The sequence below is a fragment of the Parabacteroides sp. AF19-14 genome, from assembly GCF_003635485.1.
GTDB classification, from domain to species: Bacteria; Bacteroidota; Bacteroidia; order Bacteroidales; family Tannerellaceae; genus Parabacteroides; species Parabacteroides distasonis.
Genome location: NZ_QTMJ01000005.1, coordinates 115,344 through 230,686 on the forward strand (window position 1 = coordinate 115,344; position 115,343 = coordinate 230,686).

The following is a 115,343-nucleotide window of genomic DNA, read 5'->3' on the forward strand; positions in this document are numbered from 1 at the left end:
TAATATGAGTCTGCAAGACACGGCGCAGCATGTCATGCTGGAAGGCCAATATGGCTTTTACAATGAGAAGACCGAGTATGCTTTCGCTACGGATAGCGCCCGTTTCTTGGAATTCAGCCAAGGGGATACATTGTTTCTGCATGGTGATACCTTGAAGATGACTACGGTGGACTCCCTTTACCGGGAAGTAAAAGCTTATTATGGCGTCCGTTTCTATCGGACGGATATGCAAGGTGTTTGCGATTCGATGCAGTTTAATACAAGAGACTCTATATTATATATGTATACGGACCCTATCGTTTGGAATGAACAGTATCAGATCTATGGGGATACGATCTTGATATTTATGAATGATAGCTCGATTGATTTCGCTCACGTGAAGCAATTCGCTTTCGCGATACAGCAAATCGATTCTACCGCGTTCAATCAATTAAAGGGAAATGACTTGAAGGCTTATTTCGAGGGACAGGTCGTGAATCAGATCGATGTGTCGGGTAACGCCGAATCGATTTTCTTCCCATTGGAGAAGGACGGTTCGATGGTCGGCATGAACGAGACCAAGAGCGGTTTCCTTACGATCTGGCTAAAAGACAATAAGTTGGATAAACTGAAGATCTGGCCGACTCCAACAGGTACGATGACCCCTATTCCTGATTTGAAGCCCGACCAGAAATACTTGAAAGACTTTTATTGGTTTGATTATATCCGTCCGAAAGATAAGGATGATATTTATCAGGTCGTGAAAAGAAAAGCTCAAGATGCTCCGAAAAGAAGCAATAAATTCGTACATTAGCGTCGTATTCATAATTAATAGGTAAAGCTATGGCACTTTTCTCGTTTTATAACATGCGCAAGCCGCGTCAATTTGATCATAAGCCTATTTATTGGGACCCCCATAAGGAAGCCTTGGAGGAACGTATAAGCAAGGTCAAACGTGAAATGGGTGTAGAGGAGCCGTTGGAGGAATATAAGCCGCATATCAAGGGAACTTTCATTGAAGGTACCTCGCATCTGAAGAAAAGCGTGGGGCGAGGCGAGGATTCCCGGGCTCGTAGGTATAAGAATGTGAAACTGGCAGTGGCCTTGGCGGTCTTGGCTGCTTTCTTTTGGTATTTGTTCTGGTAATGAGCGATATCATTCATTTACTTCCGGACCATATCGCCAATCAAATCGCGGCGGGAGAGGTGATTCAACGTCCGGCCTCTGTCGTTAAAGAGTTGGTCGAGAATGCGGTGGACGCTGGCGCTTCCAATATCCAAGTGAACATTAAGGATGCGGGTAAGACATTGATACAGGTGATCGATGACGGGAAAGGTATGTCCGAGACGGATGCTCGCATGGCTTTTGAGCGGCACGCTACTTCTAAGATTTCTACGGCCGAGGATTTATTCTCTTTGCATACGATGGGTTTCCGAGGTGAGGCATTGGCCTCTATCGCCGCTGTCGCCCATATAGAGTTGCGTACCCGGGCTAGAGGGACCGAGCTTGGCACTTGCCTATCCATCGCGGGTTCCAATTTGGAGAGTATCGAGCCGGAGGCTTGTAACGAGGGAAGTATCTTCTCGGTAAAGAATCTTTTCTTTAATGTTCCCGCCCGCCGGAAATTCTTGAAGTCGAATGAGACGGAATTCCGGAATATCATCAATGAGTTCGAGCGAATCGCCTTGGTGAATCCGCAGGTGGGTATGTCTCTTTATCATAATGACGCGGAGATATTCAATCTGCCCGAGTCGGGGTTACGTCAGCGCATCATTAATATATATGGTAAGAGTTTAAACCAGAAGTTGCTCTCTCTGGATGCCCAAAGTTCCATGGTGACTATTTCCGGTTTCGTGGGGCGTCCGGACTCGGCGAAGAAGCGAGGGGCATTGCAGTTCTTTTTTGTGAATGGTCGTTATATGAAGCATCCTTATTTCCATAAGGCGATCATGCAGGCCTATGAGCAATTGATTCCTGCCGGGGATATGCCGAATTATTTTGTTTATTTCACGTTGGATCCCTCCTCGATCGATGTCAATATCCATCCGACAAAGACGGAGATTAAGTTTGAGAACGAGCAACCGATCTGGCAGATCTTGATGGCCGCTACCCGGGAGGCGTTGGCTAAATCGAGCGCTATCCCTACGATTGATTTCGATGTGGAGGATGCGATCGATATTCCTGTTTACAACCCGGTTAAGAAAAGTGAGCCTAGTACTTATAAGGCCCCGAAAGTGCAAGTGGATTCCAGTTATAATCCGTTTGACACTACTTCCTATAAAAAACCGGAATTCGATTGGTCTAAATTATATCAAGGGTTTGAGAACGATCGAGTGGCTGCCCAACTGGAGTCCGAGAGTTTCGAGGATGCCCCGATCGAGGAATTGCCGGCCGAGGCTTCGAACCCGGAAAACCTGTTTGCGGAGGTAAGCAATCCTTGCTATCAATATAAAGGGCGATATATCGTGACATCCTTGAAATCGGGTCTGGCGATTATTGACCAGCATCGTGCGCATGTGCGTATCTTGTTTGACCAATACCTGTCGAATATCCGTCAGCAACAAGGTGTATCCCAACAAGTCTTATTCCCGGAGATCGTAGAGTTTACCGCTGCCGAGGCGGCTGTACTGCCTTCCTTATTGGAGGATTTGCGCTTCGTCGGCTTTGATCTGAGTAATCTGGGAAATGACAATTACGCGATCAATGGCCTGCCCGCCGGCATAGAAAACCTTGATCCGGTAAATTTGGTAAAGGATATCGTGGACCGGGCGATCGAGACCGGATGCGAGGTGCATGAGAAGATCTGCGAAGCCATCGCCTTGTCTTTAGCGAAAGCCGCCGCTATCCGTCCCGGCAAATCCTTATCCTCGGAAGAGATGGATCATCTGATCGCCTCCCTATTCTCTTGTCCGGACTCGAACCTGACCCCGGATGGAAAGACGATTATCTCCATGCTGACAGATGAGGAGCTGGAGAGAAGATTTAAGTGCTAGGGATGATTTCGATGACATACGTTTCATTGGCCGCATTTGCTTGTGCTACAGCTAAATCCTGTGAAACGTGTGAAGGGTGAGCGGCACTACTTGATAAAGATTGCCATAGCGGGTGTGTTTACGCTCTATATGGAGGGCGGTCAGTACCTTTCCGAAATTGCTTGCCGTGCTACTGCGCATGGCTGCTGGGTTCTTTTCCTTTAATATCTGGAAAATGGAGGCAGCTGATAGTGGATGTACATTTAGGTCTCCCGGACATGCGGCCCGGAAGCAGGCGTGGAACACATCTTCCTCGATCGGACGTTTATAGAAAGCCTCATTCGATCGCATGATCGCCTCCTCCTCTGCGGAGGTGAACCAATGGCGCTCTCCTTTTTGTAACTCGTTTTTCAGCTGGGCGTAGATTTGATCATGCTCGATACCTTCGCAATTAATCTTGCTTTGCACCTCCACGCATAGGAAACGGCGGCTTCCCGTGGGGTCGCTTAATAGGTTCTTCTGGTTCGTAGTGCCAATAAATGAGGCTAGGCGGGGTAGGGGATGGAAATGCTTGGCGTGTGCCTTGCGTACGTTCATCCCGGCCATCTGCATCCAATTTTTCAGCAAAGCCATTTTACGGTCGGGCAACCGGTCGAACTCATCGAGGTTGATGAGTCCGAACCCATCCATTGCGAGGCCAAGGCGAGCATCCAGCGATGAAACCCCTCCACCCACAACGGTTCTGAGGAGACCCGTCGTGCCAGATCGCTTACTCGGTCTTTCCCGTCCCATTCGGGTAACCGCTCCATATATTGCCGGAAAGGATGATACTCTTTTACTTCTTTTGAATATACGAAACGATTCACGTCCCGATCCCAGCAATCGATCCCCGTCCGTCTTGCCTCCATGCAAATGCTATTTAGATCACGTTACGTCACCGGATAGAAGCGATCCGTTTCCAATTGTTTGTATCGATATTCAGTCTCCTCGCTCAACAAGTTGAAGCGGAATTCGATCCGTTCTTGGAGGAAAGTCTCCAGACTCTTTTGAAGGATAGAGTTGCTGTCGCTCGATCGTTTCGCTTTACTTTCGTTTGGGTGTGGTACGGTGATCGACCCGTCCGGTTTTAAGAAGCGAAGCCATAATTGGCCTAAAAAATCCAATACAGTTTTCATGACGCTATGTTTTAGAGGTTGTTTTTACTGTTTCATTTTGCGAATATAAGCTGTTAACTTGCGGTTTTCCAAATGTTTATATTGTCATTTGAAATAAAAGTAATCTGTGCGAAATACTAGGGAAAACTATTGTTTAAGTGGTATGGATGTAGTACCTTTGTTAAGTGCTTATAATCTTTTCACCTATGTGAAAAGAACGTATCACAATCATGAAACGATCGTTTCACATAGGTGAAAAGATCATATCACCCTTGTGAAATGACTAATAGCATACGATGTTCTTATGAATAACCTTTTAATCTCATACTAGATATATGGCAGCAAAATATGACTTTTACAAGACTCCGGTATCGAAGGATAGCATGAAGCGTCCTCGTTTTCACGCACGTATCGTATCATCCGGCACGATCGATACGGATGATCTGGCCAAACGTATCCATGGTCGATGTACCGTCACGCCGGCAGACGTAGCCGCCGTGCTTATCTCTTTAAGCGAGGTGACAGCGGAATATTTGCGTGAAGGAAAACGTGTACATATCGATGGGTTGGGGTATTTGCAAGTCACGTTGCAATGCCCGGCCGTACAATCCACGCACGAGATACGTGCGGAGTCCATCCGTTTCAAGTCCGTGGCTTTCCGTCCTGAGGTAGAGCTGAAAGATAGCTTGAAGACGATGACGCTGGAACGAGCCAAGTACAAATCCCATTCCCGCCAATTGGAGCCTGAGCGCATCGACCAATTGCTCGCAAGCTATTTTGCCGAGCATGAATATATGACCCGTGTTGCTTTCCAGCGGCTTTGCGGACTGACGAGTAGTACGGCCAGCCGCCGTCTGCATCAATTCGTCGAGGCGGGTAAATTGCGTGATATCGGCACCCGCCACCAGTCGCTTTACGTGCCGGCTAGGTAAATCGTCGATCCGTTCCCATTACTTTCACAGGCATCACAGGAACTCGTTTGATTTAAGGGGATTGAGTTTGTGTGAAGCCCGTGACGCATGAAACTTATCGGTAAATAGAGATAGTAAATGTTAAATATCAATAAATACAACAAGAGCCTACCTTGCCAAACGGGAACAAATATGTACCTTTGCACCGTTTTTAGTGCGGAGTATACGAAAAAAACAGGCACAACTTATTGATTGTCCGAAAATAATGCGTAACTTTGCGGCTCGAAATAGGAAAAGATTAGATAAATAATAATAATAACACATTCAAAGTTTAAAAAAAGAAAGAAATGCCTACAATTCAGCAATTAGTTAGAAAAGGAAGGGAAACTTTGGTGGAGAAGGGTAAATCACCCGCATTGGACGCTTGTCCTCAAAGACGTGGCGTTTGCGTACGTGTTTACACTACGACTCCGAAGAAACCTAACTCTGCAATGCGTAAAGTAGCGAGAGTACGTTTGACAAATGGTAAGGAAGTTAACTCCTATATCCCGGGAGAAGGACACAACTTGCAAGAGCACTCTATCGTATTGGTACGTGGTGGTCGTGTAAAGGACCTTCCGGGTGTGCGTTATCACATCGTACGTGGTACGTTGGATACAGCGGGTGTTAACGGCCGTACGCAAAGACGTTCCAAATATGGAGCTAAGCGTCCGAAACCGGGTCAAGCAGCAGCTGCCGCAAAAGGTAAGAAGAAGTAATTAATTACATGCCTTCAAACTGAGATTTAAATTTAAGTATTAAAACAGGTTTGAGTTATTTGGATAGGCTATAAGGTTGAGTAAATGGTTCAGCGGAACCGTTGAAGACAAATTAAAGGCAACCAACGACAAGAACAAATTTTTGAAAACAAAATGAGAAAAGCAAAACCAAAGAAAAGACAGATCCTTCCGGATCCTGTTTTCGGTGATGTAAAGGTTACGAGATTCGTTAACCATTTGATGTATGATGGCAAGAAAAATACTGCCTTCGAAATTTTCTATTCCGCTTTGGAAACCGTTAAGGGCAAATTGCCTAACGAGGAAAAGTCCGCTCTCGAAATTTGGAAAGCTGCGCTTGATAACATTACTCCTCAAGTCGAAGTTAAGTCACGCCGTGTAGGTGGTGCTACATTCCAAGTCCCTACTGAAATCCGCCCGGATCGTAAAGAGTCAATTTCTATGAAGAACCTTATTATCTTCGCACGTAAACGTGGAGGTAAGACTATGGCTGACAAGTTGTCTGCAGAGATTGTAGATGCTTTCAATAACCAAGGTGGCGCATTCAAAAGAAAAGAAGATATGCACCGTATGGCTGAGGCTAACCGTGCGTTCGCTCACTTCAGATTTTAATTTTTTAAGGCAATAAAAAGAATATGGCAAACAACGATAAGCAATTGATGTTCACTAGGAACATCGGTATCATGGCTCACATTGACGCTGGTAAGACAACGACTTCTGAACGTATCTTGTTTTACACAGGTTTGACACACAAGATCGGTGAGACTCATGATGGTACTGCTACAATGGACTGGATGGCGCAGGAGCAGGAGCGTGGTATCACGATTACTTCCGCTGCTACGACTACATTCTGGAACTATTTGGGCAACCGTTATAAAATCAACTTGATTGACACTCCGGGACACGTTGACTTCACGGTTGAGGTTGAACGTTCTCTTCGTGTATTGGATGGTGCTGTTGCTACATTCTGTGCCGTAGGTGGTGTTGAGCCCCAGTCTGAGACTGTATGGCGTCAGGCTGATAAATATAATGTACCTCGTATCGGTTACGTTAATAAGATGGACCGCTCGGGTGCTAACTACTATGAGGTAGTACGCCAATTGAAGGACGTATTAGGAGCTAATCCTTGTCCGATCCAGATCCCTATCGGAGCTGAGGAGACTTTCAAGGGTGTTGTCGACTTGATCAAGATGAAGGCTATCTTCTGGCACGACGAGACTATGGGTGCCGAGTATAGCGTAGAGGAGATCCCGGCAGACTTGCAAGCTGAGGCTGAGGAATGGCGCGACAAGATGCTTGAGGCTTTGGCTGAGTGCGACGACGCTATCATGGAGAAATACTTCGATGATCCTTCTACGATCACGGAAGAGGAGATCATGGTTGCTATCCGCAAGGGTACGTTGGCTATGCAGATCAACCCGATGACTTGTGGTTCTTCTTTCAAGAATAAAGGTGTACAGACTCTATTGGACGCAGTTTGCGCGTTTTTGCCTTCTCCTGAAGATACGCCGGCTATCGAGGGTACGGATCCTTCAGATCCTGATAAAATAATCACTCGTAAACCTTTGTTCGAGGAGCCATTGACGGCGTTGGCATTTAAGATCGCTACCGACCCGTATGTAGGTCGTTTGTGCTTCTTCCGTGTATACGCAGGTTCTATCAACGCTGGTTCTTATGTGTTGAACACTCGTTCCGGAAAGAAAGAGCGTATCTCACGTTTGTTCCAGATGCACTCTAACAAGCAGAACCCGATGGAGGTGATTGGTTGTGGTGATATCGGCGCAGGTGTTGGTTTCAAGGATATCCGTACAGGTGATACACTTTGCGACGAAAACCATCCGATCACATTGGAGTCTATGGAATTCCCGGAACCGGTTATCGGTATCGCAGTAGAGCCTAAGACTCAGAAAGACATGGATAAGTTGGGTATGGGCTTGGCTAAGTTGGCCGAGGAGGATCCTACTTTCCGCGTACAGACAAACGAGGAGACAGGTCAGACCGTTATTAGCGGTATGGGTGAGCTTCACTTGGATATCATCATCGACCGTTTGCGTCGTGAGTTCAAGGTTGAATGTAACCAAGGCCGTCCGCAGGTTACTTATAAGGAGGCTATCACGCAGCCGGTTGAGCTTCGCGAGGTTTACAAAAAGCAATCTGGAGGTCGTGGTAAGTTCGCAGATATCATCGTTCGTATGGAGCCGGCAGACGAGAGCTTCGAGGGTACTTTGCAATTCATCGATGAGGTGAAGGGTGGTAACATTCCTAAGGAATTCATCCCGTCCGTACAGAAAGGTTTCGAGAAGGCTATGAAGAACGGTGTGTTGGCAGGTTATCCGCTTGACAAGTTGAAAGTGACTTTGATCGATGGTTCTTTCCACCCGGTAGACTCAGACCAGTTGTCATTCGAGATCGCCGCTATCCAAGCGTTCAAGAACGCTTCCGCCAAGGCAGGTCCTGTATTGATGGAGCCGATCATGCAGATGGAGGTTGTTACTCCAGAAGAGAGCATGGGTGACGTTATCGGTGACTTGAACAAGCGTCGTGGACAAGTTGAGGGTATGGAGACTAGCCGTACGGGAGCTCGTATCGTGAAGGCTAAGGTTCCATTGGCTGAGACATTCGGTTATGTGACAGCTTTGCGTACGATTACTTCAGGTCGCGCTACATCTTCAATGCAGTTCTCACACTACGCTCAAGTATCCTCTTCTATCGCTAAGCAAGTATTGACAGAGGTGCAAGGTCGCGTTGATTTGATCAAATAATATTTAGAAACATATAATAAATATGAGCCAAAAGATCAGAATTAAATTGAAGTCTTACGATTATTCTCTGGTAGACAAGTCTGCCGAGAAGATCGTAAAGACGGTAAAGGCTACAGGTGCTATCGTTAGCGGTCCTATACCTCTTCCTACGCACAAACGTATCTTTACAGTGAACCGCTCTACTTTCGTTAACAAGAAATCTCGTGAGCAGTTCGAACTCTCTTCTTATAAGAGATTAATCGATATCTATAGCTCAACTGCGAAGACAGTTGACGCTTTGATGAAGCTAGAATTACCTAGCGGTGTAGAAGTAGAAATTAAAGTGTAAGTTTTTAACAATTAGTGAAATGCCAGGATTATTAGGAAAAAAAATCGGAATGACATCCGTTTTCAGTGCCGAGGGAAAAAATCTTCCATGCACTGTTATCGAAGTGGGTCCTTGTGTGGTTACACAGATCAAGACTTTGGAGAAAGATGGCTATGAAGCTGTACAGTTGGGTTTCCAAGAGAAGAAAGAGAAGCACACGACACAGCCTGAGATGGGTCACTTCAAGAAAGCCGGTGTAGCACCTCAAAGACACTTGGCCGAGTTCAAGAATTTCGAAACTGAGTACAAGTTGGGTGACGTGATCACTGTAGACTTCTTGGAAGACGCAGGTTTCGTGGATGTAGTGGGTACATCAAAGGGTAAAGGTTTCCAAGGTGTAGTAAAACGTCATGGTTTTGGTGGTGTAGGTCAGACTACTCACGGTCAGCATAACCGTGCTCGTAAGCCGGGTTCTATCGGTGCTTGTTCTTACCCCGCAAAGGTATTTAAGGGCATGCGAATGGGCGGCCAGATGGGTAACGAACGTGTAACCGTTCAGAATCTTCAAGTGATCAAGGTAATGCCGGAACACAACCTTTTATTGGTAAAGGGATCTGTTCCAGGAGCAAAAGGTTCAATCTTATTAATTGAAAAGTAATGGAACTGAGCGTATTTAATATTAAAGGTGAAGATACCGGAAGAAAGGTAACTTTGAACGATGCGATCTTCGGCATTGAACCCAACGATCATGCTATTTACTTGGACGTAAAGCAGTATTTGGCAAATCAACGTCAGGGAACGCATAAGTCTAAAGAGAGAAGCGAAGTATCTGGTAGTACACGTAAGCTGATCCGTCAGAAAGGTGGTGGTGGCGCACGTCGTGGTGATATCAACTCTCCGGTGTTGGTTGGTGGTGGCCGTGTATTCGGTCCGAAGCCTCGTGATTATGAGTTCAAGCTGAACAAGAAAGTAAAATCTTTGGCTCGTAAGTCAGCATTGAGCTACAAGGCAAAGAACAATGCGATTGTTGTCGTAGAGGATTTCACAATGGAAGCTCCTAAGACTAAAGAATTTATAACAATTGCTAAAAACTTGAAAGTGGCTGATAAAAAGTTACTTATGGTTTTACCGGAGAAGAATAATTTAGTATATTTGTCTGCTCGAAATTTAGAGAAGGCAAGTGTAATAACTGCTTCTGAACTAAATACATACGCTGTGTTAAACGCTGTTAATTTGGTTTTAACGGAAAGTTCAGTCGCTGTTGTTGAACAAAATTTTAAAGCATAAGGAGTAGAATAATGGGAATTATTATTAAGCCTATAGTAACTGAGAAACAAACAGCGATCACAGAGAAATTTCCGAATCGCTATGGTTTTCGTGTTTCTCCTGATGCCAACAAATTGGAGATAAAGAAAGCTGTAGAGGACATGTACAGTGTTACAGTAGTTGATGTTAACACCATCAACTACTCTGGAAAGCGTAAAAGCCGTTATACAAAATCAGGTATCATCAACGGCAAGCAAGCTGCTTTCAAGAAAGCGATCGTAACGTTGAAAGAAGGAGAAACAATTGATTTCTTTAGTAATATCTAAAAAGAGAAATGGGAATACGTAAATTAAAGCCCACGACACCGGGGCAGAGACACAAAGTTATTGGTGCATTTGATAAAATCACTGCAAGTACACCAGAGAAGTCTCTTGTAGTAGGTAAGAAGAGTACAGGTGGACGTAACAACACTGGTAAGATGACAATGCGTTATATCGGTGGCGGTCACAAACAAAAGTACAGAATTATCGATTTCAAGAGAAACAAAGATGGCATTCCTGCGACAGTAAAGTCTATCGAGTATGATCCTAACCGTTCATCTCGTATCGCTTTGTTGTATTACGCTGACGGAGCAAAGAGCTATATCATCGCTCCGAACGGATTGGAAGTTGGCCAAACAGTGGTTTCAGGTAGCGACGCCGCTCCTGAGGTAGGTAATACTTTGCCTATGGCAAATATTCCCGTTGGTACTATTATTCACAATATTGAGCTTCGTCCTGGACAGGGTGCCAAAATGGTACGTTCCGCAGGTGCATTCGCTCAGCTGACTTCAAAGGAAGGCGCTTATGCGATTATTAAGATGCCTTCTGGTGAAACTAGAAAGATTCTTGCGGCTTGTAAGGCTACAATTGGCGCAGTTGGCAACTCAGACCATGCTCTTGAAAAATCAGGTAAGGCCGGTCGCTCTAGATGGTTAGGTCGTCGTCCTCGTAACCGTGGTGTTGTTATGAACCCGGTTGATCACCCAATGGGTGGTGGTGAAGGTCGTTCTTCCGGAGGTCATCCTAGATCCCGTAATGGCTTATATGCTAAGGGCTTGAAGACTAGAGCTCCTAAGAAGCATTCTTCAAAGTATATTATTGAAAGAAGAAAGAAATAATCTGATTAATTAAGTAAACTATGAGTCGTTCGCTAAAAAAAGGCCCGTATATTAATGTAAAGCTTGAGAAGAAAGTTCTGGCAATGAATGAGTCAGGAAAGAAAGCCGTAGTTAAGACATGGGCAAGAGCTTCAATGATTTCGCCTGATTTCGTAGGCCATACTATTGCAGTTCATAATGGAAATAAATTTATTCCTGTTTTCGTAACCGAGAATATGGTAGGTCACAAGTTGGGAGAGTTCTCACCGACACGTACTTTCCGCGGTCACGCCGGTAACAAGAAGAAATAATATCGGTAGTAACAGGAATTCAGGAATCTGAAAATAAAAAGAATCGAATAAAATGGGTGCTAGAAAAAGAATATCAGCTGAAGCAAGAAAAGAAGCCCAAAAGACCATGTATTTCGCGAAGTTGAACAATGTTCCTACCTCTCCTCGTAAGATGCGTTTGGTAGCAGACATGATTCGCGGTATGGAAGTATTCCGTGCGCTTGGTGTTTTGAAGTTTTCTAACAAGGAAGCTGCAGCAAGAGTAGAAAAATTGCTTCGTTCAGCAATCGCAAACTGGGAACAGAAAAATGAACGTAAAGCAGAAGCAGGAGAGTTATGCGTATCTTCAATCAGCGTTGATTGCGCTACTACGTTGAAGAGAATGCGTCCGGCTCCTCAAGGAAGAGGTTACAGAATTCGTAAACGCTCGAACCACGTAACTCTGTTTGTTGATACACTTAGTAAAAACGATAGTCAAAATTAATTTGTAGATGGGACAAAAGGTTAATCCGATTAGTAATCGTTTAGGAATTATCCGTGGTTGGGATTCCAATTGGTATGGCGGTAAGAATTACGGGGATACTTTGCTGGAAGATAGCAAAATCCGTAAATATTTGAATGCCCGTCTTGCAAAAGCTAGTGTATCTCGTATCGTTATTGAACGTACGCTTAAGTTGATCACGATCACTGTTTGTACGTCGCGTCCGGGTATCATCATCGGTAAAGGTGGTCAGGAAGTTGATAAGTTGAAGGAAGAGTTGAAGAAGATCACTGATAAAGAAGTGCAGATCAACATCTTCGAGGTGAAGAGACCTGAATTGGACGCTGTTATCGTAGCAAACAACATCGCACGTCAGCTTGAAGGTAAAATCGCATATCGTCGCGCGGTAAAGATGGCTATCGCCTCTACCATGAGAATGGGCGCCGAGGGTATAAAGATTCAAATCTCTGGTCGTTTGAATGGCGCTGAAATGGCTCGTTCGGAAATGTATAAGGAAGGAAGAACTCCGTTGCACACTCTTAGAGCAGATATTGACTATGCTTTGGCTGAGGCCTTGACAAAAGTTGGTTTGCTGGGTGTTAAGGTTTGGATCTGCCGTGGTGAGGTTTATGGCAAGCGCGATCTTGCTCCTTCTTTCACTGCTACCAAGGAGACAGGCCGTAGAAACGACAATGCCGGTGGCAACAGAGACAAGAACTTCAAGAGAAAAAGAGCTAATCGTTAAACGTTAGAATTTAAGTAGAGATGTTACAACCAAAGAAAACCAAGTTCAGAAGACAGCAGAAAGGTCGCATGAAGGGCGAAGCTCAACGTGGCAACCAGCTGGCCTTCGGTTCTTTTGGAATAAAGTCATTAGAGAATAAATGGATTACCGGTCGTCAGATCGAGGCTGCCCGTATCGCCGTTACACGTTATATGCAACGTCAGGGTCAGGTTTGGGTTCGTATCTTCCCGGATAAGCCAATCACGAAGAAGCCTGCAGAGGTTCGTATGGGTAAAGGTAAAGGTAATCCCGAGGGATTTGTTGCGCCTGTTACTCCGGGTCGTCTGATTTTCGAGATCGAAGGTGTTCCCTTTGATATCGCTAAGGAAGCGTTGCGCCTTGCCGCACAAAAACTTCCGGTTACAACCAAGTTTGTTGTGAGACGTGATTATGACATGCAAAATCAAAATGCGTAATTGTTATGAAGATTGCAGAAATTAGAGAACTAAGCACGAAAGAGTTGCTAGAGAGAGTAGATGCAGAGGTTGCGGCCTATGATCAGAAGAAGATTAACCATAGCATCTCGCCTATGGATAATCCTTCTCAGATTAAACAGCAACGCAGATTGATTGCGCGCATGAAAACAGAATTGCGCCAGAGAGAACTTAACAACAAATAATTGAGCCTGATGGAAACTAGAAATTTAAGAAAAGAAAGAACGGGCGTGGTAACGAGCAACAAGATGGATAAAAGCATCACGGTTGCCATTAAATGGAAGGAAAAACACCCCATTTATGGAAAGTTCGTTAGTAAGACGAAGAAATATCATGCTCACGACGAAAATAACGAATGCAACATTGGCGATACCGTAAAGATTATGGAGACTCGTCCTTTGAGCAAGACTAAAAGATGGAGATTAGTTCAAATAATCGAAAGGGCTAAGTAAGATGATACAACAAGAATCAAGACTAGTAGTAGCAGATAACAGTGGAGCTAAGGAAGCTTTGTGTATCCGTGTTTTGGGCGGTACGAGAAAGCGTTATGCCACTGTAGGTGATGTGATCGTAGTAGCAATCAAAAGCGTAATCCCAGCTAGCGACGTTAAGAAGGGTGCTGTTTCTAAGGCTATCATCGTTCGTACTAAGAAAGAGATCCGCCGTCCGGATGGTTCTTATATCCGTTTCGATGATAACGCTTGCGTATTATTGAATGCCGGTGGCGATATCCGTGGTAGCCGTATCTTCGGTCCGGTTGCCAGAGAGCTTCGTGCAACAAACATGAAAATTGTATCACTTGCACCTGAAGTGCTTTAATCTCGTAAAATTTAAAGTAATGAGTAAATTACATATCAAAAAAGGCGATATAGTATTTGTTAATGCCGGCGAGGACAAAGGTAAGACAGGTCGTGTTTTACAGGTACTTGTAAAAGATAATCGTGCGATTGTCGAAGGTATTAATGTGGTATCAAAGCATACCAAGCCTAATGCGAAGAATCCTCAAGGAGGAATCGAAAAGAAGGAAGCTCCTATTCATCTTTCTAACCTTAACGTGGTTGACCCGAAATCTGGTAAAGCTACACGTATCGGCCGTAAGTTGAATGAGAAGGGTGCTTTAGTGCGTTATTCTAAAAAATCAGGGGAGGAAATTAAGTAATGAGCAATACTGCCAGTCTTAAGAAAGAATACCAAGACAGAATTGTTCCTGCCTTAACGAAGGAGTTCGGTTACAAATCCGTGATGCAGGTACCTGTTTTGAAGAAAATCGTGATTAATCAGGGATTAGGTATGGCTACGGCTGACAAGAAGATCATCGATATCGCTATCAGCGAGTTGTCTACGATCACCGGTCAAAAAGCTGTCGCTACCGTATCTAAAAAGGATATCTCTAACTTTAAGTTACGTAAGAAGATGCCGATCGGTGTGATGGTGACATTACGTCGTGAGCAGATGTACGAGTTCTTGGAGAGACTTGTTCGTGTCGCTCTTCCTCGTATCCGCGACTTCAAGGGAATTGAGAGTAAGTTAGACGGAAGAGGCAATTATACACTCGGTATTCAGGAACAAATCATTTTTCCTGAAATAAATATCGATAATATTACCAAAATATTGGGAATGAATATTACCTTTGTGACCTCTGCGAAAACAGACGAAGAAGGTTATGCTCTTTTGAGAGAATTTGGATTGCCTTTTAAAAACGGAAAAAAAGACTAAGTAGTTATGGCTAAGGAATCAATGAAGGCCCGTGAGGTTAAAAGAGCAAAGCTTGTTGCTAAGTATGCCGCTAAAAGAGCTCAGCTTAAGGCAGAAGGTAACTATGAGGCTTTGCAGGCTTTACCTAAAAATGCTTCTCCTGTACGTTTGCACAATCGTTGCAAGATTACAGGACGTCCGAAAGGGTATGTACGCCAGTTCGGTATTTCTCGTATCCAATTGCGTGAAATGGCATCTAATGGTTTAATCCCGGGTGTAAAGAAAGCAAGTTGGTAAGAGTTTTTTTAGTTTAAATATTGTCCGGGTGGCCGGATCAATTTAATTAATTATTTATATGACAGATCCTATTGCAGATTATTTGACAAGATTGCGTAACGCAATCAAAGCGAAGCACAGAGTTGTTGAGGTGCCGGCGTCAAATTTAAAGAAAGAGATCACTAAGATCCTTTTCGACAAGGGCTACATTCTTAATTTTAAGTTTGTAGAGGATGGTCCTCAAGGTACGATCAAGATCGCCTTGAAGTATGACCTAGTAAACAAAGTTAATGCGATTAAGAAACTTGAGAGAGTTTCTACGCCCGGTTTGCGTAAGTACACTGGTTACAAAGAAATGCCGAGAGTATTGAATGGTTTAGGTATTGCTGTTCTTTCTACTTCTAAAGGTGTGATGACTGACAAAGAGGCCCGCGATCTGAAGATCGGTGGCGAGGTATTATGTTACGTTTATTAATTAGGAGGGAAGAAGAATGTCAAGAATAGGAAAATTACCAATTCATGTACCGGCTGGTGTTACAGTTACAATTAAGGATAATGTAGTAACAGTTAAAGGCCCTAAAGGTGAACTTGTACAGGAAGTGAATCCTGATATTAACGTTACTTTGGAAGACGGAGTTATCCATTTAACAAGACCTACTGATGATAAGAATCATCGTGCGTTACACGGTTTGTATCGCTCTTTGATCAACAACATGGTTGTTGGCTGCTCAGAGGGATATAAGAAGGAGCTTGAGTTAGTAGGTGTTGGTTACCGTGTTTCAAATACAGGTCAGTTATTGGATCTTTCTTTAGGTTATACTCACAATATCTATTTGCAGTTGCCGAAGGAAGTGAAAGTTGAGACGAAGTCTGAGAGAAATAAGAACCCTCTTATTATCCTTGAATCGGCTGACAAACAATTATTAGGTCAGATTTGTGCGAAGATCCGTTCATTCAGAATGCCTGAACCGTATAAAGGTAAGGGTATTAAGTTCGTGGGTGAAGAGATTCGCAGAAAGTCTGGTAAGTCAGCAGGTAAGTAATCTACGTAAACTGAAATTATCATGACAACGAAGCTAGAAAGAAGATTAAAAATAAAAGCAGGCGTACGCGGCAAAATCTCAGGAACTACTGAGCGTCCGCGCCTGACTGTGTTTAGAAGCAACAAGCAAATCTACGCACAGGTGATAGATGATACTACAGGCAAGACTTTAGCCGCTGCTTCATCTTTGAAATTAGATGTTAAGGCTCCGAAAAAGGAGATCGCTGCTAAGGTTGGTGAATTAATCGCTAAAGGCGCTCAGGAAGCTGGCGTTCAGACAGTGGTTTTCGACCGTAATGGTTACCTGTATCACGGGAGAATTAAAGAATTAGCAGATGCTGCACGTAACGGCGGCCTTAAATTTTAATGAAGATGGCAAATAATAGAGTTAAATCGACCAACGACTTAGAGTTGAAGGACAGACTGGTTGCAATCAACCGTGTAACTAAGGTTACAAAAGGTGGACGTACATTCAGTTTTGCTGCTATCGTTGTAGTAGGAAACGAGGATGGTATCGTTGGCTGGGGATTAGGTAAAGCCGGTGAGGTAACGACAGCTATCGCTAAAGGTGTAGAAGCAGCTAAGAAGAACTTGATCAAGGTTCCGGTACACAAAGGTACGATCCCTCACGAACAATTAGCTAAATTCGGTGGTGCTCAAGTGCTGATTAGACCGGCATCTCACGGTACCGGTGTTAAGGCTGGTGGTGCTATGCGTGCCGTATTGGAGAGCGTAGGTATTACAGACGTTTTGGCAAAATCTAAAGGTTCTTCCAACCCTCATAACTTGGTGAAAGCTACTATCGCTGCGCTAGGTGAGTTGAGAAGCCCGTTCGATGTTGCTCAGAACAGAGGTGTTGCTGTTGAAAAAGTATTTAGAGGTTAATTAGGGAGGATAAGTTTATGGCAACTATTAAAGTAAAGCAAGTTAAAAGTAGAATTAAATGCCCGAAAGACCAAAAGAGAACGCTTGACGCACTAGGGCTGAGAAAGATGAACCAGATTGTAGAGCATGAAGCTAATCCGGCGATCTTAGGTATGGTTGAGAAAGTGAAACATTTGGTTTCTGTAGAAAAGTAATAATTGGTTGAAAAAATAAATTATACGATATGAATTTATCAAATTTAAAACCGGCTGAAGGATCTACCAAGACCAGAAAAAGAATCGGACGTGGTCCGGGTTCAGGATTAGGCGGAACTTCAACAAGAGGTCATAAAGGTGCCAAGTCTAGATCTGGCTACAAGAACAAGATTGGTTTCGAAGGTGGTCAGATGCCTATTCAAAGACGTTTGCCTAAATTCGGTTTCAAGAATATTAACCGTGTAGAATATAAAGCTATTAATATCGATACTTTGCAACAAATGGCAGAGGCTAAGCAATTGACTAAGATTGGTATTAATGAATTGATGGAGGCTGGTTTCATCTCTTCTTCTCAAGTGGTTAAAATTCTTGGTAACGGTAGCTTGACCGCTAAGTTAGAGGTTGAGGCTCACGCTTTCTCTAAGAGCGCAGAGGCAGCTATCCAAGCCGCAGGTGGAACAGTCGTTAAACTCTAAGTCATGAGAGCTGTTGAAACAATCAAGAATATCTGGAAGATTGAGGATCTGAGAAATCGGATCCTCACCACTCTTTTATTGGTGGCTATATACCGTTTTGGTACGTATGTAGTGCTTCCGGGTATCGATCCCAAAGCGTTGACCGCTTTACAGGAGCAGACAAGAGGCGGATTGCTTGCACTGTTGGATATGTTCTCAGGTGGAGCCTTTTCTAACGCATCTATTTTTGCGTTGGGAATCATGCCATATATTTCCGCTTCAATTGTTATGCAGTTGTTAGCCATCGCAGTTCCTTCTTTCCAAAAATTGCAGAGAGAGGGTGAGAGTGGCCGTAGAAAAATCAATCAGTGGACTCGTTACTTGACGATAGCGATCTTGTTATTCCAAGGTCCTACTTACTTGGTGAATTTAAGCGTTCAGCTTAAGGCTGCCGGTGCTGCTTTACCGGGTGGTATTTGGTTCACGATCTCATCTACGATCATCTTGGCTGCGGGAAGTATGTTTATCTTATGGCTAGGTGAAAGAATTACAGATAAAGGTGTTGGAAATGGTATTTCATTTATCATTTTAGTTGGTATTATAGCCCGTCTGCCGCACTCTTTGTTCCAAGAATTCGTTTCTAGAACAAGTGAGAAAACCGGTGGTCTGGTTATGTTCTTATTTGAGATGTTGTTCCTTTTGCTTGTTATCGCTGGTGCGATCTTATTGGTACAAGGTACTCGTAAGGTCCCCGTGCAATATGCGAAAAGGATTATCGGTAATAAACAATATGGTGGTGCGCGTCAGTATATCCCTTTGAAAGTGAATGCCGCTAACGTAATGCCTATCATCTTCGCTCAGGCGATCATGTTTATTCCTATCTCAATTGTAGGTTTCTCTAGTACGGGAGAGCAGAGCGGTTTTTGGGCTGCTTTCATGGATAATACGGGATTTTGGTACAACTTCGTGTTTGCGGTGTTGATTATCCTGTTTACGTATTTCTATACGGCTATCACGATCAATCCGACCCAGATGTCAGATGATTTGAAGAGAAACAATGGTTTTATTCCGGGTGTGAAACCGGGTAAGAATACCAAAGACTATCTGGATACCATTATGGACCGTATTACTTTGCCGGGTGCTTTTTTCCTTGCGTTGGTTGCTATCATGCCCGCTTTCGCTAGAATTGCCGGTGTAAGTATGGAGTTCTCCCAATTCTTTGGTGGTACATCTTTGTTGATTTTGGTTGGTGTGGTGTTGGATACATTGCAGCAAGTTGAAAGTCATTTGCTAATGCGTCATTATGACGGTTTGTTGAAGTCAGGAAGAATTAAAGGCCGTACAGGCTCTGTTGCCGCTTATTAATAGAATGATCTATTTAAAGACAGATGAAGAGATTGAGTTGATGCGTGAGGCTAATCAACTGGTGGGTAAGACACTTGGCGAGGTAGCTAAGCATATTGCCCCCGGAGTCTCCACACTTCAACTTGATAAGATTGCGGAAGAGTTCATTAGAGATAATGGTGCTGTTCCGGCTTTTTTGGGATATGGTGGTTTCCCTAATTCAATATGTGCCTCAGTGAATGATCAGGTGGTGCATGGTATTCCTTCTTCTAAGATGATCTTGAAAGAGGGTGACGTGATCTCTGTGGATTGTGGGACGATATTGAATGGTTTTGTCGGTGACTCCGCTTACACTTTCTGTGTAGGTGAGGTTGCGCCGGAAGTGAAGAAATTGTTGAAAGCGACGAAGGATTCACTTTATTTAGGTATCCAATGTGCTGTTGAAGGTCACCGTTTGGGTGATATCAGTAATGCGATTCAGACTTATTGCGAGTCTCAAGGTTACTCTGTCGTAAGAGAGCTGGTGGGACATGGTATAGGTCGGAAAATGCATGAGGAACCGGAAGTGCCTAATTATGGCAGACGTGGATGCGGACCGTTATTGCGTAACGGAATGTGTATCTGCATCGAGCCGATGATCAACATGGGAAGCAAGAACGTTGCATTTGAGAAAGACGGATGGACGGTTCGCACAAAGGACAGAAAGCCTTCTGCTCATTTCGAGCATTGTATCGCTATACGTCCGGATGGTCCCCATATCTTATCTTCATTTAAGTTTTTAGAGGAAGTTCTAGGAGAAAACGCAATTTAATTGGATTTATATGGCTAAACAATCAGCAATAGAGAAAGATGGAGTAATTGTAGAAGCATTGTCAAACGCGATGTTTCGTGTAGAATTGGAGAACGGACATGAAATTACCGCTCATATCTCAGGAAAGATGCGTATGCATTACATTAAGATCCTTCCGGGGGATAAGGTAAGAGTAGAAATGTCTCCGTATGATCTATCGAAAGGTAGAATTGCTTTTAGATACAAATAAAATTAAACACGATATGAAAGTAAGAGCATCTTTAAAGAAGCGTACACCTGAGTGCAAGATAGTAAGAAGAAAGGGTCGCTTATACGTAATTAACAAGAAAAATCCTAAGTATAAACAACGTCAAGGATAATTTATTATTTTTGCAAAATAATCTAAGTAAGTAATATGGCTATAAGAATAGTTGGTGTAGACTTGCCACAAAATAAAAGAGGAGAAATCGCTTTGACTTATATCTATGGTATTGGTCGTAGCGCTGCAAAATCCGTATTAGATAAGGCTGGGGTTGATCGTGATATCAAAGTTAAGGATTGGACAGACGATCAAGCCGCAAAGGTTCGTGAAGTCATTGGCGCTGAGTACAAGGTTGAAGGTGACCTTCGTTCTGAAGTTCAGTTGAACATCAAGCGTCTGATGGATATTGGTTGCTACAGAGGAGTTCGTCATCGCCTTGGTTTGCCTTTGAGAGGCCAAAGCACGAAGAACAACGCTCGTACTCGTAAGGGTAAGAAGAAAACTGTTGCAAATAAGAAAAAAGCTACTAAATAATAAGAGTTAATATGGCAAAGAAAACAGTCGCAGCAAAGAAGAGAAACGTAAAAGTTGACGCTTACGGTCAAGCTCATATTCATTCTTCTTTTAACAACATTATTGTGTCTTTAGCGAATAGCGAAGGACAAGTAATCAGCTGGTCTTCCGCTGGTAAGATGGGATTCAGAAGCTCTAAGAAGAATACTCCTTATGCAGCTCAGATGGCAGCACAGGATTGCGCTAAAGTAGCTTATGATCTTGGTTTAAGAAAGGTGAAAGTATTCGTTAAGGGTCCGGGTAACGGTCGTGAGTCCGCTATCAGAACGATCCATGGCGCAGGTATCGAGGTAACAGAAATCGTTGATGTTACACCGCTTCCTCATAACGGATGTCGTCCTCCGAAAAAGAGAAGAGTATAATTAATTATAGTTTCTTAAACATTGAATCCGGAATTGTGAATAGATTGCATATTGACCTTATCCTCTCTGTAATCGCGGCTGCACGGTTCCAGATTCAAACAGAACATTTAAAAAAATAAAAAAATGGCAAGATATACTGGACCAAGAACAAGAATTGCCCGTAAGTTTGGTGAGGCAATATTCGGTGCGGATAAAGTTCTTTCTAAGAAGAACTATCCTCCTGGACAACATGGTAACTCCAGAAAAAGAAAGACTTCTGAATACGGTATCCAGCTTCGTGAGAAGCAAAAAGCAAAATACACTTATGGCGTATTGGAGAAGCAATTTAGAAACTTATTCGAAAAAGCTTCACGCTCTAAAGGTATTACCGGTGAGGTGCTTCTTCAATTGTTAGAAGGCCGTCTTGACAATATGGTTTATCGTTTGGGTATGGCCCCGACAAGAGCCGCAGCTCGTCAGTTGGTTTCTCATCGTCACATTACAGTAGACGGAAGTGTTGTAAACATTCCTTCTTACTCTGTAAAACCCGGTCAGGTTATTGGTGTTAGAGAAAAATCTAAATCCATGGAGGTTATTGCCGACGCATTGTCAGGCTTCAACCACAGCAAGTATCCTTGGATTGAGTGGGATCAGTCTTCAATGAGCGGAAAATTACTGCATCTGCCGGAAAGAACTGACATTCCTGAAAACATTAAAGAGCAGTTGATCGTAGAATTGTATTCTAAATAATAATTGATTTCCATGGCGATATTAGCATTTCAAAAACCCGATAAAGTATTAATGTTGGAAGCGGACAATTTCTTCGGAAAGTTTGAATTTCGTCCGTTGGAACCCGGCTATGGTATTACAATAGGTAATGCTTTACGTCGTATTCTCCTGTCGTCACTTGAAGGTTTTGCTATTACATCCATTAAGATCGACGGGGTTGACCATGAATTTGGTACAATCCCGGGTGTTATCGAGGATGTAACAAACATTATCTTGAATCTGAAGCAAGTTCGTTTCAAGCATATCGTAGACGACATCGAGAATGAAAAAGTGAGTATTACTGTTTCGGGTTCGGAAGTGTTCAAAGCCGGTGATATTGGTAAGCAACTGACTGGATTCGAGATCTTGAATCCAGATTTGGTTATTTGCCGCTTGGATCCGACCGCAAGTTTCCAGATTGAATTGACTATTAATAAAGGTCGCGGTTATGTACCCGCAGATGAGAACAGAGACCCGAACGCAGATATGCATGTGATCGCTATCGACTCTATCTTCACTCCGATACGTAACGTAAAATATTCAATCGAGAACTTCCGTGTTGAACAGAAGACGGACTACGAGAAGTTGGTTCTTGAAATAGCCACAGATGGTTCTATTCATCCGAAGGAGGCGTTGAAGGAAGCAGCGAAGATTCTGATTCATCATTTCATGTTGTTCTCAGATGAAAAGATTGCGATCGAGACAGCGGATACTGAAGGCAATGAAGAGTTCGATGAAGAAGTACTTCATATGCGTCAGTTGCTTAAGAGCAAGCTGGCTGATATGGACCTTTCCGTTCGTGCATTGAATTGCTTAAAGGCCGCAGATGTTGAAACATTAGGTGAGTTGGTTAAGTTCAATAAGAATGATTTGTTGAAATTCCGTAACTTCGGTAAGAAGTCGCTCACTGAACTTGATGAACTGCTTGAGAGCTTGAACCTTTCATTCGGTATGGATATCACAAAATATAAATTAGATAAAGAGTAAGTAAACGATGAGACATAATAAGAAATTCAATCATTTAGGTCGTACAAATACTCACCGTGACGCAATGCTTTCGAATATGGCTTGTTCTTTGATCAAGCATAAGAGAATCTTTACTACGACAGCAAAGGCAAAAGCGCTACGTAAGTATGTAGAACCACTTATCACGAAGTCTAAGGAGGATACAACTCACTCTAGACGTGTGGTATTTAGCAATTTGCAAGACAAATTTGCTGTAACAGAGTTGTTCAAGGAAATTGCTCAGAAGATCGGTGATCGTCCGGGTGGTTATACCAGAATCATCAAGACTGGTAACCGTTTAGGTGACAACGCAGCTATGTGCTTTATTGAGTTAGTAGACTATAACGAAAATATGTTGAAGGATACAGCCGCTAAGAAAGCTCCTAAAACAAGACGTTCTCGTAAAAAAGCAACAGCAGCGGTTACTGAGGCTCCTGCAGCTGAAGCAGCTAGCGAGGAAAAAGCAGCTGAATAAGCAAGTTTTTTACAATCATATAAGAAAAGCGATTCGTATCACACGGATCGCTTTTTTTGTTTATTAGCGAATTGATAAATTTGATGAGTTATAAGGAACATTCCTTGCTTGGCTATTGTTATATTTGTGAAAAAGAAAAGTAAGACATCATTGAACAACTAATAAAACAAATATAGTAATATGGAAATTGTAAAAGTAGTAGGTAGAGAGATCCTTGATTCACGTGGCAACCCGACAGTAGAAGTAGATGTACATTTGGCTTCCGGCGCATTTGGTCGTGCGGCTGTACCCTCTGGCGCCTCTACCGGCGAGAACGAGGCTATCGAGTTACGTGATGGCGATAAAAATCGTTACGGTGGTAAAGGTGTTCTTCGTGCCGTGGATAATGTAAATAAGGTAATCGCTCCCGCCATTTTAGGTATGAGCGCCTTGAATCAAAGAGAGATAGACCATAAGTTGCTGGATTTGGATGGTACAAAGACAAAATCAAATCTAGGAGCTAACGCTATGTTAGGTGTATCGCTTGCCGTAGCGAAGGCAGCGGCTAATTATCTGGATCTGCCTTTATATCGTTATATCGGAGGAACAAATACTTATGTGTTGCCGGTTCCTATGATGAACATTATCAATGGAGGTTCTCACTCCGACGCTCCGATCGCCTTTCAAGAATTCATGATCCGTCCGGTAGGTGCGAAGAGTTTCCGTGAGGGGCTTCGTATGGGCGCAGAGGTTTTCCATGCGTTGAAGAAAGTATTGCACGATCGTGGCTTGAGCACGGCTGTAGGTGATGAGGGCGGTTTCGCTCCGGCATTGAATGGTACGGAAGATGCCTTGAATTCTATTATGGCCGCTATCAAAGCCGCTGGATATGAGCCGGGCAAGGATGTGACGATAGCCATGGATTGCGCTGCTTCCGAGTTTTATCACGATGGTGTGTATGATTATACGAAATTCGAGGGTGAGAAAGGCGCTAAGCGTAACGCCCAGCAACAAGTCGCTTATCTGAGTGAGTTGGTGAATAAATACCCGATTGATTCTATCGAGGATGGTATGGACGAGAATGACTGGGCCGGTTGGCAAATGCTAACCTCCACGCTAGGCGGAAAATGCCAGTTGGTAGGTGATGACCTGTTCGTTACAAACGTAGAGTTCTTGAAGAAAGGTATCGAGAAGGGTTGCGCGAACTCCATCTTGATCAAGGTAAATCAGATCGGTACATTGAGCGAGACATTAGACGCTATCGAGATGGCCCACCGTAATGGCTACACATCCGTGACTTCCCACCGTTCCGGTGAGACAGAGGACGCTACGATCGCAGATATCGCCGTAGCTACCAACAGCGGACAGATCAAGACCGGCTCATTGAGCCGCTCCGATCGTATGGCGAAATACAACCAGTTGCTTCGTATCGAGGAGGAATTGGGTTCCTTAGCTGTTTATGGTTATAAGACTTATAAGAAGTGAAAAAACGGGGCAAGCCTACTAATCGATAGCCGGCCTGCCCCTAACATTTAATGATTATAAATCTATTGCCCTAAATAAGAGAGTGAATGTTGTATCTCTTCTCTAGAGACCGAGAAGTTCCTGTTCCCGGCCAATTTATTTAATACGAGTGTGCCTATGTTTTCTGCGCTTTCCTTATCCGGGAACGCAATTACCGTATCAATAGAGGGAATGGTGGGTTGGTAAATCAACACCTTTCCGTTCATCCTAATCTGGTACCCCCAGCCATCCCCCGATTGAAACGTTTGCAACTCCAGTTGCCGCCCGGGAGAAGACCCCATTTCTTCACCCCGGAAAAAAGATAAATAAAACAGTAATACCGGCAGTACCACTAGGCCCGGTACGAACCAAGCCCGTCCTTTCTTAGTACTCATCATCGTCATATTCATTCGGGTGAAGTTCCCAAATATCATCAAATTGAGTGGTACCACTTTTGCCGGATACTACGAATCCTTTCTCGCCAGAGGAGAAAGATGCTGTCGCCGTACGGGCAGTTCCCTTGAATTTAGCCACGTTTTCCCATAGATCGGTGGCCGGATAATATTTCCAAGTGTCGCTACGTAGGCTTCCGCTCTCACCGCAAGTCAGATAAGCGGCTCCATCAATCACGAAAGCAACCCCGTTCGTACGTGTGATCGTATAATCATCGTCATAATCCTCGTCCGAGGAATCCGATATATCCCTAAGTTGGGTCCATGATTCCGTGCTGGGATCGAATTTCCAGAAATCGTCTACATATTCGCCGTTATTTTGTCCGCAACATACATAAGCGATTCCATTTATCACGAAGCTGGTAGCGCCCTGACGCTTTGTCCCGCCGATACTGATCGTTTGCGTCCAGCTATTTGCCGCCGGATTAAAGGCATAAAAGTCTTTTAGGTAATTCCCGTCGTATCCGCATCCGATATACGCTTTACCGTTTACCCCGAAGGCCACGGCTCCATATCGGCCCGAGCCGGGGAAATCCGCTTTCTGTGCCCACGTATTGGTGGTCGGGTTAAATTCCCAGAAGTCATTCAAGTAATTGGTACCGTCGTATCCGGTTCCCAGATATCCCTTTTCATCTACCGCCATAGCTACGGCCGAATTGCGGGCGGTTCCGGGAAAGTCCGCCTTTTGCGTCCAAGTATCTCGTTCCATATCATATTCCCAACAATCCGATAAACGATTTTTTCCGTCGTTTCCGCAAATCAGATATCCTTTGTTACCGATCGTGAAAGAGGAGGCGTAATTTCGCGCCAATCCGTCCATGTCAGAGACACGGTACCACTTACCGATCAAATCATCGTCATCATCATCACTGCAAGCGCTGATGATGACAGGAAGAAAAGCGATCAAGAATACAAGAATCCTTTTGTGTATCATTCTAACTACGTGTTTTGTTTTTACGGAAGCAAAAGAACGAGGGTTTTACGAGACCCACAAATTAAATCGGTAAACATACGGTTTTTATCGGTGAATAAGCCGGATTTATAGGTTAGGGCCTCGAATGGTTTTGAAATCGGTTTCATCTTCAGTATCGGGCCGTTTACAGAGGAAACCGGTGGGTTCATGGGTTTATCTTGCCGGGTTTTGCGCTAAATACGTTCTTTGCCATCGGATTGATAAAAGATTATTCGCTTATTAAATAAGAAGTATGGTTAGAACATTCTTTGCTTTGGGGTGCTTGATGCTCTGTCTGGGACTGTTTTCCTGTTATGACGAGAACGGTACGTATGGCAGCGATCTGGTGGACTCCGCTTTCCGTAACGTTCGTATAGATACCAGCACGGTCGTAGTGACCTCGGTATTGATCGACTCGTTGGAGACATCCGGTAAGAACGTCGCTTTGGTAGGCCGGTACAAACATTCATTATGGGGAGTCGTCTCGTCGCATAGCTTTATCGCTTATGAGAGACCGAGCTATGGGACTGATCCGGACGAGACGGTCGTACTGGACTCGCTAGTCCTGTCTCTCGCTTTCGATGGTCGCTTTGTAGGAGACACGACCCTCCAACAAACCCTCTCGATTTATCAGCTAACGGAGAAGATTGTCTTAAACGATAACGGGTACTTATATAATAATAGCAGTGTCTCTTACGCTCCCGAGGCTTTGGCGGTCTGCTCATTTAAACCGAAGCCGAAGGGCGGGGAGAAACTGGAAGTCCGTCTTCCCGATGCGCTAGGGCAAGACCTCTTGTCCCGTTTTCATGCGCAGGATCAAGCGGTGTCCGAGGATCGCTTTGAGGACTATTTCAAGGGGGTGGCGATCGTGCCGGACTTGGCGGGAAGCGAGTCTCTGCTGACTTTCACGGTAGCCGATTCCTCCGCCGCTTTAGTCCTGCATTATCATTTATCCGATGAGCTTTCCACGGAGAAGGAATTATGGTTCTTCCCAAATACGGATACCCAGTTCAATCATATCGACCATGACCGTAGTGGAACGGATATGGCAGGATATCCGATGAAAGGAGTGGAGATACCTTCGGCTGAGCTTAGTAACCGGGGCGTATTATTCGGAGGCTTGGGTTGGTATACCCGTCTGGAATTCCCGTATTTGAATAATCTGATGCAACAAGGCACGCAAGTGGAGATCGAGAGCGCTTTACTTAAGATTTATCCCGAGCAAGGTACTTATTCGGATTACAATACCTTGCCGGACAGCCTCTACCTATATATCGCCGATGAGAATAATGTGGTGACGGATGCCGTGACCGATTATCTCGGTTCCGAGGTTCAACGAGGTACGCTATCGGAAGACAATACGTTTAACGAGAACACCTATTATTATTTCGACGTGACTCAATTCATGCAAGAGGAGCTAGGTGCCTTTGGCATGTATAAGCATAATCTTCAGTTGGTTTTTAATAGTGATGATTACACCGGCACGTTCAAGAACTTGACGTTTAACGATCAGGGAGGACGTAACCCGGTCACCCTACAACTCATTTATAAGGTCTATGAAAGTTACTAGATACCTTCTTTACCCTTGCCTCTTGATGGCGGCAAGCACATCCGCGCAGAATGCGATGACTTCCTCACCTTACTCGATGTTTGGACTGGGTGAGATGGCTTCCGGTTTATATGGTCAAAATACCTCGATGGCGGGTGTCACTGTCGGCATGCGGGAAGGGATGCTGATGAATATAGAGAATCCTGCCGGATTGACGGCGTTGGATAGTTGTAAGTTGTTCGCTGAGGCATCTGCCTTCGTGAAGAATGAGCGATACCGCTCAGACGGGAGCTCTAGCAACGCATTCACCGGAAATTTCTCCGCTTTCTCATTGGGAGGGCGTATCATGCGACGGTGGTATATGTCCGCCGGGGTAACTCCTTATAGTTTCGTTGGGTATTATTTTAAGTCCTCGCAAGAGTTGGAAGGATCTCCCGGAACCTTTGTAACCAGTACGTTTTCGGGGACAGGCGGGCTTTCCAAGGCTTTCCTTTCCCAGGGATTTTTATTGACCAAGCATCTATCGGTCGGTATGAATCTTAATTTTATCTTTGGAAATATGACGCAGAATGAGATACAAAGTGCGATGACAGTGTCAAGGGAGATGTCCGGCCGCTCTTTTTACGCCGATTTCGGTTTACAATATCATCGTCCGATCGCCCGGGAAACCTTTCTAACGGTCGGCGCCATTTACGGCTATAAGCAACGGATCTCATTGAAAAACACGGTGACGGTGACGGGAAGCAGCACGGAAACCCCCTATAACCAGAAAAGGGTGACACAATATCTACCTCAATATATAGGTATCGGTAGCTCATTGGCGCATAAGAAATGGACGTATGCGTTGGACTATCTGTTCCGGCAATACGGGGTATTGAACTCGGGCGATAGCCGGGTAAAGTTCCGGGATTCGCATGAGCTACGCTTGGGCGTATGCTATTTCCCGAATGGATTTAGCTCCAGCAGTTATTGGAAACGGATGTCTTATAAAGCGGGTGTTTCCGTTTCCACGCCTTACCTGCGGTTGAAAGGGCAATCCGGCGGGGCGTATCGGGTAAGCGTCGGCTTGGGGTTACCCGTCTTGAATGGCCGTATCAATACGGCGTTTTATTACGATCGTCTCCAATTGCAAGGGAATGCGTTGCGAAGGGATATCATGGGCTTTACGGTGACCTATACATTAAGCGAGAAGTTTTATCAAGTGAAACTTTAGTTACTCTTGAAGAGACAGTTTATTCATCAAGGCTGGCAGGTACGAGTCGCTGATAGGGATCAGTTCCTCGCCGATACGTATCCGCTTACGCTCGATATAATTAATGTGGGAGAGGGATACGATGTAAGAGCGATGTACCCGGCAAAAACGATTCCTGTCCAGAAACTCCTCGAACCGCTTCAAGCTGACTTGCGTGAGCAGGGGCTTGCCATTGATACGGTGTACCTTTACATAATCGCCGTACCCCTCGAGGAAAAGGATCTCTTCCCGGCGGAGGCGAATGATCTTGCTGCCTTCCCGGACGAAGATGGGGCGTTCTGTTTGCTCCTTGCTCAGCGCTTGGTGGACATCGGCCAAAGCCTTGTCCAGTTTCTCGAAATATCCCATGAGCGTGTTCAGGGTCGAGGTGTCTCCGTCGAAAGTGATACATTTCAGCATAGTGTTTTTTACCTTTATTTGTTGTACCGCAAAATAACAGGAAAGTTCGGTGAAGAAAGGTTAAGCACCGATTAGTGGTATAATCGGGTCGGTGAATCGCCTTACGTGAGGGGGTGAAAAGACATTATTCCTCCTCCCTCAGAATCCATTTCTTGAAGATCGGGGTCTTGGTTTTGCTAATGATAATACGTTCGGGGACAGGTAAGGTGAGGTTGACGGACAGGCGGCTCCCGAACCAAAGATCTATATCCTTGATGGCGTTGCGTGAAATGATGAATTGACGGTTGGCCCGGAAGAAAAGCCTCTCGTCCAGTTGCTCTCCCAATGCGTCGAGGGTACGGTCTACGGGATGTTGTTTTCCGTCGAAGGTATAGGCGGTAACTTTTTCGTTGGCCGTATAGAAATAAAGGATCTCCTCAGCCGGTAACGGATAGAATTTATCGGCCAGCATGATCAATAAGCTCCTGACCGTGTGGCGACTCTGGATTGTACGGTTCGTTTGCCGGATATGCGCCAGCCTTTCCTCGGTATCGAACAGCCGTAATTTATTCAAGGCCCTTTCCAGCGAGACCAGCGTGACAGGTTTCAGTAAATAATCGATACTGCTTACTTGAAAAGCCTGTAACGCATACTCATCATAAGCGGTCGTGAAGACTACCGGAGCATCTATCTCCACCTGTTCGAATATCTTGAACGCCGATCCATCCGCTAAATGGATATCCATGAAAATGATATCCGGATGAGGCGATGTCCGGAAGAACTCAACGCTCTCTTCGATACTCTCCAGCTCGGCGATCACCTCGATCGGGGTAACCGTATTTTGCGCTAGGATCGCCTTTAAGCTATTAACGGCGGTAGTCTCATCTTCTATAATAACTGCTTTCATGAGTGAATGGGTTTATTGAGTAAAGGAAGCGTGACCTTGAAATATTCCTTGCGGTTGGAGATCTGGATGTCCTTTCCGGTAAGCATCCGGTAGCGCCCCCATAGGTTCTTCAATCCGATACCGCTGCCTTTGCTATCTTCCGACTTAGGATGTATTTTATTGGATATGATTAGTTTGTCCTCATGGGTGGTATAGATATCGATCTGTAGCGGGTATTGCTTGCTGATAACGTTGTGCTTTACGGCGTTCTCGATCAAGGGGAGTACGCTCAATATCGGCAGATACCAAAGTAAGTAAGGGGTATCCGCTTGGATGGAGAAGAATAGTTTTCCCTCGTAGCGCACGCTCAGCAGATAGGTATACGCCTTTACGAATTGAAGTTCTTCCGCTAGCGTAACCAGCTCTTTCTTGTTGCTTTGCAAGATATACCGGAAGACGTTGGATAGCTCATCCAGATAAGCCAACGTCTGTTGTTTTTCTCCGCTCTGTATCAAGGCGTTCAATCCATTTAAGGAGTTGAAGAAGAAATGTGGGTTGATTTGTCCCATCAAGGCGTTATAGGAATTCTGTAACTTCTCGGTCTTCAATTGTTCATATTCCAGTTTCATTTGTTGCTTGCTGCTTAACAGGCGGATTAGTACGGAACTTAGCATAACCGTAAGGAAGACGAAAAGATGCTCCGTCATGAAAGAGTTAGGGACCGTGAAAGGCTTGGGAGGTACCGGTATGCCCCGGCGTTCGGCAGACCTGATGGTTTGCGTAGCCATCCTGCCCCGGTCGATGCGGATCATGATATCCTGGGTAGCTGGCTGGGGCCCATCTTCCCCAAGCCATTCTACGAAAATGGCCGTGTACAAAACCGGCGATAGATGAAACATGCCGTAGGCGATGCTGATACAAGTTACGCAAACCAGCAATACCCTTTTATACTCTTTCCTGCGGAAAAGCTTGTCCCCGAGCTTATACATCAGGCTGTTGACAATAAATAAGATGAAGGAGAACACGAAGAACCAGATTAGCAAATAATACATGGTGCGATCCGGAGGCTGGATATCCATGCTCGGGTTTCCGGTCTCGAACTCATATTTACGCATCAGAAGGGCGAAGTTCACGAAAATACTAAGCAAGACGGATATCGTGAAGCCGATCAATAAGTCGTTTCTTTTTAATTGTAACATAGATAAACCCTTTGTCTGCTTACAAAGATAGGGCTTCCTTATCCGAGCGGGAAAAGGAATCGACGAAACGGATAAAAATATCGGTGAATCGCCCGGGCTTCCGAAAATAATGTACCTTTGCCGGAAATTAGGATCTCTGTCGCTATGACGAAATGGTTTGTCTACATATTTCTGGCCAGTGTCTGCCTGTTGCTTTCCTGTGGCGGTAAATCCGTCCGGGAAAAATTTGCGGAGGCGGACCGGTTGGTAAACGAGAATAACTTAGATAGCGCTGCCTGGCTGCTGGAGGAACAAATAACGCTTTCCGCTCTTTCGGATAGCGATAAGGCAGAGTATGGACGGAGGCTCGCTTGGCTTCATCTCTTGCAGGGGCGCAGCTTAGTGAACGACTCGCTCATCGACTACTCAGTGGATTATTATAAGGAGCATGCCTCGGAGCCTTTACTTTCCGCTTATTTCGTAAAGGCTATTTATATGGGTGATTCCCGGAAGGGGTTGGAACAAAGACGTGCTTTGTACCGAGAGGCGATAGATTCCGCTTATTCCCGTTCGGATTCGACCTACCTTGTACGTTTTTATGACCGATTGACTTCCTTGAGCTTTGGTGAGGGGTTGTATCGGGAAACGATCGCAGACTCGAAGGAATGGGAAGCCTCGCCAAAAGCTGGATTTAAGGAGATGGCCTATTATATGGCCGGGTTGAGTTATAGCCGCTTGCGAATGAGGGACTCGGCGGATTATTATCTTCGTTTGGCCGCGGACTCGGCCTTGGCTAAGAATATCGAATGGTATGCCCATCATTTTGCCCGCAATTACGCGGATTTCTTGTATGACTTTAATCCCAAGGCTTCTATCAGCTATTTGCGTTTGCTGAAGGAACGTTATCCGGAACGAGAAATCTTGGGATCCTATGTTATGCCTTGGATCAATCTTGGGGAGCTGGATTCTGCCCGGAAGTATATCGAGAAGAATACGTTAGACTTGGAGCGTAGTCACAGCGATGATATAGCCTCGCATGCGCTGAATTATGCCTATCAATTTATATTGGACGTAAAGGAAAATAAACCGGTGGATATTTCCCGATTAGGGCAATATTGTGATTCTTTGTATATCGTGAAATCGCAAACGGAGAAGGCGGAGCGAGAACGCTTGATCGACCAAAACCGTTTGCGCCAAGCGAACCTTCGTCTGGAGATGAGCCGGCAGCGCACGTTCTCTATCTTGGTGATCGTCTCCTTGTTTTCTCTATTGGTCGCTGGTGGAGTTTCCATCTATATCCGTAACCGAAGGAACCGTTTGATCGATATGGAGGAGCGTTTGGAGGCCTTGCGTCAGCTCTTGGACGAATCGAGGCAATCCGTAGCGGAGGAGGAGAAACCCGATAGTGCCTTTTTCCGTAAGGTCTTGTTGCAGCAATTGGGTGTTATCCGCTTGATGGCGACTACTCCCACGCAACAAAATAAGGAATTGCTCCAGCAAATGACTCGTATCACGAATGAGGATGTCCCGGTAGATACGCTTTTGGTATGGGATGACCTGTATCCGATTATCGATGCGGTCTATGATAATTTCCATACGCATCTGGTCCGATTGTCTGATGGGCGTTTGCTGGAAAAAGAAATCCAGCTTTGCTGCTTGTTATGCGCCGGCTTCTCTACCAAAGAAATCAGTGTGGTTACCCAGCAAAGCGTCCGTACGATCTATCAGCGCAAGACGGACATCCGCCATAAGCTGGGTATGGACGAGAAAGAGGATATCATCGGCAATATAAGTGCTCAAACGGCAAATATAAACTTTTCTCTCTAAGTCGTTCGCTAATACTTTGTAAATCAGTATATGCACGTAATGCCTTGCACTTTAGTTTCTTGCCTGTATAAATCGATTTTAGCTGTTTACCTCCTTACATTTGTCTCGAATCAAATTTGAATTTTATGAGAAGACAAGTATTATTTGTGGGATTGATTTGCGTTGCCTTTTTGGTAAACGCGCAAGAGGAGAAAACGATCGATTTGGATGAGGTTACCATTCAAGCCTCTTCGATTATAAGAAAGAGAGACCGTCAACTTATATTCCCCTCTAAAGACCAAGTGCGGCGCTCGATGGATGGCTTGGATTTGACAAGGCGGATGTCCTTACCTCGTCTATGGGTAGATCCGAATACGAAAAGTATCTCTATGGCGAATGGAAACGTTCAGTTGCGTATAAATGGCGTGTTGGCTTCTTCCTTAGAAGTCGCAGCCCTCTCGCCGGAGGATATCAAACGGGTGGAATATCACGATAACCCCGGCTTGCGATATGGGGAAGGAGTCGATATCGTCTTGGATTATATAACGATCAAGCGGACTTCCGGTGGAAATCTCGGCGTGGATTTAAGCCATCAATTAAACACGTTTTGGATGGCAGATTATATATAATATATGGTAAGTATAACCGAGGACGTTCGGAATTCTCTTTATCCAGCTTTGCGAACGGACACCGGTATAAAGAGGCATGGCAAGACCGGACGGAAATCTTTCATACCCCAGATGGTACCTTCCAGCGAACACAGGAAGGAATCCCCGGGAGGGATTATGAGATGTATTGGACTACGACGGCGAATTATAACTACACGAAGGATGATGATTATTTCTTGAACGCTAAGCTGAATTTTTATTATTATGACTATCCGCATAACTATAGCAATGCCCTTTTAAGGAATAGCGAGAGCAAGATGACGACCGATCTTATCGATAATAATAAATCCTTGAATACCCGTCCCTCGCTCGACTTGTATTATTTCCGGAAATTACCACGTAAACAATCATTGGCTGTCAATGTCGTGGGAACTTATTCGAATACCGATAGCCGTCATACCTACCGGGAAGAACTGGAAAGTATTCCTTTGACAGATATTTATACGAAAGTAGATGGAAAGCGCTATTCGGTAATCGGAGAGGGTATCTACGAGAAAGAGCTAGAGACCGGTCGTATTTCCGCCGGTTTGAAACATACGCAGGCTTATACGGACAACGTATATTCCGGTTCCGGTGATTATACGACCCATATGACGGAATCTGAATCGTATATGTATGCGCAATACGTAGGAACTTGGAAGAAGTTGGTTTATAACGTAGGTTTGGGCGCCTCCCGTAATTATCTATCGCAAGAAAACTCGGGCTCTTATAATCGGTGGTATTTCCGCCCGCAGGTAACACTTACTTATACTATCAATGAGGTATTATCCGCTCGTTATCGGTATACCCTGCGCAATGTAAACCCATCCTTGTCTGAGTTGAGTAACGTGGAGCAATGGATTGATTCCTTACAGGTTCGTAGAGGTAATCCGGGTCTATCCCCTTTCTTATATCATAACAACGCCGTGGAATTTCATGTGAATACGGCAAAGGTCAAGGCCGGCTTTACTTTCTCTTACCAATACCAGCCCCGCATGGTCATGGAAGAGACCCTGTATGACGCTAGCCGGGGACTTTTTATCCGTATCTACGATAACCAACGGAGTTTCCATCGTTTTACGCCGGAACTGTATTTGAATTATTCACCCTTCGGCGATTATCTGCGCATGAATATCTCCGGAGGCTTGAACCATTTCCAATCGAATGGAAATAGCTATTCGCATACATACACGGATCCCTTCTATGTGATCTCTTTGAATAGCGATGTGAAGAACTTTAATTTTAACCTGTTGATTTATAAGAGAAGCTATAGTTTTTCGGGTGAGACCAGTCGTGAGGCCGATCGTTTTAATAGGTTGGGTATCGGTTATAGGATCGGGAAGGTTCAGTTAAGCGCTTCTTTCTCTACCCAATTTACCTCATCCGCCCGTTACCGGAGTAAGAACCATTCAGCGATCGCTCCCTATGTGACCGATCAGCGTTTTGGTGATATTTATCCGGGCTTCGAGATTGGATTCTCTTACCACTTAGATTTCGGTCGCAAATACAAATCCGTGGATCGTAAGTTATATAATTCAGATAATGAATCGGGTATATTGAATAGTCGGAAGTAAGTTACATCTATATTGTCGATTACGTGTTCGCGGCTTTCAGTATGCAATATATCATAATTGGGTAGGATATAGTTCTCTATCATTCCTACCCGTTTCATGCGTGCGAACACCTCTTGATAAGGCTGCCCCAATTTGCGTGCGGTTCCTTCTATACAAAAGGAAGCGAACGCTAGCTCTATTTCTGTTTGCGATAGTTCGATTTGTTTATCCATTTTTCCATGTCGCTTAGATGAATTTGCTTTAAATGTACGTAAAAAGCGGCTCATGCGATAAAATCCGTGGATGAAATTATCTATAATAGAGGATTCCGTAGTGGTAGTACTAAAATGATATTTGTCTTTGTATAACTGAGAAGTATTTGCTAACTTTGTTATCTATAACCAGAAAAAGGATAGGGTTATGACTATAGAGGAGAAGCAACTGGAATTTATGATTTATTGCATAGAGAGTACCGCGGAACGATTAGGGCGTTATGGTTCGGATGTATATAATAAACTGAAGGAACTAGGAGCGATCAATGGCTATATCCGCTCTTATTACGATACCTTGCATACGCAAGGGAAATCATATATCGTAGACTCCATCTTAGAATATATTTACTATCGTGATCCTCAATGGCTCCCGGACGGATATAAACCCTTCCGTAGTATTGAAGAGAAAGGGAAAACACTATGTTGACGGTTTATCATGGTTCCACTTGCCGCATAGAGGAGCCTTTGGCTGGGGTTTGCCGGCCTAATCTGGATTTTGGAATCGGGTTCTATGTTACGGACTTGAAAGAACAGGCAGTTCGTTGGGCACTTCGTACAGCAGAGGTACGTCATAAGGATGAGGCTTGGCTGAATGTTTATTCTTTGGATATGGATGTCTGTCGTGTCTTGCCATATCGCTATTTATGTTTCGAAACTTATGATGCTGATTGGTTAGACTTTGTAGTGGCCTGTCGTCAAGGTCGAAATTTGTGGTCAGCTTATGACATGATAGAAGGAGGTATAGCGGATGACCGTGTGATTCGTACGATTGACCTTTATATGCGTGGGGATTATACACGCGAGGAGGCCTTGGCTCGTCTTATCCATCAAGAGCCTAATAACCAGATTTGCATAATTAACCAAGAGATCATAGATCGTTGCCTCTGCTTTACGGAAGCGTTTCTTTTACCTAAAACACCTGCTCCACTTGTTGTCCCTGGTGCGGCTGATACGGTTATGCAGGGTAAATATAGGGGAGTTATCGAACTGCTTGCGTCTCGTTTGCGTATTTCTGCCGATAAAGCATTAGACCTTTTTTATAATAGTGATACTTATAAATGCCTGACATTACGGAATGGAGATTTGCTTTTAAAAAGCGATCTCTACATTCTTGACGAAATCATACGAGAGCTGCAGGATAAACAGGGCTAGTGTCTTAACTTGCGTGCGGTTCCTTCTATACAAAAGGACACTTATCGAGGAATGTACAGGGGAGCTGTCGCTCTGCTTAGAGAGTTATTGTCGATAGTTTTAAGGTATTGTTTGTATTCTTGCTTTATAGCCTTCTTATTCTCTAAAAAATAAGCTTGTATTCTTCATTCGGCGGCGGCGAACGATCATTCGCTGTCGCCGAATATATATTCACCGCCGCCGAACGAACGTTCGCTGTCACTGAATGAAGTATACATTAGGTAGTGCGGAAATTTACATAGGGTTCAAGAAACATTTGTTTCGGTTTGTTTCGGCTTTTGTCCTTATGGATTGGATGAGGAATCTTAAATATTCGCATGGATGTTTGCGGGATTCATGGGAAATTCCGTACTTTGTACCGAGCCGTTAGAGTGGAAGCTCGGCGGGTTCGTTTTCGTGGAAAAGGCGTTAAAAGATATTATTCCCTTCTTTGAAATCCCCAATTTCGTGCCCGGGAATAATAACAACAGACGCCCATGCTTGTTATAGTTACTTCGAGAGGAGCATCCTATAATGAAGCGTGGGGCTGCTGTTTGTTATCCGGGCAGGGTATGGGGATACCTAAAGGAGGGTGACAATGGCTAAGCCTCGCGCTTTTTCTTTGTGTGGATGATAAGGAGTGGTTGATGATTGTAGGGTAAATCAATTATTAATTCAAATAGAATGAGTATGAAAAAACTTTTCTTTCTTTTTGCTTTTCTCGTAGGACTTGGGATAAGTAGTAGTGTATATGCGCAATTGGTGAAGGAGGTAACACTGACCTCGTCCAATACGCTGGCATCCGAGCTAGGAGCGGATGTGGGCAAGGTAACGAGCTTGAAAGTAAATGGGCTACTGAGAGCGGAGGACTTTAAGACGATGAAGGAGCAGATGGGTATGCTTCAAGTGCTGGATATGAGTGGGGTGACGGAGTTGCCTAAAATGGGTGGCGCTTGGGCAGATTTACGCTATATCCCAGCTAATTCTTTCCAAAACAAGTTGACGCTCCGAAAAGTGGTATTTCCGGGAGTACTTCAAATTATAGAGCGGGAGGCCTTCTCTGACTGTAGTACCTTGACAGACTTGGATTTCTCGAAAGCTACGCAATTGCAGAGGATAGAATATAATGCCTTTTATAAATGTAGTGGTTTGCTGAGCTTGGATTTATCGACGTGTGTGAATTTAGTGGAAATAGGGTCTTCTGCTTTTAGGTTTTGTAGCAATTTAGTGACGGTAAATTTGACGGGATGCGTTAAGCTGACGAGTTTGGGGAGTTGGGTATTTGGCGAGTGTTCCTCTTTGCAAACGGTGGAGTTATCTGGTTGCTCGGCATTGAAGACGATTCAAGGGTATGCGTTTTATGCCTGTCGTAATTTGACACGTGTTGCGTTGGATGGCTGTACGGTATTGGAGACGATAGAATCTTATGCATTTAATGGGTGTTATCAATTATCTGGTTTCGATTTCTCTCAATTGACAGCCTTAAAAGATATAGGCGAAAGAGCTTTTGAAGGTTGTGCCTTGGCTGGTGATATCGCTTTTGCTTCTGGAATCACCCAATTGGGTAGATCTGCCTTTTCTAATTGTCGTAATATCACTAGCGTTGATTTCAGTAAAAGCACACAGCTCGCAGTTATTTCTTCTGGAACGTTTAGTTCTTGTCAAAGCTTGAAAAAAGTAGATCTGAGTAATTGTGTATCCTTGAATACGTTGAATCTAGCTGCTTTTGAAGGGTGTTCTTCTTTGGAGGAAGTCGTAATCAATAACGGTTTCTATACCTCTATCGATGGAGTCCTTTTTGTGGTGGACAAGGCTACTTTATTACTCTATCCGGCGGGAAAGAAGAATGAGGCTTATACGATTCCTTCTACGGTGAAGACGCTTGGTGAGCGTTCGTTTCCTTATAACGAATCATTGATGGAACTGACGATCCCGGAATCTGTGTTGACTATAAAAGGAGAGGCTTTTTATAACGGATCTTTCTCGGGAAGAGGAGCGAAAGTAATCATGAAGGCTGAGAAGCCGATCGGCTTGTCGCAATCGATCGGTTTGGAGAATGCGTTGGTATATGTACCGAAAGGCTTTGCTAAGGCTTATCGTGAGGCTGCTTTTTGGAAAGAAAGCAAGATTGTAGAGATCGATGCGGATCCTGTAGTAGTGACCTTGGATGCGGCCGGTTCGCTGGGTGCGAAATTGACGGAACTGAATATTCCATTGGCTACTATCTTAGATTTGCGTATCATCGGTCCGATGAACGCTAGTGACTTCGAGGTCATTAAGCAAATAGAGCTGTTGCAAAAGGCTGATTTGAGCAAGGCTACGATGGAAGAGGATCGATTACCGAATTATGCGTTTGGAGGGTTGCGTTATTTGGAAGATGTTATTCTTCCGAATACGATAAAGGAGATAGGTAATTCTGCGTTCTCTGGTTTATCCGCATTGCGGAAAGTGAATATGCCCGAGTTTGTAGAAAGGATCGGGGAGTCTGCGTTCTCGGACTGTTCCAGCTTACAAAAGATTGATTTATCGTTATTGTCTCACTTGAAGGCGGTCGGTTACTCTACTTTCTCTTCCAGCTCATGCGTGCCCGTTTCATTGAAACTTCCGGATGGATTGGAGCGGATTGACGGTTACGCTTTTAATAATACTGGTGTTACTTCCGTGGACTTCTTGAATACGTCCTTGTCTTATATAGGCAACAATGCATTCTATGCATGTCCGATCACCGGCACATTATCTTTCCCCGGTACCTTACGATCCATAGGCAATTCCGCTTTCGCTTCCGCAAAGGTCTCATCTATCAAGTTGAAGTCTACAGAGATGGTACGTTTGGATGGAGCTGATGTTTTTAAATCCGTAGATAAGACCACCTGTAAAGTTTACGTCCCGAAAGGCATGAAGGATACTTATAAAGCAAACACCTACTGGTCTCCATTCGGAAATAACATTGTGGAGTTTGGGCAGTTGATTACGGCAACTTCTAATAATGAAAATTATGGATGGGTAGAAGGTAGCGGTGCCTATGAAGAGGGGGAAATAGTGACCTTGAAGGCGGTTTGTAAGGGTGGAAATTGGGAGGATTATTATTGGGCTAAATATGTTAATTTGTTCTTTGGCTGGTATGATGGTGAGACAAAAGTCTCCGATGATACTATATATACTTATAAGGCAGGTAAGGAGGACAAAGCATTTGTCGGTAAATTCGTGCGTATAAGTTTCCCTAATACATCAGACCTTCTTCAAATGGTAAGAAATGATAGTAAATCCATTACGGTGAGGGTGGAGATGCCTGCCGATGATCCTCGATTGTTTGCTGGTTGGTATGAGAATGATCAATGTGTTTCCAATGAAGAAGAGTTGACGGTGCAAGTTGGTATGGTAGACCGATCCTTGGAGGCTCGTTTCTTCGACGATGGACTTATGGTTGTTAACGGTGATGTCATCGTAAATGATCAGAATAAGGTAGATGGTCCCGCTGTTATCTTGTATTCCGGTAGCCTCACCGTTGAAGGCAACGAGGTTTGGGAACCGAAGAGCTTCGCTTACTATCGGGATGCCTCTTTGCTGGTGAATTCCGATATACAGACCGAGGAGATCTCTTTCAATTGGGACGCATGGAGTGGTTATTGGCATTTCGTATCCTTCCCCTACGACTTGAAGATGTCAGAAATCAAGTTGACGAGCAGCGACGCTCGCTTTGTGGTACGGGAATACGATGGAAAGTCTCGTGCGGATAAGGGCGTAGGAGAGTCTTGGCGGCAACTTTCGGATGCGGAGACCTTGAAGGCGAATACGGGATATATCATCCAATTCAATAGCGGCGATGGAATGGCTGATGGATTTACCACCAAGACCGGCGATATGAAAGCCCTCCTTAATCGGGCGAGCGTGACGATACCATTGAACACATACGCCTCGGATAATGCCATGAATGCCAATTGGAACTTCGTGGGGAATCCGTATCCTGCCTATTATAGCGTGGAGCGATTGTTCGCTGATGGATTGGACGCTACGGTGACGGTTTGGTCTCGCAATTTGAATAATTACGAGTATTATACGCAGGATGATAAGGGTGTTTATCTGGCACCGCTTACGGCCTTCTTCGTACAAAAGAAGACTTCCAGCTTGGTATTCAATCCGGAGGGTCGTGTGGCCGCCCTGCCGAGGGAAACGCAAGCGGCTTCAGGGTTACGTAGCGTGGATAACCGTCAAGTTGTCAACCTGCTGCTGGAAGGCGAGAAGGCAAGCGATCGTACCCGTGTGGTATTCAACGAGGAGGCTTCGATGGAGTATGAGATCGGCCTTGATGCCGCCAAGTTTAGCAGTCCGAATGCGGATGCCGCCTCTTTCTATAGTTTGGATAAAGACGGGAATCGATTGGCCATCAACGAGCGTCCGGTAGCGGATGGTGTGGTACGCCTTGGATGTGTCTTGCCTGCCAAGGGAAGCTATACGATCTCATTGAAAGAGAAGATTGGCAAAGGTATTCAGTTGGTAGATAAGCAGACGGGGGCCGTATGCGATCTGAATAAGGAGGCTTATATTTTCGAGGCCGAGGCTGGAATCCTCTCTGACCGCTTTGAGCTGAGAAACGATGTGGTGACTTCTGTTGAGGCAATCGATGCGTCGATTCGCTGGAACGTGCGAGAAGGCTTGTTGATCGTGTCCGGCTTGCGTGATGTGGAAACTTTGAACGTATGCGATGCGGCGGGTCGTATCCACTTCGCTGGTAAGGTGACGGATGGCGAGGTGCGTATCGCCCTACCTCAGTCTGGTATTTATTATATGACATGGACAACCAAGGCGGGCGAGCGTCAGACTCGTTCCATTAAATGGTAATCGCTATGAGAAAACGATTGTTTCGATCTATTACGATGATTTTGTCTCTTTGGATCTTCCTCGGAGGATCCATCGGGCAAGCCTATGCGCAGGATGAGTTCAATCCGACTCCTCCACCGGAGCCGGGGAAACTAACGCTCTTACTCTCCACGGATCCCCACGGATCCGCTTATTTGGAGCAAACGAATCCCTCCGGCATTTATGATACGGGTACGGAAGTAACGGTACGGGCCTATCCGCATACGGATTATGAGTTTGTGGCTTGGCAGTCCGCTGATGGAGAAGAATTGTCCGGCCTCTCGGAATATACCTTCACCCTTACGGAGAAAAACGCTCGCTTGATTGCCAAGCTACGTTTTAACCCGAAGGAGAATCCATCGGAGCCGGGAGATGGTTATTATAATCTGATTACGACCGTCGCTCCTTCCATGGCCGGATGGGTAGAACAGAGTGGCCAAGGTATTTATGAGAATGGCAAAGAGGTGACACTTATCGCCCATGCTTATCCCGATTATGTGTTCGACCATTGGGAGAGCGATGGGAAGAATGTATCGGAAGAGACAACCTATCGCTTCACCATGCCGGGCAAGCATGTGTACCTGCGGGCCGTGTACGACTGGAAGCCGCAAAGTCCTATCGAGCCGGAGATCGGGTATTGCCTTTACGTAAACACTTCCGATCCGGAGGCCGGCTATGTATCGCAAAGCGGAAACGGTATCTATGAGTTAGGGGATGAGGTGACCGTGATCGCCTCGCCTACGAAAGACTATGACTTTATCGGCTGGTATGATGAGGCGGGTATGTGCCTGTCTACCGACATCTCTTATACGTTGACTATTAGTAAGCGAACCACTACGATCGAGGCTTGTTTCAAGAAGAGAGAGGCACCGGTGGATGAGGTGGAGATCGTACCCGGGCCGAATCCGGATGATCCTTCATCTACGGAGAAAGGCGGCGAGGTGGAAGTGATAGGCGAAGCCATTCCCGGCCAAACGGTCGAGATCATCGCGATGCCGAAACCGGGTTATGCTTTTGAAGGTTGGTATTTGGATGGCGTGTTTATCCCGGAGGCGGAGATGAGCCATGAGATCTTGATCGGTAAAGATATGGGTAAGCTAGAGGCTAAATTCCGGGAATTACCCGTTGACTTGGAAGTAGAGGGTGGAGAGAACGGTTGGGCGGAAGTGACTCGCTATCGAGGTGATGTCATTAACTTGAAGGCTGAACCGATCGTAGACCATACCTTTATGGGATGGTACTTGCTAGATCAGTTATTGTCGAAAGCGTTGAATTATGATTTTGATGTCAATATCCTACGTGCGGCCTTGCCCGCTATTCGTGCGGTGTATACCAAAGGTACGGTAGCCAATGAGACGATCGTTAGGGAGGAACTAGTCACGATCGCTTTCTCCGGGAACCAACTCTGCGTGACTGCTCGCCAAGCGATCCGTAGATTGATGGTTTATTCGTTCGAGGGGGACTTATTAGGTACTAACGGCCAAATGGAACAAGGTGATATCTATCGCTTATCCATACGTAGCCCCTTACTTCTCGTTATCGAGGCAACGGATGGTACTCGTATCGTCTGTAAATTGTCCTCCGGACGGTAGTCCGTGGCGTGATTTGGATATATGATTCTTTCAATGCCCATTCTAAGGTTCTTATAATGACCATCGTAAGCTCCTTTGAATGGGCATTGTTAGATGCTTACGATGGGCATTGTAAGAAACGATAAACAAAAAGCCATCCGGCATTCCGCTGGATGGCTTTTTGTATGGCAATAGAATCGGAGAGATTACACTCTCTTTTCTTTGATTCTTGCTTTCTTACCGGTAAGGGCACGCAAGTAGTACAATTTAGCACGACGTACTTTACCGACTTTGTTAACCGTGATGCTTTCGATAAACGGAGATTCGATCGGGAAAATTCTCTCTACACCTACGTTCTCAGACATCTTACGAACTGTGAAACGTTTTTTGTCGCCGTGACCGGAGATACGGATAACAACACCGCGATACTGCTGGATACGCTCTTTGTTACCCTCTTTGATACGGTAAGCTACCGTGATCGTATCACCACTCTTGAATGAAGGAAGTTCCTTCTTCGTAGCGAACGCTTCTTCTGCAATCTTAATTAAATCCATTGTTTATAGCTTTTTAATTGTAATTTATAATGAAACGCAATTTAACGGGCTACATTTCCCGACAGAGATTACGTAAAGCGGGTGCAAAGTAACGAAATAAATATTTGATTCGCAATAGATATATGCTTTTTTGCTCGCTATTTGATCAAATCTTTTATGTCTACCAAGGATTCAAACCATTGACATCCACCAGCGATTCCCGTTCCTCCTTCCACATTGCTGTAGATCCGGACAGGCTCGGCCAGACCTACATTCGTAAGTCCGCCCATGATACCTTCATTCTCGATGTTTTGTAAAGATAGCAGATATTGGTAATAGGGTTCGGACAGGGAATATAAACGAATATGGCGTTTGGTATAATATTTAGTATCGGACCTAAGTTGTTCTTTTACTTGCAACGTGTATTCCTTCCCGTCGAACAGCTCGTCGGAAAATACCCGTCCCCGCCAATTTACCATCGAAGGGCCGAAAACCTCATCCAAGATACCTTGTTGTTGCGTGAATACGGGATCTACGGAGAAGTCCAACAGGACACCAAGATGGTCGTCATCTCCCCATATCTGTAGAGAATAGTAATTTGATTTACCCGGGGTATCTTGGAAAGTGATTTGATAGATAAGCACATCGTTTTCTTCTATGTAGGAGATATTCCCATCTCCATCGACAAGGGTACCGCCGTTGCCGGTAGCTTCTTTACGGGGAATTATGCGCAGGCCTTTGATTTCGGTCTTGGAAGGAATCTTATCTTCCGCCGAGGCTGTTCCATATTCCGGGGTAGAAGCTACTATCTTTACGGTTTGTCCGGGCAGTGGAACCGTATTCGATATATAAAGCGTATCTGTTACCCATCCACCTCGATCCTCTCCGAGCCAACGAGAAGATTTCCAATAGGAATATTCTTTCCAAGGCATCTCCTCCTTGAAGATCCCGTCTATGTATAATTCCACCTTGGCGTTTCGAATCGTCACGTCCGGCTTGCTCTCTGAGTGAAACCATGTGCGGGATATGCTGGCCATTACGACTGTATCCGGCGAGAAGGCCGAGTTGATCACCATTTTTGGTGTAGTACGATATTCCTCTAGGTCAAACTTCCTATAACAGGAGGTTAGGAGCAGGCTGGATAATAAGATTGATAAATAGAATATAGGTTTCATGTTCTTTAGAATTTATAAGTATATGATATAGACGGAATGATCGGTAAGAGCGATAACGTCTCGAAATAATGGCTGTAGTTTATCCAAGACCGCTTATGGATAGTTATCGGGTTCATCTGGCAATAAGCGTTATATACGCTGATATTCCAGATACCGAGATGGCCGTTCTTTTTAGGTCGATAAATATTAATCCCCAGATCTAAGCGGTGGTAAGCGGGGAGACGTACGTTATTACGCTCCGTGAAATAATCCAAGCCTCCTTCCGGTAAGAGCGGAGGGACAGGAGTGAGGCCCAAATCCTCGTAATTCTCGAATGCCACCGTAACCCGGTTTCCGGTCATGAAAGTCCAGCTTCCGGTCAGTTCCAATTTCTCGTTGATCTTCCAGTTTGCGACGATATTCAGCTTATGGCGGTTATCATATTTCGCGGGAAAACGTTTACCATTATTAATCTCGTCGAACTGCCGGTCGCTCCACATCAGTCCGTATCCGATCCATCCTGTTATACGCCCCGTCTCTTTCCGGGCGATAAACTCCGCTCCATAGGCCCACCCCTTACCGGCGGCCAGTTTCTCCTCCCAGCCGACGAACGAGGGTAAGAAGTTGTAACCATCTTTATAATCCAGTAGGTGATTCATCCATTTATGATAACCTTCCACCGAGAAGGAATAGTCTTTGTGTAAATTGTAATAAGCGCCGACGGATACTTGATCACTCTCCAATGGCTTCAGCTTCTTGCTGACCGGCATCCACATATCGGTAGGGAGACTCATATAACTTTCGCTGATCTGATGTACGTATTGATTCATCCGGGCGTATGAGGCCTTAAGGCTTAGATCCCTCGTGAGCAGGAAGCGTACGGATAAACGAGGGTCTAAGGAGACATATGTCTTCTTTTGTATATTATACATGTTCAGGCGTAATCCGGCGTTAGCCCGGACAATGGGAGATATCGCCCAGTCATCTTCGGCGAAAACAGCCAACTCATTCGCTGAAAGGCGCTCGTCTCCGGTAGTTCGTTTGGTCGGAGACAAATTCTCGGAGGTCTTTTCCTCGATATATTCCGGGCTGAAACGATGGTAAAGATAGTCGGTGCCATAACGGATATGATGTGCCGGGGTAGGAATATAGTCGAAGTTCGCATGGACTCCGAAATCATTGATACCGTTTCGGGTTGAGGTCTCGATAAACCGTGAAGAATAATCTTTGTCACCCTCGGTTCCGTAGTATTGTGAAGTCTCTTGTTTTAGTTTGGATTGATAATGGGAATAAGCCAAGGTGACGGTACCGAACATCTTGTTGTTAAACACATACGACCAGCCGGAAGACAATGCGATGTTACCCCAGCGCATCTTTCCAAAGTCCTTGTTCTCGAAAGGGGTTATATCATCACCTACGGAGAACTCGGAACTTCCTCCTTTTAGGAAATCCTGTCCGAAATAGAAATTAACGTAAGCTTGGCTCCGGTCATTGATATGGTGGTTTACTTTTAGGTTCAGATCGGTAAAAGCATAGCGTGCGCTGAATTTCTCCCCATTCTTTTTCTGAATTTTATTGTAGATCGCCAAACCCGGTGCGGACAAGCCATCCAGCCAAGAGCGACGGAAGGAGGCGTTGAACGGAGTCCGGTCTTTAATGATCGGCCCTTCGAAATTTAAGTTACCTGAGGTCAATCCTAGCATGGCGCTACCATGGTACTCTTTCATATTGCCATCTTTAGTATGCACATCCACTACGCTGGAAAGCCTTCCTCCATAGCGGGCGGGGAAAGCGGATTTATAAAAATCCACATCTTTCAAAGCCTCGGCGTTGAAAGCGGAGAAAAGTCCTCCGAGATGATTGACCTGATACAGTTGGATTCCGTCTATCATATACAGGTTCTCGTCTCCATTCCCCCCACGGACATACATCCCGGCTAATCCTTCCGTTCCGGCTGATACGCCGGGTTGGGTTTGCAGGGCTTTGATCACATCGGCCTCACCGAATAAGGTCGGGATGGTCTTGATCATCTTCCGGGTTATTTTAATCGTTCCCATCTGAGGGGCTTGTATCGGGTTTTGTGTGTCATTACTACCGGTAACGACAACTTCGGCCAATGCTTCACCGCTTTCCAGCAGAATTTCCATCACGGTATCCCGTTCGAGCGGTTGGAATGTATGTGAGAAACGTCCGTATCCGATGTAGGAAGTCTCCAAACGGACTGCCCCGACCGGTAAGGTTAGACTGAAGAAACCGTGGTTATTGGTAGCCGTGCCCCTTTGTGTGCGAGAGTCATAAACGGAGGCCCCGATTAGATACTCCGTAGTCGCTTTATCCCGTACGAATCCGCTGATGGTTACTGAGCGGGGGCGTTTCTTCAAGATGATGTGGGTACCGTTTATCTGATAAGACAGAGGGAGCTTTAGGAATAGCCGGGTAAGGCATTCCGATATGGATTGGTTATCAGATTTGAATGTAATCCGGGAAATGCCTTTGAGAATAGAAGGATCGTAGGAGAATGTCATGCCTGTTTGATGCTCTATTTTTTTCATGATTTCTTGGATCGGCTCTTGTTTAGCCTCGATACTGAGAGTCGGCGCCTGTCCCCAAGCGCTTGATTGAAAGCCGAAGATAATCAAGATTATGAGTAGTATTAGCTTCATGAAGTACTTCATTTTTTATTACGAGACAGGAAAGATAGTAAAAACCCCTATCACAATTCACGTTACTATTGCGATATTTTCTTATTTTTGGAGAGTAATAATGATAATGTTGTGATGAGACAGATTGGTATCTTGCTTTTGTGTTGTATTTCCCTTTTATCGGGTGGAGCTCAAACCGTTCCGAACCTTTATCGTTCGGTGGATCAGGAAAAGATGAATCATTGGGTTGATTCCGTGTTTGACGCTATGAGTTATGATGAACGGATCGGGCAGTTATTTATGGTTATAGCGAATCCTAAATCCGATAACCGGAATATGCAACGGCTCATGCGTTACGTGAACGATATCAAGATCGGGGGCATCTTATTCCATAAAGGGGATCCGGTGACGCAGGCGGAGGTGACCAATCGTTTGCAAAAGGCTTCCCGGATTCCGATGTTGGTCTCTTTGGATGGGGAGTGGGGACTTTCCATGCGATTAAGTGGAACCACCCGTTTCCCGAAAAATATGATGCTAGGCGCTATCGAGGACAATGCCTTGATCGAGGAATATGGAAAAGAGGTGGGACGGCAGTGCCGGGAAATGGGAATTCATATAAATTTCGCTCCGGATATGGACGTGAATAGCAATGTGGATAATCCCGTGATCGGCCTGCGTTCGTTTGGCGAGAATCCGGAGGCTGTGGCGGAGAAAGGTATTGCTTACGCAAGAGGATTGGAAAGTACGGGCATCTTGTCTGTCTCCAAACATTTCCCCGGACATGGAGATACTTCTGAGGACTCGCACGAGACATTACCCGTCGTGCGCCATAACCGGGCCCGCTTGGATAGCGTGGAACTTCTTCCTTTTAAACGTTATATATATGATGGGTTCGCCGGGATAATGACGGGACATCTTTATGTTCCGGCATTGGACAAAAGTCATAAGCCGGCTTCTTTCTCTAAGGCGGTAGTGACGGATCTATTACAGAAAGAACTCGGTTTTCAAGGTCTGTGCTTTACGGATGCTTTAGCGATGAAAGGGGCTTCCACAAAGAAAACGGATAATCCTTCGGTGAAGGCTTTGCTTGCGGGGAATGATATCTTGCTCGCTCCGGCCGCTCCAATCAATGATTTTACGGCCGTGAAAGAGGCTATCGAGGAAGGGGTATTGGATCTGGAAGCGATCGAGGCCAAGTGCTTGAAAATATTAAGGTACAAATATATCGCTGGATTGAATGCCTATAAGCCGGTCGAAACAAAAGGCTTATCGAAACGTTTGAACTCTCCGCATGCGGCATGGATGGCGGCGAAATTGAATTCGGAGGCTATTACCGTTTTGAAGAATGAGGATACGATCTTACCTCTTAAACAGTTGAATAAGAAAAAGATCGCGGCGCTCTCGATTGGAGACGGGGTTGGTAATGAATTCCAGAAAATGCTGGGTGAATATGATTCGATCGCTTGCTTTAGCATTGGACGGCGTTCTACGGCTGCCCAAGTCCAGCAGGTTTATAATAAATTGCAAAAATACGACGTGATCATTTGTGGCGTACATACGATTCGCATTCCCGAGAGTTTAGCGTTGAGGCAGTTGGCCGCGAAGAAAGAGTTGGTCTATGCTTTCTTTACCTTACCATATGCTTGTAAAGAATATAAGAAGTCGATCGAGAAGGCGAAGGCGGTCGTGTTGGCTTACGAGGGCACTCCCTTAGCGCAGGAATATGCGGCCCAAGTGATATTCGGTGGTATTGCGGCGAAAGGGAAACTTCCGGTTTCGATTCCGGGATTGTATTATGCGGGTACTGGTATTTTTACGGAAAAGACTCGTTTGGGGTATCACCAGCCGGAAGAGGTGGGAGCGAATCCGGACCGTCTGGATGTAATTGAGTCGATCGTTAAAGAGGGATTGGATGAGAAGGCTTATCCTGGATGCCAAGTGCTGGTGGCGAAGGACGGCGTGATTATCTATAATAAATCGTTCGGTTATTTTGATTACGAAAGTAGGCAGCCGGTCACGGAGTCATCGGTCTATGACTTGGCCTCGGCGTCGAAGGCGGCGGGAACTTTATTGGCGGTCATGAAAGCATATGATGAGAAGAAATTCACCTTGAACAATAAGATCTCCGATTTTATACCGGAGTTGAAGGAGTCTAATAAAAAGGATTTATCGATAAAAGAGTTACTGTACCATCAATCGGGAGTGACTCCAACTATTAATTTCTATCTGGATGCCATTGATAAGGATAGTTATAAAGGCAGTTTATATAGTTCGGCGAAGAACGCCACGCACCCGGTTCGTTTTGACGCTAAAACGTATGTCCGGAATGATTTTAAATATCTTCCGGATATAGTATCAGATACACGGAAACCCGGATTTACGACTGAGGTAGCCCGTAATTTCTATGTGAGTGATTCCTTTAAAGATACGATCCTTCAAGATATCAAGAAATCCCGTTTGGGTACGAGAGGTAGGTACGTATATAGTTGCGTGAATTTCATTATGCTGAAAATGATGGTGGAAAATCTGATGAAATCTCCGATGGACCAGCTTCTTCGGGATGATTTCTACAGCGGGTTAGGGGCTTGGCATACCACTTATAATCCGTTGAAGCGAATGGATACCTTGCAAATTGTACCTACGGAACAAGATGGATTTGTCCGCCGCCAATTGCTTCGCGGATATGTACATGATGAGGCAGCCGCTTTTCAAGGGGGTGTTTCTGGAAACGCCGGATTATTTTCGAATGCGAATGATTTGGCGAAGGTGCTCCAATTGATGCTAAACCAAGGGACTTATGGCGGCGAGCGCTATCTTTCTTTGGAAACCAGCCGTTTGTTTACACAAAGCAAGAGCCCGACTTGCCGTAGAGGGCTAGGATTTGATAAACCGGTGATTGGTAATCCGAAAGCCTCGCCTTGTGGGGCTTTGGCTCCCGCCTCGGTCTATGGACATACAGGATTTACGGGTACTTGTTTTTGGATAGATCCGGATAACCAGCTTATTTATATATTTTTGAGTAACCGGGTGAATCCTAGCCGGGCAAATAATAAACTGGGATCGCTTGATATACGTACTCGCATACAGGATGCGATCTATAAGGCGATTGATAGGAAAAGCCAAAAAGATTCGTAATTTTGTGACAGTTTTAACAGATAAGGTATTAATTAAAAAGCAGGTATATGTTATACGGACACGGTGATGATTTTTATAACGCAAAGAACGAGGTAAAGATAAACTTTAGCTCGAATGTGTGGCACGGAGCTAATTTAGATAAACTGAAGGAACATTTGATCGAGCATTTTGATAAGCTGACTCGTTATCCGGAGCCGGATGCCGCTACCTTGAAAAGATTGTTGGCCCGCCGGTATGAGATCAAGGAGGAGAATATCGTAGTGACGAATGGTTCGATCACCGCTTTTTATTTGTTAGCGCAAGCTTGGCGAGGTGCGAAATCCATGATCGCTATTCCTTCTTTCTCTGAATATGAGGACGCTTGCCGTTTGCATGAGCATGAGATCTCTTTCTTCCCGACATCGGACGATTTATCAGAGTTATCCTTGGAGGGACAGGATTTCTGTTGGATTTGTAATCCGAATAATCCGGATGGAAAGCTGATCCATCGTACGGAGCTTCTCCGTTTGATCTCAGCGAATCCGCAGACTACCTTCATTATTGATCAGGCATACGTGGCTTTTACGACGGAAGACATGCTAAAGCCGAGTGACGTGAAAACGCATAAGAACTTAATCCTTGTCCAGTCTATCTCGAAGGCTTATAATATCCCCGGCTTGCGTATCGGTTATCTGGTCGCTTCTCCGGAGATCGCGGAGAAAGTGAACAAGTATATCATACCTTGGTCGGTAAATGCTATCGCTATCGAGGCAAGTAAATATATCTTGATCCATCCGGCGCAATTTACGTTGCCGATCCGTAAATGGCAGCGTGAGACTGCGGATTTTATTTACCAATTAAGTAAATTGGATGGCTTGGAGGTAATCCCGACCTCTACGACTTTCTTCCTTGTCCGTTTGAAGAAGGGTACAGCCGCTGATTTAAAGCAATTCCTTTTAGATAATTACGGAATCTTGATCCGTGACGCTTCGAATTTCCGGGGCTTGGATGAGACTTATCTACGGCTCTCCACCCAGAAGGCAGATGAAAACCAGATCTTGCTTGAGGGGGTAAAGATTTGGTTGGAGCAACAATAAATGAAAAAGGGCTATTCATCGAATAGCCCTTTTTCATTTCCTTTTAAATCTAAGTAGCGTGTATTATTCTACTCGTTTGTTGATTACGATATGACCAAAATAGCCAAGGAGAACCAATCCCAGACCTGTAAGTAGAATACTATTTGTCATACCACCGGTAAAAAACGGTACAGCCAAAACTGCCGCACCAATAATGAGTACGATCACTCCTAGATTTTTAATTAACTCATTCATGGTTATAGATATTTTATAATTATTTTCTTTTCTACCGCAAATAAAGCAATAATAACCCGATCGTGAAAATATTTTCGGAGAAAAATAATGAAACGATTGAAATTAGCTTCTATATTTGTGTTATAATATAGTTACGTATGGGAAGAATACTTTACATAGTTTATTTGTGGCTGTTTTTTGTACCTGTATTTCTGGTACTGACTATACTTACGGCTGTGACGGTTATCATCGGTTGTCTATTGGGGGGAGAGAAAATCTTCGCTTATTATCCGGGTATGATCTGGTCTCGATTGACTTGCTATCTGGCGCTTTGTCCGGTGACGGTAAAAGGGCGTGAGCATATAGACCGGAAACAATCGTATGTTTTCGTAGCTAATCATCAAGGTGCGTTTGATATTTTCTTGATATATGGTTTCTTAGGCGTTCCCATTAAGTGGGTGATGAAGGCGGGTATCGCTAAAATTCCATTTGTCGGTACCGCCTGCCGTGCGGCCGGTTTTATCTTTGTCGATAATTCTACGCCGAAGGCTGCCGCTCGTAGTGTTTTGGAGGCGGAGCGTTGTCTTCGGAACGGGGCTTCCGTGGTTGTTTTCCCGGAAGGTTCGCGTACGTATACCGGAAAAATGATTCGTTTCAAGAAAGGGGCTTACCAAATGGCTCTGGATCAGCATTTGCCTATTATTCCGATCACCTTAAACGGGCCGTTTGATGTTTTGCCGATCGGGTCGTTGAATGTCCATCGTCATCGGATGGAGATGGTGATCCATCCGGCGGTTTCTACCGAGAATATAGACACTTCCCACAAAGGAATGCAAGCGTTCGCTGATCAGACTCAAGAAATCATAGCATCTGCCTTGTGGGAAGAATATAAATAATTTAGGTTATTATTTCCAGCTTTTCAAGATGCCACGTTTCGCTACTTTCAGGCTGAATCCGAAGTTATCGCCGAACATGGAACCGGCATCAGCTGCCAAAGACCCTGTAAATTCCCATCCCGATAAACGGGGATGTTGATAAGAGATATCTAAAAGTCCGGAAGCTCCTCTTTTCTTGCTAAGGAAAGGGGTGGCATGTCTACCCCAACTATTCATCACGGTGACTAATACCCGATAAGATACTTGTGAGGAGATAGCGCCTTCCGCACCGAAATGCCAGTCACGAACACGGTTGTTCTTGAATCCTAATGAACCGGCCTCGTTATACTCTGGGCTTGTGATCAGAGGAGAACCTATCGCCCGGTTAAAATAAGAGGCTCCGGTAGTGTATTCTCCGTTGTTATAATAATCATCACCACCGCCACCTACGCCGGGATGTAGGTCGTGATCAAAATCGATGAAGTGGAACTGTCCGCTTTGGTCTCTTGTAACCAGATACTCCACGACCACCTTACGCAACCACGGGAATTTTGGTAAATCCAATTGTCCTCCCCATAATCCGTCGGTATTGTTTACGAATATCATACCGGATTTATCCTCGAAGAAATGTTGGTAATAGGCGGATACTTGCCAGTTAGGTTGTGTAAAAGCCAATTTGAAATCGTAAGAGCCATAATGATTACCCAGTACGTTGATTTGATCGGAGACTGTTGCGTCGCCACCACCTTCGCTGCCGCAAATAACCCGGATAAGGTCCTTGATGGATTGAGGCTGCTTTCCGATCTTAGGATTGGTTGAGGTTCCTCCCCATTGTGCCCAATGCTGTACTCCGATTACACCAGATAACGGGAAGTCATTGCGTGTATCCTTGATCTGTACAAATAATGATTTATGATGCCATAAAACGTTATCTACATAAGTCTGCTTATTGTTTGTGAAGTTAGCCAGATAATCCTTGTCGAAAGAACGACCGACGGCAAAGTCTCCTTTGACTTGCATCCAGCCTTTCGTTAAAGGAACAACGGTAAATTCCGGAATACTGATGTTCACTTCCGGAATCGGGCGGGCATTGGCGGATTGTACGATATCGCCCGAGCTAAGCCAACGATCCCAAAGTGAATTATAGCGTTCCTTGCTTCCTACACTCAATAGCAAGCATTTGTAACCTAACTCGGCATATATTTGTTGGATAGAGAAATTGCGATGACGAGGAACTGCGGCCACTACGTCTAATCCGGCTCCCCAGCGAAAGCCTTTGCCAAAAGTTTGATTATGGAATACTCCCGCATTCAAATATCCGTTATTCGCTTCCAAAGGAACAATTCCGTATCGATTGCTAACCATCCAGAAAGGGGTATTGTCGCCACTAGCTACCGATCCGAATATTTCGGCCTTGTAGGTAGTCGCTTCCGGAGTTGTCTCTTCTTCTTGAGCGAAACTAGCCGTTGCCATCCCCAGACAAGTCAGACCTATAAAAATTGATCGCACTGATTTCATGTATATATAAATGTTTTGTCTGGGCGCAAAGGTAAGGATTTATATGTTTGGTGCAACCATTATTGTTTCTTTAACCACTCGAATATAGTTTGATAGGCATCGTTCCGATAGGGCTTTTGAGATAGGATCAGATCGTGGATGCCGTTTGGAATGGTATCTCTCGTGACTTTGTCTCCTAGTTTCTCCCCGTATTTTTGAATGTCTTGAACATCCAAGACGATGTCGGAGGTCATGTATTCCTCATGCCATGTCTCTGTTTCCGGAAAAGATTTGTTGGAAGACATCACTAGTATCGGACAATCCAGTTTTAATCCTTTTTGTACCGTCTGTTGCGCTTCTTGTATAGCTTTGATCCATCCGGCTTTTTTCGGATGCCCGAATATCATTTTCCAGTTCGTGTCAAACTCCCATTCTCCTTTATATTGCTTAAGCAAGCTATAAGCGTAATTCGGATCACCCAAACCTTGTACGGTAAGATCCGGGAATAGCCTCCCGACAAATGCTACGGTTGGCAGTATGACTTTCTCCATGAACCATCCGAAATTCCAATCCAGAAAAGGGCTGTTCAGAATAAGCCCGTCTACCGGTAACTCCCCTTTTTTACTATTCAAATAATAAGGTGTGATCAATCCGCCTGTAGAATGCGCCATTAATAATATCCGCTCGTTGCCTTCAGACCGGATGGTGGCCAAAGCGGTATCGATATCAGCGAAATACTCTTTTAGGCTCTTGCAAAAGAACGGGTTTTGATTGGGTAATATCGAACGTCCGTATTTCCGCAAGTCCATCGCATAGAAATTATATCCGTGAGCGTTTACGCTATCCCCTAATTGTTTCTGGAAAAAATAGTCATTATAGCCATGGATATACAGCACGGCCTGTTTTACGCTATCCAGTTGAGGTTTCTTTACCAGCGTGCAAACCACCTTCCCCTCATAATCATCCGGCATCTGGAAGGTACGGCGTAAATAACCATCTCCCAATACATCGGGTACGTATTGGGCATATACCTCGCATAAAATGAAACAGAGGAATATAATAAGATTTATTTTTCGAGACATAAATATATTGTTTCTATTTTATAACTGTATTTGCAAAGATAGGGTTTATCAATCAATGGTAATTAACCAAGATCATAAAATAAAAAATGACAGATAAGCATGAAAAACGATAGGATAAACGTGAATATTGCAACTTATACGTAAAAAGCCCTATTTGTGGGTACTCTATGATTTTTTATCTTAACAATAAATATTTTACTTTGTTGGAAAATGGAAGCGTGTATGGAACCGGAAATAACAGTAATAATCATAGATGATGACCTTGGATCGATCCAGAAATTGCAAAACGATCTATTGGCCTTCTCGGAGGTAAGGATATTGGATACAGCGACAACGGCGGAATTGGGCAAGAGGCATATCCTTAAGTATCAACCGGATTTGGTGTTTTTGGATGTGGAACTTCCGGACATGTCTGGCTTTGATTTGCTGGATGATATACGGGATGATATTCTTCCGAACTTGAGAGTCGTTTTCTATACGGTATACGATAAATATATATTGGATGCCCTACGTGCCTCTGCATTTGATTATTTGTTAAAACCTTATTTAATTGATGAGTTAGCGGCACTCATCGAACGTTTTCATACGACAGAACCTGCGGATGTTGCCTGCATGGAGAGATCTTTGCGGAAAATATTGAATCGGGATAGTCGATTTGCGATCCAAACCGTTTCGGGTCTTTTGCTAGTCCGTTGTGAGGAGATATTCCTGTTTCAGTTCTTGGGAGACCAGCGTTGCTGGCAGATTGTCTTGACTTCCCGTACTACTCATAAACTAAAAATGAGCACGACAGCGAAAGATTTGTTGTCTATCAATAATACGTTTGTTCAAATAAGCCAAGATTGCATTGTGAACTTGACTTATTTGATGTTCATCGAGAATAAGACCTTACGATGCGAGTTCTATCCCCCCTTCCAAGAGGAGGAGAGGATCGCCTCGCATCGCTATTTTAAACAACTGAGAGAACGGTTGGATATTATTTGATGATTACTTAACCTTATAAGAAAGTATGATATAATATCTTTTCTCGTTTGCGTCAAATGCTCCTATACTCAATTTACCTTCAGTCTTAGGAGTATAATTTATGCTCCGTAATTTACCTCTCGTTTCCCAATTAGTGATAGTCGCTGTTCCATGGAATAAAGCGATCTTTATATTGGGAGGGAGAGTGACCATGAACCGGTAGTTCTTTCCTTTTTGCAGATCACGATTAATGGGTACGTCAATTACTTTGAGTGGAAATTTATCATAAGAGAATGTTTGAGGCAGCGCCTCTATTTGGTTCGATTGGATAGCCTTGATTAATTCTCGTCCATCAAACCCAAGTAAAGGAATATTGGATGAATAGCCATCTATATCTTGTATAAGCGGACTATAGTAAGGATTTTTTTTGATCAGTTGTTCATACTCTTCTTTTGACGGTTCGGGTACCGAATATGAAAGTACGGTGGAATACGTTTTCCGGTTAGGTGGAGCGATACTGATCGATACTTCTCCGGGTAGGAATGGCGTAAATACGAGTTTCTGAGTTCCTTGGACTACTTTATTAAAGGGAAATTCGTTGTTTTGTGTCAACGCCAGTTTCGTAGGCTCGGGCAACTGTATCGTAAATTCATACGTTTCTCCTAATTTCAACGTACGTGTCATCGGTATTTGTACCACCCGGAAAGGAAGTTTTTGCCGGGGATATATTTTAGGGAGGGAAAGGATGGTACCGTTACGTAATCCTTCTAACAATTTTTCTCCATCAAAGCCCATATACTCCATGTCGGGTACGAGACCGGGAAGTTTTTGGAATTCTTCGAAAGATAGTGGTTTTTTTAGCATTTGATATTTTTCTTCATAGGGAAAATGTGAGAATGCCATCCATACGGGTGAGGTATGGAACCATGACATATCATCATCGCTACGGGCGAATGTTCCATTGTTGACAGTACCGGAACCCCATGTGGCATCCACAAAAAAGTAACGATTGGGTTTGTCTCCTTCAACTAGTACATAGGCATGGCGTTCAAAAGTCGTACCTGGTATATGATCATATGTTTTGGCGAATCCGGTTACCAAGATGCATTTGATATTTAGAGGCTCGCATAACTTGATAAATAGATCGGCGAACGCTTGGCATACCCCTTTTTTCTGTTTCCAACATTCATCAGCGTCACGGATTTTATAATCTGTGTCATAAGCTATATTTTGTATCAGATAACGATAGATAGCCCTCGCTTGATCATTTTTTTTAGAACATCCTTTTGTGATTTCTGCCGCGATACTTTTATAGTCTACTGTCGGAAGTTTCTCAGCTGATAGCAAAGTGAAATCGCAGAATAATAAAAAGATGATAAGTTTTATCGTATTTTTCATATGCATTTATGTTGGTTGATGTGTTAAAGTTATTGATAATCATTAATACTTTTCATTGTTCGTTTCTTTATATAAACATGATTTTTGGCCGCTTAAACGTGGAAACGCTATGAATATCCGTTTATAGGGGAACCCCATCTTTGATATCCGAAGATTTACTTCTAGTTTTGAATTTGTGAATATCTGTTTTAGAGGCTTTCTTATAATAAAAATATGATGCTGATGAAGAGAGGAAAGAGGAAATATGTTTCTCTCGGGATCATTCTGATATGTATGTTTACCTGTCTGCCAGATATATGGGGCGACAATGGAAAATGTGAGAATAGAAAGATCGAAGAGATAATAGAACTAATGGGAAAGAACCATTTAGATGTCGAGGCTGCGGGTGAATATTCGTTAGGCTCGGTATGTCCGGGAAAGAATTTGATTTTGGCCGCAGATGCTAAGGGTACTATAAATCATGTGGGAATTAAATTGTTCGATCGCCGGATCATCGCCGATTATCCTTCTCCTGTTTATTTGTTTGTGGAGAGATACTTGCTATGGGTCTTATTAATGAAAGATGAACCTGCGATCAAGGAACGTTTGAAAGAAGACCGAGTACTATTTCGATTTGGAATGAAACTGAATGATAAGATATATTTGAATTTAAAACAAAGCCTTCGGGAAATCAAACAAGATCAATCCTTTATTATAACGACGGATAATAGTAAATACGCTGTGACTTGGTTGGAAGATCAGCGGCCTATCTTATCGATAAGTTTTCCTATACAGTATGAACTGATTTGGGGTATGAATAAGAAGGAGGCGGAGGGCCAGTTTCAAGATGGCTTAAAGGCGTTTTTGTCAAAAGAAAGGAATTTGCCTGTAGAGGCACTTCCTACTGAAATGAGTTTGATTCGTGATAATTGTTATCGTTCAGAAGGTGATTTTTATGGTTTGGAAGATATTACGTCCTATCGATATTATACAAAAAGAGCGGATCATACCTATTCATTAATATATGATCGTGTTAATCCTGTAGAATCGGTGGCAAACTTATTTACGGCTTATCCCGACTCAATGATCAAAATTGAAATCACTCAACGAATGTATGGAGGTAAACGGGAGCTTTTCACGGTCCCTCTTACTGATTTCATATCTTTTTGTAGGGAAAATGGTTGTGAGATATTCGTTGGCATTGAGAGACAGGACGAAAATTCTATGGCAGGAACGGCCATAATGGTGAACCGGTCATTGGGGTATAATCATATTTTGTATTTCAATGTAGATATGCGTATTTGGGATAATCCGGGATCTTATCCTGTGACGGCTCAATTGTATGCCTTTGTTCCTATGCATAATGTGAGTAGTTTATATGGTGATTCTAAATAAGAAATAGGGTAAAATAACAAATAAAATGATATGCGTATGAAAAAACTGAGTTACTTATTCATCTTACTCCTTTTCCCGATCGTCGCTTTCGCTCAGGAAGCAACGGAACAAGATAAGGAAAATAAGGAGAAAATCAAGGAGATCAAGCTGAGCGAGGATTATGTGTATGCGGATGCCGTGACGGAAGATAATCTATCGGAAGCGCAACAAAACTCAATGGATCTGCTTCGTGCGAACGTGAACGCTATTTTTGCTGAACGTTTCCACATGCCCAAGGAGGATGTGGAAGAGATTTGGGATGTTATCGAGGATAAATGCCAGAATGTGACTATCAAGAAAGGAGATCTGTTCCGGGTATTTACCTACATCATGAAGGATTATCTATTCCCCGGAAAGAAGAAAAAGAAGGTGAAAAACGAGGAGTTGGCAGAAGTGAAACCCTCAAAAGATGAGATCTTACCAGATGAGATAGAAGAGGTATCGGAGGCTTTGGTAAATGATTCATTGCCGACGGCCTCACAAAATGAGATATTGGCTTTCGTTCCGGATGCGAAGCCGGATGTTACTTCACAACCGGAGCCACAGCAAACACAAGAAGCTGGGGAATCTGAGGCTACATTACAAGATAAGGCTCAAGAGGTAGTTTCAGAAGTAACGGGTGATCCAACAGAGGTTGTTACAGAGGTTCCCGTTGCTGTTGCAACTTCAGTTGCGACAGAGGAACCGGTGACTACTACGGTGATTGCCACTCCTGTTACTCAAGTTGAAGAGACGGTCGCTGCCGAGCCGGAAGATATTACGGTTTCTAGTCCATCGGCTCCGGCTTTAGACCCTATTGTCAAAGAATTATTAGAAATCCAAACCTATAAAGAACTGATCTCCTTATTAGACCAGAAAAAAGAGGAAGGCACCCTTATCTATGGACGTATCAAGACTATGCGCTCTCCGGATAGATGTTATCTGGCGATTTTTAAGAAAAGCGAGGTTATCACGATTCTAGGGAAAGGAGATAAGGAACGTTTGAACCTTAAAACAAATACGGAAGATTCTTTGAATAATTATAAGGGACATGGTGTGATCTGGTTCCAGATTTTTTAATGAACAATAAAGAACAATCTATATGAAAAAGTTAATAGCTAAAGCGATTCTATTTATCGTATGTTTTCAATTTGCGTGGGTAGCCCGTGCGCAGTACGCTACGGAATTTTATTTGACAGATCTGGATAATGCTCCGCTAAAAGAAAAAGTGCAGCAGTCTATCGGTAAGTTACTGACGGAGATAAATACGGCACAGGCGAATGATTCACAGCCTTATTTCTCGGGTTTAAACATATCCAAGGACGCTCAAAATACGATTATGATGTTGTGGGACAATACCCCGTTTCGATGTGGCGAGACGGAAGTCATAGAGCGTTGCCTAAAGAATGGCAAGGAATTTCAGGTTCGTAATATCCCGTTGTTCTTGACGATCAAGGATGACAACTCTACTCAAGATAAATATCAAGAGGCCGTAATCGGTTTTGACCGCAACGGAATGATTACTGATTTCCATTTAGCGTTAGCGACAAACTTGTACACGAAAATCTTGAAAAGTAATCAGGCGGTATCAGATTTCCGTTATCGTCAAATGATCTTGGATTATGTAGAACAATTCCGTACGGCTTATAATACGAAAGATATCAATTTCTTGAACCAGATTTTTAGTGATGACGCATTGATCATAACGGGAAAAGTGGTTAAGGCAGTTCCCACGGATATGAATAAATTTATGCCTGATCCTAAGGTTATTTATACGAAACAGACAAAGAAAGAATACTTGACTAACCTTACAAATATATTTAAGACAAACAAACGAATCAATGTCATCTTTGATGATATCAATGTGATCCGCCATCCGGCTAAACCCAACTTCTATGGAGTGACCTTGAAGCAAGGCTATACATCGGATCGCTACAGCGACGTGGGTTACTTATTCTTATTATGGGATTTCACGAACGAGGATGCCCCAAAGATTCATGTTCGTACTTGGCAGCCGGAGATGCTGGATCAGTATACGAAGTTGCCGGAGGAGGAGATATTCCAAGTGGAGGATTTTGATATTTAAAAGTGCGTTGATTAATTTAAGATGATTAGTTATGAGAAAGATAAATCAAATATTTTTTCTTTTTGTGTCATTGTCTTGTCTGTGTTTAGTTTCATGTAAAGATGAGGAAAGTCCGCAATGGACGTCAATAGAAGGGACTTTTAGTGATCCTATACCTTCTAGAAAAGGGGCTGTGGTAGAAGGTATGATTAATGGTAGTATTGGTGGTAATGTTAGTGTTTTTGGTTTTTTATGTTCACTTTCTAAAGAGTTAATTCCCGATGATCCTGCGACTATGCCTTTTCCTATAAAAGATGAAAGTTTTTCTGTGGGAAAATCTTTTAAAAAGACATTAACGGATTTAGAGCCGGGCAAACAATACTATTATTGCATGTATGTCAGTAATGGAACAAATATGATGAAAACCCAAACTTCTTCTTTCACCACATTGACCACATCTAAGCCATTATTGGGTGAGATGAAAATACTTTCGGTAGGAGAATATAGTTTATCGGCTTCTTGCGGTATATTGGATAATGGAGGGTCTAATATTACTCAGTGTGGTTTCTTTTATAAAAAGCAAGAGGATGAGAAGTTTGAACCTAAATTAGTCTCTGTTGAATCTTTTCAAGTTACAATCGATAAATTATCTCCAGGTACTATGTATTATATTTATCCATTTGCGACAAATAAAGATGGAACTATAAATGGAGATACTCTTGAGTTTACAACTGAAGGATTTGAGGCTCCGGTGGTGCTCACGAATAAAGTAGGGACAGAGGCTTTAGGTTCTGATTGGGCTATATTGAGTGGCTCGTTGGAGAATAGTGGTTCTTCTGAAATTAAAGAGATGGGATTCTGTTATACGACTGTGGATAAGGATCCTGTAAAAGATGTGGATAAATTTGTACCTGTAAAAGATAAAAAAGATTTTACGTATAAATTGACAGGCTTAGTTGATAAAACTAAATATTATGTACGAGCTTATGCGAAAAATGGTTCAAAAGCAGCTTATGGTGAGAGAATTGAGTTTGTGACTAAAGAGTATATTAAGCCAATATGTGAAACTGTAGAGATTAGTAATGTGACAGACATTTCAGCGGATGTTCAATCAAAGGTTAAACAAGGAAGTGACAATATATTGAGAAAAGGTTTTTGTTATAGTAACTCAGGAGCTCCGGAACTTAAAAACGCAACAATCTTAGAAGTTACGGATATAGAGGGAGACTATTTGAAAGCAACAATAACAGGTCTATCTCCAAATAAGAAATATTTTGTACGGGCTTTTGTTGAGACAGGAAAGGAGGTGTCTTATGGTCCAATAGAAACATTAGAGACAAGTGCGGATACTACTCCTGTTATAGGTGCGATAACATTTACGAACGTAGAGAAAACAAGTTTTGCCGCTCATGTTACGATTTCTAGTAGTGGATCTATCAAGAAACGTATGTTCTTATATAGTTCGACAAACCAATCTCCGAAATTAGATGGAGAGAATGTTAGTGTGCTTGAATTTAGTTCTGAAAGTGCAACAATCTCAGGTTTGAAGCCAAATACACAATATTATGTTTGTGTTTATGTCCTCGGAGAAAAGGATAAAGAGGTGTATAGCGCCATAGCAACAGTAAAGACAGTAACGATGGGATTGCCAGTTGTATCTGATGTGAATATAACGAGAGAAGGTAATGTCGCTACGGTGAGGGCTACTGTAACAAGTGAATCAGAAATAACGGAATGTGGGGTTTGTTATAGTACGGTTAATACTATTCCTAGCGTTATTGATTCGAAAATAAATACGGGTTTATCTGGTAATAGGTTAAATGGGCAGATCACAAATTTGAAGCAATCTACGATTTATTATATACGTGTTTATGCGACAAGTGTAGCTGGTACGGTATATAGTGATGTTGTAAAAATGGATGTTGGTGATGGTTCTCCTAATATAAATGATAATGATAATCCTGATAAAAATTAAATTATATAAAGATGAAAGCAAATTATAAATGTAGTAATTGGCTGCTATTAAGTAGTTTGGCTCTAATGTTAATACAGTATTCTTGTCAACAAGAGGATCTATTGATATATGAGGCTAAAAAGTCGGATGTTGTAATGTCTTTAAAGGAAGGGAGTGCTAGTATTCAAAACGTAACATTGGAGAATGCTGGAACTTTATCGGAAAGAGTAACCGATGTCACCTCTATAAAGAAACTGACTATTGTTGGACCAATAAATGGAACAGATATAAATTGTATTCGATCGATGAACAATTTGAAAGTGCTAAATTTAGAAAATGCGGATATTGTTGCGGGAGGAGAAAAATATGGTATTTACTCTTGGTCTTCAAGTGATCCTCAAAGTACTGAGAATAATAAAATTACAAGAAATCTGTTTGAATCTTCCCCTTGTGAGAAAATAGTTATACCTAAGAGCGTAACATCAATTGATCAAGGAGGATTTATAGCTAGCAAGATTACTTCTATGGAAATACCAGAGAATGTCACGAGTATGGGAGGGCATGTATTTACATATTGTCCAAATCTGAGGTCTATAACTTTTTTAGCTGATCTTAAGTCCATTCCTTCTGATACATTTCAAGGATGTGAAAGCTTGATATCTGTGACGTTGCCTAAGTCTTTAGTTGAAATAGAGAGTAGCGCTTTCCGGGGATGTTCTAAATTAGAATCAATCTCACTACCCGAAGGTTTGGAAAGCATAGGCTCTGACGCTTTTTTTGCCTGTCCAATCTCATCAGTCATAATTCCAAGTACGGTTAAAAATATTGGTGGAGGTGCCTTCAATGATACAAAGCTAGAATATATCAAAGTTCCTGCTTCTGTAGTAAGCGTAGGTACATATGCCTTTGAATCGACTATTATGCGATATGTATTTTGGGATAGTTCAATGGATATTATATCAGATATGTTTGATGATAGAATGTCGCCAAATTGTATTGTTTATTTAAGTAAAGATGTTAAGGTGCCTGCTAAATGGAATAATATAGTTTACAATGGTGTTGCGGAAAAAATAGTTCTTACGGCAGATGAGGCTAAGCCATTTTATTGCCCTAAAAAGTTTAAAGCTAAAAAGATAATGTATACACATGATTTTAAACAAATAACAGGACAAGGAGAGTCAGCCGGTTGGGAAACTATAGTATTACCGTTTAATGTACAAAAAGTAATACATGAAGATGGTAGGATTTTAGCTCCATTCAATAGTGAAATAAAGAACGCCAAACCTTTTTGGTTACGTGCTTTGACTAAAAAAGGATTTGAAAATGTGATTTCTTTAAATGCGAATACTCCATATATTATTGCTATGCCAAATAATGGTGCCTATGAAGAGCAATATTGTGTAAATGGTAAGGTTGTTTTTGAAGCGGAAGATAATATTAATGGAGTTGATATTTTAGAGACTCCTAATGAAATAAAAAGTGAAGGACCTTCTTTTTTGCTAACAGGTACTTATAATGCTATTTTATCAAATAGTACGATTTATCTAATCAATAAAAATGATAACTCCAATGGATTTAAAGCAGGAAGTGTTTTTATTAGAGGGCTTCGAGATGTCGATCCTTTCGAGTGTTTTGTTAGTCCAAATGGACTATCTACAAAAAGTATTATATCAATAAATGAGGTTGTAAGAACTAAAACGTTTAATAGTTTGCTAAGAAATGGAAAAAAGCTTAAACCTTCTATTTTAGATCTATAAAAAAGCTGTTATATGAGAAGCATTGTAATATACATATTTTTTCTTGTAGGAATACACGTTAGCGTTTTAGCCCAAGAGATCCAAGTTAAATCTTTCCAGAAACTGGGGCGTGATTTAGAGGCACGTACGCAACCTCGTTTGGATTTGAACGATAATCCTTGTTCGATCATAAAGGTGGTCACTACTGGCGAGGATTTCCAGTTTGAGGGAAACACCATTGGAGATCCGGTTTATAGGAAAGGAGAAGTGGTTGTATATATGACCGAAAAAAGCCGTCGTCTTACCATCAAACATGAGAAATATGGGGTCATACGTTATGAGTTTCCACAATCAATCGGGAAGCAAGAAGTATATGAGCTTGTGGTGAAGCTTGTGGAAGATAAAAATAATAAACTGAGAACCTTGGTCATGCCAAATCTAAGTTATGGCTCTTCTCGTTTGTCTTACGGGATAATGATTGGTATTGTTAAAAAGACAGGAGGTTACATTAAGGTGAAATCGGATTTCGGTTCTATCTCGTCTGAAAAAGAGGTCGATAAAAATACTGTGGATACTTATTGGTATAATGGCAATAAACAATATAGTCGTTTGGCGATAACAGGAGGTCTGCTGCAGCGTGTATTGACCCCTCTTTATTTGTATGTAGGTGCGGGGTATGGGTATAAGAATGTGGCTTGGCAAACAGTCGAAGATATTTGGGTGAAGAACAAGAAAATCTCGTATTCCGGACTAGAGGCCGAGGTAGGAGGAATTTATCGGATTAATAACTTAGCTATATCTTTAGGTATGCAAACAAACAGTTTTAAGATGTTTGAAGGGTGCTTGGGTATCGGTATCATGTTTTGAGCTTTTTGTTTAACAATCTAATTATCTAATAACACTTATCATTGGAATGTTGTCATAAGTGTTGTCAATAAAAGGGGAGGATGTTTGTGATAGATATCCTCCCTAATTTTATCTGTTTTGCAGGGTGTAATAGGCTTCTGAAGTGAATAACTAACGGCTTGTCGAGTGAATAACTAGCGGCTATACCTAGCCGCTAGCTTACGGCTTGGGAAGTGAATAACTAACCACTTGAGAAGCCTTTTGCGAGCGATTAAGTATGTTGTCTAAATAATTCATTTTCAGTCATAAGGTAAGTTTACTTACTTTTTCTGTCCGATTTTTCACCGCATAAGGAATTTACATTTCAAGTCGTAAATTATTTACTTCAGTAACGGATAGTGCCTACTAAGATTTGCTTATTTTCTGACATTTACATACAAGAGAGTCAATATATTCTAGCCATCCAATCCGCGAAAAAGTAGTCATATACCCTATAAAAGCCATCTTCCTGTGTTATCAAATCATTTTTCAACAGAGGTTTGACCGCAGATTGTACAGAACTGGCTGAGGGTAGCTTGTATTTTTTGATAAATGCTGATGACGTGAGACCTTCTGCTCTGCCCTCTTTGGCGATAGCTTGTAAAACAAGTTTTTGTTTGGGAGCAAGATTGGCAAGTAGATCCTTGTAACTACTTTCTTGTGTTAGAATCACATTCTTGCGGGCTATTTCTATCTTATCCATACTACAACGCTCACCCTCTTCGGTCAATGCGAAAAGTTCGTTCATTATCATTTGCACAAACCAAGTATAGCCATCGAACATCCGATAAACTTCTTCTATTACGGATTTGTCAATAAGCTTTCCCCTTTGCTCAAAAAGCCGGTTGGCGAACTCCACATAGATATGAATGGGTATTGGCTCAAGTCCTATACTAATAGCGCTTTGATAAAAAGGCTTGGAAGAGGAATTAAACATATTACTCATCAAATGGCGTTTACTGCCGGAGAAGATAAACATAGTCTGCTTGCATTGTTGAATCTTGGTTCGCAACAACGCTTCTACATTTTTCTCCTCATAGCCGCCAATTTGTTGGAACTCATCGATCGCCACGATACATGGTTTATCTGCGGTCTCTAGATAAGCGAAGATCTCATCAAGTGTTGTTTGTGGTGCTTGAATGTCTCCTAGCCCAATATCAAAACAAGGTTCTCCGGTTACCATATCCAGTTTAAAACCCGCACGCAATGAGGTTATGATTTGAAAGAACCGTTCCGTCCAAACCGTTTTCTTTGGCTTCAATTCGTCATAGATGGCTTTTCCTAATAGATATACGAACTCTGTTAATGAAGTAGTGGCATAAATATCCACAAAGAACGCATGATAATTTTTTTCTATCGATTCTTGATGAAAAAGATGTTGGATCAATCCGGTCTTACCCAAACGGCGTGGAGAAATCAATGCGACATTACGTCCGTTCTCAATCTGTTTAATCAAGAAGCTTGTCTCTCCCTCACGGTCACAAAAATATTTGTCTGATACATACCTACCCACGACAAAAGGATTCATCATTGCGATTGTCTCCATAATATAAATACATTTTATTGCAAATATAATAATTATATCCATAATAAAGAAAGGAAACGGTATGTTTCACTTGCACGTGTGGGAGTCCGTGGCAAATAATTTGATATATAGTGATTTAATTCGATTATTTATATATCTTCGCATTGTAGAAACCGTCGTTTCGGAAACAGCGGTTTCGGAACTGTGTATTATTGCCATGCGTAAAGATTAATCTTTAGTATCGAAAGAATGGAAAAACAATCATTTATCGCTCTAGTAAAGCGTTATTATCCTTGGATCTGCAGTATGGAGAAGGCTGCTTTTCGTATACATGATGATGTGAATCAGAAATATGATCATGTGTTGCCTTATGGATTTCATCTGAAAATGACGGTATCGTATGTCTCTCGCTACGGATATCTGGTAGCTGAGACCGAGGCGGATATACTGATATTGTATGCCTCTGCTTTTCTGCATGATACGATAGAAGATGCACGGATGACCTATAATGATGTCGTGAAATTCCTGAAAGAGTTCAAGGGGGGAGGCTTTGTCTTGCCGGAAGGCGTGAGACAGCACTTGGAAGACCAAGTTCCGGAAATCGTATACGCCTTAACGAATGAAAAAGGACGAAACCGGGGAGAACGGGCGAATGACCTGTATTATCAAGGAATACGGCAGACTAAATTCGCTTCTTTTATAAAAATGTGTGATCGGCTGGCGAATATCCAATATACGATGATGTTTGTTTTTGCGAACCGGATGTTGGATGTTTACCGTAAAGAGTATCCGGAATTTATCCGATCGATCAGTGAAGGTGCGGTTACACAGGTGCCGGATGTCATGAAGGAGGAAGCGGAACGTCTGTTAAATAGCGAATCGTATATTATATAGTCTTCTCGAATGTCTTTTTTTCAGAAATCCATACGGAGCGATGAAGATCTGCTCACCTCATTGAGGCAGGGGAGCGAGGATGCGTTTACTGTTATTTATGAGCGGTATCATAAATTATTGTATGTGTTGGCCTATAAATATTTGAAAAGTACATATTCTTCGGAAGATGCCGTACAGCAAGTTTTTCTGAAATTGTGGGAGGCACGTTCCCTACTGATGGTGAACGTGAATTTAAGGAACTATCTCTATACAATGCTAAAGAATCACGTATTAAATGAGATCCGGAATAATAATAGCGCCGTAGAGAAAAATTATGAGATCGTACAATCAGCGCCGGAATATGAGGATGAACTGCTTATAAAGATAGAGGAACAAGATATGATGTCTCATTTTTACCAAGCGATCGATCACTTGCCGGAGCAGAAACGCCAAGTCTGTCTGTATAAGCTGAAAGGGAATCTTTCTAATCAAGAAATCGCCGATAAGATGAATATCTCGGTCCCCACGGTAAAAACACATTATGCGCAAGCGATAAAAATACTGCGGGCACATTTCGAGAGACTATTTTTATTTCTTTTATATTTGTGGAACTCATCCTATTGATGGCTTTGCGTGTCAATTGATAAAAGAAAATGAATATGAAAATACCCGATCTATCGATCATAGAGAAAACGCTAAATAATGAGGCTACTTCCGAGGAGTCTTGTGAGGTTGTTCGTTGGTTTAAGACCCCGGAAGGACAGGCATGGCTTGCTGAGCGTATCGATCAGGATGAGAAAACGATTCATATGGGGGAGGAAGAGGCATGGATCGACCATCCGATACCCTCAGCCGTAATGTATCAGAATATTATGCGGCAACTCCGCCGACAAAAAATACGCCGTTTTATAGCGTATGCGGCTGCGGTCTTTATACCGATTGCTTTAATTATAGGACTTTTCATACGCATAAACTCACAAGTGGATTTGTTGGCGGATGGTGGGTATGACGAGGTGTACGTACCTAATGGGGAACGCATGCAGCTGCTTTTTCAAGATGGAAGTAAGGTCCATTTGAATTCGGGAAGCCGTATTCGTTATCCGAAAAAATTCGGTCTCTCCGAACGTAAGGTTTATTTGGAAGGAGAGGCTTGGTTCGAGGTCGCCAAGAACAAGAATCGGCCTTTTATCGTGGATCTTTCTTATATGGATATAAAAGTGTTGGGTACTACCTTTGATGTGAAAGCCTATCCGGAGGAAGAAGCTATATTCGTCGCTTTAGAGACAGGATCTATCGAGTTGAAATCAAGATCCTTCAAATCTTATCAATTACGCCCGGGAGAAAAAGCGGTTTATAACAAGGCTTCCGGACGTTGTGAGGTACTCCGTTCCCACGATGTCAAGATGTATTCGGCATGGAGACGTAATGTGCTCGTATTTAAGAGCGCCCCTTTATCGGACGTAATGAAAACATTGGCTCGAACTTATGATATATCCTTTGACGTGAAGGATTCTGCCGCTTTGCGATATACGTATACGATAACGACCGATAGCGTCAATTTGACCACGGTATTAAAAGAATTGGAAAAAATCACGCCTGTACTATTCGAGGAAAAAGGGGGTAAGATAGAAGTCCGGATGAAAAAATAAAAAAATTAGCTATAACGACTCATCCTTTTTGATTTGTCGTGTGTCTATTTGATAGGAGAGCAGGAAACAGAGTGTTAACCTTAAAATAGATATGCGTATGGATTCCTCATAAATAGATAACATAAGAACAGCCGAAAAGCTCCTACCCTTTTCGGCTGCCGGTCGTATTAAAAATAAATTTCTAATACCAACTATTAAAATCAATACAAATATATGAAAGAAAAGCAAGAAAGCCCTCGGCGTAGGTGTCTTTTAATATTAATTGAGAAAATACCGAATGCCATGAAGTTAACCTTTCTATTTTTAGTCATATCCTTGCTGAGTTTCACGGCTACCGCCTCGGCTCAGCGGGTTTCTATTGTGCTGGACAATGCGAAAGTGGAGAAAGTTTTAGCTACCATCACCCACCAAACCGGGTTGAGTGTTGCGTATAGCAAACAAATCGTAGATTTGAATCGGAGAGTGAGCGTTAATTTTACGAATGCAGAATTGACAAATGTATTGGATAAAATAACGGAGGGCACGTCATTAAGTTATGAAGTTAAAAATGGAAAGATCTACTTATTTGAAAAACCTCTAGCGAATGCGGTCACCCAGCAAGCCAAAAAAATAACGGGTGTTGTTGTCGATTCAAAAGGGGAACCTATCATTGGAGCGAATGTTGTGGAGAAAGGTACTACAAATGGTACGATAACAGACTTTGATGGTAAATTTATTTTGGAGGTATCGGATAACGCGACACTTCAATTTTCTTATATCGGCTTTATGCCAACAACTGTCGCTATTGCGGGACAGACTTCATTGAATGTACGTTTAAGGGAGGATACACAGGCTTTGGAAGAGGTTGTGGTTGTTGGTTATGGAACCCAGAAGAAGGTGAATTTGACAGGTTCTGTTTCTTCAGTCAAATTTGATGAGGAATTGGCGAATCGTCCGATCACTGATGCTTCTCAAGCACTTTCCGGAAAGGTTTCCGGCGTGTGGATCAGCCAGAATTCGGGTAAGCCGGGAGATGATGGAGCGCAATTGAGAATTCGTGGCTGGGGTACATTGAATAATTCGGACCCGTTGGTGATTATTGACGGAGTAGAAGGGGTATTCAGCCAAGTAAACCCGAGTGACATCGAAAGTATCACAGTCTTGAAGGATGCGGCTAGTGCGGCTATTTACGGATCAAAGGCCGCTAACGGTGTCGTTTTGGTTACGACGAAGATGGGAAAGAACAATGAGAAAACCCAAGTAGAGTTGAACTCTTACGTCGGAATGCAGCAGATCGGACGTCATTTTGATTTAGTGACGAATAGCGCCGAGCATATGACTATGGCGAATCAAGCTTTGGTGAATGGGGGAGAGAACCCTCTTTTCTCGGAAACATTGATCTCTAATTTCGCAAACGGAACAGATCCTTATAAATATCCGAATACGGATTGGTATGATTCTCTTTATCGGAATGCTTTAATAACAGGGCATAATTTATCCATTCGCGGTGGATCGGAGAAACTATCTTCCTTCTTGTCTTTGAACTATTTGAGTCAGGAAGGTATTTTGATGAACTCTAAGGCGGAGCGGTTCGGTATCCGGGCAAATGTGGAGTATAAAGTGAATTCATGGTTGAGAGTTGGCGCTCGTTTGAATTATACTCGTAGGAATTCCCAAGAGCCTTTTGATTTGTTCCGTGTATTCGAACAGCAACAAGGCGCGGCTCCTTTCATCGCTCCATATACCCGGGATGGCCGTTTCGGTTCAGTAGAGGCGATTAAGGATGATGGCACTTTATTGTATACGACTTATCAGCCGGTTATAGACGCTTCGAACGGGGCGACTAAAACATCCAAGGATTATATGGCTGTAAATGCTTTCGCTACCGTGGATTTTACGAAAGACTTGAACTTACAAGTAACATGGGCCTCTAATGGCAATTGGAAAATGGTTGATAAATATAATGAGACCCTTTATGGATATACGGATTCTGGCATAGAGACAATACCGAAAAATTACAATCGTGATGGTATTGTGTTGAGTAGAGAGCAAGTATCGACCATGCGTAATAATTTCCAAGCGACATTAAACTATAGCAAGCGATTTGCGGATAAGCATTATGTTGCCGCTATCCTTGGTACCCAATTGGAGAATTACAGTATAAAGAACGTATTTGCCCGAAGAACCAACCCACCCAAAGAAGGATTAACCCAAGTGGACGCGGGAACGGAAGGTATCAAGGGAGAGGGAAATTTTGAAGGTCTACGCATGGCATCTTATTTTGGTCGATTGAATTATGCCTTTGCGGATAAATATTTATTTGAGATGAATCTCCGTGCCGATGCCTCCTCTCGTTTTAAACGGGGAAATCGCTGGGGTGTTTTTCCGGGTTTCTCTGCAGGATGGCGTTTGAGTGAAGAGGCGTTTATTAAGAACCTGAATCTGTTTTCTAATTTGAAACTACGTGCGTCATGGGGACAATTAGGTAATCAAACCATTGAAGGATATTGGCCTTATTTAACAGTGATCTCCCAAAATTATGACTTGAGTTATAATTATGGAGGTTCATTGGCTCCGGGTGCTGCCGTAACCGCTTTGGTGGATGAGGATATTACTTGGGAAACTACTTCTTCCTTGGATATTGGCGTGGATTTGGGCTTCTTAGGTAATAAGTTGAATATTGAAGCTGATTACTTCAATAAAAAGACAACCGATATTATCGTTCAATTGCCAATACCAAATGTATTAGGGGATAAGACCGCACCGTTTGAGAATGTGGGCGAAATGAAAAATAATGGTTTTGAGTTAGTCGTGAATTATGATAATCTTGAGACGAGCAGAGATCGCCTTGGATTTAACGTAGGACTAAACTTTACGTATATCGATAATAAAGTAACGAAATTTCAAGGAGGAAACTCTCCGGACCAGCTTTATTTGATTCGTGAGGGATATCCGTATAAGGCTTTGTATGGCTATAAAGCGGTTGGCATCTATCAATCGGACGAAGAAGCCGCTCAACATATGCATAGCAATGGGCTTAAGCCGGAAATGGGAAATCTGAAATACGAGGATGTTAATAACGATGGAAAATTAGACTATCAAGATAAACAAGTACTTGGTAATACGATTCCTAAAATTACGTATGGACTTACTGCCGGCTTACGCTATAAAGGGTTTGACTTAAATATCTTATTCCAAGGTTTGGGACAGGCGAATGCGTTTACGAAGAGCGGCATGACCCGTATGCAATACGAATGGCTGACTATTTCTGATAAATGGCGGGATGCGTGGAGCCCAGAGAATCCGGACTCAAATATACCGATGCTTCGGTTTGACTCTTCATGGGACACGTATGACTCCTCATTTTGGGTGCATCGTATCGATTTCTTGAAATTGAAGAACTTACAATTAGGTTATGCGTTCCCTGAATGGATTACCTCAAAGCTAAAAATGCAACGGTTGTACGTATATGCGAATGCCCAGAACCTGTTTACGATTATGTGGAAAAAAGGGTATGAAGGATATGATCCGGAAAGAAATACGTTTGATTCGGGTACCAATTATTACCCGACTCCGAGAATATTTACATTTGGTATAAATCTTAATTTCTAAAAGTATGAAACAGTTATTAGCATATTGCTTATCAATTATACTATGTGTCTCTTTCACGGGATGTATGGAGAATTATTTGGATTTGTATCCTGAGGATAAGATTACTTCGGCGAGTTTCCCGGAAAATGAATCGGATATCAAACTCCTTTTAAATGGTGTCTATGCTCAATTGAGGGAAAAAGAGGTTTATAATCAAGGCTTGTTTGGCTTTGGCATAACGGATGGAGCTACCCCTAACGCATTTAACTGGGGAACGGATGAGGTTTTTAATAAGCTGGGTGCCGGGCGATTGAGCTCTAGTGACGGAGGAGTCGTAACGTATCGTTGGAAAAGATGTTACGAGATAATCTCCCGGGCAAACTATTTGTTGGCCTGCATGGATTTAGTGGATTTGTCGGAAGAAGCGAAAGCCAAATATTCAGGTGAGACTCATTTTCTACGGGGACTGGCTTATTCCGTGCTAGCGGAAACCTATGGTGGGGTACCTATTATATTGACGGATATATCCACGGAAGAAGCTCGTAGCTTGAAGCGGGCGAGTTTGGAGGAGACTTGGCAACAAGCGCTGGATGATTATGAGGTTGCGATCACCAATCTGGGAGTGGATGCTCCCGAGCCGGGGCGTGCTACCAAGGGGGCGGCTTTAGGTATGAAAATGCGAGCCTACTTATACCAAGGTAAATACAAGGAGGTTCTGTCTTGTGTCGAGCAAATTGATGCGTTGAAGAAATATGGTCTATTCCATAGTTATGAGGGTTTGTTTGATCCGGCGAATGAGAACAATAAGGAAGTATTGTTTGATATCCAATATATTGAAGGCGAGAATTCGCAAGGTTCCTATATTGACCAGTATTGCGGAACGGGTACCGGAAGTTGGACCCGTGGAAGCCGTTATGTCCCTACGGATGATTTGGTAGCGGCTTATGAGACGATCGACGGCTCTCCTGTAGATCCCGAGAATCCTTATGAGAACCGGGATCCTCGTTTAGGTTTCACGGCTGTACTTCCGGGTTCTTATTTCTTGGGCTATCGTTTCCCTAATTACCTGTATCCGGGAGGTGCGTTTAATCATGCCGGTAATCGGTTGAAACATTTAAGTACCCGTAAATATCGGATTCAGGATGAGTCAAAGCTTCCTCCTTCCGGGCAGTCTTATATCAATGATATCATACTGAGATATGCGGATGTCTTATTGTCAAAAGCGGAGGCGATTATAGAGACGAATGGAAGTGTAGCGGATGCGATCGCTATCCTCAACCGGATCCGTACGGAAAGGGATGACGTTAAGATCTCTTTGCTGCCGACATCTATGAGCCGTGAAGAGGCTCGTGAGAAAGTAAGGCATGAGAGACGGATTGAGTTAGCGTTGGAAGGCCGTTATTGGTCAGACGTGAAACGTTGGAAAATCGGGAAGACGCTTTATCCTATGATTATAAAAGATCATGAAGGAAGCGTGATCGAGACGAAGTTCCCGAATGGATATCTGGAATATTACGATTTACTGCCTATTCCTGATAGCGAGCGCTCTTTGAATCCGAATTTGGATCAGAACCCGGGTTGGTAATGTTCAACTAAAAGAAGGATGAAATGAAATTTATATCTAAACTAATATCTGTATTAGCTTTTTCCGGAGCGGCCGTGGCTACTCAAGCGGCGGAAAGGCCAAATGTGATCATCGTATTTATCGATGATTTCGGATATGGGGATTTAGGTTGTTACGGGAGTACGAAGCATCGTACTCCCCATATCGACCAGATGGCTAAAGAGGGAATACGACTGACCGATTTCTATGTGGGTTCGAGCGTGAGCACACCTTCCAGATCGGCTTTATTGACAGGGTGTTATCCAAGGCGAGTCTCCATGCATGTAAATGCGGACCCTACACCTTTGATGTCCAAAGGGAGGCAAGTGCTATTTCCAGCTTCGCATAAAGGCTTGAATCCCGGTGAGATAACGATCGCCGAGTTGATGAAGGAGCAGGGGTATGCGACGGCTTGTATCGGGAAATGGCATCTAGGGGATCAATTGCCATTTCTTCCTACCCGGCAGGGTTTCGACTATTATTATGGTATTCCTTATAGTAACGATATGGATCGTACGTATTGTCCGTTACCCTTGATGGAACAGGAGGAGGTAATAGTGGCTCCTGTCGGTCATGATTCCTTGACGATTCGTTATACCAATAAGACTGTGGAGTTTATAAAGTCTCATAAGGAATCACCGTTCTTTATTTATTTGTGCCATAATATGACTCATAATCCGTTAGCGGCTTCTCCCGCTTTCAAGGGAAAGTCTCAGAACGGACTCTATGGAGATGCGACCGAGGAATTGGATTGGTCGATGGGAGTCTTGCTTGAGACTTTAAAGGAGGAAGGATTGGATCAAAATACCTTGGTTATCTTTACTTCCGATAATGGTGCGGATGAACACTTCGGTGGTACGAACCGTCCGTTGAGAGGCCAAAAGGGTACGACGTATGAAGGTGGGTTCAGGGTGCCTTGTATAATGAGATGGCCCGCTAAAATACCGGCGGGACAGGAAACTGATAATCTGGTGACTTCGATGGATTTCTTACCGACATTGGCGCATTATTGCGGTTATGCGGTTCCTTCCGACCGGGTGATAGATGGGCATAATGTGTCTGGAATCTTGGAGGGAGAATCGATGGCATCGCCCACGGAGACTTTCTATTATTACCAGAAACAACAATTACAGGCGGTACGTTGGGGAAACTGGAAGTATCATTTACCTTTGAAGGAACGTATCAAAGGCCCTCACTTCCCGGAAACGGAAGTCGGTGAAGCTCGTTTATATAATTTGGCGAATGATTTGTCGGAAACAACCAATGTCATCGATAAACATCCCGAAGTAGTGACGAAGATGAATCAATGGATCGAACAGGTTCGTAGTGATATGGGAGATTGGGGATATGAAGGCCGGAACCAGCGTCCTGCCGGTATTATAGATGAACCTTTTCCCCGTTTACTTAAATAAAAAGATACGCATATGAAAACACTGAAATCATTGTCTGTTTTAACAGCGGCGGTATTATCGAACAGCTTGAGTTTGAACGCTGCCTCGGATGCGGCCAATAAGCCTAATTTTGTAATCATATTCTGTGACGATATGGGATATGGGGATTTGAGTTGCTATGGGAATCCAACGATCCGCACACCGAATATAGACCGTATGGCTTGTGAAGGAATGAAGCTGACCCAGTTTTATGTGGGGGCCGGAGTCTCTACACCAAGTCGGGCCGCGTTAATGACCGGACGTTTGCCGGTTCGAAATGGATTGTATGGAGATCGGGTAGCCGTACTTTTCCCTAACTCAAAGGCTGGGTTAGGACAAGATGAGGTCACGATCGCCAAAGTTTTACAACAAAAGGGGTATGCGACCGGCTGTGTAGGCAAATGGCATTTAGGTGCGTTTTCTCCCTATTTACCGACGGATCATGGTTTTGATACCTATTTCGGCATACCTTATTCCAATGATATGAGCCCCGTTCAGAATAAAGGCGCGCATGCACGGAATTTTCCTCCGACTCCATTGATAGTGGATGGTAAGCAAATCGAATCGGAACCGGATCAGGGAGAATTAACCCGTCGCTATACGGAGAAAGCGGTATCGTTCATCAAGGATCATTCAAAGGAACCTTTCTTCCTTTATTTCGCTCATACCTTCCCGCATATCCCATTGTACACGAATGCCCGTTTCGAGGGAACGAGCAAACGAGGCCTGTACGGAGATGTGGTTGAGGAAATAGACTGGAGCGTTGGGGAGGTGTTGAAGACTCTGCGTGAAAATGGCTTGGACGAGAATACGTTTGTTATTTTTACCAGCGATAACGGCCCTTGGCTGACGGAGCATGAGAATGGTGGTTCCGCAGGTCCGTTGAAGGATGGCAAGGGTACTTGGTGGGAAGGTGGCTTCCGGGTTCCGGCCATTTGTTGGATGCCGGGAAAAATCAATCCGGCGATCAACGATGAGATTATGACCTCGATGGATTTATATCCGACTTTCCTCTCGATGGCGGGTATCGAGCAACCGAAAGATCTTGTATTGGATGGCGTGAATCAAACCGGATTATTGTTTGAGGAAAAGCATTCCGCCCGTGATGAAGTTTATTATTGGTGGGGAAGCGAGTTGATGGCGATCCGTAAAGGGGAGTGGAAGTATTATTTTAAGACGATCAAGGACCAATATCTGCGTACCTGTAAGATCGAGACTCCGGCAGAACCCTTGTTGTATAACGTGGAGACAGATATCTCAGAGCGATTCAATCAGGCGGATAAGCATCCGGAGATCGTGAAATTACTGATCGAGGCCGGTGAGAAACATAAGAAAGGAATGAAGATCAAGCCTTCCGTATGTGATATGATGTAATGGGACATTTAAAAACACTAGATTAGATGAATAAATATATACTAACAGCGGCTTGCGGATTGGCTTTTTCCGCAGCTTCCGCACAAACAAAGGCTTTGCCGGATAGCCCGAATATCCTGCTGATTTTGGTGGATGATTTGGGATATGGCGATTTGTCCTGTCAAGGAGCCGCCAAGGACATTCAAACTCCACATATCGATAAATTATTAAATGAAGGAGTTCGTTTCACGAATTTCCATGCGAACTGTCCGGTCTCCTCTCCTAGTAGAGCCTCGTTATTAACCGGGCGTTATCCGGATATGGTAGGCGTGCCGGGAGTCATTCGTACGCATAAAGAGGATAGTTGGGGGTATCTGTCGGAGGATGCCGTATTATTACCCCAGATGTTGAAGAAAAGAGGCTATCATAATGCGATGGTTGGAAAATGGAATCTAGGATTGGAGTCTCCGAATACCCCTACGGAAAGGGGTTTCGATTTCTACCGGGGATTTTTAGGGGATATGATGGATGATTATTATACCCATCGTCGTTTCGGAAATAATTATATGCGTGAGAACTTGAAAGAGATCGATCCACAAGGACATGCTACAGAGATTTTCTCTGATTGGGCGATCCGTTACCTGTCGGATATGAAGCAAAAGCAAGAGCCTTTCTTCTTGTATCTAGCTTATAATGCCCCACATACCCCGATACAACCTCCTCAGGAATGGCTGGAAAAGGTGAAAAAGCGTGAACCGTCACTTCCTGAGAAGCGTGCTAAGATTGTCGCCTTGATTGAGCATTTGGATTATAACGTCGGACGTGTGTATGAGGCCTTGGAACAGAATGGCCAGTTGGAGAATACGATCATTATATTTACCTCTGATAATGGAGGGCAGGACGATGCGGGTGCGAATAACGGCCCGTTCAGAGGCGCGAAGCAGGATATGTACGAGGGAGGGATCCGGGTAGCCGGAGGTATTTATTGGAAGAACCAGATCCGTCCGGCGGTACGTGATAATTTCGTCATGCTTTCGGATATGTTCCCGACCTTATGCGATCTGACAGCCGTGCCTGTATCGCATGAGATCGACGGTATCAGTATTTTGCCTCTTTTGCGGGGTGAGGAACAAGATACCGGAGATCGAATGGTGCATTGGGTACGAAGGGAAGGTAATTCCCGATATGGAGGTCAGGCATATTACGCATCTCAATACCGGGATTTCAAGATTTTACAAAATACTCCTTGGGAGCCTATCCAATTCTTTAATATAAAGGAAGATCCGAAGGAACAAAGTCCGATCGGGGAACGATCTTCGGATACGTATAAAAACTTGTTCAATGGCTTGATGGAGCATATCCGTCAGACGGGTATGGTACCGTGGCAAGGCAAACGGTATAGGTGATTTTCCCATGTGATTTTTTAGAAGCACGTACATCGTTATTCATGGTGGTGTACGTGCTTTTTTGTAATTTTTTATTGCTCTTAACTGAATTTGAACGTTTTTTTGTATGTTTGCGCCAAATCTGTGGGAGTTATTGTCTACATGATCTATATGGAAATATCCGATGAGAAGCTATGGGAATCGTGTCTGAAGGGAGATAAGGAAGCCTTCCGTGAGCTTTATTGCCGATTTTACGCATTGCTGCGCAATTATGGAATCAAGTTACTTCCCGACAAGAACTTGGTGGAAGATTGCGTACAGGATATTTTTATCAATTTGATTCAAAACCATATCTCCCTCTCTCCGACGGCGAATGTCAGAGGATATCTGCTTAAGGCTTTAAGACATAAGCTGTATGATACGATCGAGAAAAACAGGAAAATGGAGGATGTCTCCTTATATGAGGACGTGTTTCAAGTGGATGAGTTATTCTCCCGTATCGCATTGGATACGACAGATACGGACGACCGGGTTAAACTTTTGATGAAAGCCTTGACAAAACTTTCTCCCCATCAGCGAGAGATCATTTATCTTTATTATGTAAATGAATTGGGGCATAATGAGATAGCTGGTATTTTAGGCATAAATTACCAATCCAGTAAAAATTTATTGTCTAGAACACTCCGTAAGTTAAGGCGGTGGTTCTCGTTGGAGCTTTAATGTATTCTTGGACTCTCTTTATGTCGCAGTATATCAAAGATATATTGTGCCAAGAATTTTCACCTTGATGGCACAGTCGTGCCATCCAAGTGGCACAGCTGTGCCATCGGTGTGGCATAGTTTTGCCATCCCTAGGGCACAGCCGTGCCCTAGGGATGGCAAAAGAGGTTGTAAGAATGAAAAAAATGGCGGATTCGCTATTTTTCCCGGTAAAAAGTGAGTACCAAAACGAATTCCATCCGTAATAAGAGTAAACAGGTATCTCGTGAATAAGAAACAGGACATGGTTGAGAAGGATTCATTTCGGCAAGCCGGAGAAGATTTGTTGCGTAAAGTTCGTGAAGAGGAGCGAGTGGATTCGCGACTGGCACTTTCTTCTTGGCAGAAGCTGGAGGAACGTTTGAATGCTCCCCGTAAGACCTCTGTTTTACGTATACGCTATCTTGTTTCTTCCGTAGCGGCCGCCGTCATGTTGCTTCTTGCCGTGGGATGTTATTTTTGGATGATGGGACATGATAAATCTTCATTGCCTTTGGCCTTGTTGGAGGAAAAGAATGTTGGCGCCTTGCCGGGGGATGAGATTGTCTTGGTGAAGGATCAAGGTTGGGTTCAACTGAAAGATGAAGCTACGGTAATTTATGATACGGTAGGCAAATCAAATGTAGAGGAACACCAAATAGAAAAGAATGAGCAAGAAACTAAAATTGATGAGCCGGATCAAATAATAGTACCGAAAGGACGGCGTGCGAATATCGTATTTTCAGATGGTACTAAAATGTATATTAATGCAGAGACCCGGGTGATTTTTCCTACGGTTTTTGCTAAAGATAAGCGGGAGATATTAGTGGATGGAGAGGTCTATTTGGAAGTTGCTGCGGACCCTTCTCGCCCTTTTATTGTTAAAACGAGTACGATCGAGGTAAAAGTGCTTGGCACTCGATTCAATGTGTGTGCTTATCGGGATGAACCTGCGGCTTCCGTTGTATTAGTGGAAGGACAGGTCGAGGTGAAAAATGGCGATAATGGTAAGAATGTGCTGAGCCCTGATGATATGCTTGAGTTAAAGGGTAAAGAGATATCGATCAAAAAGGTAGATGTCTTTGAACATATTTGTTGGAAAGATAACTTGATGCTGTTAAATGATCGTAAGGTTGGAGAGGTCTTAAATCGGTTGTCTCGTTATTATGGCCGGACTATTTTATTTGGCAAAGAGATAGGTGAAATACCTATTTCAGGAAAATTGGACCTGAGAGAGAACTTGGAGGAAGTTGTTGAGATTATTTGTCAATCTCTTTTTCTACGCCAAGAGAGAGATGGGGAGAATAATATAATTTTATTAAAATAATTTGCCTATGGGAAAGGAATGATCTGTAAGCGTGTTTGCATTTACAAGAGAGCCAGAAGATACTGCCATATCTTCCGGCTCAAGAGCTTTGTTTAATCAATAATTACGTACTAAAGAAAAAACATTACAAAGGTATGAAGAAAAAAGAAGATTTCTGCCGAGGATCAAATCATTTTCTCAAAAGTCTTGGTTTAGCCTTATGTCTGGTAAGTTTTGGAGGATCTGCGATATATGCGTCTTCCCTATATGCGCAGCGGACTATGCTAAGCATTCAAATGAATGATCGTACGGTAGAAGATGTATTTGAATACATTGAGAAAAACAGTGAGTTTATTTTTGTGTATCATGGTTCTAACATTGATTTGCATAGGAAAGTTAATCTGGATATTCGGGATCAGTCTGTAGAGATAATATTAGATAAATTATTCAGCGGAACGGATATTGAGTATATTATTAATAATCGTCAAATAATCGTACGCCGAGACACGAAAAAAGAGGATTTACCGATTGCTAGTCAACAGACGAAAAAGGTAAAAATAACAGGTGTCGTGAAAGATTCTCACGGGGATCCCGTGATTGGTGCGAATGTAGTAGAAAAAGGAACGACTAACGGCACTATTAGTGATCTGGACGGAAACTTTTCCTTGGATGTTTCCGCTGGGAATGTGCTAATGGTATCTTATGTCGGTTTTCAAGAAAAAGAGGTTCCTGTTGGGGATAAAAAAGTTCTCCAAATAGTGCTTGATGAAGATTCAAAAGCCTTGGAGGAAGTTGTCGTTACCGCTTTGGGTATTACTCGTTCAGAGAAAGCGTTAGGTTATGCTACACAAAAGTTCAAGGGGGATGAATTAGAGAAAGTTAAGGGCGTGAATATCGCGACGAGTTTAAGTGGTAGGATCTCGGGCATGCGAGTGTATAATTCTACGGAATTTGGGGTCGCTCCTAAGATAAAATTACGTGGAGAGGAGCCTTTGGTCGTCGTGGATGGCGTTCCTACAAATCAAGCGTTTAGTGATTTCAACCAGGATGTGATTGAGAATATCACTGTGTTGAAAGGGGCTACGGCCTCTGCGTTGTATGGTTCCCGAGGTGGTAATGGAGCGATCATGATTACCACCAAGAAAGGGGGTGATAAGGGCTTTTCTATAGAGGTAAATACCAGTAATATGTTTAATGCCGGACAGTTAAAAATACCGGAGGTGCAGACGGCTTATAGCGCCGGGTCTGGAGGTAAATTTGATAATATAGATTATGTCTGGGGCGATAAGTTGGATATTGGTCGTGTTTATACGCAATGGGATCCTATTAAGAAAGAGTATCGGGAAATGGAGTTGACTTCGAGGGGTAAGAATAATTTTAAGAATTTCTTGGAGTTTAGTATGATCAGTAATACTACGGTCAGTGTATCATCTTCTGGTAAGAATGGAAGCATCCGCACTTCTTTGTCTTATTTGTATGATAAGAATCAATATCCGAATTCACGTAAGAATAAATTCTGGTATAATATTGGTGGAGAGCTGAAACTAGGCAATAAGGCGAGCGTGGAAGGTAGTATGAACTTTACGCAGGAATCTGCGCCGAATACGGCTGGGTATGGATATGGTACCGGATATATGTACAATATTTTATTATGGACTGGTCCGGAGTATGATCTGCGGGATTACAAGGATTATTGGCTTGTCCCAAATGAAAAGCAAAATTGGCATTATACGGATTGGTATGATAATCCTTATTTTGAGGCTTATGAGAAGATTAAGTCGATAAATAATTTTACGACGAATGGTTCATTGTCTTTTAAGTACGAGATACTCCCTTGGCTGAAATTGCAATTGCGTGCGGGAGGAGTCGCTTATGCGAATAATAATGTGACTCGTTCTTCGGTGGGAACGATCTCTAAAGGCCGTGGTGGCTGGGAAGACGGAGCGCTGGGTTATTATAAAGAGGGCAAGAAGACTGGTTTTACCATGAATTATGATTTCTTCTTGCTGTTTAATAAGAAGCTGAGTGATTTTAGTGTTGACGGTTTATTGGGAGGTTCTCTTTATTATACGAAAACAAAGAATCTGGAAGCTTCCACGAAGAATGGCTTGTCTGTTCCCGGTTTTTATTCGATAAAAGCTTCCGTAGAAAGTCCGATCGTGGATGCGGAGACTAAGACGAAAAAAGTAAATAGTCTGTTCGGCACGTTGACATTGGGGTATAAGGATACTTACTATCTGGAGGCTACAGGGCGTAATGACTGGTCTTCTACTTTGCCTTCAAATGATAAATCATATTTTTATCCTTCCGTGGGAGTGAGTATTATTCCTTCTAATATAATAAGCTTGCCGGATTGGATACCCTTCTGGAAATTGAGAGGATCGTGGACTGTCTCTAAAACCGATTTAGCTATTTATGATTTAGATCGGGCCTATACGATTAAACAGAATGTTTGGGATGGCTTGAATACGGCTAGTTATCCGGATTATTTGCGTGGCGACGTGAAGCCTATCACGAATCGTACATGGGAAATCGGTACGGGTATTCACTTCTTGCAAGGACATCGCTTGAAATTAGATGTGAGTTATTTCAATAAGTTGACTTATAATAATACGATCAGCCAAAGGATATCTTCCGCTACGGGATATAAATCGAGATTGATGAATATTGACGAAGAATATGTTCGTCGGGGGGTGGAGATTTCTATTGACGCTACTCCGGTGCAAGTCCGTGATTTCTCATGGGATGTGTCGTTGAATCTTTCGACGAGCAAGAGGTATTACGCTAAATTGGATGAGAACTTCAGCCCGGATAATTTGTGGACATACGTGGGCGCTCGTACGGATTCTTATTCATATAAAGGCTATGACAAAGATCCGGATGGTAATTATATTATTAATACGAATGGCTTGATGTCTAGGAGCCAATATAGCTCTTTGATTGGTTATACGGATCCGGATTTAGAGTATGGTCTAGCGAATGTATTCAAGTATAAGAATTTTACGCTGACACTCAATTTTGATGGCCGTATTGGTGGAAAATCATGGTCGAATACGGAATTCCACATGTTGGAAACCGGCGCTCATCCGGATACGGACAATCAATGGAGATATGATGAGGTGGTGAATGGCAAGAAAAACTATGTGGGTGAAGGTGTCAAGATTGTATCAGGTGAGGTCAAATATGATCAATATGGCAGGATTACATCAGATACGCGGGTATTCGCTCCGAATGACATCGAGACTTCTTATGAGGATTTTGTAAGAAGCAGCCATAATAATCCAGATAAATTAGTTCAGAAAAAGACATTCTTGAAATTGAGGGAAATGTCAATCGGATATAATTTGCCGAAGAAGTTTATTAGTAAGTTAAGTATGAATAGCTGTTATGTAGGCTTTATCGGACAGAACTTATTTGTGTTGACCAAAGATTTTAGATTCTCGGATCCGGATGGCTTTGAGGATATTGAGGGCGAGGATATATCTTCTCCATCTATAAGGTATGTAGGTGTAAACTTGAAAGTTGAATTTTAAAAGCTAAACGTATGAAAATTAAAAATATATTGATATGCGGACTGGTTTTGTTGGGTATGGTTGGATGTGATGATTTCGAAAGCGTAAATACAAATCCCGACTCAACTAACAAAGTAACATCTGCGATGTTGGCAACAGAACTGTTACGTGATATTACCACTTATAAAAATGGGAATGGAAAGGATTTTATCCGGGATGAATTGTTAGCTAAGTATTTGTCGTGGACAGAGGCTAATGATATAGATCTGGCATTCAATTTGTTGGGTGGAGCGAATTATGATGCTTTGAGAGATTTGCGGAATGCCTCGAAGATGATTGATTTTGCGACGAATGATGAGTTGAAAAACTCCTATACGGCATTGTCTCATTTCGTACGGGTTTTCTTTTTCTTCAATTTGACAATGCAAGTGGGGGACATACCTTATTCTGAAGCTTTAAGAGCTGAGGATGAAGAGGTGTATTTCCCGAAATATGACTCTCAAAAAGATGTTTTTCTCGGGTTATTGAATGAATTGGATGAGGCGGACCGTCTCTTTAGTGCTGGCACTAATTTTGAGGGTGATTATATTTATGGAGGGGATGTGACGAAATGGCGTAAGGCTGTGAATGTTATGCAATTGAAGTTGCTTCTTAATTTGTATAAAAAGGTCGATGATCCGGATTTAAAGGTTCGGGAAAGAATCAATGAGATTATCAATAACAGACCTGTTTTTGAGTCGAGTGCGGATAATTTCCAAGTTGTGTACTCTAATAAGGCTGGACAGAAATATCCTTATTTTAAGGAAATTAATAGTTTTGTGAATAATGACAGGATGACTAATCTTTTTGTTGATAAATTGAAAGCCTTGAAAGATTATCGTTTATTTTATTATGCGAAACCGACACCGAGCTCAGAAGAGGCCAAGTTGGATCCCTCGGAATGGGATGCTTATGGTGGAGTTGACCCGACCTTACCGGAGTCTGAGATCTTGACTTTTGTGAGTGGGGGAACTGTTTCTCAAATAAATGATCGCTACGAGGAACTGCCGGAGGGCGAGCCTGTATTTTTCTTGAGTTATCAAGAACAAAATTTTATACTGGCTGAGATGGCTCTGAGAGGTTTTATCTCAAAAAGTCCCAAAGAGTATTATGAGGAAGGCGTTCGTTCTTCAATGCGGTTTGTGGCGGATAATACACCCGATGATGTTATGTTCCATCATAATCGAAAAATAACAGATGCCTATATTCAAGAATATCTCGGAAACCAAGGCGTTAAATTCGCTAGTGATTTTCAAGAACAGTTGAGTCAGATTATTTGGCAAAAGTACATATTGACGTTTCTTCAAACACCTTACAATGCTTTCTTTGAATATCGTAGGACAGGTGTACCGAATATTCCGATAAATCCGAAATCGAATAGGAATATACCTTCTGATAAAATGCCGTTAAGATGGATGTATCCATCGGAAGAGTTGGATTACAATATGGATAATGTCTCAAAATCAATTAGCGACCAGTATGGAGGGTCGGATGACTATATGGGTGTCATGTGGATTTTGAAATGAGAATGTCATGCATATAATTTTCCGGGTCATTTCAAAGGAAAAAAGTGCTCTTTTTTTGTTATTTCTATAAAGATATTTACCTTTGTCTCTATGTTAAGGATAATAACACATATTGAACGCTTGTTGCTGACGCACGATTGTGTGATCTTGCCGAAGTTTGGTGGTTTCGTGCTGCAAACTTTGCCGGCGACGTATCAGGAAGAGGAACATTTGTTCCGGCCGATGCGTAAAGAGGTTATGTTTAATGTCACGCTACAGCATACAGACGGCTTGCTCTCCGAGTCATATATGCAGACGTATGGCGTTGATTACCGGAAAGCTCAGTTGATGCTGGAAGAGGATATCGAGGCTTTGAATGTTTCTTTGGAACAAGACAAGCGGATAACATTGGGGCGAATCGGGACTTTCTCTATAGGAGAGGAAGGGCAGACCATTTTTACGCCGGGCGATTCTGGGGTATTCAATGCGGATTCGTATGGTTTACCATCGTTTCATTTTCCGGTTTTGCGATCGTTGGAGGAGGAGCGGGAAGAGGTTGCTTTACTTACGGGTAAGAAAAAGAAAGATGTGTTCTATATCCCGGTTAGTCGTAAGTTGATCCGGGTTGTTGCGGCATCAGCTGCTGCTGTCGCATTATTCTTTGTGGTTTCAACTCCGGTGAAAGAAGTAAACCTGTCCGCTTATACAGCTAGTTTTGTTCCTACGGAGATGATAAATTATAGGTTCGAGGAACCTATTTCTCAGCCGGAGGAAATTCAAATATCTCAAGTGGACGAGATGGTAGCGGAGGTAACTCCCAAAATAGAAGCGACTAAGGAGACTGAGATTGCCAAAGCGCCTTCTGCCCCTGAGGTAAGGAAAGAAGTCGCTGTCCCCGCTCCGAAAGCGGAACTCGTGGCGACGAAAAAGATGTATCATATCGTAATAGCGAGTTTCCCGACAGAGGAGCAGGCGAATGAGTATATATCCGGTGTAGACCGCACGCAATGTAAGAATGTAAGCAAGGTGGTTCGTGATGGTAAATATCGTATTTATGCGGATAAGTTTAATAACCGGGCGGATGCCGAGAGCTACATGGCGACACTTCGAAAAATAGAAAAGTATAAAGATGCTTGGCTGTTCATTAGCCGTTAATAAAAAAGCCTGATCGAAAGATCAGGCTTTTTTTTATGACTTGTCGTCGTTTTGTGGCCGGGGCAGTCTTTTCTTCTTCAACCGTCCTGCCTTTCGTAAGGCTTGGTCCAGAATGTACTGGATTTGGCCATTGGTGCTGCGAAATTCGTCCGCAGCCCAAGCTTCGATAGCTTCCATCATATCAGCGTCCACCCGAAGGATGAAGCTTTTGACAGTATTATCTTTTTTGGCCATATACTAGTATTAATATTAAATTCTTACATTAATGATGTAGGGTCCCGGTATTTACGACAGGTTGCGCTGCCTCGTCAGCGCAAAGGACTACCAACAGGTTGCTAACCATCGCAGCCTTCCGTTCCTCATCCAATTCCACAACATTGTCTTGATCCAGTTTGTTCAAGGCGAGTCGAACCATGCTGACCGCTCCCTCCACGATCCGTTCTCTTGCGGCGATAATGGCTTCCGCTTGCTGGCGGCGTAACATGACTCCGGCGATCTCGGAAGCATACGCTAAGTAATTGATACGAGCTTCCAATACCTCAATGCCTGCTATCGCCAAACGACTGTTCAATTCCTCCTCCAGTTTTTGAGCGACCTCCCCGTCATCGGATCGTAAGGTGACGGGATCTTTGCTCTCGTTATAATCATAGGCATACATGCCAGCTATCTTACGGATGGCGGCGTCACTTTGTATCTGCACGAAATTCTCATAATTCTGCATTCGTTGGGATAATTCAGAGGATTCTCCCAGTGATATGAATGATTTATTCGAGGAGATACTAATGGACGAAGAATCGATGTCGAACATCGCTTTATAAGTATCCTTGACTTTCCATACCATCACGGCCCCGATCATAACCGGATTACCGACCTTATCGTTAACCTTGATAGGAGGGACATCTAAGTTACGGGCACGTAACGTGATTTTCTTTTTGCTGTAAAGTGGATTGACCCAGAAAAATCCGTTATCAGTAATTGTCCCTTTATATTTTCCGAAAAAGAGCATTACTCGGGCATTGTTGGGCTCGATTTCCATGAATCCCAATAAACAAACCAGTAACAGGCAGAGTCCGACGATGCCGGTGATTACGCTCCAAGTCTCGTTGGTGTCTGCGATTAAATAGCAGCAGAGACCCGATAGAGCCAATAGGAGAAAAAGAGCAATAAACCCCGAGATTCTCAGTCCGTTGAATGTCTTTTCGGTTGCTTTCATGATGATTTGTTTTTGATATTAATTTGATATCACAAAATAAGTGATTTTTATGGAGACTGCCAAATATTTTGAGGGATATTATTAGAGTGATCTGTAAATATTTTCATAGCTTTGTCTCATCTAAAAATTATATACTTGGACTTTCAGTTAGACACGAACAATAAGGAGTTTCAGGATGCCTTGCAACTGATCACCCACACTCGCCAGTCTGTTTTCCTGACAGGGAAAGCAGGGACCGGTAAGTCTACTTTTTTGAAGTATATTTGCAATCATACGAAGAAAAAGTATGTGGTGCTGGCTCCTACCGGAATAGCGGCCATAAATGCGGGCGGCGTTACCTTGCATTCCTTTTTCAAGCTCCCTTTCCGGCCGATGTTGCCGGATGATCCGGATTTAAGTTTGTCTCATGGTCGTATCTTTGAGTTTTTCAAGTATCCGAAGGAGAAACGGAAAATTATCGCGGAGGTCGATTTGATCATCATTGACGAGATATCGATGGTGAGGGCGGATATTATTGATTGTGTAGATCGTATCTTGAGGGTCTATTCCGGTAATATGCGATTGCCTTTTGGCGGAAAGCAGCTATTGTTCGTGGGAGATGTCTTCCAGTTGGAACCGGTTGTTCCGTCGGATCAAAAAGAGATATTGAGTTTGTTCTATGCGAGCCCTTTCTTTTTCTCGGCTCGTGTGTTCAAGGACATTAATTTAGTGCCGATCGAGTTGCAAAAAGTGTATCGCCAGACCGATTCTGTTTTTATCAATATATTGGATCGGATTCGTAATAATGCCGCTAGAAAACAGGAGTTGGATACGTTGAACGGTCGTTATTTTCCGTCTTTCGAGCCTCAGAATGAGGATATGTATATCACGTTGGCCACTCGCCGGGATCAGGTTGATTTTATCAATGAGAAGAAGTTGGCCGAGCTTCCCGGAGAAGAGTACGTATCCGTGGGAAAGATCGAGGGGGATTTTCCGGAATCCTCACTACCTACCCAGCTGAATTTATCCATCAAGGAACAGGCGCAGGTTATTTTTATCGATAATGATTATGAGCGTCGTTGGGTGAACGGGACGATCGGTATGGTATCGGGTATCGATGAGAATGGAAATGTTTATGTCTTGCTGGAGAGCGGTGTAGAACATTTGGTCGAACCTACCTCATGGCGAAATTATAAATACAAATATAACGAGAAAGAGAAACGGATCGAGGAAGAGATTGTCGGTACGTTCGAACAATTGCCGATTCGTTTGGCTTGGGCGATCACGGTGCATAAGAGTCAAGGCTTGACTTTTAGCCGGGTGGTAGTTGATTTGACCGGAGGGGTATTTGCCGGGGGACAAACCTATGTGGCGTTGAGTCGTTGTACTTCATTGGAAGGATTGGTGCTAAAAAGCAAGATCTCTTCCCGGGATATCTTTATCCGGAAAGAGATCGTAGAATTCAGCCAAATATTCAATAACCAAGCATTAATAGAGAAAAGTATCAAAGAGAGCGAGGCGGAATTGCAATATGGTCGGGCGGCTCAGGGTTTTCGGCAGGGTAATATGAAAGAGGCGGTCGAGGCTTTTGCCGCCGCCGTATCTAAACGGAATGAATTGGATAATCCGATGGTACAACGGCTGCTTCGTTTGAAATTGCAAGCCTTGAATAGTCAAAAGGCACAGATTAAGGCTCTGAGGGAAGAATTGCATTCGCTTCGTGAGACCCAGAAAGAGTATGCACATGAATATTACTTGATGGGTAACGAGTGCATAACGAAGGCCCATGACGCAAATGCCGCTATTCGTTGTTTTGATAAAGCCTTGAATTTGAATCCGAATTATGTGGAAGCTTGGGTACGCAAAGGGGTTACTTTATTGGATATAGGTGAGGACTACGACGCTCAGGTTTGTTTAAACAAAGCGGTAAAATTAAGTCCCAAATCTTTTAAGGCCCGCTATAACCGTGGAAAATGCCTATTGAAGCTCAAATATTACGATGAAGCTATTCTGGATTTCCAGCAGGCGGTAAGTATCAAACCTAAACATGCGGCTTCCCACGAATATCTGGCGGAGGGTTTCCGGGCGATCGGAGAGGACGAATTAGCCCAGCGGCATCAAGATATAGCGGATGCCTTGCGAGGAGGAGAGGATATATGATGAAATAGAAAAGGCGGGAAAATTTGTTCCCCGCCTTTTTTATGGAGTTATATCTCTTAATTAATTAAAGATGTAACGGATACCAACCTGCATTTTCCAGCATTCAGTATAGATACGGTTATAAGAATAAGTCTCGGTCGGATATTCACCATTGATCTTATACATGGAGAAAATTGGAGTCTTATTATCATCCATACCTTCATATTTCAAGATACGGCAACCGTTGGAAGAAGATGCGTTCTTCATTACACCCCATTTCGAGTTGATCATATTACCGATATTCATGAAATCAAGGCTCAATTGGAAATGATGTTCGGTTTTACCTGCCTTGAATGAGAAATCTTCCGTTATACGAAGGTCGAAACGATGTACCCAAGGTGCACGTGCGGCATAAGCCTCAGCGTATTCTCCCTTGTGATTCTTTAAATAAGAATCTTGGTCTACGAAGTTCCAGAAAGCGGTTCTATCTGCTTCATTTTTGAATTTGATTTCACTATCATCTTTCGGGATATACATCATATCATTATTGATACCGTCACCATTCATATCATTTGTATAAGCGAAGCTATATCCGGAAGCGGAATAACCGGAATAGAACAGATTTAAGCTTGTTTTTCTGAGCAGACCTTTATGGCGGAAGGGTAGATTGTAATTGACCGCTGCGATTACCTTGTCGGGCACTACATACCGTGAACGTTGTACGGTCGCGAAATTCGGTCCGTCTATCGTTAACATTCCCTGCCATGTAGATACAGGGTCGCTACCCGGAAGACCGGAAATTTCTTTGGATTCCGTGTGCGTATAAGCCAACATCATGTTCAAATCCTCTACGGGTTGAGCGTTAACCGTAACATTGGCGGTATAACCATGTCCTTTGGATGTGTTAGTTAATACAACCGCATTCTTACCGGATACATACGTATAATCAGATGGATAAATCAAACGGTTATCCGCTCCGTTAAAATGTTCCCAATTTGACGGGTCCTTGATGTTGATATTCTCAAGGGTTACGGCATTGATGTTCTTGTTATAGATGAACTCGCCGGTTACGGATAATGGGAAGGAAGTAGGGAGCTGATAATCTATAGCCAAGGAGGTTTTCCATATTTGTGGCATCTTGAAGTTGTCCTTTACGCCAGAGATCTTAGAACCGGCAACCGGATTCTCTATCGTGGTAGGAAGGCCGAATTTCTTGATCGCATCATCTACATTCGTAATCATGCCGCCAGCCAATTGATCCAGACGGGAATCATGACTTACCGCAATTCCATTCTCATATTTTGTGCCGAATACTACGGCATTTTGTACCATATTCGAGTTTGTCGGCATATTCGTAAAGAATACCAAGGGTAAACGTCCGGTAAATATACCTGTACCACCACGTACTTTTAAGGAATTATCCTTGAACACATCCCAAACGAAACCTACACGAGGGGATATTTGCATTCTAGACTTAGGCCATTTGCCGGTGTCGATATGTTTGCCTCCGAAATCAAGATCGTAGATTGCGTCGTTTCTTTGAAGATCGCTATTGTCGAAAATTAAATCATCGAAACGTATACCATAAGTTAACTTCACGTTCGGGCGAATGTTCCACTCATCCTGTGCGTAGAATCCGATCTGGTTAAAAGTAACCTGAGCTTTTGGGTCGGAAACACCGTTGTAACCGTATGTCCATGCGAACGTTTCAGGAGCGGCACCGTTCAAGAAATCATCTAAGCTGCTGTAACGATAATATCCCGTGCCGTTGCGCATATAAGCATTGCTAGCAAGTTGGTGCTCGAAACTGATACCAGCTGTGATCTTATGGTCGCCGGCAAAGTAAGTGAAGTTATCGATAACACTTGTGATCTTGTTCTTCACGCCGTTGTTGTAAGTAAATAATTCATATCCGGCACTCATATAAGGCTCCATGATTTGGTTACCTTCCGCATCTTTACCTGCCAAGATATCAATGAAGGGGAAAGGGGAAGAGTTGGTTCCGCGCATATCCTCGATATCCGTATAAGTGAAAAGTAACTGATTGGAAATCTTATCAGAGAAGCGACTGTTCAAATCAGCGGATACGGAAGACACTTTATTGTCTTGGGAATACATGCTGTTGGCAAAAGACATGGATTGGTAACCTACACGGCTTGTATTATACAGACGAGAGCCGGAACCACCATCCATAGAGTTAGCGTTGGGAGCGTTCCATGCGGTATTCTTTGTATAGTTGTACCGTACGCTCAATTTATGGCCATTCGTGATATTCCAGTCGATACGACCTAGCAATTTCAAATTCTTTTCGTCTGCGGGGAAGTTCGTGGCTGATCCTGTATCATAACCATATTTATCTCTTAAGAAATCGGATACCTTTTGCATGTCGGAGAGTGTAGTGCGAGATATGTAGTTATTCTCGTCCGGTTGCTCTCCTTCAGTACGAGCTCTCCATTTGATCACTTGTTGCGGTTGTTTTTCCACTTCTACATTGGCGAAGAAGAATAATTTATTCTTGATGATTGGACCGCCGAACGTAGCTCCGTAAATCGTTTTGGATTCCTTAGCACGTGCGCCCAAGTCTTCTCCATCGATTGAGTTTCCTCGCATATTCTGGTTCTGGAAGTAAGTGTAAGCGGAACCTTTGAATGTGTTTGTACCGGATTTGGTGATAGCGTTGATACCGCCACCAATGAAGTTTGTCTGGCGGACATCGAACGGGGCGATTACCACTTGTACTTCCTCGATAGCGTCCATAGAGATCGGGTTACCGCCTCCGGGAAGATTATCCGAAAGGCCGAAGTTGTTATTAAAGTTCGCTCCATCTACCGTAAAGTTCGTGGAACGGCCATCGCCACCGGCAAAACTCATGTCGGAGGCATAAGGAGAAAGGCGTGCGATATCGGAGATACTACGGTTAATGGTGGGTAAAGAGGTGATCTGTGACGAGGAGATATTGGTTGTCGCACCCGTCTTTTCCGTATTGAACTTCGTTTTCGCCGCTGTGATTACGATCTCGTCCAAGGTCTCGGAAGATTCTTTCAACTTAACATTCAAGTTGTAGTTCTCTCCCAATTGCAGGGTAATGCCGGAATAAACGGCAGATTGATAACCAACGTAAGAGATCGTAACTTTGTATGGACCTCCTGTACGCATACCTTGTAAGGAAAAGCGTCCGTCAACGTTCGTGATCGTACCATAATTTGTCCCAGAAGGTTCGTGAACCGCCAAAACGGTCGCACCAATAACGGGTTCATCTTGAAACATAACTGTTCCACTCATACTGGCTGTTGTTACCTGCGCTTGTGTCGGGATGACAAACAAGAAACTCAGTACAGCTAAAAGGAATAGCGTCTGTAAATGTCTGCTCATAATTTAAAATAGTTAATGTAATAAAAACTTTCGCAAAGTTATGGGTTATTTTTTAATATCATTGTATGTTTCTTATTTAATACTTGTTTCATATTCATGAAGTTGCTGTGACGGGGCGGAATTGAGTAATGTCCTTATTCGGAGATGGATGGCTTGTATTGGCAAAACAAGAAGGTTCTTTATGAAATTTTTAATTTGATGATTCTTAACTAACATTCCCTGTTGGGCGGTGATTTAAAAGAATTATAGACGCTTTTCCTGCATATTGTTGGATTATGGATGTGATTGGTTGAAAATAATAATCTGGAGATCTGTGTGAGGAATGTTAATGCTATGAATATTATATATAGTTTGTGACAAAAAGAGATATCTAATCCCTATCTTTGCGGCGATATACAAAAATGTTATAATTATTTTAAATATAAATACTTCTTGTATGAGGAAAACTTATCTACTTTTAACGTTACTTTTGTTGTGCGTGGGAATATCCATACATGCTCAGGTGACGACGGCGAGTATGAGTGGTAAAGTCACGGATACATCATCGGAAGCGATGATCGGAGTGAATATCAAGGCTACGCATACGCCAACGGGTACCGAATACTACACGATTACCCAGCCGAATGGTTCTTATTCTTTTAACAACCTTCGTATCGGAGGCCCTTATGTGGTAGAGTTCTCTTATATTGGATACAATACGGAGAGCCGGACAGGAATAAACTTGGTTTTGGGTGAGGATCTGAAACTGAATGTAGTAATGCGGGAAGATACCCAAGCTCTCGACGAGGTAGTCGTGGTTGCGGATAAGAACCCCATTATTTCAGGAAGCCGTACAGGTGCGCAGGAAATCATCACTCGTGAGAAGATGGATAAGCTGCCTACGATTAACCGTTCTTTGGACGATTTCGTGAAATTAACTCCGATGAGTAGCGGTAAGAATTTTGGCGGTGTCTCTTACCGTTTTAATAATGTAACGGTGGACGGTGCCTCCTTTAATAACTCGTTTGGTCTGGCTTCTGCTCTTGGAGCTTCCGGTACGGAACCGATTTCTTTGGAGGCGCTCGAGCAGGTACAGGTGATGATCGCTCCTTTTGATGTTCGAAATGGAGGATTCACGGGTGCGGGTATTAACTCCGTAACGAAATCCGGTTCGAATGAGTTTCATGCTTCTGTATATATGTACACGAAGAGTCCGTCTATGATGGGATATCGTGTGAAGGATGAGACGATTGGTGTTTCAGAGTTCTCTAATCACCAATACGGTATCAGTTTATCCGGTCCGATCATTAAGAATAAGTTATTCTTCTTCATCAATGGTGAGATGGATCGCCAGGAGGAACCGATTTCTTATACGACCGCTAATTCTGCGGCGGATGCGACAGTCTTGCAGGGTTTATCTGATTTCTTAGGTGATGAGCTTGGGTATAATCCGGGTAAATTCGACGTGAATAAGACAAATACTCAAGCGGATCGAATCACGGCTCGTTTAGACTGGAATATCAACTCAAATAATGTGTTGAGCTTAAAATATTATTATTTGAAATCGTTTAATACGAATAACCCTTCTACTTCCGGTGCGCCGAATAACGGACGTGGACCGAATGCGTTCGCTATTCCGTTCTCTTCTTCTTTCTACCGGACGAATAATAACTTCAATATTTGGATGGCCGACTTGAATACGACCATTAATGACCGTATGTCTAACTATTTGAAGATCGGTTATTCCCGTTTGCGTGATTATCGCGATATGGATGGCGGTTACTTCCCGCAAGTGGATATCTTGGATGGTGGTAACAATGCTTATACAACTTTCGGAACCGAGGCAAACTCCTATAATAACCAGTTGAACACTGATATCTGGCAGATACAGGATAACTTCTTGATGAATTTTGGCAAACATCAGATTACGGTTGGAACGCAAAGTGACTATCGTGCCTTTAAGAATGGTTTCGCTCAAAACTATCCGGGTTCTTGGGTGTTTAATTCTGTCGATGATTTCAAGTTCAACGTATTGGCTACAAAACAATACATGGCCGCTCATAACGGAAGTGTACAAGGATTTGATATCCGTGAGTTTAATCCGAAAGATTTTGGATTTGGTTCCAATGTGACGGGTATAACGAACTCTTCTTCTACGGGGTATCAATACTATGCGCAAAGATATTCGATGACGGATGATTTTCCATTCGCTGAGATAAATGTATTCCAGTTAGGTTTGTATGCCCAAGATAAGTGGACGGTAAGTGATAAATTGAACTTGACGTTAGGTTTACGTATCGATGTTCCGTTCTTTATGACTGATTTGCAGTCGAATGATAAAGTCGCCGCCGAGACCTATCGGGATGGCATCAAGATCGATGTTTCTAAATATCCGAACGCCAAACCTCAGTTTTCTCCTCGATTCGGTTTTAACTACAAACCGTTTGACGATGAGAATGGAAGCTTACAGATACGTGGTGGTACGGGACTCTTCACGGGTACTCCTCCTTATGTATGGATCAGTAATCAAGCCGGCAATAATGGTGTTCTGTTTGGTGACCTAAATGTTCGGGCGGTAAAGGATAAAAATGACAATATCATTAGCGACGGCAGACCTTCACTAGGTTTCACCGGAAATATGGATACTTATAAACCGGCTGAAGGTAGCGCTACACGTTCGGATATAGCGATTACGGATCCGGACTTTAAATATCCGAGCTTATGGAAAAGTAATATCGCTGCCGATTATAAGTTTGGTGATGGTTGGGTCGCTACCGTAGAGTTGCTGTATTCAAAAGACATTAACGCTATTTATCATGACAATATCGGATTGTATCGGACCGAGCAATTTGTAAATGACGGTGGAGCGGGTAATGCACGTCCATATTATAATGGCTATTATAGCGATAGAGAAGGAAATCAAAAGGCTGCGAATCATGTCGTGATGCTGCGTAATACCAGCAAAGGACATTCGCTTTATACGACCTTCCAGTTGCAGAAAAACTTTGTTGATGGAATCCTGAAGGGATTGTATTTGAATGGATCTTACTCTTTTGGGCAGTCTAGAGGTGTAACAGACGGAACATCGTCTGTGGCGACTTCCGCTTGGAAGTACCGTGCGGCCTTGGATGGAAATGCGGAAGAAGTAGGTTATACGGCAGGTTCTTTTGATGGTCGTTTGTTATTGTCCGCTTCTTATACGGCTAACTGGAGTAAATATGCGGCAACAAGTTTTGGCTTGATTTATCAGCGTTATCGTCCGTTCCGTTATTCTTATTGTTATAATGGTGACGCGAATGGCGATTCTCAGTTCTCCAATGACTTGATGTATATCCCTGCGAATTTTGACGAGGTAAAAGATCATTTGTTACCGGGCGATTTCGATAGCCAAGAAGATGCATGGAAAGCGATGAATGCCTTTATCGAGCAAGATCCTTATTTGAGCAAACATAGAGGTGAGTATGCCGAACGTAACGGTGCTGTCGCTCCGTTTGCGAATCAATTGGATTTGAGCGTTTCTCATGATATAAAGATTTACCAGAAGAATGGTCGCTCACATACTTTGCGCTTTAGTTTCAATATCGCTAACTTCTTGAATTTGTTGAATCGTAATTGGGGTGTGGTACAAACAACCGTTTTGGGTAATCAGCAATATCAGTTCTTGACGATCCCGAAAGGACAAGGCCCGAGTGCGGCGAACAACTATACGTTGAAGTATACGATGGCGAAAGATTTGGACGAAACCTTCAAGGATAATTTGAACGATGTGTCTCGTTGGCAGATGCAATTCGGTATCAAGTATATCTTCTAAGAGAAAAATCTTTCATTAGATAAAATTTAATAATTAGAAGAGGTTCACTATCTTTGTGGACCTCTTTTTTAATTTAATGATATGTGGAATAATCGTATTGAGTTCTTACTCGTTAGTTTCTTTTGTATTTGTTCATTGGCTTTTACCGGTTGCCAAACGAAAAAACAATCGGATCGTTATGTCGTAGTTTTATCAATGGACGGTTTCCGCTCTGATTATCCGTCACGTGCTCATACTCCGACGTTGGATTCTTTGGCGAATGTGGGGGTTCGCTCCACGTTTCGCCCGTGTTATCCCAGCGTGACTTTCCCGAATCATTATAGCATGGCTACCGGATTGCATCCGGATCACCATGGTTTGGTAAATAATTTCTTTTATGACGCGGAGCTTGATAGCTCATACCGGATGGGAAATCTTGATCCGCAATTTTATGGTGGAGAACCTATTTGGAATACGGCGGAACGCCAAGGGGTTCGTACCGCCTCGTTCTATTGGGTAGGTAGTGAGGTGCCTTTAGAGAGTGGCCAGCCTTCAATATGGAAGCCGTTTGATAAATCGGTTCCTTTTTCAGATCGTGCTGATTCCGTGATCTCTTGGCTGAAGTTGCCGGAAGATGTGCGTCCTCATTTGATTATGTGGTATATGGAAGAACCGGATGCGATAGGTCATTCCGCTACCCCGGATTCGTCGGCGACCTTGGATGTGGTGGAGAACTTGGATAAAGTCTTGAATCATTTTTTCACGGAAGCCCGTCAGTTGGATATTTTCGATAAGATCGATTTTATCGTTCTTTCGGATCATGGAATGGCCACCTATTATCCCGAGAAATATGTGAACTTGAATGATTATCTACCCCGGGATAGTTTCGATTGTGTTTTTGATGGCGTTCCTACATTATTATATCCCAAGAAAACCTATGTGGATACTGCCTATGCGATTTTACAGAAAGTGCCGAATATAACCGTATGGAAGAAAAACGAGATTCCTGAGAAATTTGTTTACGGAAAGAATCCTCGAGTTAGTGACTTAGTTGTTTCTCCACATATTGGAACGTATGTAGAATTCCGAGAGAAATCATCTCCCCGTTATGCGGCGACACATGGTTACGATAATTTTACGCCGGAGATGGAGGCCATATTCTATGCGGCAGGTCCCTCGTTCAAGAGACATGCGGAGGTCCCGCAAATGGCGAACGTGAACCTTTACTTGATGATTGCCCGTTTATTGAATATACAACCTGCTCCGAATGACGGGGATAGCGCTGTCGTTCAGCAGCTATTTAAATGATAAGATTGATGCTACCATCTCATTTGACATGACATTACTGCAACCGCCGTGCGGTAATACTGCGGCGGTCTTGCGGTAATTGATGCTTTATTGATATTTGCGTGCCATCTTACGCATGAAGGCGAGACTGCCTTTGGCTAAGGCATCGGCATTGTATTTAGACGGACGCCACAAAGATACGGCTTCCGCCATACCGGGAACAGAATTGGAGAAATTCTCCAAAACTAAATTCCCATTGAAATCGATTTCCTGTAGTCCCCGGAACAAATCATCCCAGCGTACGTTTCCCTCACCCAGCATTCCCCGGTCACTTTCAGTCATGTGAATATGGCGAAGCCGGCTGCCAGCCGCAATAACCGGTTCATAAAAACTCGTCTCTTCTATATTCATATGGAAAGTATCCAGATGCAAAGACAAATTCGGTGCGTTTACGCATTTGATAAAGCGCAGGACTTCCTCTGCAGAGGTACACATATAACTTTCATAGCGATTGATCGGCTCGATACCGATCGTGATTCCAGATCGGGTGGCGTATTCGGCAACCTCCGCCCATACCTCACAAAGCATATTCTCTTCTTCCCGTGTTCGCTGTTTGCCGGAAAAGACCCCGATGCCGGAATGTAAGACACCTCCCAAGTAATCAACCTCCAGTTCGCTCGCTTTATCCAGCGCCTCCTTGATCAGACAAGTCGCTTTCTTGGGATAAAAAGGAATATGCGCTTCTTTGGGAAGATTGAGAGAACAAGTCGCCTTCAATCCGTGTTGTTTCAATTGTCGCTTTACGGTTGGAGCGTCGAACTCCATGGAAGGAGGCAACAAAATTTCCAGTAAATCAAAACCGGCGGCAGATGCTTGCTGGATAGCGAAAAGACCGGCTTCTGGTGTCCACATAGGTGGTATCCAAGAAAGAATGGAAGCTCCGAAAGTAGGATTCATAATCGTATTGTTTTTATTTCGTTAGGGTTACAAAGTAAGTGTTTTTTTGAAGATTTCATTGCGAAGAAAGTGAAATCCTTCGCAATGAAATATCATAAATGTCATTTAAAAATAAAAGTTGGTACCCGGACAGAAGATAGGGTGGCTGCTGGTATTATCAATTTCAATCTTATTTTCTCTAGCGAGCCAACCGATAGCGGACCATAGATCCGCATCTGTTAGAGCGGATTTTGCTCTCAACGCCTCAAAACTCCAATGTTGGCCATCTGAAAGCAAATTCCAGATAGCTCCTGCATTTAATCCGATCGATCCTTTTGTCATGATAAAATCTGTTTTTATGTTTATGGTATATAGTGCTTATATTGTTATAACAGATAATATCCGGTAAAAGTATGTTGCGTTGAGATAAATAATCTAAAAAACAAAAATCTCTTGATGCGTTGAATTTTATTCCTTGAAGTCAGTGAATATGGATTCATCATATACATTGTGTTCCTTTTTATCGTGGAATGGATACCATACTTGGGCAAAGAACGGATTTCCTTTAGCGATCTCGTCGTAATTCCAAGGGAGAGGTAAACATTCCGGGCACCAATGGCCTCCTAATAATACTAATGTGGGAGAGGCCTTAAAACGGTGACCGAATTGGCATTCCCAATCGAGTGGAGTCGATAAATCTCCTTTTGTCATGACCGGTGACAAGCATTTTCCTCCCCTGAATTCCGCGGCTTTACGCATATCCTCGATATCCCATTCCGATTTAGGCTTACTTTCATCATAGCCATGATCCAGAAAGACGGGTGTTTCGGAGGGGCGTTCTCTCCGGATCTTATCCCAACCCGGGATTGCTTGCCAATCCTCATATGAGCCAAAATATGCGGATATACGATCTTGGTGTCTGTTCTTGATCCAGTTACGAGTTCCCAGTCCCGGCTTTTTAGCGATGGCTCCCATACCCAGTTTTATGAAGATAGGAGGGACGATCTTTGCTAGGTGGAAATACCAAGGGACTTGGCTGGCCATCCATTTAAAATAATCGTCGCAAGTTTGGTTACTGCGGAAATGCAGATATCCTTCCAATAGATCTGAATCGGTATACCATTGTCCGTGGAAATTACGGATAGCGAACCAGTTCGGTTCGAATATTTTCTCTGGGGCGGGACAGCCAATCGCTTTTAACAATTTACTCTCAAACTCATAATTCGTCAGGCGGAAAGACGGGCCGCTACTAATATTATAGAAACGGTTCCAAAACTCATCCGGCACCTCCTCCTCGCATACATTCGCTAGTAAGCGACCGGAATCCTCGGCGGTAGCCCATTCCAGCACGCCGTCTAGCGGTACGTGGAATGTGATTGGGTCCGAACCCTTGAATAATAATTCGGGGCATAAGATACCGGTTTGGCGAAGGCACGCCCAATGTTTAATACCCGACTCCACGAAAATACGTTCGGCTATTGTCTTTGAGATGGCATAATGATCATAGACACTTATATTGATCGGATCTCCCGTACGTCCCCAATGAACAGGTGCGTTACGGTGGCCGGTTTGCGCCACGGAGCCGATATAGACTACCTTGATCCGGTCTGAGTTCGGTTGTGCTTTTACGGCATCCACGATATATTGGGCGGCGGTCGTGTTTACTTTCAAGGTTTTTTTAGGGAAATAATCCGCTGCCGGGGAAACCATTCCACCTACATGCAATACGTAGTCCGCCCCCATTACTCCATTTAAGACATCTTGATAATTTGTCAAGTCTCCCCAAACGATACGGATCCCTGCCATGGCCTCATATGCGGCTAATTTCTCTTTATTGATTTTGCTTGGACGAGCCAAAAGTGTTATATTAAAACGATCTAGCCGCTTGGACAACTCGACCAATCCGGCATGCCCCATCGTCCCGGTGGCTCCGGTCAGAAAGACGGTCTTTTTACTTTTCATGATATAATTTAGTGTATAATAAAAGACTTAGGATACTATCGGGTAGCGAAGGTATATAAAAAAAAACTCCCAACCAATAGATTGAGAGCTTTTGTAGTGGATACGAGAATCGAACTCGTATTACATGCGTGAGAGGCATGTGTCCTAACCGTTAGACGAATCCACCATTTAGGTGTCATTGTTTTTGTTTGACGATGCAAAGGTAGATATATTTTTTAATTCTGCAATAGTTGAACCGAGTTTTTTTGAAGAAAAAGTGTGTTTTTTATCAAAATGCCAAGAAAACGGGGAGAATACCACTAAAAGGCGTTAAAAGTAGTTGCGATTTCATTGTTTTTTCATTGTCGGTACTGTTTATTTATTCTACCTTTGCCATCTGTAATTGAACAAAATAGTATTGAACATTACTAATACCAGTTTAATAAACAACTAATATTATGGCAGAACTTAAAGAAAAACTTTTCTCAGAATTCGCTCCTGTGTCTACTGAAGAGTGGATGGCGAAGATAACGGCCGACCTGAAAGGGGTACCGTTTGAGAAAAAGCTTGTTTGGAAGACAGGCGAAGGATTTAATGTAAATCCTTTCTATCGTGCAGAAGACATCGAGGGTTTAAAGACTACAGAGTCTCTTCCCGGTGAATTCCCTTATGTTCGTGGAACGAAGAAAGACAACGATTGGAAGGTACGCCAGAACATTGAAGTTTGCTGCTTCAAGGGTGCTAACGAGAAAGCACTTGACCTTTTGACGAAAGGTGTTACTTCTCTTGGGTTCATCATCAAAGGTGATGAGGTGAACGAGGAGAATATAGCTACTTTATTAGAAGGTATTTGTCCGGCTTCCGTAGAATTGAACTTCAACACTTGCAACTGCAAAGCGGAGAAGTTGATCGGTATCTTGGCTGACTACTTCAAAGGCAAGGGTGTCGACGCAGAGAAGTGCTACGGTTCTGTAAACTATGACGCTTTCAAGAAACCTTTAGTAAAAGGTAAAGAAAACAGTGAGTGGGTAGAAGGTGCCGCAGCTGTGCTCAAAGCTGGACAGGCTTTGCCTAACTACCGTGTATTGGCTGTAAATGCGTTCCTTTTCAACAATGCTGGCGCTTATATTTCTCAGGAATTAGGTTACGCCTTGGCTTGGGGTAACGAATTGATGGCAAAACTTACCGAGGCTGGTTTCACCGCTGACGAGGTTGCCAAGAAAATCAAATTCAATTTTGGTATCAGCTCTAACTACTTCATGGAAATTGCTAAGTTCCGTGCGGCTCGTTGGTTGTGGGCCGAGATCGTAGCCGCTTATAAGCCGGCCTGCGAATGCGCTTGCAAGATGGTTGCTCACGCACAGACTTCAGAGTGGAACATGACGGTTTACGATGCTCACGTAAACTTGCTTCGTTCTCAAACTGAGGCTATGTCTGCCGCTCTTGCCGGCGTAGACTCTATCACGGTTCGCCCGTTTGATAAGATTTACCAGACTCCAGACGATTTCTCTGAGCGTATCGCACGTAACCAACAATTATTATTGAAGGAAGAGTGCCACTTGGATAAGGTCGTTGACCCGTCTGCCGGTTCTTATTATGTAGAGGTATTGACGAATTCCTTGGCTGATGTCGCTTGGAAGTTGTTCTTGGAGGTTGAGGAAAAAGGAGGATTCTCCGTTGCCGTGAACGCAGGTGAGATCCAGAATGCCGTTAACGCTTCGAATGTAGCTCGTAAGAAAGCGGTTGCTACCCGTCGTGAGATCTTGTTGGGTTCTAACCAGTATCCTAACTTCACGGAAGTAGCTGCCGATAAGATTCAAGAAAAAGGTTCTTGCTGTTGTGGCGGTGGTCATTGCGGTGAGGCAACGATCCCGGCTCTTGATTTCTCTCGCGGCGCTTCTGAATTCGAGGCTTTGCGTATGACGACAGAGAAGAGTGGCAAGACTCCGAAGGTATTTATGTTGACGATAGGTAACTTGGCGATGCGTTTGGCTCGTTCACAGTTCTCCGCTAACTTCTTCGGTTGTGCCGGATATAAGATAATTGATAACTTAGGCTTCGATACGGTTGAGGCTGGTGTTGAGGCTGCTGTCAAGGCTGGTGCCGAGATCGTGGTTCTTTGCTCTAGTGATGACGAGTATGCTGAATTCGCTCCTGCCGCTTACAAGGCTTTGGCCGGACGTGCCGAATTCGTTGTAGCCGGAGCTCCTGCTTGCGCGGACGACTTGAAGGCTCAAGGTATCGACCAGTTCGTAAATGTAAAGAGCAATGTGCTTGAGACATTGAAAGCATTCAACGCTAAATTAGGAATCGCTTAAGTATAAACAATTATGAGACCAAATTTTAAAAACATAGATATAAAGAATGCCGGATTCGCAGCTACAAACGCTGCCGAATGGGCAAAAGCCAATGGCATCGAGCCCAATTGGAAAACACCCGAGCATATCGAGGTGAAACCTGTATATACAAAAGAAGACTTGGAGGGTATGGAGCACTTGAACTATGCTTCCGGTTTGCCTCCTTATCTACGTGGCCCGTACAGCGGTATGTACGCTATGCGTCCTTGGACAATCCGTCAGTACGCAGGTTTCTCTACCGCTGAGGAGTCTAACGCTTTCTATCGCCGTAACTTGGCTTCCGGTCAGAAAGGTTTGTCCGTTGCGTTCGACCTTCCGACTCACCGTGGTTACGATGCCGACAACGAACGTGTGGTTGGTGATGTAGGTAAAGCGGGTGTATCTATCTGTTCCTTGGAGAACATGAAAGTGTTGTTCGATGGTATTCCTTTGAACAAGATGTCTGTTTCCATGACCATGAATGGAGGTGTGCTTCCGGTATTGGCATTCTATATCAACGCAGGTTTGGAGCAAGGTGCTAAGTTGGAGGAAATGGCCGGTACGATCCAGAACGATATCTTGAAAGAGTTCATGGTACGTAATACCTATATCTATCCGCCTGAGTTCTCCATGAAGATTATCGCTGATATCTTCGAGTACACCTCTCAGAAGATGCCGAAGTTCAACTCTATCTCTATCTCCGGTTATCATATGCAGGAGGCTGGTGCTACGGCTGATATCGAGATGGCTTATACGTTGTGCGACGGTATGGAATATCTTCGTGCCGGTATCAACGCCGGTATCGATGTGGATGCGTTCGCTCCCCGTTTGTCATTCTTCTGGGCTATCGGTGTAAATCACTTCATGGAGATCGCCAAGATGCGTGCGGCTCGTATGTTGTGGGCGAAGATCGTGAAGAGCTTCGGCGCTAAGAACCCGAAATCATTGGCATTGCGTACACATAGCCAGACTTCCGGTTGGTCATTGACCGAGCAAGATCCGTTCAATAACGTAGGACGTACTTGTATTGAGGCTATGGCCGCTACATTAGGACATACACAATCTTTGCATACGAACGCATTGGATGAGGCGATCGCTTTGCCGACCGACTTCTCTGCTCGTATCGCTCGTAATACACAGATTTACATTCAGGAAGAGACTAAGATCTGTAAGGAGATCGACCCGTGGGCTGGTTCTTACTATGTAGAGTCTTTGACGAATGAGTTGGTACATAAAGGTTGGGCATTGATCCAAGAGATCGAGAGCATGGGTGGTATGGCGAAAGCCATCGAGACAGGTCTTCCTAAGATGCGTATCGAGGAAGCTGCCGCTCGTACACAGGCTCGTATCGACTCTGGTGTTCAGACCATCGTTGGTGTTAACAAATATCGTTTGCCGAAGGAAGATCCGATCGATATCCTAGAGATCGATAATACAGCCGTACGTAACGAGCAGATCGCCGCTTTGAAGGAGTTGCGTGCTAACCGTGACGAAGCCGCTGTTCAAAAAGCTTTGGCTGATATCACGGAGTGCGTGAAGACGAAGAAGGGCAACTTATTAGAGTTGGCTGTTAAGGCTGCCGGCTTGCGTGCGTCATTGGGAGAGATCTCCGATGCTTGCGAGGTGGTTGTAGGTCGTTATAAAGCAATCATTAGAACTATTTCAGGCGTGTATTCATCAGAAACTAAGAAAGACGCAGACTTCCAGAAAGCTTGCGAGCTTTGCGAGCAATTCGCTAAGAAAGAAGGCCGTCAGCCTCGTATCATGATCGCTAAGATGGGTCAGGACGGACACGACCGTGGCGCTAAGGTTGTCGCTACTGGTTATGCGGACTGTGGTTTCGACGTAGATATGGGACCGTTGTTCCAGACTCCGGCCGAGGCTGCCCGTCAAGCTGTGGAGAACGACGTTCACGTAATGGGCGTTTCTTCTTTGGCCGCTGGTCATAAGACGTTGGTTCCGCAGGTTATCGAGGAGTTGAAGAAACTAGGTCGTGAGGACATCATCGTTATTGCTGGAGGTGTAATCCCGGCTCAAGACTATGATTTCTTGTATAAGGCTGGCGTTGCCGCTATCTTTGGCCCGGGTACTTCCGTATCGAAGGCAGCTTGCCAGATCCTTGAGATCTTGTTAGGCGAATAAATAGAGTTTAGACCTTACGGTTTTTAAATAAAGAGAGGCTGGACAATTGATTTTGTCCGGCCTTTTTTAGTATTGTATGCGGGTTTATGTACTTTTGTAGCGATTATTCAATTAAAAAGGGAAAGAATCATGGGAATCGTTATAGGTATAGATGTGGGAGGTAGCACGACCAAGATCGTCGGCGTGGAGGATAAGAAGATCAAGAACCCGATGTTCGTGAAAGCTACCGATCCGGTAACCTCTTTATTCGGAGCCTTCGGTAAGTATATTTATGATAATAACATCTCGCTCTCGAATATAGAGAAAGTGATCTTGACGGGTGTAGGTAGCGCCTATATCGATCAACCTTTATATGGCTTACCAACCGCGAAGACGGATGAGTTCCTTGCGAATGGGCTAGGGGCGCAATATAATACGGGACTGGACAGTCTATTGGTGGTCAGCATGGGAACGGGTACCTCCTTTGTCAAGGTACAAGGCTCCACGATCGAGCATATCGGGGGATTGGGTATCGGTGGCGGAACAATCCTCGGCTTGTCTAAGCTATTATTGAAAACGCATGACTTTCACCAAATAGCGTCTTTGGCCGAGCACGGTTCCTTGAATGATATCGACTTGCATATCCGGGATATTACGCCGCATCCGCTACCCGGCCTGCCGCTGGACGTGACAGCCTCTATTTTCGGAAAAGCGGACGCGAACGCTAAGGTTGAGGATATCGCTCTCGGTATCGTTCATATGGTCTTGCAGACCATCGGACAAGGAGCTGTTTTCGCCTCGTTAAATGGCGATATCAAGAATATCGTATTGATCGGTAACCTGACTCGCTTGCCACAATGCCCGGATATTTTCCCCCGTCTGGAGGAGATGTGCGATGTCCATTTCAAGATACCGGAGTATGCCGAATATCGCACGGCTATCGGGGCGGCTTTATGCTATATCAGGAACCGGGAATATAAGGATATTTTTTGTGGAAAGTGTTAGGCTACATCAAAACTTTATGTATCTTTGCTACATGCTTTGTTCCCTTTCGGCAATCGCCGGATAGGGATTAAAAGGGAATCGGGTGAGAATCCCGGACAGTCCCGCTGCTGTAAGCTTCATAAACGGGTTGAGCAATACTGTTGCCACTGTTCATTCAAGTGAATGGGAAGGCGCTTAAGACCGGAAGTAAGTCAGAAGACCTGCAAGGCGTGTATATTTTCGACGGCTTCGAGGAAAGGCCGGAAGAGAACGCAAGAACCGTATCCGGTTTTTACTATTCTTTATCCAAGGTTTTCTTATCAAGTCGTCTCATGGTTTCGGATAATTATTTTGCCATAATAATTAGGGAAAGAAGCATGAATCTGACCGACGGGATGAGCTCCGTGTGTAAGATGCATGCTTTCTTTGCGTTTAAAGGACTGGGGTATTCCGTGAACACTCTATAGAGAATATTTGTTTATTATTAGAAAAGTGCGTTTATTTGCAACGAGTAATTAACAAAAGAAGTATGAATATGAAGAAAATTGTGGGACTTGTTATGGTTGCCTTGCTAGCGTTGATGGCGCTTCCGGCGAACGCTCAGCTTAAATTCGGTATCAAGGGAGGTGTGAATATATCGTCTGTTCATTTCAACTCGGACGTGTTGAAAGCGGATAACGTAACCGGCTTCCAAGTGGGTCCGATGATCGAGACGACCTTACCGTTGGTGGGTGTCGGGATCGATGCGGCGGTGTTGTATTCGCAAAAAGGTTTGGAGACGACCTCGGCTGGCGGGGTTAAGACTTCGATGAAGACGGATTATATCGATGTTCCGGTCAACTTGAAATGGAAATTCGGTTTACCGATCGTCAAGACGTATTTGGCAGCCGGTCCGTATATCGGTTTCCGTGTAGGCGGTGATAAATTTTGGGATATCCCGGGTTCCGTAGCGGATCAGGTGAAGGCGAAGAATTTCAGCGCAGGTCTTAACTTCGGTGCCGGCGTGGAACTGATCAGTCACTTGCAGGTGGGTTTCAATTATGGTCTGGGACTGACTGATAACTATAGCATTGAGAAGGTGAACCTCTCCGACGGTGCCGGAAAGAACCGTGGATGGTCTATCACGGCAGCGATCTTGTTCTAAATAGGTGAAAATAAAATGAGAGAGGCTGGGCTTTAGAAGTCCGGCCTTTTTTGTTATTTTTGGGCTCGTAATGAAACACCTGTTTGAATGAAATACGCGGACGTCATACTTCCCCTTCCTTTGGAGAATAGCTATACCTATCGGATACCCGAAGATCTGGAGAGAGCCGTGACTCCCGGTTGCCGGGTGATCGTGCATTTCGGGAAGAAACGATATTATACGGCTATCGTCATGGAGGTACACGACCGGGAACCGGTATCCGATTTTGAGACGAAGGAGATCTACGCTTTGCTGGATGCCACGCCGGTGCTCCGCCGTCCGCAACTCCGTTTCTGGAAATGGATATCTTCTTATTATATATGTAAGCTGGGCGACGTGTATAAGGCGGCCTTGCCTTCCGGCTTAAAGTTGGAAAGCGAGACGGCGGTTACTTATAATGAGGATTTCGAGGCCACCGCCCCCTTGCGCCCGAACGAGCAAGCGGTACTGGATGCTTTTAGCGGGGTTTTGAAATTGACGATCTCGGAGTTGGAGAAGAAGACCGGTCTTCGAAATGTTGTCCCGATCGTCTCTTCCTTGATGGTGAAAGGGGCGGTCGAGGTGAGCGAGGAGCTAAAGCGAGGATTCGTTCCCAAGACACAGGCGTTTATCCGTTTGGCCGAGGCTTACCGGGATGAGACGAAATTACAGGCGGTGTTCGAGGATTTGAAACGAGCGAAGAAGCAAGAGCTTCTGCTGGTCAGCTTCTTGGATTTAAGCCATACCTTGAATCCCGCTTTATCGAAGGAGCTTTCCAAGAAAGAGCTATTGGAACGCAGTGGTTATACCTCTGCGGTATTGGAGGGGCTGCTGAAACGGGGTATCTTGGAGAGTTACGAGAAAGAGGTGGGTCGTTTGCAAGTATCTGTCTGCCGCTTGCAAGAGCCGAATCCGCTCAGTCCGGCGCAAGAGAAAGCCTATGGAGAGATCCATGAGGCTTTCAAGACGAAGGAGGTCTGCTTGCTTCATGGCGTGACTTCCAGTGGTAAGACCGAGATATACGTCCGTTTGATCCATGAGGTCTTGCGGCTGGGGCGGCAGGTTTTATATATGTTGCCGGAGATCGCTATCACGACCCAGATCACGGAACGGCTGGCGAAATTATTCGGGGATAAGCTATTGGTCTACCACTCTAAGTTCTCGGATAACGAGCGGGTGGAAGTTTGGAATAAGCTATTGCATAACGACGAGCCTATGCTGGTATTGGGGGTCCGTTCGTCCCTCTTCCTTCCGTTTAAGGACTTGGGCTTGATTATCGTGGACGAGGAGCATGAGAATACGTATAAGCAGCAGGACCCGGCACCCCGTTACCATGCCCGTAACGCTGCCATCGTCTTGGCGGGTATGCACGGCGGTAAGACCTTATTGGGTTCCGCCACTCCCTCCATCGATTCTTATTTCAACGCTACGGCGGGGAAATACGGTCTGGTTGAGTTATCTACCCGCTACGGTGATTGCTTGATGCCGGAGATTATTACGGTGGACGTGAAGGAGCTAAAGCGCAAGAAGATCATGAAAGATACCCTTTTCTCCCCTCTGTTGGTGGAGAAGGTGCGGGAGGCCCTATCCCGGGGCGAGCAGGCGATCCTATTCCAGAACCGCCGGGGATTCGCCCCGATGATCGAGTGCCGAGGGTGCGGGTGGGTGCCTCGTTGCGTGAATTGCGACGTTAGCCTTACCTACCACAAGGCGCATAATCAGCTGGTTTGCCATTATTGCGGTTATACCTACCGCTTGCCGCAGGTATGTCCCGAGTGTAAGGGGACGGAGTTCAAGATGCAAGGCTTCGGTACGGAGAAGGTAGAGGAGGAGATCGCTGGGCAATTCCCAGCGGCGAAGGTGGAGCGGCTGGATTTCGATACGGCCCGTACCCGCACGGCTTACGAGCGGATCATCTCGGATTTCGAGAAGGGGAAGACACAAATCTTGATTGGTACCCAGATGTTGTCGAAGGGATTGGATTTCGGGAATGTCAGCGTGGTCGGAATCCTGAGTGCCGATAGCCTGATGAATTTCCCTGACTTCCGGGCGCACGAGCGGGCTTATCAATTGATGGTACAGGTTAGCGGACGTGCCGGACGACGGGATAAGCGGGGTACGGTGATCTTGCAGACTACTCAGCCGGAGCATCCTTTGATCCGTATGGTGCAGCATTTTGCTTATAAGGAAATGGTGAGCTTGCAATTGAGCGAGCGTAGTATGTTCCGTTACCCGCCTTACTACCGTTTGATCGTCTTGATCCTTCGAAGTCGGAATGAGGAGGCTTTGCAGGAAATGTCTGCTTTATACGCCGAGAAACTTCGTGCTCGTTTGGGTGAGCGGGTGTTGGGGCCGGTTACGCCGCCTATCACTCGGGTACAGACGCTTCATATCAAGAAGATCGTCTTGAAGATCGAGATATCCGCCGGGATCGCTCCGCTTCGTGAGATATTGGAGGGGATTCATGCGGAGATGCAGGGATATGCGCTATTTAAGCAGTTGTTGGTTCATTATGATGTGGACCCGGCTTGAGAATTGAAAATGGAGAATTGAGAATTGAAAATTGAAAATTAAAGGAAAGGAGCTTAGGGATGAAGGAGGAAAAGATACGGTTGTTGTTTGTGTGTTTGGGAAATATATGCCGTTCCCCTTCGGCGGAGGCGGTAATGAAGAAGTTGGTGAAGGATGCGGGGCTGGAAGCTCGGATCGAGATCGATTCCGCCGGGATCACCGGCTATCATGAGGGAGACCGGGCAGATTCAAGGATGCGGGCGCATGCGGCTCGCAGGGGATATTCGTTGGATTCGATCTCCCGTCCGGTACGTCAGTGGGACTTCCATGACTTCGATTTGATTATCGGCATGGACGACCAAAATATAACGGATTTGAAACGGATGGCTCCCGATCTGGAATCCGTCGCTAAGATACATCGGATGACCGAGTTCTCCCGGAATAAGTTGTACGATCACGTCCCGGATCCTTATTATAGCGGTGCCGAGGGCTTCGAGCTGGTCTTGGATCTATTGGAAGACGCTTGCGCCGGGTTGTTGGAATATTGCCGATTATTACGATGCCCATCGTAAGGTTGCTAGAATGCCCATTGTAAGATGCTTATAACTGCGATTATAAGAACCTTACAATAGGCATTATGGTTCTGTGCCGATGGCTGTATGCCTATCTGCTTGATAATTATTGTTTTTTCAAGTCCGGATAGCTGATTCGGGTATGGAACATGGTTTTCAGTTTGTCTACGAATACGCTCTTTATGGTCTCCACGTCCTTGAAGGTCAGCGGAGCGCTCTTTAGCAAGCCGTCGGCGATCTGCCCGTCGATGATCTTGTTCACCAAGGCGCTGATACTCTCTTCGGTATGTTCCTTCAAGCTGCGGGAGGCGGCTTCCACGGAATCGGCCATCATCAGTACGGCGGTCTCCTTCGAGAAGGGATTCGGGCCGGGGTAGGTGAATAGCTCGTCGTTAATCGGCTTGTCCGGGTATTGGTTCTTGAAAGAGTTGTAAAAATACTTCGCCTTGCCACGCCCGTGGTGCGTACGGATGAAGCTGATAACCGCCTTGGGTAACAGGGCCTTCTCGGCGATCTTCACGCCCTCGGTGACGTGGCTGATGATGATCTGCGCGCTTTGGTCGAACGATAACTGGTTATGCGGGTTCACGCTCGATTGGTTCTCGGTGAAGAAGACGGGGTTGCTCATCTTCCCGATGTCGTGATAAAGGGCGCCGGTACGTACCAGTTGGGCGTTGGCGCCGATCTTGGCGGCCGCCTCGGAAGCGAGGATGGATACCTGCAAGGAGTGCTGGAACGTGCCCGGGCAAGTCTCGCTAAGCTTTTTCAAGATCGGGTTGTTGATGTTGGACAGTTCCACCAAGGTGATGTCCGATACGTAGCCGAACGTCTTCTCCAGCATATATACCAATACGTAGGTGAACATGACGAGGATGAAGTTGATGCCGAAATAGAGCATCATCATCCAGTTGATCTTATTCAGGTTCGCCTCTTGGAACAACGTGAGGCTCATGTAGCAGATGGCGTACGAGAGGAAGATGAAGAATGCGCACCGGATCAGTTGCGAACGTTCGCTCAGGTTTCTCAGGCTGAACGTCACGACCATGCCCGCTATGGTTTGTAGCAACAGGAACTCATGCGGGAAAGGTACCATCAACGAGCAGATCAGCACGATGATAAGGTGCGTGAAAAGCGCCGTCCGGGAATCGAAGAAGGTACGTACTACGATCGGTACGATGGCGAACGGCAATATATATACGTTGAATAATGCGTAGGTAACACATAGTTCCGTAAGGATGCAACTCACGAATATGCAGAGGATCAAGAATAGTACGTTCTTCCGGTTGTGGAATATCTTCAAGCGGAAAGACCATAGGTAGAGCCAGAAACAGAACATTAGCCCGAAGACGAGCACGAATTGTCCGGCCAATATGATGCCTTGCGTCTGCGTGCCCCCGGTCTTGGCCTCGTGTATGGCCTTTAGGGAACGGAGCACGTTGTAGGTATGGTTGTCGATGATCTCGCCCCGGTCTACGATACGTTCTCCGGCTTGTACCATGCCGTTGGCGATCGATACGCCCTGTAGCATATCCTCCTTGATCTTGTCGGACATGTCAGCGGCATAGGATATGTTCTCGGTGAGGTAGTTATTGATGTCACACGATTGCAGGATGGATTTGTCCAGCCGTGACGGGCAGTTGTTGATAATGAACTCGTAGGCGGTGCGCACGGTGAAGAAGTCGCTCACGTAGCGGGGCTGTGCGACGGCGTTCTCCAAGAGGTTGACACGTGAGTATTCCTCTTTCCGTAGCTCGTCCAGATCCTGCGATGAGATGATACCGTTCTTGTATAAGTTAATTAGACTGCTCTCGATGTACTGCATGTAAGCGGGGGATACTTTGCTTCGCAGGCTATTGTCGTTATTGTAGTTGGTGCGCAGTTTCTCGACCTCTTCCTTCTGGATGCCGGGGTTCATGCGGTAATAAGGCTCGAACTTACGGAGTACGCTGTCTTTCTCCGCTTTTACCTCGTCGTCGGTCTTGTAGATCGGGAAATCGCTCGGGGCGGTGAGCAATCCGTACCTCCAAGGCTTGCCTTCATAGAACTGATAACGGAATTTTCCCTCCCGGGGGAAGAAGTAGGCGATAAGTAACGCGGTCACCACGAAGTAGACCACGGTCGGTATATTGTAATTCTTTTGTTTCATATAGATTCCTTTTAGCGTCCGAAATATACGTAAAAAACTTCACTAAGCGGAAAAAAAGGCGTACTTTTGCCGCATTATTATAGAATGTAAGTATTATGACTCAAAGAAAAGTAAGAGTACGCTTTGCGCCTAGTCCTACGGGGGCGCTGCATATCGGAGGTGTCCGCACGGCTTTATACAACTATTTATTCGCTAAACAGAATGGCGGTGATATGATTCTCCGTATCGAGGATACGGATTCCCAACGCTTCGTTCCCGGGGCGGAAGACTATATCATCGAGGCCTTGACTTGGCTAGGTATCAAGTTCGACGAGGGCGTGAGCTTCGGCGGCAACTACGGCCCGTATCGCCAGAGCGAGCGTCGTGAGATCTACAAGAAGTATGTCGATCAATTGCTGAACGATGGCCATGCTTATATAGCGTTCGATACGCCTGCCGAGTTGGAGGAGAAACGGAAGGAGATCGCCAATTTCCAATACGACGCCTCTACCCGTTCGCTAATGCGCAACTCGTTGACACTTTCCCCTGAAGAGGTTCAGAACCTAATCGAGTCCGGTCATCAGTATGTGGTTCGTGCTAAGATCGAGCCGAATGAGGATATCCATGTGAATGACTTGATCCGTGGCGAGGTCGTTATCAACTCCTCTATCTTGGATGATAAAGTATTATATAAATCGGCTGACCAATTGCCTACTTACCACTTGGCGAATATCGTTGACGACCATTTAATGGAGGTTACCCATGTGATCCGTGGTGAGGAGTGGTTGCCGAGCGCGCCGCTTCACGTATTATTATATCGTTTCTTCGGTTGGGAAGATACGATGCCTAGTTTCGCCCACCTGTCGTTGCTGTTGAAACCGGAAGGTAATGGTAAGTTGAGCAAGCGTGACGGCGATCGTCTGGGCTTCCCTGTATTCCCCTTGGAATGGCACGATCCGAAGACGGGTGATGTCTCATCGGGCTATCGTGAGAGTGGCTACTTCCCCGAGGCTGTCGTAAACTTCCTCGCTTTGCTGGGCTGGAATCCGGGTAATGATCAAGAGGTGATGAGCATGGATGATTTGATCCGTTTGTTCGACCTGTCTCGTTGCAGCAAGAGCGGTGCTAAGTTCGATTATGAGAAAGGCAGATGGTTTAACCACCACTATTTGCTGGAGAAGAGTAATGTGGAGATCGCAGACCTATTCTTGCCGATCGTGGAAAGCCATGGTATCCAGACTACCCATGCTTATGTAGAGAAAGTAGTCGGTATGATGAAAGGCCGTGTC

The 115,343-nt window shown here is 43.9% G+C and carries 104 protein-coding genes, 1 tRNA gene and 1 riboswitch (2 of these 106 cut by a window edge); of the genes, 80 read left to right on the forward strand and 25 right to left on the reverse strand.

Going from position 1 to position 115,343, the window contains the following annotated elements:
- The 3 genes in view from DWX33_RS06910 to mutL are tightly spaced (at most 29 nt apart) and all read left to right on the forward strand, a layout consistent with a single transcriptional unit that may run on beyond the window.
- Positions 1-793 carry the 3' end of an OstA-like protein gene (locus DWX33_RS06910; protein ID WP_005867109.1) on the forward strand. 809 nt of this gene lie to the left of the window's left edge, so 793 of the gene's 1,602 nt are visible here — the last part of the coding sequence; the start codon falls outside the window, past its left edge; it ends in the stop codon at positions 791-793.
- A 29-nt stretch (positions 794-822) separates the two neighbouring features.
- Positions 823-1,125 carry a hypothetical protein gene (locus DWX33_RS06915; RefSeq protein ID WP_005853948.1) on the forward strand — a complete coding sequence of 101 codons (303 nt, stop codon included), beginning with the start codon at positions 823-825 and terminating at the stop codon, positions 1,123-1,125.
- Positions 1,125-2,972 carry a DNA mismatch repair endonuclease MutL gene (gene mutL, locus DWX33_RS06920; protein WP_036653375.1) on the forward strand — a complete coding sequence of 616 codons (1,848 nt, stop codon included), beginning with the start codon at positions 1,125-1,127 and terminating at the stop codon, positions 2,970-2,972. The genes DWX33_RS06915 and mutL overlap by 1 nt, the downstream gene beginning before the upstream one ends.
- A gap of 51 nt (positions 2,973-3,023) precedes the next feature.
- On the opposite strand, the gene DWX33_RS22765 is transcribed toward mutL, so the two are convergent.
- Genes DWX33_RS22765 through DWX33_RS22775 form a run of 3 tightly spaced genes read right to left on the reverse strand, consistent with a single transcriptional unit; the run spans position 3,024 to position 4,126 of the window.
- Complete coding sequence (locus DWX33_RS22765) at positions 3,024-3,641, reverse strand: DUF3874 domain-containing protein (RefSeq protein ID WP_229105707.1); 618 nt, start codon at positions 3,639-3,641, stop codon at positions 3,024-3,026.
- Positions 3,572-3,859, reverse strand: coding sequence for a hypothetical protein (locus tag DWX33_RS22770; protein ID WP_233564011.1), 288 nt, complete (start codon positions 3,857-3,859; stop codon positions 3,572-3,574). Before DWX33_RS22770 ends, DWX33_RS22765 begins: the two co-directional genes overlap by 70 nt.
- Positions 3,860-3,880: 21 nt before the next feature.
- Positions 3,881-4,126: a hypothetical protein gene (locus tag DWX33_RS22775; protein WP_233570132.1), complete on the reverse strand. Its 246-nt coding sequence runs from the start codon at positions 4,124-4,126 to the stop codon at positions 3,881-3,883.
- Positions 4,127-4,440: 314 nt separating this feature from the next.
- Here DWX33_RS22775 and DWX33_RS06930 point away from each other — a divergent pair, with 314 nt between their 5' ends.
- From DWX33_RS06930 to eno, 35 genes are all read left to right on the forward strand, one after another.
- Positions 4,441-5,037 carry an HU family DNA-binding protein gene (locus DWX33_RS06930; RefSeq protein WP_057328144.1) on the forward strand — a complete coding sequence of 199 codons (597 nt, stop codon included), beginning with the start codon at positions 4,441-4,443 and terminating at the stop codon, positions 5,035-5,037.
- A gap of 326 nt (positions 5,038-5,363) precedes the next feature.
- Entirely contained in the window at positions 5,364-5,774 is a 411-nt protein-coding gene (rpsL, locus tag DWX33_RS06935; protein ID WP_005853956.1) for a 30S ribosomal protein S12, read from the forward strand.
- 153 nt (positions 5,775-5,927) lie between these two features.
- A complete protein-coding gene (gene rpsG, locus DWX33_RS06940; protein WP_005853957.1) occupies positions 5,928-6,404 on the forward strand; it encodes a 30S ribosomal protein S7 in 477 nt (158 codons plus the stop codon).
- Positions 6,405-6,427: 23 nt separating this feature from the next.
- Complete coding sequence (fusA, locus tag DWX33_RS06945) at positions 6,428-8,554, forward strand: elongation factor G (RefSeq protein ID WP_005853959.1); 2,127 nt, start codon at positions 6,428-6,430, stop codon at positions 8,552-8,554.
- 22 nt (positions 8,555-8,576) lie between these two features.
- A complete protein-coding gene (rpsJ, locus tag DWX33_RS06950; protein ID WP_005853961.1) occupies positions 8,577-8,882 on the forward strand; it encodes a 30S ribosomal protein S10 in 306 nt (101 codons plus the stop codon).
- 19 nt (positions 8,883-8,901) lie between these two features.
- Positions 8,902-9,519: a 50S ribosomal protein L3 gene (gene rplC, locus DWX33_RS06955; RefSeq protein WP_005853963.1), complete on the forward strand. Its 618-nt coding sequence runs from the start codon at positions 8,902-8,904 to the stop codon at positions 9,517-9,519.
- The gene (gene rplD, locus DWX33_RS06960; RefSeq protein ID WP_005853966.1) at positions 9,519-10,148 is read left to right on the forward strand and encodes a 50S ribosomal protein L4; all 630 of its coding nucleotides are present in this window, start codon (positions 9,519-9,521) and stop codon (positions 10,146-10,148) included. Before rplC ends, rplD begins: the two co-directional genes overlap by 1 nt.
- 11 nt (positions 10,149-10,159) lie before the next feature.
- Positions 10,160-10,453 (forward strand): 50S ribosomal protein L23, encoded by a 294-nt coding sequence (gene rplW, locus DWX33_RS06965; protein WP_005853968.1) that lies wholly within the window; start codon positions 10,160-10,162, stop codon positions 10,451-10,453.
- 8 nt (positions 10,454-10,461) lie between these two features.
- A complete protein-coding gene (rplB, locus tag DWX33_RS06970) occupies positions 10,462-11,286 on the forward strand; it encodes a 50S ribosomal protein L2 (protein ID WP_005853970.1) in 825 nt (274 codons plus the stop codon).
- Positions 11,287-11,306: 20 nt separating this feature from the next.
- Positions 11,307-11,576 carry a 30S ribosomal protein S19 gene (rpsS, locus tag DWX33_RS06975; protein ID WP_005634738.1) on the forward strand — a complete coding sequence of 90 codons (270 nt, stop codon included), beginning with the start codon at positions 11,307-11,309 and terminating at the stop codon, positions 11,574-11,576.
- Between the two features lie 52 nt (positions 11,577-11,628).
- Positions 11,629-12,039: a 50S ribosomal protein L22 gene (gene rplV / locus DWX33_RS06980; RefSeq protein WP_005853972.1), complete on the forward strand. Its 411-nt coding sequence runs from the start codon at positions 11,629-11,631 to the stop codon at positions 12,037-12,039.
- Between the two features lie 7 nt (positions 12,040-12,046).
- The gene (rpsC, locus tag DWX33_RS06985) at positions 12,047-12,781 is read left to right on the forward strand and encodes a 30S ribosomal protein S3 (RefSeq protein WP_008773760.1); all 735 of its coding nucleotides are present in this window, start codon (positions 12,047-12,049) and stop codon (positions 12,779-12,781) included.
- Between the two features lie 20 nt (positions 12,782-12,801).
- A complete protein-coding gene (gene rplP / locus DWX33_RS06990; RefSeq protein ID WP_005853976.1) occupies positions 12,802-13,236 on the forward strand; it encodes a 50S ribosomal protein L16 in 435 nt (144 codons plus the stop codon).
- 5 nt (positions 13,237-13,241) lie between these two features.
- Positions 13,242-13,439 (forward strand): 50S ribosomal protein L29, encoded by a 198-nt coding sequence (rpmC, locus tag DWX33_RS06995; protein ID WP_005853979.1) that lies wholly within the window; start codon positions 13,242-13,244, stop codon positions 13,437-13,439.
- 9 nt (positions 13,440-13,448) lie between these two features.
- Positions 13,449-13,706: a 30S ribosomal protein S17 gene (rpsQ, locus tag DWX33_RS07000; RefSeq protein ID WP_008773759.1), complete on the forward strand. Its 258-nt coding sequence runs from the start codon at positions 13,449-13,451 to the stop codon at positions 13,704-13,706.
- A 1-nt stretch (position 13,707) separates the two neighbouring features.
- Positions 13,708-14,073, forward strand: a complete 366-nt coding sequence (gene rplN / locus DWX33_RS07005) for a 50S ribosomal protein L14 (protein WP_005853982.1) — start codon at positions 13,708-13,710, stop codon at positions 14,071-14,073.
- A gap of 19 nt (positions 14,074-14,092) precedes the next feature.
- Positions 14,093-14,413 (forward strand): 50S ribosomal protein L24, encoded by a 321-nt coding sequence (gene rplX, locus DWX33_RS07010; RefSeq protein ID WP_005853984.1) that lies wholly within the window; start codon positions 14,093-14,095, stop codon positions 14,411-14,413.
- Positions 14,413-14,970: a 50S ribosomal protein L5 gene (gene rplE / locus DWX33_RS07015; RefSeq protein WP_005853986.1), complete on the forward strand. Its 558-nt coding sequence runs from the start codon at positions 14,413-14,415 to the stop codon at positions 14,968-14,970. Before rplX ends, rplE begins: the two co-directional genes overlap by 1 nt.
- A gap of 6 nt (positions 14,971-14,976) precedes the next feature.
- Complete coding sequence (gene rpsN / locus DWX33_RS07020) at positions 14,977-15,246, forward strand: 30S ribosomal protein S14 (protein WP_005853988.1); 270 nt, start codon at positions 14,977-14,979, stop codon at positions 15,244-15,246.
- 58 nt (positions 15,247-15,304) lie between these two features.
- Complete coding sequence (rpsH, locus tag DWX33_RS07025; RefSeq protein ID WP_005634758.1) at positions 15,305-15,700, forward strand: 30S ribosomal protein S8; 396 nt, start codon at positions 15,305-15,307, stop codon at positions 15,698-15,700.
- A 16-nt stretch (positions 15,701-15,716) separates the two neighbouring features.
- Positions 15,717-16,268: a 50S ribosomal protein L6 gene (rplF, locus tag DWX33_RS07030; protein ID WP_005853990.1), complete on the forward strand. Its 552-nt coding sequence runs from the start codon at positions 15,717-15,719 to the stop codon at positions 16,266-16,268.
- Between the two features lie 21 nt (positions 16,269-16,289).
- A complete protein-coding gene (gene rplR, locus DWX33_RS07035) occupies positions 16,290-16,634 on the forward strand; it encodes a 50S ribosomal protein L18 (protein ID WP_005853992.1) in 345 nt (114 codons plus the stop codon).
- Positions 16,634-17,152 carry a 30S ribosomal protein S5 gene (gene rpsE / locus DWX33_RS07040; RefSeq protein ID WP_008773758.1) on the forward strand — a complete coding sequence of 173 codons (519 nt, stop codon included), beginning with the start codon at positions 16,634-16,636 and terminating at the stop codon, positions 17,150-17,152. Before rplR ends, rpsE begins: the two co-directional genes overlap by 1 nt.
- 17 nt (positions 17,153-17,169) lie before the next feature.
- A complete protein-coding gene (rpmD, locus tag DWX33_RS07045; protein ID WP_005853996.1) occupies positions 17,170-17,346 on the forward strand; it encodes a 50S ribosomal protein L30 in 177 nt (58 codons plus the stop codon).
- 29 nt (positions 17,347-17,375) lie between these two features.
- A complete protein-coding gene (rplO, locus tag DWX33_RS07050) occupies positions 17,376-17,822 on the forward strand; it encodes a 50S ribosomal protein L15 (RefSeq protein ID WP_005853999.1) in 447 nt (148 codons plus the stop codon).
- A 3-nt stretch (positions 17,823-17,825) separates the two neighbouring features.
- On the forward strand, positions 17,826-19,166 hold the full coding sequence (gene secY, locus DWX33_RS07055) for a preprotein translocase subunit SecY (RefSeq protein WP_005854004.1): 1,341 nt from the start codon (positions 17,826-17,828) through the stop codon (positions 19,164-19,166).
- Positions 19,167-19,170: 4 nt separating this feature from the next.
- Positions 19,171-19,956: a type I methionyl aminopeptidase gene (map, locus tag DWX33_RS07060; RefSeq protein WP_122380109.1), complete on the forward strand. Its 786-nt coding sequence runs from the start codon at positions 19,171-19,173 to the stop codon at positions 19,954-19,956.
- Positions 19,957-19,966: 10 nt separating this feature from the next.
- The gene (infA, locus tag DWX33_RS07065; RefSeq protein WP_005854007.1) at positions 19,967-20,185 is read left to right on the forward strand and encodes a translation initiation factor IF-1; all 219 of its coding nucleotides are present in this window, start codon (positions 19,967-19,969) and stop codon (positions 20,183-20,185) included.
- A 13-nt stretch (positions 20,186-20,198) separates the two neighbouring features.
- Positions 20,199-20,315, forward strand: coding sequence for a type B 50S ribosomal protein L36 (gene ykgO / locus DWX33_RS07070; protein ID WP_005645768.1), 117 nt, complete (start codon positions 20,199-20,201; stop codon positions 20,313-20,315).
- Positions 20,316-20,350: 35 nt separating this feature from the next.
- Entirely contained in the window at positions 20,351-20,731 is a 381-nt protein-coding gene (gene rpsM / locus DWX33_RS07075) for a 30S ribosomal protein S13 (RefSeq protein WP_005854010.1), read from the forward strand.
- Positions 20,732-20,742: 11 nt separating this feature from the next.
- Positions 20,743-21,132 carry a 30S ribosomal protein S11 gene (gene rpsK / locus DWX33_RS07080; RefSeq protein WP_005634781.1) on the forward strand — a complete coding sequence of 130 codons (390 nt, stop codon included), beginning with the start codon at positions 20,743-20,745 and terminating at the stop codon, positions 21,130-21,132.
- 123 nt (positions 21,133-21,255) lie between these two features.
- Positions 21,256-21,861, forward strand: coding sequence for a 30S ribosomal protein S4 (rpsD, locus tag DWX33_RS07085; RefSeq protein ID WP_005867123.1), 606 nt, complete (start codon positions 21,256-21,258; stop codon positions 21,859-21,861).
- A gap of 12 nt (positions 21,862-21,873) precedes the next feature.
- Positions 21,874-22,866 carry a DNA-directed RNA polymerase subunit alpha gene (locus tag DWX33_RS07090; protein WP_005867125.1) on the forward strand — a complete coding sequence of 331 codons (993 nt, stop codon included), beginning with the start codon at positions 21,874-21,876 and terminating at the stop codon, positions 22,864-22,866.
- A gap of 7 nt (positions 22,867-22,873) precedes the next feature.
- Positions 22,874-23,359: a 50S ribosomal protein L17 gene (gene rplQ, locus DWX33_RS07095; protein WP_005867127.1), complete on the forward strand. Its 486-nt coding sequence runs from the start codon at positions 22,874-22,876 to the stop codon at positions 23,357-23,359.
- Positions 23,360-23,539: 180 nt separating this feature from the next.
- Positions 23,540-24,823 (forward strand): phosphopyruvate hydratase, encoded by a 1,284-nt coding sequence (gene eno, locus DWX33_RS07100; protein WP_005867129.1) that lies wholly within the window; start codon positions 23,540-23,542, stop codon positions 24,821-24,823.
- A 62-nt stretch (positions 24,824-24,885) separates the two neighbouring features.
- On the opposite strand, the gene DWX33_RS07105 is transcribed toward eno, so the two are convergent.
- On the reverse strand, positions 24,886-25,239 hold the full coding sequence (locus DWX33_RS07105; protein ID WP_008778715.1) for a DUF4907 domain-containing protein: 354 nt from the start codon (positions 25,237-25,239) through the stop codon (positions 24,886-24,888).
- The gene (locus tag DWX33_RS07110; protein ID WP_008773751.1) at positions 25,226-26,227 is read right to left on the reverse strand and encodes a kelch repeat-containing protein; all 1,002 of its coding nucleotides are present in this window, start codon (positions 26,225-26,227) and stop codon (positions 25,226-25,228) included. The genes DWX33_RS07105 and DWX33_RS07110 overlap by 14 nt, the downstream gene beginning before the upstream one ends.
- Positions 26,228-26,498: 271 nt before the next feature.
- Here DWX33_RS07110 and DWX33_RS07115 point away from each other — a divergent pair, with 271 nt between their 5' ends.
- Positions 26,499-27,815 (forward strand): DUF4270 family protein, encoded by a 1,317-nt coding sequence (locus DWX33_RS07115; RefSeq protein WP_005867135.1) that lies wholly within the window; start codon positions 26,499-26,501, stop codon positions 27,813-27,815.
- Positions 27,802-29,007, forward strand: a complete 1,206-nt coding sequence (locus tag DWX33_RS07120) for a hypothetical protein (RefSeq protein ID WP_057326840.1) — start codon at positions 27,802-27,804, stop codon at positions 29,005-29,007. The genes DWX33_RS07115 and DWX33_RS07120 overlap by 14 nt, the downstream gene beginning before the upstream one ends.
- Here DWX33_RS07120 and DWX33_RS07125 read toward each other — a convergent pair whose 3' ends face one another.
- From DWX33_RS07125 to DWX33_RS07135, 3 genes are all read right to left on the reverse strand, one after another.
- Positions 29,008-29,445 (reverse strand): LytTR family DNA-binding domain-containing protein, encoded by a 438-nt coding sequence (locus DWX33_RS07125; protein WP_008773747.1) that lies wholly within the window; start codon positions 29,443-29,445, stop codon positions 29,008-29,010.
- 124 nt (positions 29,446-29,569) lie between these two features.
- Positions 29,570-30,331, reverse strand: a complete 762-nt coding sequence (locus DWX33_RS07130; RefSeq protein WP_005867143.1) for a LytTR family DNA-binding domain-containing protein — start codon at positions 30,329-30,331, stop codon at positions 29,570-29,572.
- The gene (locus DWX33_RS07135; protein ID WP_057326837.1) at positions 30,328-31,509 is read right to left on the reverse strand and encodes a sensor histidine kinase; all 1,182 of its coding nucleotides are present in this window, start codon (positions 31,507-31,509) and stop codon (positions 30,328-30,330) included. The genes DWX33_RS07130 and DWX33_RS07135 overlap by 4 nt, the downstream gene beginning before the upstream one ends.
- A 117-nt stretch (positions 31,510-31,626) precedes the next feature.
- On the opposite strand from DWX33_RS07135, the gene DWX33_RS07140 reads away from it, so the two are divergent.
- From DWX33_RS07140 to DWX33_RS07145, 3 genes are all read left to right on the forward strand, one after another.
- Entirely contained in the window at positions 31,627-33,315 is a 1,689-nt protein-coding gene (locus DWX33_RS07140) for a LuxR family transcriptional regulator (protein WP_233570133.1), read from the forward strand.
- A gap of 125 nt (positions 33,316-33,440) precedes the next feature.
- Complete coding sequence (locus DWX33_RS22780) at positions 33,441-33,923, forward strand: hypothetical protein (RefSeq protein ID WP_233570134.1); 483 nt, start codon at positions 33,441-33,443, stop codon at positions 33,921-33,923.
- Positions 33,902-35,515, forward strand: a complete 1,614-nt coding sequence (locus DWX33_RS07145; RefSeq protein WP_233570135.1) for an outer membrane beta-barrel family protein — start codon at positions 33,902-33,904, stop codon at positions 35,513-35,515. The genes DWX33_RS22780 and DWX33_RS07145 overlap by 22 nt, the downstream gene beginning before the upstream one ends.
- Here the strand turns inward: DWX33_RS07145 and DWX33_RS07150 are convergent.
- The gene (locus DWX33_RS07150; RefSeq protein ID WP_306801560.1) at positions 35,422-35,781 is read right to left on the reverse strand and encodes a DUF3791 domain-containing protein; all 360 of its coding nucleotides are present in this window, start codon (positions 35,779-35,781) and stop codon (positions 35,422-35,424) included. The genes DWX33_RS07145 and DWX33_RS07150 overlap by 94 nt on opposite strands.
- A 133-nt stretch (positions 35,782-35,914) precedes the next feature.
- On the opposite strand from DWX33_RS07150, the gene DWX33_RS07155 reads away from it, so the two are divergent.
- The 4 genes from DWX33_RS07155 (at position 35,915) to DWX33_RS07170 (ending at position 43,385) form a co-directional block, all read left to right on the forward strand.
- On the forward strand, positions 35,915-36,193 hold the full coding sequence (locus DWX33_RS07155; protein WP_005867148.1) for a DUF3791 domain-containing protein: 279 nt from the start codon (positions 35,915-35,917) through the stop codon (positions 36,191-36,193).
- A complete protein-coding gene (locus DWX33_RS07160; protein WP_008773742.1) occupies positions 36,187-36,918 on the forward strand; it encodes a DUF3990 domain-containing protein in 732 nt (243 codons plus the stop codon). The genes DWX33_RS07155 and DWX33_RS07160 overlap by 7 nt, the downstream gene beginning before the upstream one ends.
- 708 nt (positions 36,919-37,626) lie before the next feature.
- Positions 37,627-41,775: a leucine-rich repeat domain-containing protein gene (locus DWX33_RS07165; protein WP_122380110.1), complete on the forward strand. Its 4,149-nt coding sequence runs from the start codon at positions 37,627-37,629 to the stop codon at positions 41,773-41,775.
- 5 nt (positions 41,776-41,780) lie between these two features.
- Entirely contained in the window at positions 41,781-43,385 is a 1,605-nt protein-coding gene (locus tag DWX33_RS07170) for an InlB B-repeat-containing protein (protein ID WP_233523982.1), read from the forward strand.
- Positions 43,386-43,570: 185 nt separating this feature from the next.
- Here the strand turns inward: DWX33_RS07170 and rplS are convergent, their stop codons facing one another.
- From rplS to DWX33_RS07185, 3 genes are all read right to left on the reverse strand, one after another.
- Positions 43,571-43,918: a 50S ribosomal protein L19 gene (gene rplS, locus DWX33_RS07175; protein WP_005854040.1), complete on the reverse strand. Its 348-nt coding sequence runs from the start codon at positions 43,916-43,918 to the stop codon at positions 43,571-43,573.
- A gap of 137 nt (positions 43,919-44,055) precedes the next feature.
- Positions 44,056-45,072, reverse strand: coding sequence for a DUF4249 domain-containing protein (locus DWX33_RS07180; protein ID WP_122380111.1), 1,017 nt, complete (start codon positions 45,070-45,072; stop codon positions 44,056-44,058).
- 5 nt (positions 45,073-45,077) lie between these two features.
- Positions 45,078-47,714 (reverse strand): TonB-dependent receptor domain-containing protein, encoded by a 2,637-nt coding sequence (locus tag DWX33_RS07185; RefSeq protein ID WP_122380112.1) that lies wholly within the window; start codon positions 47,712-47,714, stop codon positions 45,078-45,080.
- Positions 47,715-47,828: 114 nt separating this feature from the next.
- Here DWX33_RS07185 and DWX33_RS07190 point away from each other — a divergent pair, with 114 nt between their 5' ends.
- The gene (locus DWX33_RS07190; protein WP_122380113.1) at positions 47,829-50,828 is read left to right on the forward strand and encodes a glycoside hydrolase family 3 N-terminal domain-containing protein; all 3,000 of its coding nucleotides are present in this window, start codon (positions 47,829-47,831) and stop codon (positions 50,826-50,828) included.
- 47 nt (positions 50,829-50,875) lie between these two features.
- Positions 50,876-51,904 (forward strand): histidinol-phosphate transaminase, encoded by a 1,029-nt coding sequence (locus tag DWX33_RS07195; RefSeq protein ID WP_122380114.1) that lies wholly within the window; start codon positions 50,876-50,878, stop codon positions 51,902-51,904.
- A 63-nt stretch (positions 51,905-51,967) separates the two neighbouring features.
- On the opposite strand, the gene DWX33_RS22510 is transcribed toward DWX33_RS07195, so the two are convergent.
- Entirely contained in the window at positions 51,968-52,138 is a 171-nt protein-coding gene (locus DWX33_RS22510; protein WP_005854067.1) for a hypothetical protein, read from the reverse strand.
- Between the two features lie 137 nt (positions 52,139-52,275).
- On the opposite strand from DWX33_RS22510, the gene DWX33_RS07200 reads away from it, so the two are divergent.
- Positions 52,276-53,013: a 1-acyl-sn-glycerol-3-phosphate acyltransferase gene (locus tag DWX33_RS07200; protein ID WP_005867165.1), complete on the forward strand. Its 738-nt coding sequence runs from the start codon at positions 52,276-52,278 to the stop codon at positions 53,011-53,013.
- Positions 53,014-53,022: 9 nt separating this feature from the next.
- On the opposite strand, the gene DWX33_RS07205 is transcribed toward DWX33_RS07200, so the two are convergent.
- Entirely contained in the window at positions 53,023-54,510 is a 1,488-nt protein-coding gene (locus tag DWX33_RS07205; RefSeq protein ID WP_122380115.1) for a capsule assembly Wzi family protein, read from the reverse strand.
- Positions 54,511-54,569: 59 nt separating this feature from the next.
- Entirely contained in the window at positions 54,570-55,571 is a 1,002-nt protein-coding gene (locus DWX33_RS07210) for an alpha/beta hydrolase (RefSeq protein ID WP_087342428.1), read from the reverse strand.
- 222 nt (positions 55,572-55,793) lie between these two features.
- On the opposite strand from DWX33_RS07210, the gene DWX33_RS07215 reads away from it, so the two are divergent.
- Positions 55,794-56,555, forward strand: a complete 762-nt coding sequence (locus tag DWX33_RS07215; protein WP_008773721.1) for a LytTR family DNA-binding domain-containing protein — start codon at positions 55,794-55,796, stop codon at positions 56,553-56,555.
- A 3-nt stretch (positions 56,556-56,558) separates the two neighbouring features.
- On the opposite strand, the gene DWX33_RS07220 is transcribed toward DWX33_RS07215, so the two are convergent.
- Entirely contained in the window at positions 56,559-57,932 is a 1,374-nt protein-coding gene (locus tag DWX33_RS07220) for a transglutaminase domain-containing protein (RefSeq protein ID WP_158595289.1), read from the reverse strand.
- 222 nt (positions 57,933-58,154) lie between these two features.
- On the opposite strand from DWX33_RS07220, the gene DWX33_RS07225 reads away from it, so the two are divergent.
- Genes DWX33_RS07225 through DWX33_RS07250 form a run of 6 tightly spaced genes read left to right on the forward strand, consistent with a single transcriptional unit; the run spans position 58,155 to position 65,946 of the window.
- Entirely contained in the window at positions 58,155-59,306 is a 1,152-nt protein-coding gene (locus DWX33_RS07225; protein WP_034532185.1) for a hypothetical protein, read from the forward strand.
- A gap of 36 nt (positions 59,307-59,342) precedes the next feature.
- Complete coding sequence (locus tag DWX33_RS07230) at positions 59,343-60,404, forward strand: hypothetical protein (RefSeq protein WP_147425505.1); 1,062 nt, start codon at positions 59,343-59,345, stop codon at positions 60,402-60,404.
- Between the two features lie 22 nt (positions 60,405-60,426).
- Positions 60,427-61,410: a hypothetical protein gene (locus DWX33_RS07235; protein ID WP_008773717.1), complete on the forward strand. Its 984-nt coding sequence runs from the start codon at positions 60,427-60,429 to the stop codon at positions 61,408-61,410.
- A 31-nt stretch (positions 61,411-61,441) separates the two neighbouring features.
- Positions 61,442-63,364: a hypothetical protein gene (locus DWX33_RS07240; RefSeq protein ID WP_122380118.1), complete on the forward strand. Its 1,923-nt coding sequence runs from the start codon at positions 61,442-61,444 to the stop codon at positions 63,362-63,364.
- Between the two features lie 11 nt (positions 63,365-63,375).
- Entirely contained in the window at positions 63,376-65,100 is a 1,725-nt protein-coding gene (locus DWX33_RS07245) for a leucine-rich repeat domain-containing protein (protein ID WP_122380119.1), read from the forward strand.
- A gap of 12 nt (positions 65,101-65,112) precedes the next feature.
- Complete coding sequence (locus DWX33_RS07250) at positions 65,113-65,946, forward strand: hypothetical protein (protein ID WP_008773714.1); 834 nt, start codon at positions 65,113-65,115, stop codon at positions 65,944-65,946.
- Positions 65,947-66,370: 424 nt separating this feature from the next.
- Here DWX33_RS07250 and DWX33_RS07255 read toward each other — a convergent pair whose 3' ends face one another.
- The gene (locus DWX33_RS07255; protein WP_008779958.1) at positions 66,371-67,510 is read right to left on the reverse strand and encodes an ATP-binding protein; all 1,140 of its coding nucleotides are present in this window, start codon (positions 67,508-67,510) and stop codon (positions 66,371-66,373) included.
- A 228-nt stretch (positions 67,511-67,738) separates the two neighbouring features.
- On the opposite strand from DWX33_RS07255, the gene DWX33_RS07260 reads away from it, so the two are divergent.
- From DWX33_RS07260 to DWX33_RS07320, 13 genes are all read left to right on the forward strand, one after another.
- Complete coding sequence (locus DWX33_RS07260) at positions 67,739-68,383, forward strand: HD domain-containing protein (RefSeq protein WP_009017989.1); 645 nt, start codon at positions 67,739-67,741, stop codon at positions 68,381-68,383.
- A gap of 9 nt (positions 68,384-68,392) precedes the next feature.
- Entirely contained in the window at positions 68,393-68,986 is a 594-nt protein-coding gene (locus DWX33_RS07265) for an RNA polymerase sigma factor (RefSeq protein WP_005854082.1), read from the forward strand.
- A gap of 35 nt (positions 68,987-69,021) precedes the next feature.
- Positions 69,022-70,011 (forward strand): FecR family protein, encoded by a 990-nt coding sequence (locus tag DWX33_RS07270; RefSeq protein WP_005867179.1) that lies wholly within the window; start codon positions 69,022-69,024, stop codon positions 70,009-70,011.
- Between the two features lie 213 nt (positions 70,012-70,224).
- Complete coding sequence (locus DWX33_RS07275) at positions 70,225-73,602, forward strand: TonB-dependent receptor (RefSeq protein ID WP_122145366.1); 3,378 nt, start codon at positions 70,225-70,227, stop codon at positions 73,600-73,602.
- Positions 73,603-73,606: 4 nt separating this feature from the next.
- Positions 73,607-75,166, forward strand: a complete 1,560-nt coding sequence (locus DWX33_RS07280) for a RagB/SusD family nutrient uptake outer membrane protein (protein ID WP_008773708.1) — start codon at positions 73,607-73,609, stop codon at positions 75,164-75,166.
- A 23-nt stretch (positions 75,167-75,189) separates the two neighbouring features.
- A complete protein-coding gene (locus DWX33_RS07285) occupies positions 75,190-76,596 on the forward strand; it encodes a sulfatase (protein WP_122380120.1) in 1,407 nt (468 codons plus the stop codon).
- 12 nt (positions 76,597-76,608) lie between these two features.
- Entirely contained in the window at positions 76,609-77,988 is a 1,380-nt protein-coding gene (locus DWX33_RS07290; RefSeq protein ID WP_122380121.1) for a sulfatase, read from the forward strand.
- Positions 77,989-78,014: 26 nt separating this feature from the next.
- On the forward strand, positions 78,015-79,373 hold the full coding sequence (locus DWX33_RS07295) for a sulfatase (protein ID WP_122380122.1): 1,359 nt from the start codon (positions 78,015-78,017) through the stop codon (positions 79,371-79,373).
- A 150-nt stretch (positions 79,374-79,523) separates the two neighbouring features.
- Positions 79,524-80,072 carry an RNA polymerase sigma factor gene (locus DWX33_RS07300; RefSeq protein WP_121961781.1) on the forward strand — a complete coding sequence of 183 codons (549 nt, stop codon included), beginning with the start codon at positions 79,524-79,526 and terminating at the stop codon, positions 80,070-80,072.
- 265 nt (positions 80,073-80,337) lie between these two features.
- The gene (locus tag DWX33_RS07305) at positions 80,338-81,417 is read left to right on the forward strand and encodes a FecR family protein (RefSeq protein ID WP_199705239.1); all 1,080 of its coding nucleotides are present in this window, start codon (positions 80,338-80,340) and stop codon (positions 81,415-81,417) included.
- 134 nt (positions 81,418-81,551) lie between these two features.
- Positions 81,552-84,929 carry a SusC/RagA family TonB-linked outer membrane protein gene (locus tag DWX33_RS07310; RefSeq protein ID WP_122380154.1) on the forward strand — a complete coding sequence of 1,126 codons (3,378 nt, stop codon included), beginning with the start codon at positions 81,552-81,554 and terminating at the stop codon, positions 84,927-84,929.
- Between the two features lie 11 nt (positions 84,930-84,940).
- A complete protein-coding gene (locus DWX33_RS07315; RefSeq protein WP_005867199.1) occupies positions 84,941-86,473 on the forward strand; it encodes a SusD/RagB family nutrient-binding outer membrane lipoprotein in 1,533 nt (510 codons plus the stop codon).
- 90 nt (positions 86,474-86,563) lie between these two features.
- Positions 86,564-87,607: an SPOR domain-containing protein gene (locus DWX33_RS07320; RefSeq protein ID WP_122380123.1), complete on the forward strand. Its 1,044-nt coding sequence runs from the start codon at positions 86,564-86,566 to the stop codon at positions 87,605-87,607.
- Between the two features lie 33 nt (positions 87,608-87,640).
- Here the strand turns inward: DWX33_RS07320 and DWX33_RS07325 are convergent, their stop codons facing one another.
- Positions 87,641-87,841 carry an Arc family DNA-binding protein gene (locus DWX33_RS07325; protein WP_005854106.1) on the reverse strand — a complete coding sequence of 67 codons (201 nt, stop codon included), beginning with the start codon at positions 87,839-87,841 and terminating at the stop codon, positions 87,641-87,643.
- Between the two features lie 28 nt (positions 87,842-87,869).
- Complete coding sequence (locus tag DWX33_RS07330; protein WP_122380124.1) at positions 87,870-88,820, reverse strand: SPFH domain-containing protein; 951 nt, start codon at positions 88,818-88,820, stop codon at positions 87,870-87,872.
- 135 nt (positions 88,821-88,955) lie between these two features.
- On the opposite strand from DWX33_RS07330, the gene DWX33_RS07335 reads away from it, so the two are divergent.
- Positions 88,956-90,959 carry a tetratricopeptide repeat protein gene (locus DWX33_RS07335; protein WP_005867205.1) on the forward strand — a complete coding sequence of 668 codons (2,004 nt, stop codon included), beginning with the start codon at positions 88,956-88,958 and terminating at the stop codon, positions 90,957-90,959.
- 60 nt (positions 90,960-91,019) lie between these two features.
- On the opposite strand, the gene DWX33_RS07340 is transcribed toward DWX33_RS07335, so the two are convergent.
- Positions 91,020-94,310, reverse strand: a complete 3,291-nt coding sequence (locus tag DWX33_RS07340) for a TonB-dependent receptor domain-containing protein (protein ID WP_122380125.1) — start codon at positions 94,308-94,310, stop codon at positions 91,020-91,022.
- A gap of 436 nt (positions 94,311-94,746) precedes the next feature.
- Between DWX33_RS07340 and DWX33_RS07345 the strand changes: the two genes are divergently transcribed.
- Complete coding sequence (locus DWX33_RS07345; protein ID WP_005867209.1) at positions 94,747-98,100, forward strand: TonB-dependent receptor domain-containing protein; 3,354 nt, start codon at positions 94,747-94,749, stop codon at positions 98,098-98,100.
- An 81-nt stretch (positions 98,101-98,181) separates the two neighbouring features.
- Positions 98,182-99,387 carry an ectonucleotide pyrophosphatase/phosphodiesterase gene (locus tag DWX33_RS07350; protein WP_005867211.1) on the forward strand — a complete coding sequence of 402 codons (1,206 nt, stop codon included), beginning with the start codon at positions 98,182-98,184 and terminating at the stop codon, positions 99,385-99,387.
- An 87-nt stretch (positions 99,388-99,474) separates the two neighbouring features.
- Here DWX33_RS07350 and DWX33_RS07355 read toward each other — a convergent pair whose 3' ends face one another.
- From DWX33_RS07355 to DWX33_RS07370, 4 genes are all read right to left on the reverse strand, one after another.
- Complete coding sequence (locus DWX33_RS07355) at positions 99,475-100,323, reverse strand: sugar phosphate isomerase/epimerase (RefSeq protein WP_121961740.1); 849 nt, start codon at positions 100,321-100,323, stop codon at positions 99,475-99,477.
- Between the two features lie 105 nt (positions 100,324-100,428).
- A complete protein-coding gene (locus tag DWX33_RS07360) occupies positions 100,429-100,644 on the reverse strand; it encodes a winged helix-turn-helix domain-containing protein (protein ID WP_005854120.1) in 216 nt (71 codons plus the stop codon).
- A gap of 126 nt (positions 100,645-100,770) precedes the next feature.
- Positions 100,771-102,264, reverse strand: a complete 1,494-nt coding sequence (locus DWX33_RS07365; protein WP_121961741.1) for an NAD(P)-dependent oxidoreductase — start codon at positions 102,262-102,264, stop codon at positions 100,771-100,773.
- Positions 102,265-102,358: 94 nt separating this feature from the next.
- Positions 102,359-102,430, reverse strand: a tRNA-Glu gene (locus DWX33_RS07370).
- A gap of 271 nt (positions 102,431-102,701) precedes the next feature.
- Here DWX33_RS07370 and mutA point away from each other — a divergent pair.
- The 6 genes from mutA to DWX33_RS07400 all read left to right on the forward strand — a co-directional run bounded on the left by mutA (position 102,702) and on the right by DWX33_RS07400 (position 111,929).
- Complete coding sequence (mutA, locus tag DWX33_RS07375) at positions 102,702-104,561, forward strand: methylmalonyl-CoA mutase small subunit (protein WP_008773693.1); 1,860 nt, start codon at positions 102,702-102,704, stop codon at positions 104,559-104,561.
- 12 nt (positions 104,562-104,573) lie between these two features.
- On the forward strand, positions 104,574-106,721 hold the full coding sequence (scpA, locus tag DWX33_RS07380; protein ID WP_005854126.1) for a methylmalonyl-CoA mutase: 2,148 nt from the start codon (positions 104,574-104,576) through the stop codon (positions 106,719-106,721).
- A 129-nt stretch (positions 106,722-106,850) separates the two neighbouring features.
- A complete protein-coding gene (gene coaW / locus DWX33_RS07385) occupies positions 106,851-107,705 on the forward strand; it encodes a type II pantothenate kinase (protein WP_008773692.1) in 855 nt (284 codons plus the stop codon).
- A 19-nt stretch (positions 107,706-107,724) separates the two neighbouring features.
- Positions 107,725-107,928: riboswitch (cobalamin riboswitch) on the forward strand.
- Positions 107,929-108,219: 291 nt separating this feature from the next.
- Positions 108,220-108,828 carry a porin family protein gene (locus DWX33_RS07390; RefSeq protein ID WP_122380155.1) on the forward strand — a complete coding sequence of 203 codons (609 nt, stop codon included), beginning with the start codon at positions 108,220-108,222 and terminating at the stop codon, positions 108,826-108,828.
- An 87-nt stretch (positions 108,829-108,915) separates the two neighbouring features.
- On the forward strand, positions 108,916-111,378 hold the full coding sequence (gene priA / locus DWX33_RS07395) for a primosomal protein N' (protein ID WP_005867224.1): 2,463 nt from the start codon (positions 108,916-108,918) through the stop codon (positions 111,376-111,378).
- Between the two features lie 59 nt (positions 111,379-111,437).
- Positions 111,438-111,929, forward strand: coding sequence for a low molecular weight protein-tyrosine-phosphatase (locus DWX33_RS07400; protein WP_005867226.1), 492 nt, complete (start codon positions 111,438-111,440; stop codon positions 111,927-111,929).
- A gap of 106 nt (positions 111,930-112,035) precedes the next feature.
- On the opposite strand, the gene DWX33_RS07405 is transcribed toward DWX33_RS07400, so the two are convergent.
- Entirely contained in the window at positions 112,036-114,075 is a 2,040-nt protein-coding gene (locus DWX33_RS07405) for an HD family phosphohydrolase (RefSeq protein ID WP_036651232.1), read from the reverse strand.
- Between the two features lie 95 nt (positions 114,076-114,170).
- On the opposite strand from DWX33_RS07405, the gene gltX reads away from it, so the two are divergent.
- A protein-coding gene (gltX, locus tag DWX33_RS07410; RefSeq protein WP_036618606.1) for a glutamate--tRNA ligase crosses the window boundary here: on the forward strand, positions 114,171-115,343 show its 5' portion. The gene runs 345 nt beyond the window's last position; 1,173 of the gene's 1,518 nt are visible here — the first part of the coding sequence; the start codon lies at positions 114,171-114,173; its stop codon lies off the right edge, out of view.

Coding starts and splice junctions, on each gene's coding strand:
- DWX33_RS07290 (WP_122380121.1), top strand. CDS start 76,609: ATGAAAACACTGAAATCATTGTCTGTTTTAACAGCGGCGGTATTATCG.
- DWX33_RS07225 (WP_034532185.1), top strand. CDS start 58,155: ATGAAGAGAGGAAAGAGGAAATATGTTTCTCTCGGGATCATTCTGATA.
- DWX33_RS07195 (WP_122380114.1), top strand. CDS start 50,876: ATGTTATACGGACACGGTGATGATTTTTATAACGCAAAGAACGAGGTA.
- fusA (WP_005853959.1), top strand. CDS start 6,428: ATGGCAAACAACGATAAGCAATTGATGTTCACTAGGAACATCGGTATC.
- DWX33_RS07260 (WP_009017989.1), top strand. CDS start 67,739: ATGGAAAAACAATCATTTATCGCTCTAGTAAAGCGTTATTATCCTTGG.
- DWX33_RS07120 (WP_057326840.1), top strand. CDS start 27,802: ATGAAAGTTACTAGATACCTTCTTTACCCTTGCCTCTTGATGGCGGCA.
- DWX33_RS07115 (WP_005867135.1), top strand. CDS start 26,499: ATGGTTAGAACATTCTTTGCTTTGGGGTGCTTGATGCTCTGTCTGGGA.
- rpsS (WP_005634738.1), top strand. CDS start 11,307: ATGAGTCGTTCGCTAAAAAAAGGCCCGTATATTAATGTAAAGCTTGAG.
- rpsC (WP_008773760.1), top strand. CDS start 12,047: ATGGGACAAAAGGTTAATCCGATTAGTAATCGTTTAGGAATTATCCGT.
- DWX33_RS07400 (WP_005867226.1), top strand. CDS start 111,438: ATGAAGGAGGAAAAGATACGGTTGTTGTTTGTGTGTTTGGGAAATATA.
- DWX33_RS07285 (WP_122380120.1), top strand. CDS start 75,190: ATGAAATTTATATCTAAACTAATATCTGTATTAGCTTTTTCCGGAGCG.
- rpsM (WP_005854010.1), top strand. CDS start 20,351: ATGGCTATAAGAATAGTTGGTGTAGACTTGCCACAAAATAAAAGAGGA.
- rplF (WP_005853990.1), top strand. CDS start 15,717: ATGTCAAGAATAGGAAAATTACCAATTCATGTACCGGCTGGTGTTACA.
- DWX33_RS07245 (WP_122380119.1), top strand. CDS start 63,376: ATGAAAGCAAATTATAAATGTAGTAATTGGCTGCTATTAAGTAGTTTG.
- rpmC (WP_005853979.1), top strand. CDS start 13,242: ATGAAGATTGCAGAAATTAGAGAACTAAGCACGAAAGAGTTGCTAGAG.
- rplX (WP_005853984.1), top strand. CDS start 14,093: ATGAGTAAATTACATATCAAAAAAGGCGATATAGTATTTGTTAATGCC.
- DWX33_RS07295 (WP_122380122.1), top strand. CDS start 78,015: ATGAATAAATATATACTAACAGCGGCTTGCGGATTGGCTTTTTCCGCA.
- rpsE (WP_008773758.1), top strand. CDS start 16,634: ATGAAGATGGCAAATAATAGAGTTAAATCGACCAACGACTTAGAGTTG.
- DWX33_RS07300 (WP_121961781.1), top strand. CDS start 79,524: ATGGAAATATCCGATGAGAAGCTATGGGAATCGTGTCTGAAGGGAGAT.
- DWX33_RS07280 (WP_008773708.1), top strand. CDS start 73,607: ATGAAACAGTTATTAGCATATTGCTTATCAATTATACTATGTGTCTCT.
- DWX33_RS07185 (WP_122380112.1), bottom strand. CDS start 47,714: ATGAAGCTAATACTACTCATAATCTTGATTATCTTCGGCTTTCAATCA.
- DWX33_RS07165 (WP_122380110.1), top strand. CDS start 37,627: ATGAAAAAACTTTTCTTTCTTTTTGCTTTTCTCGTAGGACTTGGGATA.
- rplO (WP_005853999.1), top strand. CDS start 17,376: ATGAATTTATCAAATTTAAAACCGGCTGAAGGATCTACCAAGACCAGA.
- DWX33_RS07315 (WP_005867199.1), top strand. CDS start 84,941: ATGAAAATTAAAAATATATTGATATGCGGACTGGTTTTGTTGGGTATG.
- DWX33_RS07325 (WP_005854106.1), bottom strand. CDS start 87,841: ATGGCCAAAAAAGATAATACTGTCAAAAGCTTCATCCTTCGGGTGGAC.
- rplW (WP_005853968.1), top strand. CDS start 10,160: ATGGGAATTATTATTAAGCCTATAGTAACTGAGAAACAAACAGCGATC.
- rplN (WP_005853982.1), top strand. CDS start 13,708: ATGATACAACAAGAATCAAGACTAGTAGTAGCAGATAACAGTGGAGCT.
- DWX33_RS07205 (WP_122380115.1), bottom strand. CDS start 54,510: ATGAAATCAGTGCGATCAATTTTTATAGGTCTGACTTGTCTGGGGATG.
- infA (WP_005854007.1), top strand. CDS start 19,967: ATGGCTAAACAATCAGCAATAGAGAAAGATGGAGTAATTGTAGAAGCA.
- DWX33_RS07170 (WP_233523982.1), top strand. CDS start 41,781: ATGAGAAAACGATTGTTTCGATCTATTACGATGATTTTGTCTCTTTGG.
- DWX33_RS07320 (WP_122380123.1), top strand. CDS start 86,564: ATGTTAAGGATAATAACACATATTGAACGCTTGTTGCTGACGCACGAT.
- mutL (WP_036653375.1), top strand. CDS start 1,125: ATGAGCGATATCATTCATTTACTTCCGGACCATATCGCCAATCAAATC.
- rplS (WP_005854040.1), bottom strand. CDS start 43,918: ATGGATTTAATTAAGATTGCAGAAGAAGCGTTCGCTACGAAGAAGGAA.
- DWX33_RS07275 (WP_122145366.1), top strand. CDS start 70,225: ATGAAAGAAAAGCAAGAAAGCCCTCGGCGTAGGTGTCTTTTAATATTA.
- DWX33_RS07405 (WP_036651232.1), bottom strand. CDS start 114,075: ATGAAACAAAAGAATTACAATATACCGACCGTGGTCTACTTCGTGGTG.
- rpsH (WP_005634758.1), top strand. CDS start 15,305: ATGACAGATCCTATTGCAGATTATTTGACAAGATTGCGTAACGCAATC.
- rpsD (WP_005867123.1), top strand. CDS start 21,256: ATGGCAAGATATACTGGACCAAGAACAAGAATTGCCCGTAAGTTTGGT.
- rplQ (WP_005867127.1), top strand. CDS start 22,874: ATGAGACATAATAAGAAATTCAATCATTTAGGTCGTACAAATACTCAC.
- rplC (WP_005853963.1), top strand. CDS start 8,902: ATGCCAGGATTATTAGGAAAAAAAATCGGAATGACATCCGTTTTCAGT.
- mutA (WP_008773693.1), top strand. CDS start 102,702: ATGGCAGAACTTAAAGAAAAACTTTTCTCAGAATTCGCTCCTGTGTCT.
- DWX33_RS07310 (WP_122380154.1), top strand. CDS start 81,552: ATGAAGAAAAAAGAAGATTTCTGCCGAGGATCAAATCATTTTCTCAAA.
- DWX33_RS07090 (WP_005867125.1), top strand. CDS start 21,874: ATGGCGATATTAGCATTTCAAAAACCCGATAAAGTATTAATGTTGGAA.
- DWX33_RS07350 (WP_005867211.1), top strand. CDS start 98,182: ATGTGGAATAATCGTATTGAGTTCTTACTCGTTAGTTTCTTTTGTATT.
- DWX33_RS07220 (WP_158595289.1), bottom strand. CDS start 57,932: ATGAAAAATACGATAAAACTTATCATCTTTTTATTATTCTGCGATTTC.
- rplV (WP_005853972.1), top strand. CDS start 11,629: ATGGGTGCTAGAAAAAGAATATCAGCTGAAGCAAGAAAAGAAGCCCAA.
- DWX33_RS07355 (WP_121961740.1), bottom strand. CDS start 100,323: ATGAATCCTACTTTCGGAGCTTCCATTCTTTCTTGGATACCACCTATG.
- DWX33_RS07125 (WP_008773747.1), bottom strand. CDS start 29,445: ATGCTGAAATGTATCACTTTCGACGGAGACACCTCGACCCTGAACACG.
- secY (WP_005854004.1), top strand. CDS start 17,826: ATGAGAGCTGTTGAAACAATCAAGAATATCTGGAAGATTGAGGATCTG.
- DWX33_RS07200 (WP_005867165.1), top strand. CDS start 52,276: ATGGGAAGAATACTTTACATAGTTTATTTGTGGCTGTTTTTTGTACCT.
- DWX33_RS07235 (WP_008773717.1), top strand. CDS start 60,427: ATGAAAAAGTTAATAGCTAAAGCGATTCTATTTATCGTATGTTTTCAA.
- rplR (WP_005853992.1), top strand. CDS start 16,290: ATGACAACGAAGCTAGAAAGAAGATTAAAAATAAAAGCAGGCGTACGC.
- DWX33_RS07130 (WP_005867143.1), bottom strand. CDS start 30,331: ATGAAAGCAGTTATTATAGAAGATGAGACTACCGCCGTTAATAGCTTA.
- DWX33_RS07105 (WP_008778715.1), bottom strand. CDS start 25,239: ATGATGAGTACTAAGAAAGGACGGGCTTGGTTCGTACCGGGCCTAGTG.
- DWX33_RS07190 (WP_122380113.1), top strand. CDS start 47,829: ATGAGACAGATTGGTATCTTGCTTTTGTGTTGTATTTCCCTTTTATCG.
- DWX33_RS07330 (WP_122380124.1), bottom strand. CDS start 88,820: ATGAAAGCAACCGAAAAGACATTCAACGGACTGAGAATCTCGGGGTTT.
- rpsN (WP_005853988.1), top strand. CDS start 14,977: ATGGCTAAGGAATCAATGAAGGCCCGTGAGGTTAAAAGAGCAAAGCTT.
- ykgO (WP_005645768.1), top strand. CDS start 20,199: ATGAAAGTAAGAGCATCTTTAAAGAAGCGTACACCTGAGTGCAAGATA.
- rplB (WP_005853970.1), top strand. CDS start 10,462: ATGGGAATACGTAAATTAAAGCCCACGACACCGGGGCAGAGACACAAA.
- DWX33_RS07360 (WP_005854120.1), bottom strand. CDS start 100,644: ATGACAAAAGGATCGATCGGATTAAATGCAGGAGCTATCTGGAATTTG.
- DWX33_RS06930 (WP_057328144.1), top strand. CDS start 4,441: ATGGCAGCAAAATATGACTTTTACAAGACTCCGGTATCGAAGGATAGC.
- DWX33_RS07230 (WP_147425505.1), top strand. CDS start 59,343: ATGAAAAAACTGAGTTACTTATTCATCTTACTCCTTTTCCCGATCGTC.
- DWX33_RS22775 (WP_233570132.1), bottom strand. CDS start 4,126: ATGAAAACTGTATTGGATTTTTTAGGCCAATTATGGCTTCGCTTCTTA.
- DWX33_RS07255 (WP_008779958.1), bottom strand. CDS start 67,510: ATGGAGACAATCGCAATGATGAATCCTTTTGTCGTGGGTAGGTATGTA.
- coaW (WP_008773692.1), top strand. CDS start 106,851: ATGGGAATCGTTATAGGTATAGATGTGGGAGGTAGCACGACCAAGATC.
- DWX33_RS07250 (WP_008773714.1), top strand. CDS start 65,113: ATGAGAAGCATTGTAATATACATATTTTTTCTTGTAGGAATACACGTT.
- DWX33_RS07150 (WP_306801560.1), bottom strand. CDS start 35,781: ATGAGCCGCTTTTTACGTACATTTAAAGCAAATTCATCTAAGCGACAT.
- DWX33_RS07210 (WP_087342428.1), bottom strand. CDS start 55,571: ATGTCTCGAAAAATAAATCTTATTATATTCCTCTGTTTCATTTTATGC.
- DWX33_RS07160 (WP_008773742.1), top strand. CDS start 36,187: ATGTTGACGGTTTATCATGGTTCCACTTGCCGCATAGAGGAGCCTTTG.
- DWX33_RS07265 (WP_005854082.1), top strand. CDS start 68,393: ATGTCTTTTTTTCAGAAATCCATACGGAGCGATGAAGATCTGCTCACC.
- DWX33_RS07110 (WP_008773751.1), bottom strand. CDS start 26,227: ATGATACACAAAAGGATTCTTGTATTCTTGATCGCTTTTCTTCCTGTC.
- scpA (WP_005854126.1), top strand. CDS start 104,574: ATGAGACCAAATTTTAAAAACATAGATATAAAGAATGCCGGATTCGCA.
- DWX33_RS07365 (WP_121961741.1), bottom strand. CDS start 102,264: ATGAAAAGTAAAAAGACCGTCTTTCTGACCGGAGCCACCGGGACGATG.
- DWX33_RS22765 (WP_229105707.1), bottom strand. CDS start 3,641: ATGGATGGGTTCGGACTCATCAACCTCGATGAGTTCGACCGGTTGCCC.
- rpsL (WP_005853956.1), top strand. CDS start 5,364: ATGCCTACAATTCAGCAATTAGTTAGAAAAGGAAGGGAAACTTTGGTG.
- DWX33_RS22510 (WP_005854067.1), bottom strand. CDS start 52,138: ATGAATGAGTTAATTAAAAATCTAGGAGTGATCGTACTCATTATTGGT.
- DWX33_RS22780 (WP_233570134.1), top strand. CDS start 33,441: ATGAGAAGACAAGTATTATTTGTGGGATTGATTTGCGTTGCCTTTTTG.
- DWX33_RS07270 (WP_005867179.1), top strand. CDS start 69,022: ATGAAAATACCCGATCTATCGATCATAGAGAAAACGCTAAATAATGAG.
- DWX33_RS06915 (WP_005853948.1), top strand. CDS start 823: ATGGCACTTTTCTCGTTTTATAACATGCGCAAGCCGCGTCAATTTGAT.
- DWX33_RS07180 (WP_122380111.1), bottom strand. CDS start 45,072: ATGAAACCTATATTCTATTTATCAATCTTATTATCCAGCCTGCTCCTA.
- rplE (WP_005853986.1), top strand. CDS start 14,413: ATGAGCAATACTGCCAGTCTTAAGAAAGAATACCAAGACAGAATTGTT.
- rpsJ (WP_005853961.1), top strand. CDS start 8,577: ATGAGCCAAAAGATCAGAATTAAATTGAAGTCTTACGATTATTCTCTG.
- DWX33_RS07390 (WP_122380155.1), top strand. CDS start 108,220: ATGAAGAAAATTGTGGGACTTGTTATGGTTGCCTTGCTAGCGTTGATG.
- eno (WP_005867129.1), top strand. CDS start 23,540: ATGGAAATTGTAAAAGTAGTAGGTAGAGAGATCCTTGATTCACGTGGC.
- DWX33_RS07340 (WP_122380125.1), bottom strand. CDS start 94,310: ATGAGCAGACATTTACAGACGCTATTCCTTTTAGCTGTACTGAGTTTC.
- rplD (WP_005853966.1), top strand. CDS start 9,519: ATGGAACTGAGCGTATTTAATATTAAAGGTGAAGATACCGGAAGAAAG.
- rpsK (WP_005634781.1), top strand. CDS start 20,743: ATGGCAAAGAAAACAGTCGCAGCAAAGAAGAGAAACGTAAAAGTTGAC.
- priA (WP_005867224.1), top strand. CDS start 108,916: ATGAAATACGCGGACGTCATACTTCCCCTTCCTTTGGAGAATAGCTAT.
- DWX33_RS07135 (WP_057326837.1), bottom strand. CDS start 31,509: ATGTTACAATTAAAAAGAAACGACTTATTGATCGGCTTCACGATATCC.
- rpsG (WP_005853957.1), top strand. CDS start 5,928: ATGAGAAAAGCAAAACCAAAGAAAAGACAGATCCTTCCGGATCCTGTT.
- DWX33_RS07215 (WP_008773721.1), top strand. CDS start 55,794: ATGGAACCGGAAATAACAGTAATAATCATAGATGATGACCTTGGATCG.
- rpmD (WP_005853996.1), top strand. CDS start 17,170: ATGGCAACTATTAAAGTAAAGCAAGTTAAAAGTAGAATTAAATGCCCG.
- map (WP_122380109.1), top strand. CDS start 19,171: ATGATCTATTTAAAGACAGATGAAGAGATTGAGTTGATGCGTGAGGCT.
- DWX33_RS07240 (WP_122380118.1), top strand. CDS start 61,442: ATGAGAAAGATAAATCAAATATTTTTTCTTTTTGTGTCATTGTCTTGT.
- DWX33_RS22770 (WP_233564011.1), bottom strand. CDS start 3,859: ATGGAGGCAAGACGGACGGGGATCGATTGCTGGGATCGGGACGTGAAT.
- DWX33_RS07345 (WP_005867209.1), top strand. CDS start 94,747: ATGAGGAAAACTTATCTACTTTTAACGTTACTTTTGTTGTGCGTGGGA.
- rpsQ (WP_008773759.1), top strand. CDS start 13,449: ATGGAAACTAGAAATTTAAGAAAAGAAAGAACGGGCGTGGTAACGAGC.
- rplP (WP_005853976.1), top strand. CDS start 12,802: ATGTTACAACCAAAGAAAACCAAGTTCAGAAGACAGCAGAAAGGTCGC.
- DWX33_RS07155 (WP_005867148.1), top strand. CDS start 35,915: ATGACTATAGAGGAGAAGCAACTGGAATTTATGATTTATTGCATAGAG.